The sequence below is a fragment of the Micromonospora nigra genome (assembly GCF_900091585.1).
Taxonomy (GTDB): domain Bacteria; phylum Actinomycetota; class Actinomycetes; order Mycobacteriales; family Micromonosporaceae; genus Micromonospora; species Micromonospora nigra.
In genome coordinates, this window is sequence record NZ_FMHT01000003.1 from 1653202 (window position 1) to 1766264 (window position 113063).

At 72.6% G+C, this 113063-nt stretch carries 110 protein-coding genes, 1 tRNA gene and 3 pseudogenes (2 of these 114 only partly in view); 56 read left to right on the forward strand and 58 right to left on the reverse strand.

Going from position 1 to position 113063, the window contains the following annotated elements:
- The 9 genes in view from GA0070616_RS06755 to GA0070616_RS06795 are tightly spaced (at most 25 nt apart) and all read right to left on the reverse strand, a layout consistent with a single transcriptional unit that may run on beyond the window.
- Positions 1 to 225, reverse strand: the 5' portion of a protein-coding gene (locus GA0070616_RS06755) for a RidA family protein (RefSeq protein ID WP_091078015.1). It extends 192 nt beyond the left edge of the window; 225 of the gene's 417 nt are visible here — the first part of the coding sequence; it begins with the start codon at positions 223 to 225; the stop codon falls past the left edge of the window.
- Positions 222 to 995: a 2-keto-4-pentenoate hydratase gene (locus GA0070616_RS06760; RefSeq protein ID WP_091078018.1), complete on the reverse strand. Its 774-nt coding sequence runs from the start codon at positions 993 to 995 to the stop codon at positions 222 to 224. Before GA0070616_RS06760 ends, GA0070616_RS06755 begins: the two co-directional genes overlap by 4 nt.
- The gene (gene dmpG / locus GA0070616_RS06765; protein ID WP_091078021.1) at positions 992 to 2047 is read right to left on the reverse strand and encodes a 4-hydroxy-2-oxovalerate aldolase; all 1056 of its coding nucleotides are present in this window, start codon (positions 2045 to 2047) and stop codon (positions 992 to 994) included. Before dmpG ends, GA0070616_RS06760 begins: the two co-directional genes overlap by 4 nt.
- The gene (locus tag GA0070616_RS06770) at positions 2044 to 3084 is read right to left on the reverse strand and encodes an acetaldehyde dehydrogenase (acetylating) (protein WP_175439995.1); all 1041 of its coding nucleotides are present in this window, start codon (positions 3082 to 3084) and stop codon (positions 2044 to 2046) included. Before GA0070616_RS06770 ends, dmpG begins: the two co-directional genes overlap by 4 nt.
- Complete coding sequence (locus GA0070616_RS06775) at positions 3081 to 3875, reverse strand: 2-keto-4-pentenoate hydratase (protein ID WP_091078024.1); 795 nt, start codon at positions 3873 to 3875, stop codon at positions 3081 to 3083. The genes GA0070616_RS06770 and GA0070616_RS06775 overlap by 4 nt, the downstream gene beginning before the upstream one ends.
- A complete protein-coding gene (locus tag GA0070616_RS06780; RefSeq protein ID WP_091090087.1) occupies positions 3872 to 5353 on the reverse strand; it encodes a 2-hydroxymuconic semialdehyde dehydrogenase in 1482 nt (493 codons plus the stop codon). Before GA0070616_RS06780 ends, GA0070616_RS06775 begins: the two co-directional genes overlap by 4 nt.
- Before the next feature lie 20 nt (positions 5354 to 5373).
- Entirely contained in the window at positions 5374 to 6705 is a 1332-nt protein-coding gene (locus GA0070616_RS06785; protein ID WP_091078028.1) for an FAD-dependent oxidoreductase, read from the reverse strand.
- Complete coding sequence (gene kynU, locus GA0070616_RS06790; protein ID WP_091078031.1) at positions 6702 to 8024, reverse strand: kynureninase; 1323 nt, start codon at positions 8022 to 8024, stop codon at positions 6702 to 6704. Before kynU ends, GA0070616_RS06785 begins: the two co-directional genes overlap by 4 nt.
- Before the next feature lie 25 nt (positions 8025 to 8049).
- Positions 8050 to 8952: a tryptophan 2,3-dioxygenase gene (locus GA0070616_RS06795; protein ID WP_091078034.1), complete on the reverse strand. Its 903-nt coding sequence runs from the start codon at positions 8950 to 8952 to the stop codon at positions 8050 to 8052.
- A 146-nt stretch (positions 8953 to 9098) separates the two neighbouring features.
- On the opposite strand from GA0070616_RS06795, the gene GA0070616_RS06800 reads away from it, so the two are divergent.
- The 3 genes from GA0070616_RS06800 (at position 9099) to GA0070616_RS06810 (ending at position 11005) form a co-directional block, all read left to right on the forward strand.
- Positions 9099 to 9551 carry an Lrp/AsnC family transcriptional regulator gene (locus tag GA0070616_RS06800; protein WP_091078038.1) on the forward strand — a complete coding sequence of 151 codons (453 nt, stop codon included), beginning with the start codon at positions 9099 to 9101 and terminating at the stop codon, positions 9549 to 9551.
- Positions 9552 to 9698: 147 nt separating this feature from the next.
- Positions 9699 to 10157, forward strand: a complete 459-nt coding sequence (locus GA0070616_RS06805; protein WP_175440245.1) for a hypothetical protein — start codon at positions 9699 to 9701, stop codon at positions 10155 to 10157.
- A 14-nt stretch (positions 10158 to 10171) separates the two neighbouring features.
- Positions 10172 to 11005: a class F sortase gene (locus GA0070616_RS06810; protein WP_091078045.1), complete on the forward strand. Its 834-nt coding sequence runs from the start codon at positions 10172 to 10174 to the stop codon at positions 11003 to 11005.
- A gap of 67 nt (positions 11006 to 11072) precedes the next feature.
- On the opposite strand, the gene GA0070616_RS06815 is transcribed toward GA0070616_RS06810, so the two are convergent.
- A complete protein-coding gene (locus GA0070616_RS06815; RefSeq protein WP_091078049.1) occupies positions 11073 to 11606 on the reverse strand; it encodes an HNH endonuclease in 534 nt (177 codons plus the stop codon).
- Positions 11607 to 11739: 133 nt separating this feature from the next.
- Here GA0070616_RS06815 and GA0070616_RS06820 point away from each other — a divergent pair, with 133 nt between their 5' ends.
- The 3 genes from GA0070616_RS06820 to GA0070616_RS06830 all read left to right on the forward strand — a co-directional run bounded on the left by GA0070616_RS06820 (position 11740) and on the right by GA0070616_RS06830 (position 14975).
- Complete coding sequence (locus tag GA0070616_RS06820) at positions 11740 to 12879, forward strand: mechanosensitive ion channel family protein (protein ID WP_091078052.1); 1140 nt, start codon at positions 11740 to 11742, stop codon at positions 12877 to 12879.
- Positions 12880 to 13096: 217 nt separating this feature from the next.
- A complete protein-coding gene (locus tag GA0070616_RS06825; RefSeq protein WP_091078056.1) occupies positions 13097 to 14488 on the forward strand; it encodes an MFS transporter in 1392 nt (463 codons plus the stop codon).
- Between the two features lie 67 nt (positions 14489 to 14555).
- Complete coding sequence (locus tag GA0070616_RS06830) at positions 14556 to 14975, forward strand: globin (RefSeq protein ID WP_091078059.1); 420 nt, start codon at positions 14556 to 14558, stop codon at positions 14973 to 14975.
- Between the two features lie 47 nt (positions 14976 to 15022).
- On the opposite strand, the gene GA0070616_RS06835 is transcribed toward GA0070616_RS06830, so the two are convergent.
- The 4 genes from GA0070616_RS06835 to ettA form a co-directional block, all read right to left on the reverse strand.
- Positions 15023 to 15607: a type III secretion system chaperone family protein gene (locus GA0070616_RS06835; protein ID WP_091078063.1), complete on the reverse strand. Its 585-nt coding sequence runs from the start codon at positions 15605 to 15607 to the stop codon at positions 15023 to 15025.
- Positions 15608 to 15756: 149 nt separating this feature from the next.
- Positions 15757 to 16491 carry a DUF8185 domain-containing protein gene (locus GA0070616_RS06840; RefSeq protein ID WP_425412930.1) on the reverse strand — a complete coding sequence of 245 codons (735 nt, stop codon included), beginning with the start codon at positions 16489 to 16491 and terminating at the stop codon, positions 15757 to 15759.
- The gene (locus tag GA0070616_RS06845; protein WP_091078067.1) at positions 16488 to 16934 is read right to left on the reverse strand and encodes an acyl-CoA thioesterase; all 447 of its coding nucleotides are present in this window, start codon (positions 16932 to 16934) and stop codon (positions 16488 to 16490) included. Before GA0070616_RS06845 ends, GA0070616_RS06840 begins: the two co-directional genes overlap by 4 nt.
- Before the next feature lie 11 nt (positions 16935 to 16945).
- Positions 16946 to 18622, reverse strand: coding sequence for an energy-dependent translational throttle protein EttA (ettA, locus tag GA0070616_RS06850; RefSeq protein ID WP_091078071.1), 1677 nt, complete (start codon positions 18620 to 18622; stop codon positions 16946 to 16948).
- Between the two features lie 311 nt (positions 18623 to 18933).
- Here ettA and GA0070616_RS06855 point away from each other — a divergent pair, with 311 nt between their 5' ends.
- Entirely contained in the window at positions 18934 to 20334 is a 1401-nt protein-coding gene (locus GA0070616_RS06855; RefSeq protein WP_091078073.1) for an alpha,alpha-trehalose-phosphate synthase (UDP-forming), read from the forward strand.
- Between the two features lie 41 nt (positions 20335 to 20375).
- Complete coding sequence (otsB, locus tag GA0070616_RS06860) at positions 20376 to 22937, forward strand: trehalose-phosphatase (RefSeq protein ID WP_091090093.1); 2562 nt, start codon at positions 20376 to 20378, stop codon at positions 22935 to 22937.
- Between the two features lie 181 nt (positions 22938 to 23118).
- Here otsB and cobA read toward each other — a convergent pair whose 3' ends face one another.
- The 3 genes from cobA to cobC are packed head-to-tail and all read right to left on the reverse strand — an operon-like array spanning position 23119 to position 26602.
- Positions 23119 to 24390 carry a uroporphyrinogen-III C-methyltransferase gene (gene cobA, locus GA0070616_RS06865; protein ID WP_091078076.1) on the reverse strand — a complete coding sequence of 424 codons (1272 nt, stop codon included), beginning with the start codon at positions 24388 to 24390 and terminating at the stop codon, positions 23119 to 23121.
- Positions 24387 to 25493, reverse strand: coding sequence for a nicotinate-nucleotide--dimethylbenzimidazole phosphoribosyltransferase (cobT, locus tag GA0070616_RS06870; protein ID WP_091078080.1), 1107 nt, complete (start codon positions 25491 to 25493; stop codon positions 24387 to 24389). Before cobT ends, cobA begins: the two co-directional genes overlap by 4 nt.
- The gene (cobC, locus tag GA0070616_RS06875; protein ID WP_091078083.1) at positions 25493 to 26602 is read right to left on the reverse strand and encodes an Rv2231c family histidinol phosphate aminotransferase CobC; all 1110 of its coding nucleotides are present in this window, start codon (positions 26600 to 26602) and stop codon (positions 25493 to 25495) included. Before cobC ends, cobT begins: the two co-directional genes overlap by 1 nt.
- Before the next feature lie 122 nt (positions 26603 to 26724).
- Between cobC and GA0070616_RS06880 the strand changes: the two are divergent.
- Positions 26725 to 28856 (forward strand): annotated as a pseudogene (locus GA0070616_RS06880) (transglycosylase domain-containing protein).
- A gap of 24 nt (positions 28857 to 28880) precedes the next feature.
- Here GA0070616_RS06880 and GA0070616_RS06885 read toward each other — a convergent pair.
- A complete protein-coding gene (locus tag GA0070616_RS06885) occupies positions 28881 to 30275 on the reverse strand; it encodes a cobyrinic acid a,c-diamide synthase CobB (protein WP_091078087.1) in 1395 nt (464 codons plus the stop codon).
- 200 nt (positions 30276 to 30475) lie between these two features.
- Between GA0070616_RS06885 and GA0070616_RS06890 the strand changes: the two genes are divergently transcribed.
- On the forward strand, positions 30476 to 31297 hold the full coding sequence (locus GA0070616_RS06890; protein ID WP_175439996.1) for an SURF1 family cytochrome oxidase biogenesis protein: 822 nt from the start codon (positions 30476 to 30478) through the stop codon (positions 31295 to 31297).
- A gap of 112 nt (positions 31298 to 31409) precedes the next feature.
- Here the strand turns inward: GA0070616_RS06890 and GA0070616_RS06895 are convergent, their stop codons facing one another.
- The 4 genes from GA0070616_RS06895 to GA0070616_RS06910 all read right to left on the reverse strand — a co-directional run bounded on the left by GA0070616_RS06895 (position 31410) and on the right by GA0070616_RS06910 (position 35626).
- Positions 31410 to 33002 carry an ATP-dependent DNA ligase gene (locus tag GA0070616_RS06895; RefSeq protein ID WP_175439997.1) on the reverse strand — a complete coding sequence of 531 codons (1593 nt, stop codon included), beginning with the start codon at positions 33000 to 33002 and terminating at the stop codon, positions 31410 to 31412.
- Positions 33003 to 33105: 103 nt separating this feature from the next.
- Entirely contained in the window at positions 33106 to 33312 is a 207-nt protein-coding gene (locus tag GA0070616_RS06900) for a hypothetical protein (RefSeq protein ID WP_091078091.1), read from the reverse strand.
- Between the two features lie 62 nt (positions 33313 to 33374).
- Positions 33375 to 34751, reverse strand: a complete 1377-nt coding sequence (locus GA0070616_RS06905; RefSeq protein WP_091090105.1) for a dipeptidase — start codon at positions 34749 to 34751, stop codon at positions 33375 to 33377.
- A 107-nt stretch (positions 34752 to 34858) separates the two neighbouring features.
- Positions 34859 to 35626, reverse strand: a complete 768-nt coding sequence (locus tag GA0070616_RS06910; protein ID WP_425412931.1) for a uridine kinase family protein — start codon at positions 35624 to 35626, stop codon at positions 34859 to 34861.
- An 86-nt stretch (positions 35627 to 35712) separates the two neighbouring features.
- Here GA0070616_RS06910 and GA0070616_RS06915 point away from each other — a divergent pair, with 86 nt between their 5' ends.
- A complete protein-coding gene (locus GA0070616_RS06915) occupies positions 35713 to 36114 on the forward strand; it encodes a rhodanese-like domain-containing protein (RefSeq protein ID WP_091078095.1) in 402 nt (133 codons plus the stop codon).
- Between the two features lie 221 nt (positions 36115 to 36335).
- Here GA0070616_RS06915 and GA0070616_RS06920 read toward each other — a convergent pair whose 3' ends face one another.
- The 5 genes and pseudogenes from GA0070616_RS06920 to GA0070616_RS06940 all read right to left on the reverse strand — a co-directional run bounded on the left by GA0070616_RS06920 (position 36336) and on the right by GA0070616_RS06940 (position 41311).
- Positions 36336 to 37877, reverse strand: coding sequence for a cobyric acid synthase (locus GA0070616_RS06920; RefSeq protein ID WP_091078098.1), 1542 nt, complete (start codon positions 37875 to 37877; stop codon positions 36336 to 36338).
- 86 nt (positions 37878 to 37963) lie between these two features.
- A pseudogene (locus tag GA0070616_RS06925) lies at positions 37964 to 38914 on the reverse strand (cobalamin biosynthesis protein); the annotation flags it as partial.
- Between the two features lie 310 nt (positions 38915 to 39224).
- Positions 39225 to 39986, reverse strand: a complete 762-nt coding sequence (gene ssb / locus GA0070616_RS06930) for a single-stranded DNA-binding protein (RefSeq protein ID WP_091078101.1) — start codon at positions 39984 to 39986, stop codon at positions 39225 to 39227.
- 375 nt (positions 39987 to 40361) lie between these two features.
- Entirely contained in the window at positions 40362 to 40553 is a 192-nt protein-coding gene (locus tag GA0070616_RS06935) for a DUF397 domain-containing protein (protein WP_091078104.1), read from the reverse strand.
- Positions 40544 to 41311, reverse strand: coding sequence for a helix-turn-helix domain-containing protein (locus GA0070616_RS06940; RefSeq protein ID WP_091090114.1), 768 nt, complete (start codon positions 41309 to 41311; stop codon positions 40544 to 40546). Before GA0070616_RS06940 ends, GA0070616_RS06935 begins: the two co-directional genes overlap by 10 nt.
- Positions 41312 to 41697: 386 nt before the next feature.
- Here GA0070616_RS06940 and GA0070616_RS06945 point away from each other — a divergent pair, with 386 nt between their 5' ends.
- From GA0070616_RS06945 to GA0070616_RS06965, 5 genes are all read left to right on the forward strand, one after another.
- The gene (locus GA0070616_RS06945; RefSeq protein WP_175440000.1) at positions 41698 to 41997 is read left to right on the forward strand and encodes a hypothetical protein; all 300 of its coding nucleotides are present in this window, start codon (positions 41698 to 41700) and stop codon (positions 41995 to 41997) included.
- A gap of 95 nt (positions 41998 to 42092) precedes the next feature.
- Positions 42093 to 42296 carry a hypothetical protein gene (locus GA0070616_RS06950; RefSeq protein ID WP_245712686.1) on the forward strand — a complete coding sequence of 68 codons (204 nt, stop codon included), beginning with the start codon at positions 42093 to 42095 and terminating at the stop codon, positions 42294 to 42296.
- A 180-nt stretch (positions 42297 to 42476) separates the two neighbouring features.
- Positions 42477 to 42902 carry an HPF/RaiA family ribosome-associated protein gene (locus GA0070616_RS06955; RefSeq protein ID WP_091078111.1) on the forward strand — a complete coding sequence of 142 codons (426 nt, stop codon included), beginning with the start codon at positions 42477 to 42479 and terminating at the stop codon, positions 42900 to 42902.
- Positions 42903 to 42910: 8 nt separating this feature from the next.
- Positions 42911 to 43117, forward strand: a complete 207-nt coding sequence (locus tag GA0070616_RS06960; protein ID WP_139128857.1) for a hypothetical protein — start codon at positions 42911 to 42913, stop codon at positions 43115 to 43117.
- 84 nt (positions 43118 to 43201) lie between these two features.
- Complete coding sequence (locus GA0070616_RS06965) at positions 43202 to 44239, forward strand: alpha/beta hydrolase (RefSeq protein ID WP_091078117.1); 1038 nt, start codon at positions 43202 to 43204, stop codon at positions 44237 to 44239.
- Positions 44240 to 44289: 50 nt separating this feature from the next.
- Here GA0070616_RS06965 and GA0070616_RS06970 read toward each other — a convergent pair whose 3' ends face one another.
- On the reverse strand, positions 44290 to 44967 hold the full coding sequence (locus GA0070616_RS06970) for a hypothetical protein (RefSeq protein ID WP_091078121.1): 678 nt from the start codon (positions 44965 to 44967) through the stop codon (positions 44290 to 44292).
- A 133-nt stretch (positions 44968 to 45100) separates the two neighbouring features.
- Between GA0070616_RS06970 and GA0070616_RS06975 the strand changes: the two genes are divergently transcribed.
- The 4 genes from GA0070616_RS06975 (at position 45101) to GA0070616_RS06990 (ending at position 50158) form a co-directional block, all read left to right on the forward strand.
- Positions 45101 to 45173: transfer RNA gene (locus GA0070616_RS06975), tRNA-Arg, on the forward strand.
- A gap of 68 nt (positions 45174 to 45241) precedes the next feature.
- Positions 45242 to 46738: a tyrosine-type recombinase/integrase gene (locus GA0070616_RS06980; protein WP_245712687.1), complete on the forward strand. Its 1497-nt coding sequence runs from the start codon at positions 45242 to 45244 to the stop codon at positions 46736 to 46738.
- 960 nt (positions 46739 to 47698) lie between these two features.
- Positions 47699 to 48760, forward strand: coding sequence for a hypothetical protein (locus tag GA0070616_RS06985; RefSeq protein WP_175440001.1), 1062 nt, complete (start codon positions 47699 to 47701; stop codon positions 48758 to 48760).
- A 360-nt stretch (positions 48761 to 49120) separates the two neighbouring features.
- On the forward strand, positions 49121 to 50158 hold the full coding sequence (locus GA0070616_RS06990; RefSeq protein WP_091078134.1) for an NAD-dependent epimerase/dehydratase family protein: 1038 nt from the start codon (positions 49121 to 49123) through the stop codon (positions 50156 to 50158).
- On the opposite strand, the gene GA0070616_RS06995 is transcribed toward GA0070616_RS06990, so the two are convergent.
- Positions 50138 to 51133 (reverse strand): hypothetical protein, encoded by a 996-nt coding sequence (locus tag GA0070616_RS06995; protein WP_245712688.1) that lies wholly within the window; start codon positions 51131 to 51133, stop codon positions 50138 to 50140. The two genes, GA0070616_RS06990 and GA0070616_RS06995, sit on opposite strands and share 21 nt — an antisense overlap.
- Positions 51130 to 51351, reverse strand: coding sequence for a hypothetical protein (locus GA0070616_RS27530; protein WP_139128858.1), 222 nt, complete (start codon positions 51349 to 51351; stop codon positions 51130 to 51132). The genes GA0070616_RS06995 and GA0070616_RS27530 overlap by 4 nt, the downstream gene beginning before the upstream one ends.
- Before the next feature lie 200 nt (positions 51352 to 51551).
- Between GA0070616_RS27530 and GA0070616_RS07000 the strand changes: the two genes are divergently transcribed.
- The 15 genes from GA0070616_RS07000 to GA0070616_RS07075 all read left to right on the forward strand — a co-directional run bounded on the left by GA0070616_RS07000 (position 51552) and on the right by GA0070616_RS07075 (position 65214).
- Positions 51552 to 51797, forward strand: a complete 246-nt coding sequence (locus GA0070616_RS07000) for a helix-turn-helix domain-containing protein (protein ID WP_091078141.1) — start codon at positions 51552 to 51554, stop codon at positions 51795 to 51797.
- A gap of 349 nt (positions 51798 to 52146) precedes the next feature.
- Positions 52147 to 52389 carry a DUF6284 family protein gene (locus GA0070616_RS07005; RefSeq protein WP_091078145.1) on the forward strand — a complete coding sequence of 81 codons (243 nt, stop codon included), beginning with the start codon at positions 52147 to 52149 and terminating at the stop codon, positions 52387 to 52389.
- A 12-nt stretch (positions 52390 to 52401) separates the two neighbouring features.
- Positions 52402 to 52611: a hypothetical protein gene (locus GA0070616_RS07010; RefSeq protein ID WP_091090118.1), complete on the forward strand. Its 210-nt coding sequence runs from the start codon at positions 52402 to 52404 to the stop codon at positions 52609 to 52611.
- On the forward strand, positions 52608 to 53402 hold the full coding sequence (locus GA0070616_RS07015; RefSeq protein WP_091078148.1) for an ABC transporter permease: 795 nt from the start codon (positions 52608 to 52610) through the stop codon (positions 53400 to 53402). Before GA0070616_RS07010 ends, GA0070616_RS07015 begins: the two co-directional genes overlap by 4 nt.
- Positions 53403 to 53493: 91 nt before the next feature.
- Positions 53494 to 53958, forward strand: coding sequence for a DUF3307 domain-containing protein (locus GA0070616_RS07020; protein ID WP_091078152.1), 465 nt, complete (start codon positions 53494 to 53496; stop codon positions 53956 to 53958).
- A gap of 94 nt (positions 53959 to 54052) precedes the next feature.
- A complete protein-coding gene (locus GA0070616_RS07025; RefSeq protein WP_091078156.1) occupies positions 54053 to 56230 on the forward strand; it encodes a cell division protein FtsK in 2178 nt (725 codons plus the stop codon).
- 383 nt (positions 56231 to 56613) lie between these two features.
- Positions 56614 to 56916, forward strand: a complete 303-nt coding sequence (locus GA0070616_RS07035; protein ID WP_091078164.1) for a hypothetical protein — start codon at positions 56614 to 56616, stop codon at positions 56914 to 56916.
- A gap of 36 nt (positions 56917 to 56952) precedes the next feature.
- Positions 56953 to 58908 (forward strand): DUF3987 domain-containing protein, encoded by a 1956-nt coding sequence (locus tag GA0070616_RS07040; protein ID WP_091078168.1) that lies wholly within the window; start codon positions 56953 to 56955, stop codon positions 58906 to 58908.
- 249 nt (positions 58909 to 59157) lie between these two features.
- Complete coding sequence (locus tag GA0070616_RS07045; protein WP_139128859.1) at positions 59158 to 59607, forward strand: hypothetical protein; 450 nt, start codon at positions 59158 to 59160, stop codon at positions 59605 to 59607.
- An 832-nt stretch (positions 59608 to 60439) separates the two neighbouring features.
- Positions 60440 to 60655, forward strand: a complete 216-nt coding sequence (locus GA0070616_RS07050) for a hypothetical protein (protein ID WP_091078177.1) — start codon at positions 60440 to 60442, stop codon at positions 60653 to 60655.
- An 84-nt stretch (positions 60656 to 60739) separates the two neighbouring features.
- Complete coding sequence (locus GA0070616_RS07055) at positions 60740 to 61243, forward strand: DUF3592 domain-containing protein (RefSeq protein ID WP_091078182.1); 504 nt, start codon at positions 60740 to 60742, stop codon at positions 61241 to 61243.
- 146 nt (positions 61244 to 61389) lie between these two features.
- Positions 61390 to 62568, forward strand: coding sequence for a sensor histidine kinase (locus tag GA0070616_RS07060; protein WP_091078185.1), 1179 nt, complete (start codon positions 61390 to 61392; stop codon positions 62566 to 62568).
- Positions 62558 to 63733 carry a hypothetical protein gene (locus tag GA0070616_RS07065; RefSeq protein WP_091078189.1) on the forward strand — a complete coding sequence of 392 codons (1176 nt, stop codon included), beginning with the start codon at positions 62558 to 62560 and terminating at the stop codon, positions 63731 to 63733. The genes GA0070616_RS07060 and GA0070616_RS07065 overlap by 11 nt, the downstream gene beginning before the upstream one ends.
- On the forward strand, positions 63706 to 64419 hold the full coding sequence (locus GA0070616_RS07070; protein WP_091078192.1) for a response regulator: 714 nt from the start codon (positions 63706 to 63708) through the stop codon (positions 64417 to 64419). Before GA0070616_RS07065 ends, GA0070616_RS07070 begins: the two co-directional genes overlap by 28 nt.
- A 75-nt stretch (positions 64420 to 64494) precedes the next feature.
- The gene (locus GA0070616_RS07075) at positions 64495 to 65214 is read left to right on the forward strand and encodes a hypothetical protein (RefSeq protein WP_139129010.1); all 720 of its coding nucleotides are present in this window, start codon (positions 64495 to 64497) and stop codon (positions 65212 to 65214) included.
- Here GA0070616_RS07075 and GA0070616_RS07080 read toward each other — a convergent pair.
- The 9 genes from GA0070616_RS07080 to GA0070616_RS07120 all read right to left on the reverse strand — a co-directional run bounded on the left by GA0070616_RS07080 (position 65096) and on the right by GA0070616_RS07120 (position 74681).
- Positions 65096 to 66076, reverse strand: a complete 981-nt coding sequence (locus tag GA0070616_RS07080) for a GlxA family transcriptional regulator (RefSeq protein ID WP_091078195.1) — start codon at positions 66074 to 66076, stop codon at positions 65096 to 65098. The genes GA0070616_RS07075 and GA0070616_RS07080 overlap by 119 nt on opposite strands.
- Positions 66077 to 66082: 6 nt before the next feature.
- On the reverse strand, positions 66083 to 66736 hold the full coding sequence (locus tag GA0070616_RS07085) for an isochorismatase family protein (RefSeq protein WP_091078198.1): 654 nt from the start codon (positions 66734 to 66736) through the stop codon (positions 66083 to 66085).
- A gap of 207 nt (positions 66737 to 66943) precedes the next feature.
- Positions 66944 to 67702 carry a lysophospholipid acyltransferase family protein gene (locus tag GA0070616_RS07090; protein WP_091078201.1) on the reverse strand — a complete coding sequence of 253 codons (759 nt, stop codon included), beginning with the start codon at positions 67700 to 67702 and terminating at the stop codon, positions 66944 to 66946.
- Positions 67703 to 67797: 95 nt separating this feature from the next.
- Positions 67798 to 69858, reverse strand: a complete 2061-nt coding sequence (locus GA0070616_RS07095) for an amylo-alpha-1,6-glucosidase (protein WP_091078205.1) — start codon at positions 69856 to 69858, stop codon at positions 67798 to 67800.
- A complete protein-coding gene (locus tag GA0070616_RS07100; RefSeq protein WP_091078209.1) occupies positions 69858 to 70229 on the reverse strand; it encodes an SCP2 sterol-binding domain-containing protein in 372 nt (123 codons plus the stop codon). The genes GA0070616_RS07095 and GA0070616_RS07100 overlap by 1 nt, the downstream gene beginning before the upstream one ends.
- A gap of 160 nt (positions 70230 to 70389) precedes the next feature.
- Positions 70390 to 70806: a CBS domain-containing protein gene (locus tag GA0070616_RS07105; protein ID WP_091078212.1), complete on the reverse strand. Its 417-nt coding sequence runs from the start codon at positions 70804 to 70806 to the stop codon at positions 70390 to 70392.
- Between the two features lie 137 nt (positions 70807 to 70943).
- Positions 70944 to 71969, reverse strand: a complete 1026-nt coding sequence (locus GA0070616_RS07110; RefSeq protein ID WP_091078215.1) for an aspartate-semialdehyde dehydrogenase — start codon at positions 71967 to 71969, stop codon at positions 70944 to 70946.
- Between the two features lie 73 nt (positions 71970 to 72042).
- Complete coding sequence (locus GA0070616_RS07115; RefSeq protein ID WP_091078219.1) at positions 72043 to 73389, reverse strand: M16 family metallopeptidase; 1347 nt, start codon at positions 73387 to 73389, stop codon at positions 72043 to 72045.
- Positions 73386 to 74681: a M16 family metallopeptidase gene (locus GA0070616_RS07120; RefSeq protein ID WP_091078222.1), complete on the reverse strand. Its 1296-nt coding sequence runs from the start codon at positions 74679 to 74681 to the stop codon at positions 73386 to 73388. The genes GA0070616_RS07115 and GA0070616_RS07120 overlap by 4 nt, the downstream gene beginning before the upstream one ends.
- A gap of 92 nt (positions 74682 to 74773) precedes the next feature.
- Here GA0070616_RS07120 and GA0070616_RS07125 point away from each other — a divergent pair, with 92 nt between their 5' ends.
- Positions 74774 to 75520 carry a phosphodiesterase gene (locus tag GA0070616_RS07125; RefSeq protein WP_139128861.1) on the forward strand — a complete coding sequence of 249 codons (747 nt, stop codon included), beginning with the start codon at positions 74774 to 74776 and terminating at the stop codon, positions 75518 to 75520.
- Here GA0070616_RS07125 and GA0070616_RS07130 read toward each other — a convergent pair.
- Complete coding sequence (locus GA0070616_RS07130) at positions 75487 to 75702, reverse strand: hypothetical protein (protein WP_091078226.1); 216 nt, start codon at positions 75700 to 75702, stop codon at positions 75487 to 75489. The two genes, GA0070616_RS07125 and GA0070616_RS07130, sit on opposite strands and share 34 nt — an antisense overlap.
- 38 nt (positions 75703 to 75740) lie before the next feature.
- Positions 75741 to 76895 (reverse strand): alkaline phosphatase PhoX, encoded by a 1155-nt coding sequence (locus GA0070616_RS07135; protein ID WP_091078229.1) that lies wholly within the window; start codon positions 76893 to 76895, stop codon positions 75741 to 75743.
- A 304-nt stretch (positions 76896 to 77199) separates the two neighbouring features.
- On the opposite strand from GA0070616_RS07135, the gene GA0070616_RS07140 reads away from it, so the two are divergent.
- The 3 genes from GA0070616_RS07140 (at position 77200) to GA0070616_RS07150 (ending at position 79019) form a co-directional block, all read left to right on the forward strand.
- Positions 77200 to 78294 carry a 3-deoxy-7-phosphoheptulonate synthase gene (locus tag GA0070616_RS07140; RefSeq protein WP_091078233.1) on the forward strand — a complete coding sequence of 365 codons (1095 nt, stop codon included), beginning with the start codon at positions 77200 to 77202 and terminating at the stop codon, positions 78292 to 78294.
- A 217-nt stretch (positions 78295 to 78511) separates the two neighbouring features.
- Positions 78512 to 78742 (forward strand): hypothetical protein, encoded by a 231-nt coding sequence (locus GA0070616_RS07145; protein ID WP_175440246.1) that lies wholly within the window; start codon positions 78512 to 78514, stop codon positions 78740 to 78742.
- 79 nt (positions 78743 to 78821) lie between these two features.
- The gene (locus GA0070616_RS07150; protein ID WP_091078236.1) at positions 78822 to 79019 is read left to right on the forward strand and encodes a hypothetical protein; all 198 of its coding nucleotides are present in this window, start codon (positions 78822 to 78824) and stop codon (positions 79017 to 79019) included.
- Between the two features lie 60 nt (positions 79020 to 79079).
- On the opposite strand, the gene GA0070616_RS07155 is transcribed toward GA0070616_RS07150, so the two are convergent.
- From GA0070616_RS07155 to GA0070616_RS07165, 3 genes are read right to left on the reverse strand one after another with little or no spacing between them, the layout of a single operon-like run.
- Positions 79080 to 79610, reverse strand: coding sequence for a DUF1360 domain-containing protein (locus tag GA0070616_RS07155; protein WP_091078240.1), 531 nt, complete (start codon positions 79608 to 79610; stop codon positions 79080 to 79082).
- A gap of 58 nt (positions 79611 to 79668) precedes the next feature.
- The gene (locus GA0070616_RS07160; RefSeq protein ID WP_091078244.1) at positions 79669 to 79989 is read right to left on the reverse strand and encodes an SRPBCC family protein; all 321 of its coding nucleotides are present in this window, start codon (positions 79987 to 79989) and stop codon (positions 79669 to 79671) included.
- Complete coding sequence (locus tag GA0070616_RS07165; protein ID WP_091078248.1) at positions 79989 to 80300, reverse strand: DUF6158 family protein; 312 nt, start codon at positions 80298 to 80300, stop codon at positions 79989 to 79991. The genes GA0070616_RS07160 and GA0070616_RS07165 overlap by 1 nt, the downstream gene beginning before the upstream one ends.
- 132 nt (positions 80301 to 80432) lie before the next feature.
- Here GA0070616_RS07165 and GA0070616_RS07170 point away from each other — a divergent pair, with 132 nt between their 5' ends.
- Positions 80433 to 80933 (forward strand): hypothetical protein, encoded by a 501-nt coding sequence (locus GA0070616_RS07170; RefSeq protein ID WP_091078251.1) that lies wholly within the window; start codon positions 80433 to 80435, stop codon positions 80931 to 80933.
- A gap of 25 nt (positions 80934 to 80958) precedes the next feature.
- Complete coding sequence (locus tag GA0070616_RS07175; RefSeq protein ID WP_091078256.1) at positions 80959 to 81294, forward strand: DUF3817 domain-containing protein; 336 nt, start codon at positions 80959 to 80961, stop codon at positions 81292 to 81294.
- A 72-nt stretch (positions 81295 to 81366) separates the two neighbouring features.
- On the opposite strand, the gene GA0070616_RS07180 is transcribed toward GA0070616_RS07175, so the two are convergent.
- Entirely contained in the window at positions 81367 to 81864 is a 498-nt protein-coding gene (locus GA0070616_RS07180; RefSeq protein WP_091078259.1) for a DUF6232 family protein, read from the reverse strand.
- 559 nt (positions 81865 to 82423) lie between these two features.
- On the opposite strand from GA0070616_RS07180, the gene GA0070616_RS07185 reads away from it, so the two are divergent.
- Positions 82424 to 83395, forward strand: coding sequence for a C40 family peptidase (locus GA0070616_RS07185; RefSeq protein WP_091078263.1), 972 nt, complete (start codon positions 82424 to 82426; stop codon positions 83393 to 83395).
- Positions 83396 to 83464: 69 nt separating this feature from the next.
- Here the strand turns inward: GA0070616_RS07185 and GA0070616_RS07190 are convergent, their stop codons facing one another.
- The 4 genes from GA0070616_RS07190 to GA0070616_RS07205 all read right to left on the reverse strand — a co-directional run bounded on the left by GA0070616_RS07190 (position 83465) and on the right by GA0070616_RS07205 (position 87593).
- The gene (locus tag GA0070616_RS07190) at positions 83465 to 84454 is read right to left on the reverse strand and encodes a sigma-70 family RNA polymerase sigma factor (RefSeq protein ID WP_175440247.1); all 990 of its coding nucleotides are present in this window, start codon (positions 84452 to 84454) and stop codon (positions 83465 to 83467) included.
- A 497-nt stretch (positions 84455 to 84951) separates the two neighbouring features.
- Positions 84952 to 85902 carry an N-acetylmuramic acid 6-phosphate etherase gene (murQ, locus tag GA0070616_RS07195; protein ID WP_091078269.1) on the reverse strand — a complete coding sequence of 317 codons (951 nt, stop codon included), beginning with the start codon at positions 85900 to 85902 and terminating at the stop codon, positions 84952 to 84954.
- Entirely contained in the window at positions 85899 to 86813 is a 915-nt protein-coding gene (locus GA0070616_RS07200; RefSeq protein ID WP_091078273.1) for a MurR/RpiR family transcriptional regulator, read from the reverse strand. The genes murQ and GA0070616_RS07200 overlap by 4 nt, the downstream gene beginning before the upstream one ends.
- Positions 86814 to 86828: 15 nt before the next feature.
- A complete protein-coding gene (locus GA0070616_RS07205) occupies positions 86829 to 87593 on the reverse strand; it encodes a dTMP kinase (protein ID WP_091078277.1) in 765 nt (254 codons plus the stop codon).
- A gap of 166 nt (positions 87594 to 87759) precedes the next feature.
- Between GA0070616_RS07205 and GA0070616_RS07210 the strand changes: the two genes are divergently transcribed.
- From GA0070616_RS07210 to GA0070616_RS07225, 5 genes are all read left to right on the forward strand, one after another.
- Complete coding sequence (locus GA0070616_RS07210) at positions 87760 to 88344, forward strand: nucleotidyltransferase family protein (protein ID WP_091078280.1); 585 nt, start codon at positions 87760 to 87762, stop codon at positions 88342 to 88344.
- Complete coding sequence (locus GA0070616_RS07215) at positions 88341 to 88616, forward strand: hypothetical protein (RefSeq protein WP_091078283.1); 276 nt, start codon at positions 88341 to 88343, stop codon at positions 88614 to 88616. The genes GA0070616_RS07210 and GA0070616_RS07215 overlap by 4 nt, the downstream gene beginning before the upstream one ends.
- A 10-nt stretch (positions 88617 to 88626) precedes the next feature.
- Positions 88627 to 89403, forward strand: coding sequence for a metallophosphoesterase family protein (locus GA0070616_RS07220; RefSeq protein WP_091078288.1), 777 nt, complete (start codon positions 88627 to 88629; stop codon positions 89401 to 89403).
- A complete protein-coding gene (locus tag GA0070616_RS28015; protein ID WP_175440002.1) occupies positions 89394 to 89537 on the forward strand; it encodes a GPGG-motif small membrane protein in 144 nt (47 codons plus the stop codon). Before GA0070616_RS07220 ends, GA0070616_RS28015 begins: the two co-directional genes overlap by 10 nt.
- A gap of 159 nt (positions 89538 to 89696) precedes the next feature.
- Positions 89697 to 90197, forward strand: coding sequence for a TspO/MBR family protein (locus tag GA0070616_RS07225; RefSeq protein WP_091078292.1), 501 nt, complete (start codon positions 89697 to 89699; stop codon positions 90195 to 90197).
- 55 nt (positions 90198 to 90252) lie between these two features.
- Here the strand turns inward: GA0070616_RS07225 and GA0070616_RS07230 are convergent, their stop codons facing one another.
- A complete protein-coding gene (locus tag GA0070616_RS07230; RefSeq protein ID WP_091078295.1) occupies positions 90253 to 91029 on the reverse strand; it encodes a M23 family metallopeptidase in 777 nt (258 codons plus the stop codon).
- Positions 91030 to 91284: 255 nt separating this feature from the next.
- Here GA0070616_RS07230 and GA0070616_RS07235 point away from each other — a divergent pair, with 255 nt between their 5' ends.
- The 5 genes from GA0070616_RS07235 (at position 91285) to GA0070616_RS07255 (ending at position 97585) form a co-directional block, all read left to right on the forward strand.
- Positions 91285 to 92634, forward strand: a complete 1350-nt coding sequence (locus GA0070616_RS07235; RefSeq protein WP_091078299.1) for an ABC transporter substrate-binding protein — start codon at positions 91285 to 91287, stop codon at positions 92632 to 92634.
- Positions 92635 to 92705: 71 nt separating this feature from the next.
- Complete coding sequence (locus tag GA0070616_RS07240; protein ID WP_091078302.1) at positions 92706 to 93758, forward strand: carbohydrate ABC transporter permease; 1053 nt, start codon at positions 92706 to 92708, stop codon at positions 93756 to 93758.
- A gap of 4 nt (positions 93759 to 93762) precedes the next feature.
- On the forward strand, positions 93763 to 94725 hold the full coding sequence (locus tag GA0070616_RS07245) for a carbohydrate ABC transporter permease (protein WP_091078306.1): 963 nt from the start codon (positions 93763 to 93765) through the stop codon (positions 94723 to 94725).
- Positions 94726 to 94793: 68 nt separating this feature from the next.
- Positions 94794 to 95879 carry a LacI family DNA-binding transcriptional regulator gene (locus GA0070616_RS07250; RefSeq protein WP_091078309.1) on the forward strand — a complete coding sequence of 362 codons (1086 nt, stop codon included), beginning with the start codon at positions 94794 to 94796 and terminating at the stop codon, positions 95877 to 95879.
- A gap of 62 nt (positions 95880 to 95941) precedes the next feature.
- Positions 95942 to 97585 (forward strand): glycoside hydrolase family 13 protein, encoded by a 1644-nt coding sequence (locus tag GA0070616_RS07255; RefSeq protein ID WP_245712689.1) that lies wholly within the window; start codon positions 95942 to 95944, stop codon positions 97583 to 97585.
- A gap of 72 nt (positions 97586 to 97657) precedes the next feature.
- Here GA0070616_RS07255 and GA0070616_RS07260 read toward each other — a convergent pair whose 3' ends face one another.
- From GA0070616_RS07260 to xylA, 3 genes are all read right to left on the reverse strand, one after another.
- Complete coding sequence (locus GA0070616_RS07260; protein WP_091078315.1) at positions 97658 to 99064, reverse strand: MFS transporter; 1407 nt, start codon at positions 99062 to 99064, stop codon at positions 97658 to 97660.
- A 94-nt stretch (positions 99065 to 99158) separates the two neighbouring features.
- Complete coding sequence (gene xylB, locus GA0070616_RS07265) at positions 99159 to 100628, reverse strand: xylulokinase (RefSeq protein WP_091078319.1); 1470 nt, start codon at positions 100626 to 100628, stop codon at positions 99159 to 99161.
- 11 nt (positions 100629 to 100639) lie between these two features.
- Positions 100640 to 101827 carry a xylose isomerase gene (gene xylA / locus GA0070616_RS07270; RefSeq protein WP_091078322.1) on the reverse strand — a complete coding sequence of 396 codons (1188 nt, stop codon included), beginning with the start codon at positions 101825 to 101827 and terminating at the stop codon, positions 100640 to 100642.
- A 49-nt stretch (positions 101828 to 101876) separates the two neighbouring features.
- Between xylA and GA0070616_RS07275 the strand changes: the two are divergent.
- The 3 genes and pseudogenes from GA0070616_RS07275 (at position 101877) to GA0070616_RS07285 (ending at position 106047) form a co-directional block, all read left to right on the forward strand.
- Positions 101877 to 103141, forward strand: a pseudogene (locus GA0070616_RS07275) (ROK family transcriptional regulator).
- Between the two features lie 129 nt (positions 103142 to 103270).
- The gene (locus GA0070616_RS07280; protein ID WP_245712690.1) at positions 103271 to 104929 is read left to right on the forward strand and encodes a PP2C family protein-serine/threonine phosphatase; all 1659 of its coding nucleotides are present in this window, start codon (positions 103271 to 103273) and stop codon (positions 104927 to 104929) included.
- On the forward strand, positions 104926 to 106047 hold the full coding sequence (locus GA0070616_RS07285) for a cobalamin B12-binding domain-containing protein (RefSeq protein WP_245712691.1): 1122 nt from the start codon (positions 104926 to 104928) through the stop codon (positions 106045 to 106047). Before GA0070616_RS07280 ends, GA0070616_RS07285 begins: the two co-directional genes overlap by 4 nt.
- 6 nt (positions 106048 to 106053) lie before the next feature.
- On the opposite strand, the gene GA0070616_RS07290 is transcribed toward GA0070616_RS07285, so the two are convergent.
- The gene (locus GA0070616_RS07290) at positions 106054 to 106611 is read right to left on the reverse strand and encodes a MarR family winged helix-turn-helix transcriptional regulator (protein WP_091078326.1); all 558 of its coding nucleotides are present in this window, start codon (positions 106609 to 106611) and stop codon (positions 106054 to 106056) included.
- A gap of 97 nt (positions 106612 to 106708) precedes the next feature.
- Between GA0070616_RS07290 and GA0070616_RS07295 the strand changes: the two genes are divergently transcribed.
- Positions 106709 to 107839 (forward strand): PP2C family protein-serine/threonine phosphatase, encoded by a 1131-nt coding sequence (locus GA0070616_RS07295; RefSeq protein WP_091090133.1) that lies wholly within the window; start codon positions 106709 to 106711, stop codon positions 107837 to 107839.
- 8 nt (positions 107840 to 107847) lie between these two features.
- Here GA0070616_RS07295 and GA0070616_RS07300 read toward each other — a convergent pair whose 3' ends face one another.
- From GA0070616_RS07300 to GA0070616_RS07315, 4 genes are all read right to left on the reverse strand, one after another.
- The gene (locus tag GA0070616_RS07300; protein ID WP_091078329.1) at positions 107848 to 109332 is read right to left on the reverse strand and encodes a sugar transferase; all 1485 of its coding nucleotides are present in this window, start codon (positions 109330 to 109332) and stop codon (positions 107848 to 107850) included.
- 213 nt (positions 109333 to 109545) lie between these two features.
- Positions 109546 to 111312 (reverse strand): substrate-binding domain-containing protein, encoded by a 1767-nt coding sequence (locus GA0070616_RS07305; RefSeq protein ID WP_091090137.1) that lies wholly within the window; start codon positions 111310 to 111312, stop codon positions 109546 to 109548.
- 273 nt (positions 111313 to 111585) lie between these two features.
- A complete protein-coding gene (locus GA0070616_RS07310; RefSeq protein ID WP_091078332.1) occupies positions 111586 to 112623 on the reverse strand; it encodes a lactonase family protein in 1038 nt (345 codons plus the stop codon).
- A gap of 125 nt (positions 112624 to 112748) precedes the next feature.
- Positions 112749 to 113063, reverse strand: the 3' portion of a protein-coding gene (locus GA0070616_RS07315) for a GTP-binding protein (RefSeq protein WP_091078336.1). It continues 285 nt past the right edge of the window; only the last 315 of its 600 coding nucleotides appear in the window; its start codon lies off the right edge, out of view — the gene reads right to left on this strand; it ends in the stop codon at positions 112749 to 112751.

The window sequence follows — 113063 nt, forward strand, 5'->3', positions numbered from 1 at the left end:
GCCCACCGACCGCAGCAGGTCACGCAGGTTGCCGATCACCGCCCGGGTCTGCACGCGGATGTCCAGGTCGGTGGTGCCGAACTCGTCCACCGACACCCCGGCGAAGGTGTTGTCGGGCCGCCGGGACGACGTACCCGACACGAAGACGAACCCACCCGCCACCTTGACGTGCGGAAACGCCCCCCGGGGAACCGCCTTGCCGGCGACGACCCGCGCCCCGCTCATGACGCCGCCCGCAGCGACGCGACGCCGAGCCTCTCGACGACGGCACGCACGTGCGCGCCGGGGCGCAACGGCACGGCGGCCGTGGCCGCCCCGGCGAGGAACACCCAGCCGGAGCGCAGCCGCACCCCGTGCCGGCCCGCCAGCCGGATGCCCTCGTCGAGCGCCCGGCGCGGGTCGCCGAGGATCGCCGCCGTCGAGCCGACCTGTGCCACCCGGCCGTCGACCTCCAGCAGCACGCCCAGGTTGTCCAGGCCGTCGGGCACCGGCGACCACGGCCCGACCACGAACGCGGCGGCGGAGGTGTTGTCGGCGACGACGTCGGCCAGCGAGAACGTGAAGTCGGCGTACCGGGAGTCGATCAGCTCTATCGCCGGGGCGACGGCGCGGACCGCGTCGGTGAACGCGCCGACCGGCTCGCCCGGCTCGGGCAGCCGGTCCAGCAGGAACGCCACCTCCGGCTCGACCCGGGGATGGATGAAGTCGCCGACGTCGACCGTGCCGCCGTCGGGCACCCGCATGACGTCGGTGAGCCGTCCCCAGATCACCTCGTCCACGCCGACCTGGGCCATCTTCGCCCGGCTGGTCAGCCCCATCTTCAGCCCGACGAGACGTTCGCCCCGGTCGACGCGGCGCTGCACCAGCGCGGTCTGCACCGCGTACGCGGCGTCGACGTCCAGCCCGGTCTCGGCGGCGAGCTGCGGTATGGCCGTGGCCGTGTCGGCGGCCACACCGAGCTTCTCGGCGATGCCCGCCACGTCCGGACCGATCATGACTGCTCCCTGCCGGCGAGGTCGAGTGCCACGTCCACGATCATGTCCTCCTGGCCGCCCACCATCCGGCGGCGCCCCAGCTCGACCAGGATCGATCGGACGTCCACCCCGTACCGCTGCGAGGCCCGCTCGGCGTGCCGCAGGAAGCTGGAGTAGACCCCCGCGTACCCGAGGGAGAGGGTCTCCCGGTCGACCTGGACCGGCCGGTCCTGCAACGGGCGGACCACGTCGTCGGCGGCGTCCATCAGCGCGAAGACGTCACAGCCGTGCTTCCAGCCGTGCAGCTCGGCGACCGCCACGAACACCTCCAGCGGGGCGTTGCCGGCTCCCGCGCCCATGCCGGCGAGCGAGGCGTCCACCCGGACGGTGCGGCCGTGCGCGGACCCGACCGGACCGTCGCCGAGGACCCGGCCGTGTTCCACGGCGACCACGCTGTTGGCCACCCCCAGCGACAGGTTGTGGTGGGCGTGGATGCCGATCTGCGTCGTCGGCTCCAACACCTGCCGGTACGCGTCGACCCGCTGCGCCACGTCGGACATCAGCAGCCGGCCACCGGAGTCGGTGACGTAGACACAGTGCGCGCCGTACGACTCCATCAGTTTCGCCTGGGCGGCCAGGCCCGCCGGGTCGGCCATGTGCGACATCATCAGGAATCCGGCCACGTCCATGCCGTTCTCCCGGGCCCAGGAGATGTGCTGGGCCGAGATGTCCGCCTCGGTGCAGTGGGTGGCGACCCGCACGCTGGTCACGCCGAGCGCCTTCGCCGCCTTCAGGTCGGCGATGGTGCCGATGCCGGGCAGCAGCAGCGTGGTCAGCTTCGCGCCGGTCAGCACCTCGGCGGCGGCGGAGATCCAGTCGGCGTCGGCCGCCGCGCCGTGACCGTAGTTGACGCTGGACCCGGCCAGGCCGTCGCCGTGCGCCACCTCGATCGCCGCCACCCCGGCCGCGTCCAGCGCGGCGGCGATGGTGCGCACCTGGTCGAGGGTGTAGCGGTGCCCGATGGCGTGCATGCCGTCGCGCAGCGTCACGTCCTGGATGTACAGGTCGGTCATGCGGTCACCCCCGCGGGCTGCGCCGGCGCGGGGCCGCCGGCCGGGCGCAGGGCCACCAGCCGCTGCGCGGTACGCAGCGCGGCGGAGGTCATGATGTCCAGGTTCCCGGCGTACGCCGGCAGGTAGTGCCCGGCGCCGGCCACCTCCAGGAACACCGACACCTGGAGCCCGGTGAGGTGCCGCCCCAGCGCCGGCACGTACGCGTCGACGGGGTCGAACTGCACGTCCTGCTTGAGCCGGTACCCCGGCACGTACTCCTGGACGGTGGCCACCATGTCGGCCACGGAGGCGGCGATCGCGGCCCGGTCGGCGGTGGCGTCGGGGCAGAGGCAGTAGACGGTGTCCCGCATCAGCAGCGGCGGGTCGGCGGGGTTGAGCACGATGATGGCCTTGCCGCGTTCGGCGCCGCCGACCACCTCGATGGCCCGGGCGGTGGTCTCGGTGAACTCGTCGATGTTGGCGCGGGTGCCCGGCCCCGCCGACCTCGACGCGATCGAGGCGACGATCTCCCCGTACGCGACGGGGGTGACCCGGCCGACGGCGGCCACGATCGGCACGGTCGCCTGCCCGCCGCACGTGACCATGTTGACGCATCCCTCGTGCAGGTGCTGGTCGAGGTTGACCGGCGGCACGACGTACGGGCCGATCGCCGCCGGGGTCAGGTCGACGACGACACGCCCGTGCGCCCGCAGCACCTCGTGGTTGCGGCGGTGCGCGCCGGCCGACGTGGCGTCGAAGACCAGCTCCACGTCGGCGAACTCGGGCATCGCCACCAGGCCGTCCACACCGTCGGCGGTGGTGGCCACGCCGAGTCGCCGGGCGCGGGCCAGGCCGTCGGAGTCCGGGTCGATGCCGGCCATCGCCACCATCCGCAGGCTCCCCGACGAACCCGACGGGTCGCCACCCGGACCCGACGGACGCGGCACGGTGGACTCCCCCGGTGGCCGACCCGCCGGGTCACCGCCCAGCCGCAGCACCTTGATCATCAGATCCGTGCCGATGTTGCCGGACCCGATCACCGCCACCCCGGTCGTCATTCGTCTCTCCCTTCGAAGCAGACCCGCACCGAGCCGAGGCCCGAGATCCGCGCCTCGTACGCCGCACCGGGGGTGACCGGCACCATCGGCCCGAGCGCCCCCGACAGCACCACGTCACCGGCCCGCAGCGGGTCACCGGCGCGCGCCGCCGTGCCGGCCAGCCACGCCACCGCGTGCAGCGGATTGCCCAGGCAGGCCGCGCCCGCGCCCACCGAGACCGGCTCTCCCGCGTGCGAAAGGACCATGCCGGCGAGGCGCAGGTCCACGTCGGCGAGCCGGCGGGGCGTCGTGCCGAGCACGAACAGGCCGCTGGAGGCGTTGTCGGCCACCGTGTCGACGATGGAGATGTCCCAGCCGGCGATGCGCGAGTCGACGATCTCGATGGCCGGCAGCACGTGGTCGACGGCCCGCACCACGTCGACGGTGGTGACCCGGCCGTCGGGCAGGTCGGCGCCGAGCACGAAGGCGACCTCGGCCTCCACGCGGGGCTGGAGCAGCCGGTCGACGGGCACCTCCGCGCCGTCCGGGACGGCCATCCGGTCCAGGAGCACCCCGAAGTCGGGCTCGTAGACCCCGAAACTCTCCTGCACCGCCCGGGACGTCAGGCCGATCTTCGCGCCCACCCGACGTGCGCCGCCGGCCAGCCAGCCGCGGATCTGGCACTGCTGCACGGCGTACGCCGCCGCGACGTCCCCCGGCGGCAGCAGCCGCCCCCGCAACGGCGGGCAGGGTCTGCCGCTGTCCCGGGCCTCGGCCAACTCCCGGGCCGCGGCCTCATGGTCGACGTTCATGACAGGTCCACACAGACGTTGGTGAGTTCGGAGTAGAAGTCCAGGGAGTGCACGCCGCCCTCCCGGCCGATCCCCGACGCCTTCACCCCACCGAACGGGGTACGCAGGTCGCGCAGGAACCAGGTGTTGACCCAGACGATACCGGCGTCCAGCCGGGCGCCGGCCCGGTGCGCCCGCCCCACGTCGCGGGTCCACACCGTGGCCGCCAGGCCGTACTCGGTGCCGTTGGCCAGGGCGTACGCCTCGTCCTCGTCGTCGAACGGGGCGACGTGCACGACCGGGCCGAAGATCTCCTCGGTGGTCGTACGGGCGTGCGGGCCGAGGCCGGTGAGCACGGTCGGCTGGACGTACGCGCCACCGTCGCGGGCGTCACCGAAGCGTGGCGAGCCGCCCCCGGCGCGCACCTCGGCGCCCTCGACCCGGGCCAGGTCGTAGTAGCCGCGCACCTTGTCCCGGTGGGCGTGCGAGATCAGCGGCATGTTCACCGTGGCCTCGTCGGCCGGCCACCCGTACGGCAGCGCGGCGGCCCGCTCCGCCAGCCGTGCGGTGAACTCCTCGAAGACGGGCCGCTGCACGTAGAGCCGCTCGGTGCAGAGGCAGACCTGGCCGCCGTTGGTGAAGCTGGACCGCACCGAGCCGGCCACCGCCGCGTCCAGGTCGGCGTCGGCGAACACCAGGCCCGCGTTCTTGCCGCCCAGCTCGAAGCTGACCGCCTTCACCCCGTCCGCCGCGGCCCGCATGATGGTGCCGCCGGTGGTGGACTCGCCGGTGAAGGTGATCGCGTCCACGTCCGGGTGCCGGGTGAGGAACTCGCCGGCCGAGTCGGGGCCGAAGCCGTGCACCAGGTTGAACACCCCGGCGGGCACGCCCGCGGCGGCCATCACCTCGGCGAGCAGCGTCGCCGACGCCGGAGTCTCCTCGCTGGGCTTGACCACGACGGCATTGCCGCAGGCCAGGGCCGGGGCGACCTTCCAGGTGAGCAGCAGCAGCGGCAGGTTCCACGGCACGACCACCGCGACCACGCCGACGGGTTTGCGCACGGCGTAGTTGAGCGCCCGGCCACCGGTCGGGGTGACCGTGGTGAACGACTCCGTCGGCGCGGTCGCCACGATCTCGGCGAACGCCCGGAAGTTGGCCGCGCCGCGCGGGATGTCCAGGGTCCGGGCCTGGGAGACCGCCTTGCCGGTGTCGGTCACCTCGGCGGCCACCAGGTCGTCGAAGCGGCGTTCCAGTTCGTCGGCGACCCGGCGCAGCACCTCGGCGCGCTCCCGCTCGCCGGTGCGCCCCCACGGGCCGCGCAGGGCGGCGCGGGCGGCGGCCACCGCGTCGTCGACCGTGGCGCGGTCGGCCTCGACCACCTCGAAGACCGGCTCGCCGGTGACCGGGCTGCGTTTGGTGAACCGCCGCCCGGCGTCGACGAACTCCCCGCCGACGAAGTGGCGCAGCAGGCCGGGACCGTCCGGCGCGGTGCCGGCCATCAACCGGGGATCCCACCGGGTCATCGCCGGCCTCCTCGCCCGATCGCCACGGCCGCGCCGGCCAGTGCCGCAACCGCACCGGCCGCCACCGCGCCCACCACCTGGTACTGCCGGCGTACCCGGCGGCGCACCTGCGCGTACGGGGTGGTGGAGAAGGAGACCAGCTCGTACTGGGAGACGTACCGGCCGGGCAGGGCCCGTTCCAGCGCGTGCTCGACCCGCTTGCGGGCGCGGAACACCGGAGAGGCCACCCGGTCCCGCATCTCGACGAAGTTCGCCAGCGCCATCCGGGCGATCGCCTCGGCGTCGGGCTGCCGCCGCCGCTGGAACAGCGGCAGCGCCGCCGACCAGTCGTCGCCGCACTCGTCGAGGCAGCCGTCGAGAGCGACCACGTCCTCGAAGGCGCAGTTGGCGCCCTGACCGTAGAACGGCACGATGGCGTGTGCGGCGTCGCCGAGCAGGCCGACCGTCCCGCCGACCTGCCAGGGGTCGCAGCGGACCGTGCCGAGGACCCCCACCGGGTTGTGCTGGTAGTCGTCGACCAGGTCCGGCGCCAGCGGCACCACGTCCGGGTAGTGCTGTGCGAAGTGCCGGACGATCGCTGCCGGGCTGCCGAGCGAGGCGAAGCTCTCGGTGCCGTGGGTGGGCCAGAACAGGGTGCAGGTGAACGAGCGGTCCGGATTGGGCAGCGCGATCATCATCGAGGTGCCGCGCGGCCAGATGTGCAGGGCCGCCGGGTCGAGCGCGAAGTCGCCGTCGCGCGGCGGGACGGTGAGTTCCTTGTAGCCGTAGTCGAGGAAGTCGAGGCTCTCGGTGAGCAGGCCGTGACCGAGGAGCTGACCGCGTACCGCCGAACCGGCGCCGTCGGTGCCCAGCACCACCGAGGCGGACGCGGCGACCGTGCCCTGCGGGGTCTCGAAGGTCATCGCGCCGGTGGCCGGGTCGAGGCCGACCAGCCGGTGGTCGAAGGCGACGCGCACCCGGGGCAGGGCGGTGGCGGCGTCCAGCAGCGCGTTGTTCAGCGCACCCCGGCTGATCGAGTTGATCGCCCGGTCGCCGGTGACGCTGTACGGCTGGAACTCCGGCTCGCCCGTCACGGGGTGGACCATCCGCCCGCGCATCGGCAGTGCGTCGGCCATCACCTGCTTGTCGAGGTCGATGCGGCGCAGGGCGTCGAGGCCGCGTTCGGACAGGGCCAGGTTGATGGACCGGCCCCGCTCCACCCGGCCGGTACGCGGGTCGGGCCGTCGCTCGTAGAGCGCCACCGGGTAGCCGCGGCGGGCCAGGAAACAGGCCAGCAGGCAGCCGGCCAGGCCGGCGCCGACCACCGCGATCTCGTCTGGTTCCGTCACCGCCGCTCCTCCGTGACGGTCGCGGCGAGCGCGTCGGCGACCCGCCAGCAGTCGTGGTACGTGGAGTACAGCGGCACCGGAGCGAACCGCACCACGTCGGGCTCCCGGGCGTCGGCGACCACCCCGTGCTCGTGGCGCAGCCGCTTGGTCAGGTCGGCGGCGCTGCCGGCGCCCAGCCGCACCGACAGCTGGCAGCCGCGCCGGTCGGGGTCGCGCGGGGTGACGACGGTCAGGGGCCGGCTGGCGGTCACCTCGTCGAGCAGCCGTTCCAGGTATCCGGTGAGCCGCCGGCTGCGCTCCCGCAGCGCCGGCATGCCGACCGCGTCGAACAGCTCCAGCGACGTGCGCACCGGGCCCATCGCGAAGATCGGCGGGTTGGAGATCTGCCACGCCTCGACGGTCGCGGGCGGGCGGGACACCGGGGGCATCTCGAAGCGGGTCGCCGCCTCGGTGCTCCACCAGCCCTCGAAGCGGGGCAGCGTGGGGTCGCCCAGGTGACGGTCGTGCACGAACACCGCGGCCAGCGCCCCGGGCCCCGAGTTCAGGTACTTGTAGGAACACCAGGCCGCGAAGTCGACGTCCCAGTCGTGCAGGGACAGCGGCACGTTGCCGGCGGCGTGCGCCAGGTCCCAGCCGACCACCGCACCCGCGGCCCGGCCGGCGGCGGTGATCGTCGGGATGTCCATCAGCTCACCGGTCAGGTAGTTGACCCCGCCGAGCAGCACCAGCGCCACCGTGTCGCCCTCGGCGGCGAGGAAGTCGGTGACGTCCGAGGTGCGCAGCGTGTCCTCGCCGGGGCGCGGGGTCAGCCGGACCACGGTGGTGTCCGGGTCGAGGCCGTGGAAGCGGGCCTGGCTGCGCACCGCGTAGCTGTCCGAGGGGAAGGCGCTGTCCTCGATGAGGATGCGGGTCCGCCGGCCCGCCGGCCGGTAGAAGCTGACCATCAGCAGGTGCAGGTTGACCGTCAGGGAGTTCATCACCACGACCTCCGTGGGCCGGGCGCCGACCAGTCGCGCGGCCGGCCCGGTCAACAGCTCGTGGTACGGCAGCCAGGGGCGATCCGCCTCCAGGTGGCCCTCGACGCCGAGCCGACGCCACGCGTCCAGGTCGGCGAGGAGTTCGGTGCGGGTGGCCCGGGGTTGCAGGCCGAGGGAGTTGCCGGCCAGGTACGCGGCCTCCGGGTAGCGCCCCCCGTCGGCGGGCGGCACGTGGAACAGGTGCCGGTGGCCGGGGTCGGCCGCGTCGAGTCGGTGGGCCTCCGCCTCGCCCGAGGCGAAGCGCCGTGGCCCGGTTCCGGGGTCGGTGTCGTTTCCGCTCATCGTCGGGTGTCCACTCGCTCTCGTGTCACATCGCGGTACGTGCCGACCACAGCTCCGGGAAGACCACCCGGGCCATGCTGCGCTGCAACCAGGCCAGCCCCGCGGAACCGCCGCTGCCGACCTTGGCGCCCATGGTGCGCTGGACGGCCTTGATGTGGTGGTGCCGCCAGTCGCCGAACTGCTCGGCGACCTCGGTCAGCGCCTCGCCCAACAGGTGCAGGTGGTTGTCGGGACCGGGCTCGGCGTAGATCCGCACCCAGGCCGCCTCGACCGCCGGGTGCGGCTCGTGTTCGACCGACACGTCACGCGCCAGCAGTTCGTCGGGCAACTCGTGGCCGTGCCGGGCGAGCAGGGCGAGCACCTCGTCCCAGACGCTCGGCGCGGCCAGCGCGGCGGTCAGCTCGGCGTGCACCTCGGTCTGCCGGCGGAACGGCCGGATCAGCGCGGGATCCCGCAGGCCGAGCAGGAACTCCAGGTGGCGGTACATGGCCGACTGGAAGCCGGAGCCCTCGCCGAGGAGGTCGCGGAACCGGTTGAAGTCGGCGGGGGTCATCCAGCGCAGCCCCCGCCAGGCCGCGTTGAGCCCCTCCAGGTGCAGGGCGGCGCGGCGCAGCGGGGCCGACGCGTCCCACACCCGGTCGGCGCGCAGCAGCCGCCGGACCTCGCGCAGCTCGTGGCAGGTCAGCCCGAAGTACAGCTCCATGATCTGGCTGACCATCAGGAACGACATCTCGCCGGGGTCGTCGCTCAGCGGCTGCTGCAACCGGTGCAGCGTGCTGGCCCGCACGTACGCGTCGTACGGCACCCGCTCGGCGAACTCCAGGGTGGGCTCGCCGCCGTTGCGCGCGGCCCTTGCCGCCCGCTGTCGCGGGGTCACCGGGCGCACCACCGCCGACGGCGGGTCCGCCCGCAGTTCCGTCTGCTCCACGTCTCCGCTCCCTCCTCGCGCGGGTTCGGACATGGTCCCTCGGTCAACACCCGCGATGGAATGCCGGATCAACGGCGCTTAGCCCGTTGGACCTTCCGAAGGGACGGCAAAATCCCCGACCGGCCTGTCACGCGTAAGGTTCAGGCGTGGACGAGATGGACTGGGCGCTGCTGCGCGAACTACAGGCCGACGCACGGCTGTCCTTCAGCGAGTTGTCCCGCCGGGTGCACCTGTCCCCGCCGGCCGTCGCCGAGCGGGTCCGGCGGTTGGAGGAGTCGGGCGTGGTCACCGGCTACCACGCGCACGTGGACCTGGCCCGGGCCGGCCGCGCGGTGGTCGCCCTGATCCGGATGTCCTGCTACGGCCCCCGCTGCATCCTGCGCGACCCGGAGGTGGCCGGCTGGCCGGAGATCCTGGAGATCCACCGGATCACCGGGGACGCGTGCAGCGTGCTGAAGGTCGCGGCGGGGTCGATCGGGGACTTCGAGTCGGTCATCGACCGGCTCGCCCCGTACGGGCAGCCGTCGAGCACGATGGTGCTGTCCACCCCGCTGGACTGGCAGCCGGTCACCCCGCTGCCCGTCGACGGCCCGGGTTAGCTCCGCCACCAGGGGGAAAGCCCCGCGGGTCGCCCCAGCAGGGCCGGTACGCCGGTGCCGGGAGGGAGGATCATGCGGGGTCTGCGACCGTACGGGGACGCGCTCGGCGTCCCGTCCACCATCGTCCGCCTGTTCGCGGCGTTCGCAATGGTCGGGGCCCTCGTCCTCGCCGGCGCGGCACCGGTCCGCGCGGGCGACGAGACCTTCATCGAGGTCACCCCGAACAGCGCCCAGGCGGGCACCCGGGTGAACCTTCGGGCCAGCTGCGACAACGTCAACGACAAACAGGCCGAAGTCACCTCCGAGGCTTTCGACCGGGTGTTCCTGCGACCGGAGAACGGCTTCCTCACCGGTTCGGTCACCATCCCCGGCGACAGGCCCGCCGGCAGCTACCCGGTCAACCTGCGCTGCGACAACGGCAACACCGACAGCACCACGCTGACGGTGTTGAACATGGAACAGCCGAGCAAGGGTCCGGCGACCGGTGGCGGCGGCACGGCCGGCGGCACCGGATCGGTGCTGCTGCTCGGCGGGGCCGGGCTGGTGGTCGCCACGGTGGTGTTCGGGCTGGTCAGCAGCCGCCGCCGAGCCGGAACCGGTTCCTGAGGGGCGGATCCGTCATGGTCCGCTCCCGCCGCAGGTCGGGCCGGGTCCGCGGGCGGGCCGGGCACCGCCTGCTGCGGGCCTCCGGCCGGTTGCTCGCCGCGACGGCGGCGCGGGCCCGCCGGGTGGCCGGCGAGGCGGTCTCGGCCAGTGTCCCGATGCCGGACCCGGCCGCCCGGCCGGTGCCGCCGCGTCGCCGGCACGTCCGGGTCCGGCCCGGTCGGGGTGGCCGGTTCGTCCGGTCGGGCCCCGGGCTGCCGGTCCTGGCGATCGGCGTCCTGATGCTGCTGATCGTGACGATGCTCGGGGTGGAGCGGGTGACCGGGCTGCGCGTGCTGCCCGACCGGTTCATCGCCGGGCTGCGCCCGCCGCCGACGCAGTTCCCGGTGCTGCCGGCCAGCCAACCCGTCGGCATCGAGATCGACGAGATCGACGTGGCGGCTCCCGTGCACGAGGTGGGGATCGCCGCCGACGGCAGCGTCGCCGCGCCGGACGCCACCCGCGCCCAGGAGGCCGGCTGGTACGACCAGGGCCCCACCCCGGGCCAGTACGGGCCGGCGATCATCGTCGGACACGTCGACACCAACACCGGCCCGGCGGTCTTCCACGAGTTGCCGCAGCTACGCCGGGGTGACCGGGTCGAGGTGAGCCGCTCCGACGGCTCGGTGGCGGTGTTCGAGGTCGACCGGGTGGCCCGCTTCGACAAGGAGCGGCTGCCGGTCGACGAGGTGTACGGCGACTTCAGCCGTCCACAGCTGCGGCTGATCACCTGCGGTGGGGCGTGGGTGGGCGGCGAGACCGGGTACGCCGACAACGTCGTGGTGTTCGCGTCCCTGGTACGGGCGCGGTGACCGACGGCACCGGAGTCCGGCCCGCTGCGGGCGCGGCTCAGGCGGGCGCGACCGGGGCGGCCTCGGCTCAGGCGGCCTCGGCCTCGCGCAGGTCGAGCCAGTCCACCCAGCGCGGATCCGGGGTCCGGTGACCGAGCACCCGCCAGGCGGTGCCCTTCGGCACGGTCGGCAGTGCGTGCAGCCGCCAGCCCAGCTCCGCCGGGGTCTTGTCGCCTTTGGTGTGGTTGCACCGCGCGCACGCCGCCACGACGTTCTCCCAGGCGTGCCGTCCGCCCCGGCTGCGCGGGAAGACGTGGTCGATGGTCTCCGCCGGGCCCCGGCAGTATGCGCACCGCCACCCGTCGCGGGCGAAGATCGCCCGGCGGGACAGGCCGACGTGGGCGCGGTAGGGAACCCGGACGAACCGGGTGAGCCGGACGACCGACGGCACCGGAAGTGAATTGCGGGCGCTGTGCAGGATGCCCTCGCCGTCGGTGACACAGACGGCCTTGGCGGTGAGCACGAGGATGGTGGCACGCCGGACGGACACGACACACAGCGGCTCGTAGGTGGCGTTGAGGACCAACGCGCCGGAGCCCACCGTGGGTCGTATGTCAGGCATCGCGCTCACCCTCCCGGTTCAGCGGCCCACCTCGCCATCGCCGACCGGTGCCGGGCACAGGGCCATACACCACGTCGACGCCGGCCGGATCACCGACGTCCGTCGCGCCAATCGTCCCTGATCGGAACCGGGAATGCACGTACTAATCCTGCGTACCTGCGGGGACCCCACCCGTCGGTGGGTCGGCGACGACCTGCCGACGGGGTTGCGGTACGAAGACAGGGTGACCGCGCCGCTGACCCCCACCCCCGCCCCGCCCCGTCCCGCCCCGGACGAGACCCCGAGCCCGGAGTGCCTGGACGAGGCGCTGTGCCGGGGCGTGTGGGACTGGACCGGCTCGGTCTGGTTCGCCGAGGGCAGCTACTGGATCCTGGTCAAGCCGCTGCGGATCGTCCTGATCCTGCTGCTCGCCGTCGCCGCCCGGTGGTTGGTCCACCGCACGATCAGCCGGTTGGTGCGCACCACCAGCGACGCGGGTGTCCCCACGATGCTGCGCCCGCTGCGTGAGCGCATCCCGACGGCGGCGGCCGAACCGGGCGAGTTCGTGCCCGAGCGGCGCCGGCAGCGCGCCGAGGCGATCGGTTCGGTGCTGCGCAGCATGAGCACGGCCTTCATCTACGGCATCGCGCTGCTGATGGTGCTCAAGGAGTTCAGCTTCGACCTGGCCCCGCTGCTGGCCAGCGCGGGTATCGCCGGCGTGGCTCTCGGTTTCGGCGCGCAGAGCCTGGTCAAGGATCTGCTGGCCGGTCTGTTCATGCTGATCGAGGACCAGTACGGGGTGGGCGACATGGTCGACCTCGGCGAGGCGTCCGGCGTGGTCGAGTCCGTGGGGCTGCGGGTCACCACCGTGCGCGACGCCCGGGGCGTGCTCTGGTACATCCGCAACGGCGAGGTCATCCGGGTGGGCAACAAGAGCCAGGGCTGGGCGCTGGTCGTGGTGGATCTGCCGATCGGGTTCGCCAGCACGGAGCAGGCGGCCGCGGTGCTGCGCACCGCCGCCGCCTCGCTCGCGGTCGACCCGGAGCTGTCCCCCCAGATCGTCGAGCCTCCCGAGGTGCTGGGCGTCGAGCAGATGACCATCGACGGCGCGGTGATCCGCGTGGTGGTCAAGACGGACGCCGAGGCCCAGTTCGTGGTGGGTCGGGAGCTGCGTCGACGGCTGGCCGAGGCGCTGGAGAACTCCGGCATCACCGCCAAGATCGCGGCGGCGCGGCTCTACCCGGGCCTGCCTGTCCCGCCGTCGGGCCAGGCCAGCCCCGGTGGAACGCTCTGAATTCACGCGGTGGGTTCCGGGCCGCACGGCCCCTCGGGTATCGTCCGTTCGTTCAGTCGGAGATGCGACGATCGATCCGTCCGCCCTAGCCAGTTTGTCGGACGATCGGGCAGAATCCGGTGAACGCGCTCCCCGGAGCGTGGTCACGTCCTCGCTGATCTGCAAGATCTGACGACGGTTCCCGGGGCGGCCACCACGAGTGGGCCGTGCGGGGACGATGGAGGCGACGGTGTCCGACGAGCGACCCTCCCCGGAAGGGCCGGCAACCTTCCGCGAAGTGTTCGCCCAGCGCGAGTACCGCGCCATCTTCGCGGCCAGCACACTGTCCTGGATCGGTGACTACCTGGCCCGGGCCGCAGTCACCCTGCTCATCTACCAGGAGACCCAGTCGGTCGCCCTGTCCGCCGCCGCGTTCGCCGCGAGCTACCTGCCCTGGCTGGTCGGCGGCCCACTGCTGGCCACCATCGCCGAACGGCACCCCTACCGGCAGGTCATGGTGGTGTGCGACGTGGTCCGGGCGGCCCTGATGGTGGCCATCGCCATCCCCGGGATGCCGGTCGAGGTGATCCTGCTGCTCCTGTTCGCCACCACGCTGGCGAACCCGCCGAGCCAGGCCGCGAAGTCGGCGCTGATCCCGCTGGTGCTGACCGGCGACCGGCTGGTGGTGGGGCTGTCACTCAACGCCAGCATGGGGCAGGCCGCCCAGGTCGTCGGCTACCTGCTCGGCGCGGGCCTGGCGACGGTCAGCCCGACGGCCGCCCTGCTCGTCAACGCGACCACCTTCCTGTCGTCCGCCGTTCTGGTGCGCCTCGGTGTCGACGACCATCCGCCGGCGATGACCTCGGCCCACCGCAGTCACCTGCTGCGGGAGACCGCCGCCGGGTTCCGCCTCGTGTTCGGCAACCCCGTGCTGCGGTCCATCGCCGTGCTGGTCTTCAGCGCCATGCTCTTCTCCATCGTCCCGGAGGGGTTGGCGGCGGCCTGGGCCAACGAACGGGCCGACGGCGGCCTGGACGCCGGTGCCGCCCAGGCCGTGATCATGGCGGCGGGGCCCGTCGGCTTCATCCTCGGCGGTCTGGTGATCAGCCGGGCCTTCGCACCGGCCCGCCGGCTGGCGCTGATCCGCCCGTTGGCGGTGCTCGCCCCGCTGATGCTGGTGCCGTCCCTGCTCGACCCGCCGCCGGTGGTGGTGGCCGTGCTCGCCGCCGCGTGCGGGTTCGCGGTCGCCGGCCTGATGCCGGTGGCCAACGGCCTTTTCGTCCAGGCGCTGCCGAACGGCTTCCGGGCCCGCGCCTTCGGCGTGATGGCCACCGGCGTCCAGGTGATCCAGGGCATGGCGGTGCTGGTCACGGGGCTGCTCGCCGAGCGCTTCCCGATCCCGGCCGTGGTGGGGGTGTGGAGCGCGGCCGGCGTGGTGCTGATGTCCGTGGTGGCGCTGCGCTGGCCGAGCGGGAGCACCATCGACGCGGCGGTCACCGCCGCCCGGCAGGCCGGCGGGGTCGGCGTGCCACCGGGGCCCGTCGCTGCGCCCCGCGCCCCGCGCCGCGGCACCGCGAACCTGCCCGCGCCGGGCGGCCCGGCCAGCCGTGCCGACGTCACCAGCCCCTGAGGCGGCCCACCCGTCCACCGCGCTCCCGCCCCGGCTCGGCCGACCGGGCACCTGGCAGGATGGAACGGTGAATTCCGCAGCTGAGTCCGACCGCCAGGGTGAGGCGGTGACCCTCTTCGAGGCCGTCGGCGGTGAACCCACCTTCCGCAAGCTGGTCGACGAGTTCTACGTGGGGGTCGCCGCCGATCCGCTGCTGCGGCCCATGTACCCGGAGGAGGATCTCGGCCCCGCCGCCGACCGGCTGACCCTGTTCCTCATCCAGTACTGGGGCGGCCCGAACACGTACTCCGCCCAACGGGGGCACCCGCGGCTGCGGATGCGGCACGCGCCGTTCCGGATCGGTGCGGCCGAGCGGGACGCGTGGTTGCGCCACATGCGGCATGCCGTCGACCGGCTCGACCTGCCGCCGGCGCTCGCCACCGCCCTGTGGGACTACCTGGAACGGGCCGCCTACTTCATGGTCAACGTGATGGAGGACCCGAGCTGAGCCGGGCCCGCCGCGCAGGGAGGCCCCGTGCGGCGGGATCGCACCACTCAGAGCAGGGCGCCCTCGTCGTGCAGCCAGTCCACGAAGCTGGTGGCCACCGCCGCGCCGCAGTCGAGCAGTTCGACCAGGAGCGCGTCGTGGGTTCCCGCGCCGAGTGGCACCTGCAACTCGGCGTAGATCGGCAGTTGCCCCCGCTCGGTGGGGTCGCCCACGTACGCCTTGCAGAAGCGGCGGGTGTGGTTCCACTCGTTGACCACCCGGTATGCCCGGTCGGCCCAGTCGGGCGGGACGGTGGCGTGCGGGCGGGCCCGCATCACCAGGATCTCGTCCTCGGGGCCCTCCAGAGCGACCAGCACGGCGTGTCGCTCCCACATGGCCAGCAGATTGCCGTCACCATCAGCCAGATAACGCACGTCGAGCAGGTCGAGTGCGTTGCAGACCCGGCTCAGGGTTACGGGTTCGACTGTGGCCGGCATGTCGATCACCGGACGCTCGGTCGTCGGTGGGCAGTCGTCCCCGGGCTGTCGCGGGGGCGGCGGACCGACCCTGACGCTGCCCTCCACCGTGACTCCGCTTCGAGTTTCCGGATCACCGCCACTGGCGGGACCGGGGCGCCATGACCACCACGGCATCGCTCGCGCACCTCACTCCCCAGCGGATCCAGCCGCCTACGGTGCGTTGGATCCGAGGATGGACGGTACCCGGACAGCCGGGACGAAGCATCCCCCCAACGCCCGCCCCGGCCCAGAAGAACGACCATGGGTCATCCGTTCGGATGAACTCAGAGCGGCTTTACGGCGAGATCCGTAGCCTTCTGCGACCATGCCGCTCCGTACGGTCCCACCAGGCCGACCCATCGGCCGACCGTCCTCACCTGAACGTCGCCGTCGGTCGCGCCGAGGAACCCCATCCGCACCAGGCCCTGCACGAGCCGCTGGCTCACCTCGACCGGCTCCTCCGGGCCGTCGTCCGGCCGCACCACCACCGGCACGTGGTCCAGCAGAGCGTCCCGCAGGACCCGCTGGCCGACCGCCCGCCCCGCCACCCCGTGCGCGGCGGCCTCCCGCAGCGTGCCGGCCGCCGCCTCGGCCACCCGACGCACCTCGGTGGCCGGGAGGACCTCCACCCGGCGGCTGGCCGGCGGCGGCAGCGGCCACCGCCACTGCGCGTCGTGGCGGGCCGGCAGCGCGCCGCCGCCCGCCGTCAACTCGGCCAGCAACTCCTGGGCGGCGACGGTGGCGTCACCCGGGCCGTCCCCGGCCACCGGGCGCACCACCAGGACCCCCCACGGCAGGCGGGCCCACAGGGCGGTGCGCCCCGCGTCGGGTGTCGAGCGGAGCCGGACCGGCGCGGCCGGCTCCAGGCGGACCAGGCGGGCCAGGAAGGCACCCGCGTCGGCGACGTCGACGAGCCCGTGCCCACTGTCGGGGACCGTCCCGGTAGCCGCCGCACCGGCGGGCCGGCCGGCAACCGGGTGCCGACCCGGGCCACCGGGACGCCCCCGGTCGCCGCTCACGTCACGCCCCCGGCCGGGGCGTACGCGATCAGGAACTCGCGCTCCCCGGCGTTGATCCGTCGGGGCACCTGGCGTTCCAGGTCGAACGGGACCAGCACCGAGCGGGCCCGGCTGACCAGCCGGTCACCGTCGTACATCTCGTAGGCCACGGTGAACGACGCGGCCCGGATCTCCTCCACCCACAGCTCGATGCGCACGGTCGGAGCGGCCTCGGCGGTCGCCCGCCCGAGGGCGTAGTCGACCGGGCGCAGGTAGTCGACCTCGTGCCGGCGGATCACCACACCGTCGGCGAACGAACCCACTCCCCACGCCCGGCCACCGGCGAACATCAACGCCACCCGCGCCTCCTCGTAGAGGGTGAGGAACCGCGAGTTGTTGACGTGACCGTACGCGTCGAGGTCGGACCACCGCAGCGTGCAGTGGTAGACGAACCGGTCAGCCACGGCCGGGCCCGTCAGTCACGGGTCAGCTTGCGGTAGGTCACCCGGTGCGGCCGGGCGGCCTCCGCGCCGAGGCGGTCGACCTTGTTCTTCTCGTACGCCTCGAAGTTGCCCTCGAACCAGAACCACTTCGCCGGGTTCTCGTCGTCGCCCTCCCAGGCCAGGATGTGGGTGGCGACCCGGTCGAGGAACATCCGGTCGTGGGAGATGACCACGGCGCAGCCGGGGAACTCCAGCAGTGCGTTCTCCAGGCTGGACAGCGTCTCCACGTCCAGGTCGTTGGTGGGCTCGTCGAGCAGGATGACGTTGCCGCCGAGCTTCAGCGTCAGCGCGAGGTTGAGCCGGTTGCGCTCGCCGCCGGAGAGCACCTTGGTCGGCTTCTGCTGGTCGGGGCCCTTGAACCCGAACGCGGCGATGTAGGCCCGGGAGGGCATCTCGACCTTGCCCACCATCAGGTGGTCGAGGCCGTCGGAGACGACCTCCCACACGGTCTTGTCGCCGTCGAGCCCCTGCCGGTTCTGGTCGACGTACGACAGGGAGACCGTCTCGCCGACCCGCACCTGGCCGGAGGTGGGCTGCTCCAACCCGACGATGGTCTTGAACAGGGTGGTCTTGCCGACGCCGTTCGGGCCGATGATGCCGACGATGCCGTTGCGCGGCAGCGAGAACGACAGGTCGTCGATGAGGATCCGGTCGCCGAAGCCCTTGGTGAGGTGCTGTGCCTCGATCACCGTGTTGCCCAGGCGCGGGCCCGGCGGGATCTGGATCTCCTCGAAGTCCAGCTTCCGGGTCTTCTCCGCCTCGGTGGCCATCTCGTCGTACCGGTCGAGCCGGGCCTTGGACTTGGTCTGCCGAGCCTTGGCGTTGGAGCGGACCCACTCCAGTTCCTCGGAGAGCCGCTTCTTCATCTTGGCGTCGCGGCGCCCCTCCACGGCCAGCCGGGCGGCCTTCTTCTCCAGGTAGGTGGAGTAGTTGCCCTCGTACGGGTAGGTCCGGCCACGGTCCAGTTCCAGGATCCAGTTGGCCACGTTGTCGAGGAAGTACCGGTCGTGGGTGATCGCCATGACGGTGCCGGCGTACTTGGCGAGGTGCTGCTCCAGCCACTGCACGCTCTCGGCGTCCAGGTGGTTGGTGGGCTCGTCGAGCAGCAGCAGGTCGGGGGCCTCCAGCAGCAGCTTGCACAGCGCGACGCGACGGCGCTCACCACCGGAGAGCTGGGTGACCTCGGCGTCCGGCGGGGGGCAGCGCAGCGCGTCCATGGCCAGTTCGAGCTTCGAGTCGATGTCCCACGCGTCGGCGTGGTCCAGCTCCTCCTGGAGCTTGCCCATCTCCTCCATCAGCTCGTCGGAGTAGTCCGTCGCCATCTGCTCGGCGATCTTGTTGAACCGCTCCAGCTTCGCCTTGGTCTCGGCGACCGCCTCCTCGACGTTGCCGAGCACGGTCTTGGCGTCGTTGAGCGGAGGCTCCTGGGCGAGCATCCCGACGCTGTAGCCGGGCATGAGCCGGGCCTCGCCGTTGCTCGGCCGGTCCCACCCTGCCATGATCTTGAGGAGGCTGGACTTACCGGCGCCGTTCGGCCCGACCACACCGATCTTGGCCCCCGGCAGGAAGTTCAGCGTCACGTTGTCGAGCACGACCTTGTCGCCGTGCGCCTTGCGCGCCTTTTCCAGGACGTAGATGAACTGGGCCACGGTGGGGACTACCTCCGTCGGTTGCGTCTGGGTTGCGGGGCACGGGCGCGGGCCGCGAACTCCACCCGCCACCGCCGGCCACCGGCCGGCCACGCGCACGCCGCCGTCAATCCTGACAGGTACGCCGCACCGCGCCCACATCACCCCGCCCCCGGGGCTGTCGGCGGGTCGCCGGATTGTCAACAAGATCACGTATTCGGTTCGGCGAGCGTGGGAAGGGTAGGTGACTCCGGCACTGGGCCTCTGACCTCGCAGCTACGCTCAGTACGCTCATCGCGGGTTGACCAGTCAGCATCCGGAGGTGGCCGAACGTGACCGTCCGCAGCTCCTTTGTCGTAGTGGCGAACCGACTTCCGGTGGATGAGGTGAGCACACCGGAAGGACGCGAGTGGCGGCGCAGCCCGGGCGGCCTGGTCACCGCGCTGCACCCCGTCCTCGCCGAACATCAGGGCACCTGGGTCGGCTGGGCCGGCGGCACCGGGGCGGCACCCGACCCCTTCGACCTGGAGGGCATCCGGCTGCACCCGGTCCCGTTGAGCGCCGAGGAACTGGAACGCTACTACGAGGGCCAGTCCAACGCGACGATCTGGCCGCTCTACCACGACGCCGTCGAGACTCCCGCCTACAAACGACGCTGGCGCGAGGCGTACCGGCTGGTCAACGCCCGGTTCGCGGAGGCCGCGGCGGAGGTGGCCGCCGAGGGGGCCACGGTGTGGGTGCAGGACTACCAGCTCCAGCTCGTCCCGGCGATGCTGCGCGAGCTGCGACCGGATCTGCGGATCGGGTTCTTCCTGCACATCCCCTTCCCGCCGATCGAGCTGTTCATGCAGATGCCGTTCCGCACCGAGATCCTGCGCGGGCTGCTCGGCGCCGACCTGATCGGGTTCCAGCAGCGGCTGGCGGCGCAGAACTTCGTCCGGCTGGCGCGTCACCTGCTCGGCCTGCGGTACGAGGGTCAGATGATCCAGGTGGACGGCCGGAAGGTGAAGGCCGGCGCGTTCCCGATCTCCATCGACACGAAGGAGATGGAACAGCTGGCCGCCGACCCGTCGATCCAGGCGCGGGCGAAGGAGATCCGCGAGGAGCTGGGCAACCCGAAGACGATCATCCTGGGCGTGGACCGGCTCGACTACACCAAGGGCATCGAGCTTCGCCTCAAGGCCTTCCGGGAACTACTCTCTGACGGAAAGTTGACAGTACCGGACGCCGTTATGGTGCAGGTTGCTACGCCGAGTCGCGAACGGGTGGAGCACTACCAGGCACTTCGCGTCAAGGTGGAACGCGAGGTTGGTCGGATTAATGGCGAATTTGGCAGGGTCGGCGTGCCTGCGGTGCATTACCTGCATCAGTCGTACAGTCGCAGGGAACTGGCCGCGATGTACGTCGCTGCCGACGTGATGATGGTGACCCCGCTGCGAGACGGAATGAATCTGGTGGCCAAGGAGTACGTCGCATCGCGCGCCGACCAGGGCGGCGCGCTCGTGCTCAGTGAATTCGCCGGCGCCGCCACCGAGCTGCGCCAGGCATTTTTGTGTAATCCGCACGACCCGGACGCGGTCAAGGACGCGTTGCTGCGGGCCGTGCACGTGGAGAAGGCCGAGGCCCGTCGACGTATGCGGACGATGCAGCGCCATCTGCGCACACACGACGTGGGGCACTGGGCGAACTCGTTCCTGACCGAACTCAGGGTTCCGGATGCGGAGGTCGCGTGAACGCCGCTGCCAACGAGATCGTCACCCCGCCCGCGGGGACGATGGACCCGGAGCTGCGCGCCGCCATCGGCCGCATCGCCCGCGTCCCACAGCTCCTGATCGCCTGTGACTACGACGGCACGCTCGCCCCGATCGTGTCGGACCCGAGCAAGGCCGTGCCGCTGCCCGAATCCGTGGCGGCCGTGCGTGCCCTGGCCGCGTTGCCGCAGACCACCGTGGCGGTGGTCTCCGGCCGCGCGCTGCGCGACCTGGCCGCGCTGTCCCGGCTGCCCAGCGAGGTCCACCTCGTCGGCAGCCACGGCTCCGAGTTCGACATCGGCTTCGTCGAGCGGCTCTCCCCCGAGCTGATCGCGGTACGCACCCGGCTGCGCGACGCGCTGCGCGAGATCGCCGCCGCCCACCCCGGCATCCGGCTGGAACGCAAGCCCGCCAGCGTCGCGGTGCACACCCGGGGGGTCGACCCGCAGGTCGCCGCGGCTGCCGTCGAGGCGGTCCGCAACGGCCCCGCCACCTGGGACGACGTCACCGTCACCCAGGGCAAGGAGGTCATCGAGCTGTCGGTGGTCGCCACCCACAAGGGCACCGCCGTCGACCAGCTACGCACCCAACTCTCGGCCAGCGCGGTGCTGTTCATCGGCGACGACGTCACCGACGAGAACGCCTTCGGCAACCTGCACGGCCCGGACGTCGGCATCAAGATCGGTCCGGGTGACACGAAGGCCGGCTACCGGGTCGCCGAGCCCATCGAGGCGGCCCGTGCGCTCGGGCTGCTGCTGGAGACCCGCCGGCACTGGCTCTTCGGCGAGCGGGCGGTGCCGATCGAGCGACACTCGATGCTGGCCAACGGCCGTACCGTCGCGCTGCTCACCCCCGAGGCCAGGGTCACCTGGCTCTGCCACCCCAAGCCCGACTCTGCCGCGATCTTCGCCGACCTGGTGGGCGGCAACCCGGCCGGGCACTTCAGCGTGGCGCCGGAGCGCGGCGGCATCCCGCTCGGCCAGCGCTATCGCTCGGGCACCATGACCGTGGAGACGCGCTGGTCGGGGCTGACGGTCACCGACTGGCTCGACACGCCGGACGCGGTCGCCACCCCGGACGGGCCGGCCATCGTGGCCGGTGACTCGGTCCTCATCCGGGTGCTCACCGGCAGCGGCCGGGCCCGGGTGGAGTTCGCGCCCCGGCCCGAGTTCGGCCAGGTGGCGGTGCAGTTGCAGCCCGTCGGCGACGGGCTGCTCGTGCTCGGCTCCAACGAGCCCGCCTCGCTCTACTCCCCCGGCGTCGAGTGGGAGGTCACCAACGACGGCGGGTACGAGACCGGCAAGGCGGTGGTCGACCTCTCCGCCGCCGGCGGCCAGGTGATCCTGGAACTGCGCTTCGGCACCCACAGCCTGGAGCACCACCGCCTGCCGATCCACGAGCGCCAGGCCGCCGCGGAGCAGCCGTGGAAGGACTGGGTGGCCTCGCTGCGGCTGCCGTCGACCGCCCGTGAGCTGGTGGCCCGCAGCGCGCTCACCCTGCGGGCCCTGTGCCACGAGGCCACCGGGTCGATCCTGGCCGCGGCGACCACCTCGCTGCCCGAGGAACTGGGCGGGGTCCGCAACTGGGACTACCGCTACTGCTGGCTGCGGGACGCGGCGATGACCGCGCGGGCGCTGGTCGACCTGGGCTCCATCGACGAGGCCGAGGCGTTTCTGCGCTGGGTCGACGGCTGCGTCGAGCGCACCGGCGGGCACCCCGAACGGCTGCACCCGCTCTACACCGTCGACGGCTTCGAGCTGGGCGCCGAGGCCGTCATCGACACGCTGCCCGGCTACGCCGGCTCCCGGCCGGTCCGGGTCGGCAACCTCGCCAACCACCAGCTCCAGCTCGACGTCTTCGGGCCGATCGCCGACCTGATCGCGGCGACCGCCGACGCGCGTGGCTCGGTCCGCGACGACGAGTGGCGGGTGCTGGAGAACATGGTCGAGGCGGTCCGCCGGCGCTGGCACGAGCCCGACCACGGCATCTGGGAGGCCCGCCTCCCCCCGCGGCACCACATCTTCTCCAAGGTGATGTGCTGGATGACCGTCGACCGGGCACTGCACGTGGTGCGCCAGCACGGTGGCGAGGACCGACCGGAGTGGGTGGAACTGCGCGACCGGATCGGTGCCAACGTCCTGGAGTACGGCTGGCACGAGCACGCCGAGGCGTACAGCGTCGCGTACGGCGACGAGGACATGGACGCGTCCTCGCTGTGGATCGGCCTGTCGGGGCTGCTGCCGGGCGACGACCCGCGTTTCCTGTCGACGGTGCTCAGGATCGAGGCCGACCTGCGCAGCGGTCCGGTGGTCTACCGCTACCACTGGGACGACGGCCTGCCCGGCCGCGAAGGTGGCTTCCACATCTGCACGGCGTGGCTGGTGGAGGCGTACCTGCGGACCGGCCGGCGCACCGACGCCGAGGAGCTGTTCACGCAGATGATCGACACGGCCGGGCCGACGGGGCTGCTTCCCGAGCAGTACGACCCGCTCGCCGAACGCGGGCTGGGCAACCACCCGCAGGCCTACAGCCACCTCGGCGTGGTCCGTTGCGCCCTGCTGCTGGACAACATGCTCAAGCAGTGACCCGCGCCTGAACCGCGACGGCGGCCGGAGAGTTCCCGCTCTCCGGCCGCCGTCGTCCGTGCCGGTCCCCCGCCGATCCGAGCCGGTGGGGCGGGCGAATCGGCGGGGCAGGGTGAGCCGGCGAGACCGAGCGAGCCGGCGGGGCAGAGGCGAGTCGGCGGGGCAGGGCGAGCCGGCGGGGTCAGCCCGGGAAGCCGGCCGCGAGGGCGTCGACCACGTCGCCCACGACCACCACGGCGGGCGGGCGCAACCCGGCCGCCAGCACGTCGGCGGCCACCGCGCCGAGCGTCGAGCGCAGCTGCCGCTGGGCTCCGGTCGTGGCCTCCTGCACCACCGCCACGGGCGTGTCGGCCGGCCGCCCGTGGGCGACGAGGACGGCGGCGATCGCCGCGAGGTTCTTCAGGCCCATCAGGATCACCAGCGTGCCGCGCAGCCCCGCGAGGGCGTCCCAGCGCACCAGCGAGGCCGGCGAGTCGGGCGCGACGTGCCCGGAGACCACGGTGAACTCGTGCGCCACGGCCCGGTGGGTCACCGGGATACCGGCGGCGGCCGGGGCCGCGATCGAGCTGGTCACCCCGGGGACCACGGTGACCGGAACCCCGGCCTCGGCGCAGGCCAGCAGTTCCTCGCCGCCCCGGCCGAAGACGTACGGGTCGCCGCCCTTGAGCCGCACCACGACCCGGCCGGCGAGGGCCCGGTCGACCAGGATCCGGTTGATCTCCTCCTGCGCCCGGGCCGGGCCGTAGGGAATCTTCGAGGCGTCCACCAGCTCGACGTCCGAGCGCAGTTCGTCCAGCAGCAGTCCGGGCACCAGCCGGTCGGCGACCACGACGTCGGCCTCGGTGAGCAACCGCCATCCCTTGACCGTGATCAGTTCCGGGTCACCGGGGCCGGCACCGACCAGGGCCACCCGGCCGCCACCCGCGGCCGGGTCGGACGCCCGGCCGGCACCCGCCGGCCGGGTGGCCCCCGCGGGCGCCGTGCCGCCCTCGCCGGGCCCCCGGGTGGCCAGCAGGGCACGCACCTCGTCCCGGACGGTCATGGCCCGGCGCGGATCGCCCCCGCCGAGCACCGCCACCGTCACCGGCCCGTGCCGGGTCACCGCCGGGGTCCACGCGGTCGCGGCGGCCCGGTCGTCGGCGCGTACGCAGAAGATCCGGCGCTCGGCGGCGGCGGCGCTGACGGACGCGGCGGCGACCGGGTCGTCGACCGCGACCTGGACCAGCCAGGCGCCGTCCAGGTCGTCGGGGAGGAACCGGCGGCGCTCCCAGTGCAGCCGTCCGGCGTCGACGTGCCCGTGCAGGGCCGGGGTCAGTTCCGGCGCGACGAGGAACACGTCGGCGCCCGCGTCCAGCAGCGCGGGCACCCGGCGGGTGGCGACGGCACCCCCGCCCACCACGACCACCCGCCGGCCGGCCAGCCGCAGGCCGAGCGGGTACGGGTTGGTGCTCACTTCTCGGCCACCCCCGCGGAGTCGAACGTGGCGACCTCGTGCAGCACCCGCACGGCCCCGGTGACCACCGGCAGCGCCAGCAGCGCGCCGGTGCCCTCGCCGAGGCGCAGCCCGAGGTCGATCAGCGGCTCCAGACCCAGCCGGCGCAGCGCCACCGTGGCGCCGGGCTCCGCCGAGCGGTGCCCGGCCACCATCGCGCCGGCCGCGTCGGGGGCCAGGGCCACGGCGGCCAGCGCGGCGGACACGGCGATCACCCCGTCGAGCAGGACGGGCACCCGGCGCGCGGCGGCGCCGAGGATCAGCCCGGTCAGCGCCGCGTGCTCCAGCCCACCCACGCTCGCCAGCACACCGAGGGGGTCGGCGGGGTCGGGGGCGTGCCGGAGCAGCGCCGCCCGCACCACCTCGATCTTGTGCCGGTACGTCGGGTCGTCCACCCCGGTGCCGCGGCCGGTGGCCTCGGCCGGGTCGACCCCGGCGAAGACCGCGACCAGCGCGGCAGCCGGGGTGGTGTTGCCGATGCCCATGTCCCCGGTCAGCAGGATGCCGGCGCCGGCGTCGATCAGCTCACCGGCGACCCGGACGCCGGTCTGCACGGCGGCCCGCGTCTCCTCGCGGGTCAGCGCGGCGGTGACCGTCATGTCGCGGGTGCCCCGCCGCACGTTCGCCTCGACGAACCGGGGCACCCCGGTCGGGCCGCCCGCTGCACGGCCCGGCTCAGCGGGCCGTTCGGTGCCGTCCGCCGGCCCGACCGGCGTGGCGACACCGACGTCGACGACGGTGACCGACGCGCCGGCCTGCCGGGCGAAGGCGTTGACCACCGCGCCGCCGGCCAGGAAGTTGCCGACCATCTGCCCGGTCACCTCCTGCGGCCACGGGGTGACGCCCTGGGCGTGCACGCCGTGGTCACCGGCGAAGATCGCCACCGCGGCCGGCTCGGGCAGCGGCGGGGGGCAGACCCCGGCGAGCCCGGCGAGGCGTACGGACAGGTCTTCCAGGGCACCGAGCGACCCGGCCGGCTTGGTCAGCCGGCCCTGAAGTTCGCGGGCGGCGGCCATCGCCGACTCGTCGAGCGGCCTGATCGCCGCGATCGTGGGCTCCAGCATCATGCCTCCAGGATCTCCGCCAGCACAGCGGTGAACGCGTCGGTGGTGGCCCGGTCGCGCACCGCCACCCGCAGCCAGTCCGGCCCCAGGCCGGGGAAGGTGTCGCCGCGCCGGACCGCCCAGCCGCGGTCCCGCAGCGCGTGCCGTACCCGGTCGGCGCCCCGCAGGTGGACCAGGACGAAGGCGCTGGCGGGCCGGCCGGCCACGCGTACTCCGGGCAGGGCCGACAGGCGGGCGGTCAGGTGGTCGCGGTCGGCGGCGAGCGCGGCGGCGAGCGCGCGCTCGGCCGCGACCGCCTCGGGGCCGGCGCAGGCCGTCGCGGCCGCGAGCGCCGGGGTGGAGACCGCCCACAGCGGCTGCGCGGCGGCCAGCAGTCGCAGGAGCGCGGCGTCGCCCAGCAGGTAGCCGATCCGCAGGCCGGCCAGCCCCCAGGTCTTGGTGAGGCTGCGCACCACGAGTAGTCCGGGCAGGTCGCGGCGGGCGGCGAGGGAGTGGGGCTCGCCGGGGACCCCCTCGGCGGCGGTGGTGTCCGCGAACGCCTCGTCGACCACCAGGACCCGGCCGGGCCGGGCCAGGGCGGCCACGTCGGCGGCGGGGTGCAGCACGGAGGTGGGGTTCGTGGGGTTGCCGACCATCACCAGGTCGGCGTCGGCGGGAACCCGGGCCGGGTCGAGCCGGAAGCCGTCGGCCGGGTCGAGCAGCACCCGGTCGACGCTGTGCCCGGCGGCGCGCAGGGCGGCTTCGGGCTCGGTGAACTGGGGGTGCACCACGACCGGGCGGCGCACGTCGCGCAGCGCCCGGGCGATCAGCACGAACGCCTCGGCCGCGCCGGCGGTCAGCAGCACCTCGGCCGGGGGCCGATCGTGCCGGGCGGCCACGGCGGCGTGGGCGGGCCCCGGGTCCGGATACGCGGCGAGGTCGCCGAGCGCGGCGGTGATCGGATCGGCCAACCAGTCGGGCATCGGGGCCCGGCGGACGTTGACCGCGAGGTCGACGAGGCCGCCGGTCACCTCGGCGTCCCCGTGGTGTCCGAGGTCGGGCTCCACCGCCCGACCCGGATCCGGTTCGTCGGTGGGGTCGGGGGCTACCCCGATCGGCTGACCGCGCATGTCCGCGATCCTGCCGGGAAGGCGGCGCACGGGACAGGCAGGCGCGGCGTGGGCCGCATCACCTGGCACGACGTTCACGAGTTCTTCTCATGGACGAATCGGAAATGTCATAACTTGGCAGTGTGAGCAACCGACCCCTTGCTGCCGCCGGTCGTCTCGTTCCTCTCCTGCGTGCCGGGCTCATCGCCGGCCTCGTCGTCGCCGCCGTCGCCTACCCGCTGGTCGCCGTGACCGGGCTCGGCGCGAAGGCCACCGCCCACGCCGTGGAGAGCAAGACCCGGCTGCTGACCACCGCCCTGCCCGCCGAGTCCTCCTACCTGTACGCGCCCGACGGCAAGACGGTGCTGACCATGTTCTACGAGGAGTACCGGCAGTACACGAAGCTCGCCGACATGTCGCCGAACATCCAACAGGCGATCGTCGCCGCCGAGGACACCCGCTTCTACCAGCACCACGGCGTCGACCCGAAGGGCGTCGCGCGGGCCTTCGTCGCCAACGCCCGCTCCAACGGCGTCTCCCAGGGCGCCTCCACGCTGACCATGCAGTACGTCCGGATGGCGCTGCGGGACAGCGCCACCACCCCGAAGGAGGTGCAGGAGGCCACCGCCCAGACCCCCGTCCGCAAGGTCAGGGAGATGCGCATGGCCGTGGACCTGGAGAAGGAGCTCACCAAGGAGGACATCCTGGAGCGGTACCTCAACTCGGCATACTTCGGGCATCGCGCGTACGGCGTCTACGCCGCCAGCCAGATCTACTTCTCCAAGGCCCCGAAGGACCTCAGCCCCGTGGAGGCGGCCACCCTCGCCGGCCTGGTCAAGAGCCCGTCGCGGTACGACCCGGCCAGCTCGGACCAGAAGGACGCCACCACCCGACGCAACTACGTGCTCGACCGGATGACCCAGCTCGGTTACCTGTCCCGAGACGACGCCGACGCATTGAAGGACGAGCCCATCCGGCTCCGGCTCAGCTACCCCCGAGCGACTGCGCCTCCGTGCCCCAGGAGTGGAACAGCTGGGGCTTCGCCTGCGACTACGTGAAGAACTGGTGGAGCGCGCAACCGGCGTTCGGCGCCACCCCGCTGGAGCGGATCGACAAGCTCCGCCGGGGCGGCTACCGGATCGTGCTGAGCATGGACCCGAAGATCCAGGCGGCTGCCGAGAAGCACGTCGGCACCGAGAAGAACACCGGCAGTCCCTACGCCAACGGCATCGTGGTCACCGAGCCCGGCACCGGCCGGGTCAAGGCGATGGCGGTGAACCGGACGTACTCGCTGGACGTCGCCGGGAACGGGCCCAGCTCCAACCCGGAGGCCGAGCCGAACGTGAAGGCCAGCTTCCCGAACACGGTGGCACCGCTGCTCGGCGGTGGCGACCTGCCGGGCTACCAGGCCGGTTCCACGTTCAAGATGTTCCCGATGCTCGCCGCGCTGGACTCCGGCATGACCCTGAACACCACGTTCAACGCGCCGCACACCTACCGCTCCGAGGTCTACGACGGCTGGTCGCCGTCGAACGCCAGCGGCGCGATGAGCGGCACCCAGACCATGTGGTCCGGCTTCGGCAAGTCGGTCAACACGTACTTCGTGTGGCTGGAGGAACAGGTCGGCGCGGAGAAGGCCGTCCGGCTCGCCGAACAACTGGGGCTGCGCTGGCGCACCGACGTCGACCGGGAGCACGCCTCCCCGGGCAAGGCCGACACGTGGGGCGCGTTCACCCTGGGCGTCTCCGACGCCACCCCGCTGGAGATGGCCAACGCGTACGGCGCCGTCGCCGCCGACGGCCGCTACTGCGAGGCGATCCCGGTGTCGGCGATCTACGACCGGGACGGCACCCCGACGACCTGGAAGACCGCCTCCGGCATCGAACGGGAGGTCGCCAAGCCGCGCTGCCGGCAGGTGGTCAGCGCCGACGCCGCCCGCGCGGCCACCGACGCCGCCCGTTGCCCCACCGGCGACACCCCGGCCAAGGGCAGCTGCGGAGGCTGGTCCACCGCCGACAGCGTCCGGGGCACGGTCGGCCGGCCGGTCGCCGGCAAGACGGGTACGACCGACAGCACCCGGTCGGCCTGGTTCGTGGGCTACACCCCGGAGCTGGCCGCCGCGAGCTTCATCTCGGACCCGGACAACCCGTTCAACGCCGTCGGTGACGGCCAGTCCCAGATTCCGATCAAGGCGGTCGCGGAGACCCTGCGGGACGCCCTCGAGGGCACGCCCGTGCGCCAGTTCACCCCGCCGTCGGACCGCATCGTCGGCTGACCGCCGACAAGTCCCGGCGGCCGGTCAGGTACCCGTCCCGGCCGGGCGACCGGCCACCGCCTCGGCCGCCGGGTCCACCGCCGCCGCGGCCACCAGTCGCGCGGCGATCCGCGGGTACGCGGCCCAGTGCGGCACGAGCTGCGACGCGTGCACGCCCCGCCACACGAACCCCTCCGGGGCACCGCCGTCCCAACTCCAGGCGGGCCGCTGCCCGGCCCGGGGAGTCAACACCGCCCGGTGTTCCTTGTGCCCGGTGACCACCTCGCCGAGGGTGGCCACCACGCTGTCGGCCTGGGCGGTGGCCTCCCGGTAGCCGGCCACCAGCCCCTCCCGGCTGACACCGACCGCGTCGAGCACCCCGCACATGGGCAGCCCGTCCCACTCCCGGGCCAGCCAGAGCAGGCCGGTGCCCCCGGCGACGACCGGACGGCCGACCCGCGCCAGCTCCGCGACCGCGATGCAGAGCCGCCGGTTCGCCGACAACTGCTCGGCGTACGACTCGGGCAGGGCACCGCCGACCACCAGGGCCCGCGCGCCCGCCGGCAGCGCCTCGTCGCGCAGCGGGTCCACGGTGACCACCTCGGCACCGGCCGCCCGCAGCAACTCGGCGGTCTCGGGGTGGCTGTAGGCGCCCCCGGACGCACCGGCCAGCGCCACCACCGGGGGCGGTCCCGACGGTGCGGGTGGCTCGTCGGGCGACCACGGCGGGGCCGGCAGCGGCGGCGCGGACCGGGCCAGGGAGAGCAGCCGGTCCAGGTCGACGGTGGCGGCGACCGCCTCGCCGAGGCGGCGTACCGCCCGGGTCGCGTCGACGGCGCCGGTCAGCGCCGGAACCGCGCCGTAGCGACGGGCCGGCAGTACGGCGGGGAGGTCCTGGCGGCGCAACGCCCCGTAGACGGGAACGCCGACGTCGTCCAGCGCCTCCCGCAGCAGTTGTTCGTGCCGCGCCGAGGCGACCCGGCTGAGGATGACGCCGCCCAGCCAGAGCTGCTCGTCGTACGACCGGAAGCCGTGCACCAGGGCGGCCACGGACTGCCCCATCGCGGCGACGTCCACCACCAGCACGACAGGGCTGCGCAGCGCGGTGGCCACGGCGGCGGTGGACTCGCTGTCGGGGTGGCCGGTGAGGCTGTCGTACAGGCCCATGCTGCCCTGCAACACGGCGAGCCCGGCGCCGGCGGCCCCGTGGGCGACCAGCGGGGCCAGCCGCTCGACGCCGACCAGCCGGGGGTCGAGGGTCCGGCCGGGTCGACCGGCGGCCAGTCCCAGGTACGCGGTGTCGACCTGGTCGGGGCCGACCTTGAACCCGGCAACGGTCACACCCCGGTCGGCGAGGGCGGCGAGCAGCCCGATCGCCAGCGCGTTCTTGCCGTGCCCGGACGACGGCGCACTGAGCACCAGGCGCGGCACGCCGGTCATCGTCGACTCCTCGCGGGGCGGTGGAACACCCGGCGCGGACGCACCGGCGCGGACACACCTGCACGGTCCGCCCGCGTGACGATAGCGGAACGGGTCGACGCGCGAGCACCACCCGGCGGCCGGCCGTGGGCGGGTCGGACCAGCCGCCCTCCGACCCGGGGGCGGGCCGGGTCAGTGGCCTCGGTCATACGGGTAGCCTCGTGGTCGTGTACCGGTTCCTGCTGACCCCGCGCTGGCTGGGCATCTTCCTGCTGACCCTGGTGGCGGCGGTGGTCATGGTGCAGCTCGGCAACTGGCAGCTCGACCGCTACCGGGGGCGCACGGAGATCAACGAGCGCATCGACGCCGGCCTGCGGATGGCCCCGGTGCCGCTGCGCGAGGCGGTGCCCGCGCCGACGGGCGGTCCGGGCACCGCCGGTCCGGGGCCCGCGGAGGAGAAGACCTGGATCCGGGTGACGGTGACGGGGCGGTACGACACGGACAACGTGGTCCTGGTGCGCGGCCGGACGGTCGACAGCCGGGTCGGCTTCGAGGTGGTGACTCCGCTCGTGCTGGCCGACGGCACCGCCGTTCTGGTGGACCGGGGCTGGATCCCCCCGGTGCCCGGTGGCGGCGCGACGGCCCAGCCGCAGGTGCCGCCCGCCCCGGCGGGTGAGGTGACCGTCGAGGGCCGGGTGCACGCCAGCGAGAGCGGCGCGGGCACGGTGAACCGGCGCGACGGACGGTTGGAGACGCGGCGGATCGCCGTCCCGCAGCTCGCCCGGGAACTGCCCTACCCGGTGCACGGCGCGTACGTGCTCCTCGACCAGCAGGTACCGGCCGCTGACCCGCTGTTCAGTGCGGTGCCGGTGGGACACGCCAACAACTGGCAGAACCTGGGCTACGTCGTGCAGTGGTGGATCTTCGCCGTGATGACGTTGGTCGGTTTCGGCTGGGTCGCGCGACGGGAGGCTCGCCGGCTGGCCGGGGTGGTCGACGAGCGCCCCCTCGACCGGGCCGCCGAGCCGAGCAGCACGACCTGAGCCGGCTGCCCGGCTGGATCCCGCATCCCGCCGGGTGCGGCACCTCGCGGCTTTCCAGCCCCGAGACACCGCATCCTGCCGCACCTCGCGGCTTTCCAGCCCCGAGACACCGTCAGCCGGTGACCCGCCCGGCCCGCAGGGCTCGAACGGCGTCGATGGTGTCGGCCTCGGCCGCCGTCTTGTCGTCTCGGTAGCGCAGCACGCGCGCGAAACGCAGGGCCACCCCGCCCGGGTAACGGCTGCTGGTCTGCACGCCGTCGAAGGCGACCTCGACGACCTGTTCGGGGCGCACCCGCACCACCCAGTCACCGCGTTCGACGGCCAGTTCCAGGAAGCGCTCGGTCTGCCAGCGCAGCAGCTCGTCGGTGAGGCCCTTGAACGTCTTGCCGAGCATGACGAACCCCCCGGTGTGGGGGTCGCGTGCGCCGAGGTGCAGGTTGCTCAGCCAGCCGGTGCGCCGACCGCTGCCCCACTCCACGGCCAGCACCACCAGGTCGAGGGTGTGTCGGGGCTTCACCTTCACCCAGGCCGCGCCGCGCCGGCCGGCGTCGTACGGCGCTGCCGGATCCTTCACCACGACGCCCTCCTGGCCGGCGTCGAGCGCGGCGGCGAACGCGGCGCCGGCCTGCGCGGGCCCGTCGACCTCCAGCCGCCCCACCAGCAGGGACTCGTCGACCGCTGCGGCGAGCGCGGCCCACCGCTCACGGCCCGGCCGGTCGATCAGGTCGACGCCGTCGAGGTGCAGCAGGTCGAAGAAGTACGGCGTCAGGGCCGTCTCGCCGGCACGGTCGGCGGCGGCCCGCACCGCTGCGGTGACCGGGGAACCCTCCGCGCCGCGCTGCGGGCCCCGGCGGGCCGCCCGGCTGGACGTCTCCTGAAAGGGCAGCGGCCGGCCCGTCTCGTCCATGCCGATGGCCTCACCGTCGAGCACCAGCTCGCGGGCGGGCAGGGCCCGGACGGCGGCGACCACCGCCGGCACCCGGCCGGTGATGTCGTCGAGGCTGCGGGTGAATACGGCGACGTCGGCCCCGGAGCGGTGCACCTGGATGCGGATGCCGTCGAGCTTCACGTCGACCACGGCGGGGGTGCCGGTGGCCGTGAGCGCCGCGTCGACCGAGGGGGCGCTCTGGGCCAGCATCGGCGCGAGGGGTCGACCGACGTGCAGACCGAACGCCGCCAGCGCCCCCGCGCCGCCGTCGAGGGCGGCCACGGCGACGACCCGCAGGTCGCCGGCGAGCAGCACCGCCCGACGTACGGCGGCGACCGGCACGTCGGCCGCACGGGCGACCGCGTCGGCGAGCAGCCCCGTCTGGGCACCCTGCCGCAGCTCGCCGCTGAACAGGCCGGTGAGCAGCCGCTGCTCCTCGCCGGTGGCGGCGGCGTAGAGCGCATTGAGCAGCGCCCGCCGGCGGGCCTGCGAGCCGGGCCCCCGCACCGCCGCGATCTCGTCGATCGCCGCGTCGACGCCGGCCACGGTCAGGGTCGGCTCGGCCGCTGGCGGGGGCAGGTCGCGCAGGCTGGCCCAACCCACTCCGGTCTGCCGCTGGCGCAGCTCCCCGGCCAGCCAGCCCGAACCGGCCGCCACCTCCGCCGGTTCGAGGCGACGCAGCGCGTCGGCGAGCAGCGCGACCTTCGCCCGCCGGCCGCTGGTGGCACCGACGGCTGCGGAGGTGGCTGCCAGGTCGAGGAACCGCACGGCCCTCATCCTGCCAGCCACCCCCGACATCACCCGGGTGTTGCCGCACCCGGGCCGTCGTGCGGGCCGGTCGGGCCGGTCGGCCCGCGCCACGCCGCCGGCACCGCGCAGCTCAGGCTGGGACGGGTTCCTCGACGCGCAGGCCGCGGGAGCGGACCCCCTCGGCGATGCGGGACAGCGACGTGTCCAGGGCGACCAGGGCCGCCGACAGGTCCCCGAGCTGTTCCTTGAGCGTGTCCTCGGGCCACGCGGAGACGTCGACGTCCCTGAGAGCGCTGACGGCGGCCTCCAGGCGGGCCATCACCTCGTTCGTACGCATGTTCGAGAGGCTATAACAGCGACACGTACGACACACCGGAAACAGCGACTTGACCGGGGAAGTTACGGGTTCGTCACCTTCCTGCCCGTCTCGGCCACCCGGGCCAGCAGCAGCGCCTCGGCCAGGCAGACCCGGGCGAACTCCCCCAGGTGCAGACTCTCGTTGGGCGAGTGGGCCCGGGCGTGTGGATCCTCCACGCCGGTCACCAGGATCGCCGCCTGCGGGAACGTCTCCTGGAAGGTGGCGATGAACGGGATCGAGGCGCCGATGCCCACGTCCACGGGGTCGGTGCCGTCCCACGCGACGCGGAACGCCGAACGGGCGGCGTCGAACAGCGGGCCGGTGGCGTCGATGACGCACGGGTCACCGTCGTGTTCCAGGGTCACGGTCACCTGCGCCCCCCACGGCGCGTGCTTCTCCAGGTGGGCGCGCACCGCCGCGTACGCCCGCTTCGGGTCGTCGCCGGGTGCCAGCCGTACGCTGAGCTTCGCCTTCGCCGTGGGGAGCAGGGCGTTCGGGGCCTCGTCGGTGGCCGGGGCGTCGATGCCGAGCACCGCGACGGCCGGCTTGGTCCACAGCCGGTCGGTGATCCGGCCGGTGCCGATGAGCCCGACACCCTCGGCGAGGCCGGCCTCGGCGCGGATCCGCTCCTCGGGGTAGTCCACGCTCGCGCCCTCCCGGCTCACCAGGCCGTCGACGACGACGTCGCCCGCGTCGTCGTGCAGGGTGGCCAGCAGCCGCACCAGCGTGGTGAGCGCGTCCGGCACGGCACCGCCGAACAGGCCGCTGTGCACCGCGTGTTCCAGGGTCCGCACCTCGACGAAGCAGTTGACGATGCCGCGCAGGGAGGTGGTCAGCGCCGGTACGCCGATGTCCCAGTTCGCCGAGTCGGCGATCACGATCACGTCGGCGGCGGCGAGATCCTCCCGGTGCTCGACCAGCAGCCGCTCCAGCGACTCGGAGCCGTACTCCTCCTCGCCCTCGATGAACAGCACCACGCCGACGGGCAACCGGTCACCGAAGGCGCGCAGCGCCGCGACGTGCGCCATGATGCCCGCCTTGTCGTCGGCGGCCCCGCGACCGTAGAGGCGACCGTCGCGTTCGACGGGCTCGAACGGGTCGGACTCCCACAGCGACCGGTCGCCGACGGGCTGCACGTCGTGGTGCGCGTAGAGCAGCACCGTGGGTGCCCCGGGCGGCGCGGCGCGTTTGCCGATCACGGCGGGCTGGCCGCCGGAACGCACGACCTCGACGTCGAGGTCGCAGCCGCGCAGCAGCTCGGCGACCACCTCGGCGGACCGCTGCACGTGTGAGTGGTCGAAGCCGTCGAAGGCGATGCCGGGGATGCGGACCAGTCGCTCCAGGTCGGCACGCACGCCGGGCAGCTCCCGTTCGACGGCGGCCCGCAGCTCGGACTCGGACAACATTGGAGGGGTCATGACCGGCATCGTATGCCGGCCCTACCGGGGCCGGCGGGGGGTGGAACCCGGGAACGGGGATGCTCCGCCCGGGTGGCGACCCGGCTGGCCTGCCTGGCTGGTCGCGGTCACCGGCGGCGCACGTACCACCGGGTGGCGTCGTGCGGCAGCGTGGGTGCGCCGTCGACCACCAGGTCGGCGCGGGCGGCGGTGCGGTCCGCGGCGAAGTGGACGTCCTCCCCCGCGTGCCAGCGGTGCAGCTGCGGCAGGATGCCCGGCCCGTCGCGGGAGACCGCGCGGTTGCGCCGCAGCGAGGCGGGCGCGGTGACGAAGACCGCGAGGGTGAGGTCGGGCACGGCGGCAGCACGGGCCGCGCTCACCCCTTCCAGGAGCAGCACGGGCACGACGGGCACCGGCACCTCGCGCGGCAGGAAGGCGCGCCGCACCCAGCTGTAGCGGCGGTACGCCCCGGGCCGCCCGGCGCGCAGCGGCGCCAGCACCTGTTCCTCCAACCTGGTCCAGAAGGTGAGCTGGTCGTCCCACCCGTCGAGCAGGTCGTCGGTGTGCACGACGGGCGGCCGGACTCCGATCCCCGGACCGGACGTGGGTCGGCCGGCGAGGGCGGATCCGGGGGCTTCGTCGGCAGCCGGCCCGTCCGCGAGGACGGCACCGACCGCGAAGGTTTCCCCGAGGGCGGATCCGTGGGCTTCGTCGGGCGCGGGCCTGTCCGCGAGGGCTTCGCCGAGGGCGTCCGCGAGACGCGCGGCGAACACGGTCTTGCCCGCGCCGCTGGGCCCGTCGACGGCCACCATCCGGGTACGCCCCAACCGTGCCGGCCCGGCCAGCACCCGCCGCGCCAGGTCGGCGTACGCCTCGAACACCGCGACCACGGCCACTGACGTTACCGTTCGGGTTGTCCCGCACCGCTTCCCCGGTGGGACCAGGTAGGGCCCGGCATGCTCGGGGCGTGTCCCATTCTGTGATGAGTCCCGGCGTCGAGGCGTTGCTGGAACAGGCCCGCGCTGGCGTGACCCGGTTGACGCCGCAGGAGACGGTGCAGGCCGCCACGCGCGGCGCTCTCGTGATCGACATCCGCACCGACACGCAACGCCAGGAACAGGGCGACCTGCCCGGCGTGATCGTGATCGACCGGACGGTGCTGGAGTGGCGGCTGGACCCGGCCAGCGACGCGCGGATCCCCGAGGCCACCGGGTATGACATCGAGGTCGTGGTGGTGTGCCGGCAGGGCTACAGCTCCAGCCTGGCCGCCGCGAGTCTGCGTGCCCTCGGCCTGCACCGGGCCACCGACACGGTGGGCGGGGTGGAGGGTTGGCGGGCGGCGGGGCTGCCCCTGTCGGACCGCCCCGCCGACGTCCGCCGCTGACGCCGGCCGCGCCTGGCGGTGACCAGCCGGCGGTGGCCCTGCGACTTCCCATGATCGCCTTCGTCTGCCGTCAACCGAACGGCCACCCGTCCATCGCCCCCGGTGAACCGATCCCCAGGTCACGGACACTGCCGCCCGACGCTGGTTGTCTCCGGTGGCTGCGGCCCAGGTCACGGACGCTGCCGCCCGACGCTGGTTGTCTCCGGTGGCTGCGGCCCAGGTCACGCTGTCGGGGCGCCGGGCGGGACGAAGGGCAGGTCGGCGGGTGGGCCGGTCTCGACCAGCCGCCACAGGGCCGCCGTGTCGAGGTGTTCCTCGACGAGGTCGCCGAGCAGGTCCAGGGTGCGTTCCCGGGCGGCGGCGAACGAGGTGGCGGGCGCGACCCGGAAGCCGGTACGCCCGGCGAGGCGGGCCGCCTCGGTGAGGAACCGGCGGCGGAACCCGTCGGATTCGAACGCACCGTGCCAGTGCGTGCCGTGCACGGAGCCGAGTACCGCACCCTCGGCGGTGCCGTCGGCGTACGTCAGCAGGGGTTCGAGGGAGGCGTCGGCGGTCGAGACGTACCCGTGGTGGATCTCGTAGCCGCCCACCGGCACTCCCCCGGCTGCCGTCCCGGCCGCCTGCCGGACGGTCTTGCGGCGGTCGAAGGTGATCTCGATGGGCAGCAGGTTGAGGCCGGGCACGCTGCCGCGTCGGCTCTCCACCTCGTCGTGGATGGCACGGGCGAGCATCTGGAAGCCGCCGCAGATGCCGAGCAGTGGCCGGCCCGCCGCCGCGTGGGCGGTGACGGCGTCGGCCAGGCCGGTTTCGCGCAACCAGGCCAGGTCGGCCACGGTCGACTTGGATCCGGGCAGCACGACCACGTCGGCGGCGGCGAGTTCGGCGGGCTCGACGGTGAGGCGTACCCGGACGCCGGGTTCGGTGGCGAGGGCCTCGACGTCGGTGGCGTTGCTGATCCGGGGCAGCCGGACCACGGCCACGTCGAGCCATTCGGTGCCGTGCGGGGCGGCGGGGCGACCGAGCACCCGACCGTAGGCGAGGGAGTCCTCGGCGTCGAGCCACAGGTCCAGCGCCCAGGGCAGCACCCCGTACGTGGGGCGGCCGGTGACCTGGCGCAGCATGTCCAGCCCCGGACGCAACAGACCCAGGTCGCCCCGGAACTTGTTGATCACGAATCCGGCGATCAGCGCCTGGTCGGCCGCGTCCAGCAGGGCCAGCGTGCCGAACATCGAGGCGAACACGCCGCCCCGGTCGATGTCTCCCACCACGATGGTGGGTAGCTGGGCGTGGCGGGCCAGGCCCATGTTGACGTAGTCGCCGGCCCGCAGGTTGATCTCCGCCGGGCTGCCGGCCCCCTCGCAGACCACTACGTCGTACGCGGCCCGCAGTTCGGCCAGCGCCGCGTACGCCGTGTCGGCGAGCTTGGGTCGCAACTCGCGGAAGTTACCGGCGGTGACCGTGTCGACGGCCTCGCCGAGCAGCACCACCTGGCTGGCCAGGTCGCTGCCCGGCTTGAGCAGCACCGGGTTGAACCGCAGGTCGGGGGCGAGCCCGCAGGCGGCGGCCTGCATGGCCTGCGCCCGGCCGATCTCACCGCCCCGACCGTCCGACCCGACGACCACGGCCGAGTTGTTCGACATGTTCTGTGCCTTGAACGGCGCGACCCGGACCCCCTGCCGGTGCAGCCAGCGGCAGATGCCGGCGGTCAGGACGCTCTTGCCCGCGTCGGAGGTGGTTCCGGCGACCAGCAGCCCGCCGCTCACCGGGCCCCCGTGACCGACAGCCCGCCGCGCACCGCGCCCCTGCGTGCCAGCAGTCGGTCGCGCACCGCGCCCCCGGGGGCCGGCAACCGGTCGGCGACGGCCCGCAGGCCGCGCCGCCCGAGCGCCCCCGCGAGCAGCCCGCCCGTCAGGGGCCACACCGCCGCGATGCCGAGGGCCGCCAGGCTGACGGCACCGGAGATCCGAGCGGCCCGTTTCAGGTGCCGTGCCTCGGGTCGCGGGCCGTCGCCGAGGTAGGGGCGTACTTCCGAACGACCGAAGTAGACGTTGCGACCACCGAGCCGGACGCCCAGCGCCCCCGCCATCGCCGCCTCGCACTGGCCGGCGTTGGGGCTCGGGTGGTCGTTGCGGTCACGCCGCCACACCTGCCAGGCACGCTCCCGGTCACCGTGAACGGTCGGGGCAACCGCGATGGTGAGCAGGCCCGTGACCCGGGCGGGCACGAGGTTGAGCACGTCGTCCAGCCGGGCGGCCGGGGTGCCGAACCGGGCGTAGCGCACCGAGCGGTGGCCGACCATCGCATCGAGGGTGTTCGCCGCGCGGTAGCCCAACAGGCCGGGCAGTCCGGCGACGGCTCCCCACAGCAGCGGGGCGACGACCGCGTCGGAGGTGTTCTCCGCCACCGACTCGACGGTCGCCCGGGCCAGTTCGGGCTCGTCGAGCACCGACGGATCCCGCCCGCAGAGGTGCCCGAGGCGTTGCCGGGCGGCCGGCAGGTCACCGGTGCGCAGGGCACGGCCCATCACCTTGGCCTCGCGGCGCAGCGTGCGCCCGCCCAGCACGGTCCAGGTGCCGGCGGCGACCAGCGCCGCGCGGGCCACCGGACGGTTGCGGGTGGCCACCGTGGCGGCGACCCCGGCGAGCACCGGCACGCCGACGGCGGCTGCGGTGAACACGGCGCCACGTGCACGCCGAGGCTGGTAGACCCGCCGCTCCAGAGCGCCGGCCGCCCGGCCGAAACCAGCCACCGGATGCCACCGACGCGGGTCGCCGAGCAACGCGTCCATCGCGTAACCCATGACCAACCCCGCCGCGTTCGCCGCTGCCTGCCGCACCCGCACCCGCACCACCCCCGACCGGCCAGCCTACCGAGCCCGTTCCGCCCACCGATCCCATCCCGTCCATCCGCCACCGTCTCGCCTACCGAGACCGTCCCGCCTGACGCCGCCGGCCGCAACGGCCGGGACGGCCAGTCGCGACGGCTGGTTGCCCGGTTCCGCGCCGCCGGGGTGGCTCGGCCGCGCGGGGTGGCGGCGTTCACTCGCCGTCACCCCGCCCCCGTCGCGGCCCGAGCGCCCCAGCCCACGAACGCGCCCGTCGGCCCGTCGATCAGGCCGGCTGCGCCACCCGGCCCCGCCCCCGCCGGCCACGCCCGGTGGCCGGCCCCGTCTCGGCCGGCTCCTGTGGCGGCGCACCGGGCGCGTCATCATCGATGTCGGTCAGCGGTGTCAACTCGTCGGGGCCGGCGTCGAGGCCCTCCCCGGGACCGTCGAACGGATCCGCCGACAGGTCGCTACCGTCAGCCGACGCGTCGAACCCGACGGTCGACGAGTCGCCGCCCCGGAACGGAACGTCGGCACCGGCCGCACCCAGCATCTCGACGTCGTCGTCGACCGGGCGGTCGTCCGGCCGGGAGGGCGCCTCGTCGTCCGGCACCGCCTCGGTCATCTCGCCGTGCACCCGTTGCTCGGCCTCGGCGTCGGAGACCGCGCTGGTCGCCGTGCTCGGCCGGTTGCGCAGGAAGCGCGCCCGACCCCGGGACAGGTCGTGCCCCACGGCGACCGCCTCCAGTTCGTAGATCGTGCGGTGGTTGCCGGCGTCGTCGGTCCAGTCACGGGTGTAGAGCCGGCCGCAGACCACCACCGGGTCGCCGACCATGACCGAGGACGCCACCCCTTCGGCGAGCCGACGCCAGCAGTTGACCCGCACCCGCAGACTGTTGCCGTCGACCCAGCGACCGGTGTCCCGGTCGAGCCGCCGGGCGGTCGAGGCGACCTTGAAGTTGGCCACGAGGGTGTTGCTCTGGGTGGTGCGTCGCCACTCGGGTGCGGTGAGCACGTTCCCGACGATCGTGACGTAGGTGTCGAACATCGTCCCTCCAGGGGTGGTCGGCTGGGTTCTTCGCGAATCGACTCGCCGCCGAGCCTCGCGGGCCACGCCTGATCGAGGCCACCGCGGGAGCCGCCCCTGTGGACAGAAGCGTGGCCTGTGGACAACAACCTGATCAGGCTGTCGATGTGCTAGGTGAGACTCCGCCCCTGGTCACCCACCCCATCGACCTGAGCGCGATCCGGCCGACGGTCGCGCGATTCCGGAGAACCGTCACGACACCGACCGCCGACCCCGAGTGCGGCAGACGAAGCGCCCACCCCGGGCATCGACCGCCGGAACTTTCCGGAGGCCGGCAACACGAAGCGCCCGCCCCCCGAGCGTGGGGACGGGCGCCGCCGTACGAGTCAGGGGCGGTCAGGCCCGGCCGGCGACCTGCGCCACGAACGCCCTCCAAGCAGTCGGCTCGAACGCCAGCGCCGGACCGGCCTGGTCCTTCGAGTCGCGAACCGCTACGACGCCGGGCAGATTGTCGGCGACCTCAACGCAGTCCCCGCCGTTCCCGCTACTGCGGCTGCTCTTGCGCCACTTCGCGCCACTCAGCTCCATGACTCCGCCACTTCCTTGATCAGATCCACTGATTGCCAGTGGGACAACGCCTCACCCCGCACGTTCTCCCACGCCGCCAGTATCGCGGCGATGTCAGCGGTGTCGCTAACCACTTGCCCGTGCAGTTGAGTGTCCAGGTAGCCGGCCAGCCGGTGATCAGCGCTTGTGGCGATGACGAAGGGACCGTTCAGCCCTGCGTAAGCGCCGACAACAGAGGGCACCACGTGCAGCCGGACGTGCGGGGCATCACAAACAGCGACCAGGGCAAGCAACTGCGTCCGCATCGTTTCTCGGCCGCCGACCGGCCGACGAAGCGCGGCCTCGTCGACGACAGCAGTGAACTGCGGCGGATTCTCCCTGTCGAGGACCGCCTGGCGAGCAAGGCGGTTGGCGACCAACCGCTCGATGTCGCCGGGAGCATGCCGGCCGGCGGCAGTCAGTAGGGCACGGGCGTACGCCTCCGTCTGGAGCAAACCCGGCAACACGACACCTTGGTACGAGCGGAGGGACACAGCCTCACGCTCGATTTCCTGCCATGGACGGAACCAGGCCAACTCTCGACGTCTGGACGTGTCCGGCCAGATGTCCGCAACAGGGCGACCCAGTGCGTCCGCTGCTGCTGCCCGGTGGCTCGGGTGCGGAATTCGGTCTTCCGTCAGCCACCGTCCCACGGTCTTCGGGTCTACGCCTACTTGGGAAGCGAGGGCTTCGACGGTGTAACCGGTCTGACTCAGCGCAGCGCGAAGAGCATCGTTCACGGTCTGTCTCCGATAGATGTCCAAGATGTCTACTGGTCATGTTCTTACGCGGTGTCAGTGTCACGCTACACACCGCAAGGTGCTTTGTAGACGGCGACGTGGCTGGCGGCACGAAGAGTCCAGCGGCATCGCTGTCGAGGGGCCGACGCTGCTGGGCGAGCATCCGCGCGACGGCCCCTCTCCCGACTCGCCGACGATTGGGGTTCCACCGTGCCGCAAACGCCGCAGCCCTCGTCCGGGCCCGCTCCCGCCGCACGCTCCCGGTTGCCCAACATGGCGGGGTCGGGGTCGACCGGTCCGCTCGTCCCGCCGTTCCGAGGGCCCGGCCGCACCAACGCCGTTGTGGCGTCGCGGTGGGCCGCCCGCCGCAACGTCGGGCCGGCACGGTGAGCGTCGCCCCGCCGACGGTCACCCCCGGCGTATACCGACTGGCCCGCGCGGCGTCCCCGCAGTTCGTCGTCCCGATCACGGTGCGGATCTTCCGGCACCTGACCGACCGGCATCCGCCGTGGGGCTGGGCGTGGGTCGACTGCTACCAGCTCGACCACCGGGGCGACGCCATCGATCGACGGACCCTGTTCGTACTGGTCGAAGGGCTGGAACCGGCCCCCGAACCGGCTGCGGCCCCCGCTGTCGCACCCCGGCGGAGGCAGGCCCGTCGCGCGTCCGCGAGGGCCGGCGCGTGACGTACCGACACCGCCGCCGTCGCCACGTCACAGAGCACGATCCCGCCCGCCCGTCGTGGCGCTGCCGGGCGTGCGGCCGGCTGTGGCCCTGTTCGGTGGCGAAGTTGCTCCTGCTGGCGGCGTACCGGCAGCGCCGGGCCGAACTGATCGACCATCTCAAGGCGTTGTCGGCTCAGGCCGCCCAGGAGATCGCCGAGCAGCGCGGGGACGCCCCGCCGCCTGATCTCGGCGAACGATTCACCGCCTGGGCGACCCCTCGCTGGCCTGACTGGCCGGCCGGCCCGACTGGCCGACGGTGAGTCGGCCCACTCGGACCAGGGCGTTTCGGACGGGTCGGACGCTGGGTACAGCAACATCAGCCAGGTACCACCGACGGCACGCAGCCCACCCGGGCGGCCTGTCGTCCGACGAGAGGGGCCAGCGACGATGATCTGCTGCCGAAGCCGCACCGCCGTGCCGACCGAAGGCGAGGTGCGTCGATGAGCGCCGTCACGAACCCGGCCACCGTGGCGGAGTGCCTGCGGATGGGTGCCGGCTTCTCGCAGGGCGACCGGAACTGGATCGTCGAGCAGTTCGCTCCGCTCGACGCGCGGTTGGCCACCTTCCACGCCGACGCCACCGAGCTGGAGCTGTCGGTGAAGAACCGGGAAGCCAAGGGCCAGAAGGTCACCCTGGAGTGCTGGGTGGCCGGCCGGCAGAAGATCGTCGCCACCTCCACGGAGGAGGACCTGAACGCGGCGCTGCACGACGCCCGGGACGATCTGCGCCGCAGGCTCAACGACGCCAAGACCCGGCAGGAGCCGCGCAACAACAAGCACCTGCGGGACAACAGCCCCCCGACCCCCGCTGCGTCGACCAACCTCGACGAGCTGTCCGGGGCGGGGGCGACGACCGAGGAGAGGTGACAGACACCATGCCGAACGTCCAGCAACCGGAGATGCGCCGCAGCGGCGAGACCCGGCTGGTCCAGGACAGCGACGGCCCCGCCCCCGGCGGCGGCTCCTCGCCCAGCCGGGAGCACCGGTCGGTTCCGGTCGACCAGGTCTCCCCGTACGGCCCCGGCCGGAGCCGGGAGTCGACCTCCCACGAGCCGTCGGGCCGCGAGGCCGAGGGCGACTGAGACATCAACCCACCTGCCCCCGTCCGCCCGACCAGGGTGGGCGGGGGCTACCGCTCGGTAGCTTCCCGGCGTACCGTCGGCGGCGTGGAACCGGACGTGCTGGGTGAGCCCTACGAGCGGCACACCATCGACCTGGGCACCGACGACGAGGGACCGGTGGTCGCCACCCTGGTCCGCCGCCGGGCCGACCGCCCCACCGGGCGGGCCGTGCTCTACGTGCACGGCTTCGTCGACTACTTCTTCCAGACCCACCTGGCCGACTTCTTCGCGGCACGCGGCTGGGACTTCTACGCGCTCGACCTGCGCAAGTACGGTCGCAGCCTGCTGCCGCACCAGACCCCGAACTTCTGCCACGACCTCGGTGACTACTTCCCCGAGCTGGATGCGGCGGCGAAGATCATCCGGGACGACGACGGCCACGACACCCTCCTCGCCATGGGCCACTCCACCGGCGGCCTGATCGTCTCGCTGTGGGCGCACGAGCGCCGTGACGCGGAACTGGTCGACGGGATCGTCCTGAACAGTCCCTTCTTCGACCTGAACGCCCCCTGGGTCGTGCGGCGACCCCTCGCAGCCGCCGTCGCGCGCCTGGGCCGCCGGGCGCCGCAGCGCGTGCTTCCCTTCGGCCTGGGCACCGTGTACGGCGAGAGCATCCACGTCGACCATCGCGGCGAGTGGACGTACGACCTGACCTGGAAGCCCCTCGCCGGGTTCCCGGTGCGGGCCGGCTGGCTCGGTGCCATCCGCGCCGGCCAGCGCCGGTTGCGCGCCGGGCTGGACATCCCGGTGCCGGTGCTGCTGGCCTGCTCGACCCGGTCGTACCGGGGTACAAAGTGGCACGAATCGGTCGCGCTCGCCGACGCGGTGCTGAACGTGGAGGACATGGTCCGCTGGGCGCCCCGCCTCGGCCGGCACGTCACCGTCGCCCGCTTCGACGGCGGCATGCACGATCTCACCCTCTCCGGCCCCGCCGTACGCGAGAAGGTCCTGGCGGAGGTGGGCCGGTGGGCCGAGGCGTTCCTCTGCGCCGGGCCCACGACCACCGACGCGGTCCCGCCGGCACCCCGGCGACCGGAGACGGCCGGGGCCGACCGGGCGGGCGCGACCTCACACCGCGACTGACCGCGACGCGCCACCGCAGCCCGGTCAGGAGCCTCGACGCTGGTCACCCATCACGGTGACCAGGGGTGTGCGGTGAGCGCGGCGCGGACCCGGTCGAAGGTGGCCAGCGGATGCCCGCCGCCGACCGCCGGCAGCACCAGGCCCAGGCAGGCCAACGCCGGACCACCCTCGGCGGCCTCGACACCGAACACGGGCGCACCGACATAGCCGGTGGGCAACACGGTCGTGACCCGCACGACGGCACCGTCGCGGACCACCCGCTCCACCGCCACCTCCAACGGTCGGGCCCCGTCGTCGCGCACGCCGAGCGCGAGCACGAAGGCCGACCCGGGCTCCGCGCCGATCCGGTCGATCGTGTCCGCGCCGGCCACAAACCCGTCAGCCACGCTCTGGGTACGCCACCGCCAGCCCTCCCGGTCGGCCCGCTCCCGCAGCCGGACGACCGGCAGCACCGCGACGCCCGACGCCCCGGGCCGGCTCCACCACGCCGCCGGCACCGGCAGCACCCCGGGCGCCACCCCCGCCGGCTCGGTCACGCTGGGCCGCAGCCCGATCTCGCCGTCCGCCGGATCGGCCGACTCGGCGGTGACCAGGAACTCGTCCGTTCCCATCTGGTGGAAGAAGGCCGTACCCGGTTCACCACCCCGGCGGACCGGCAGGATCGCGCGCCCGACGAGCTGACACAGCTCGTAGGCGACCTCGTTCTCCAGCTCCGGATCAAGCAGCACGTCGCCGAGCGTACGGCCGGGCCCCTCACCCCGCGGGACGCAACCCGGCAGCCGTCGTGGAAGCGTGACGGGCACCCGATCCCCCGCCTGGGGCGCAGGCGGCGGTACCCTTCTCGCGCGACACCCACGACGCGCGCCCGTAGCTCAGCGGATAGAGCAGGGGACTTCTAATCCCAAGGCCGCAGGTTCGAATCCTGCCGGGCGCACAGGCACTTCTCCCATCTGACTAGCTCGCGTGGGGCTATTCGTGGTGCGAGCGCGCTACGGTGGCCCAGTGGCAGCCTCGAACGGACGCACCAAACGCCAGCGCGGCGAGATCGAAACCTTGCCCAGCGGGTCACTGCGCGTGAAGGTCTATGCCGGCGTCGACCCGATCAGCGGCAAGCGGCACTACCTGACCGAGGTGATCCCCGCCGGCCGCACCGCCACCAAGGAAGCCGAGAAGGCGCGTACCCGGTTGCTGGCCCAGGTGGACGAGCGGCGCAACCCGCGCACTCGCGCCACACTCGACCAACTCCTAGACCGGTGGCTTGAGGTGGCCGACATTGAGGCCACCACGCGCATGGGCTACGTCAACAAACTGAACAAGCACGTACGGCCGGTGCTGGGCAAGCTGCCGGTCGGCCGGCTCGACGCCGAGACGTTGGAGTCGTTCTACGCGAGCCTGCGCCGCTGCCGCGACTGGTGCGGCGGCAAGGCGTACGTGAAGCACCGCGTAGAGGGTGAGCACACCTGCACGGCGAAGTGCCGGCCGCACGTCTGCAAGCCGCTCAGCGCGTCGTCAGTGCGCCAGATTCACTGGATTCTCAGTGGTGCGCTCAGTCGCGCCGTCCGGTGGCGCTGGATCGCCGTCAACCCCGCCAGTCAGGCCGAGCCGCCCGCACCGCCGCACCCTGACCCGCAGCCGCCGAACCCGGCCGACGCCGCGCGCATCATCAACGAGGCGTGGCGCGATCCGGACTGGGGCGCGCTGGTGTGGCTCGCTATGACGACGGGTGCCCGGCGCGGCGAGCTGTGCGCGCTGCGCTGGCACCATCTCGACCTGGCCGCCGGTGTGCTGACGCTGCGTCGCAGTTCCTATCTGGACGAAGACGGCGCGCTGCGGGAGAAGAACACCAAGACGCACCAGCAACGGCGGGTGGCGCTCGACCCGGAGACGATCGAAGTGCTGCGCGAGCTGCACGGCCGGTACCTCGACCGCCTGGCCCAGCTCGACGCGGACGCCGACCCCGCCGATTACGTCTTCTCCCCCGAGCCGGACAACAGCCGGGGCTACCGACCCGACACCATCACCCAGCGGTACGGCCGACTCGCGGCTCGGCTCGGCATTACCAGCCACATTCACGCCCTGCGCCACTACTCGGCAACCGAGCTGATCAACGCGGGTGTCGACGTGCGGACCGTCGCCGGCCGGCTCGGTCATGGCGGCGGCGGGACAACCACGCTCAGGGTCTACGCGGCCTGGCTGTCGGAGTCGGACCAGCGGGCCGCCGGGACTCTGGCGGCCCGGATGCCGCCGCGTCCCGCCGCGCCAACGCAACGCAGTGTGGCAAGTAGCCCATATCAGAAGATCGCCGCCGACCTGCGCGAGCAGATCACCGCCGGTCGGCTACGGCCCGGCGACCAGCTCCCGGCTGTTGCCGAGCTGGCTTCAGCGCATGGCGTCTCGGTCGGAACCGCTCATCGCGCCGTAGCGCTGCTTACCGCAGAGGGCTTGGTAAACGTCATCCGAGGTCGCCGAGCAACCGTCGCAGACCACCCTCATCCATGACGACGACACCCGCCTAACGAGATCAAGTTGCTCGCTCCGATAGCCTGGACATATGGCGGTCTAGCAGCGAAAACGCTTCTCGGTGTCTCGCGACACTCCCCCGCAGTCCGTCACTATCGGCTGCGGCTTGTACTGGTGCAGCACTATCGGCTCATGACCGAGCATGCTGCGACGCTGGCAGCGGAAGGAACAGAGATCGATCCTTGGGGATGGGACTGGGCTGCCGTTGGTTCAATCGCCACGGCGGCTGGTGTCCTGGTCGCGCTCGTGATCGCTCTCGTTCAGATGAGAGACTTGATTGCTCTGCGTAGGCGCGAAGCCCAGGACCGGAGGCGCGACCAGGCCCTTCGCGTGTCTGCATGGGCTACCTCAGAAACTGATCTTCCCGATACGCCGCATGCCAACATCGTTGGAAAGCCCTGTTTTGCGTCAGTTCATTTACTAAACGGCAGCAGCGCATCCGTCAGTGACGTACGCGTGGAAATCGGCTACCGCTTCGATGGGCAATGGCACGGACTGCAAGAATCCCAAGAATGGATCATCGCGCCACCTGGCGAACCTCTCCGGGCTGATTTTAGACAGGCACACGTCCGAAACTTCGCTGGGCCGCCAAGCGGACTTCTCTGCCAACTGTGGTTCTTGGATAGCAACAACGTCCGCTGGCACCGAGATGGCTTCAATAGACTTACTGAGGTACAGGACGATCGGCAACCAAGGGCGGTGACAGGGGGCGCACGCCAAGTCGCGCGACCGTCGTAGACTCTGGCGGCAGCAGGGTTGGGTATGGTCTGTAAATCCGTCGCGAAAGCTACAGAGACTCGAATCCCCTACCCGCCACCAGGCAATGGCAAGGCCCTTGACCTGCGAAACGCGAGTCAGGGGCCTTCGTCGTCTCCGACTGTTCTTGACCATCGTTAACCCTGATCGACCGGGTGATCGGGCACGCTGTATCAAAGGATCGTGATGGCAGAAATTTCCTACCCAGACGAGCTTCCTGAAGACGACCAGCAGGAAGAGGTACGGCGACCGCAGGAGGTGACTTCGACCTCACAGTCCAAATCCCCCTCCATGGAGGCGACGCTCTCCACGGCGAACTTCGCCCGGACGATAGATGTGGCCAGCCTGGCCCGGTCGATGGAGGCGACACTCTCCACAGCGAACTTCGCCCGGACGATAGATGTGGCCAGCCTGGCCCGGTCGATGGAGGCGACACTCTCCACAGCGAACTTCGCCCGGACGATAGATGTGGCCAGCCTGGCCCGGTCGATGGAGGCGACACTCTCCACAGCGAACTTCGCCCGGACGATAGATGTGGCCAGCCTGGCCCGGTCGATGGAGGCGACACTCTCCACAGCGAACTTCGCCCGGACGATAGATGTGGCCAGCCTGGCCCGGTCGATGGAGGCGACACTCTCCACAGCGAACTTCGCCCGGACGATAGATATGGCCAGCCTGGCCCGGTCGATGGAGGCGACACTCTCCACAGCGAACTTCGCCCGGACGATAGATGTGGCCAGCCTGGCCCGGTCGATGGAGGCGACGCTCGCAGCGCTGGAGGGTATATCGTTCCCGGCCGGCTTGCAGCCCGCGGACGTGCTCCGCCAGGAGTCGGCTGAACTGATATCCGACCCGGCGGGCTGGTTCGCGGATATCGCAGACGCGGCCCGCAGCGGCGTCGAGAGCGCCAAGCATGCCCTCTTCCTAGCCCAGTACCTCTTCGGGTGTTTCCTACTCTTTGCTCGACGGCTCGACCCTTCTGCCAAAACGATCGAGCGGTTTGGGCCAATCATTGCGCTCTCCGTCCTGCTCGTAGTGGCGGGTGGCGTGGTCGAGGCGAAGGATCCCAAACTGATCGAGAAGATCAACGACCGGTTAAGCACGCCCCTGGGCCTCCTGGGTGTATTCCTCGGCGTGGTGGGCGGTACCCAGACGGTGAGTCGTGCGAAGAGGCACAAGCCGAGTAAGCCGCGACGCGGCAGCAGCAAGCCCCGGAGGAAGGTGATAAGGCGCTACCTGCGGTAAGAGCTGATCTCCTCGTTGGGCAGTCGCCAGACCGACCAGCCTCCCCGGACGGGGACAAGGTCGTACGCCAGTAGGGCGTGGAGGCTGGTAGCCCTTGTGGTGCCCGGCAAGGGGATCTGCGACGGCATCTCTGAGGAGGGCCGGAGTTCGGGGCGGAGCCCCGAGGTTTTTAAGCTCTTGCAACTCGCAAGCGTGGCCGGCCGGCCCGGCCGATGCCGGCCGAAGGTCGCCAGCAGGCCGCGGCCCGGCCGGCTCGGCCCGCTTGCGGGCGCCTTGACTCGATTTCGTGACCAACTCGGCAACTGGCTGTCGGCGTCCTCCGCCGATCGGGCGATCACCCCTGCTCGGCATGATGGACCTATGCGTTTGCTAGTGCTCGGCGGAACCTGGTTCGTAGGCCACGCGATCGTCACGGCCGCCATCGATGCTGGCTGGGAGGTCACCACGTTCAACCGGGGCACCTCCGACCCCTTCCTAGAGGCCGTCCAGCCCATCCGGGGCGACCGGACCCGCTCTGAGGACGTCACCACCCTCGCCGCCGCTGGCCCCTGGGATGCCGTGGTCGACACCTCGGGCTATGTGCCTAGGAACGTTCTCGACGTAGCTCGCACGCTCGCTCCTGTAGCCGAACGCTACGTCTTCATGTCCACGGTCAGCGTCTACCAAGACTGGCCGCTGAAGCCCTTCAGCGAGCAGTCCGAGGTGCTCTACTGCCCGCCGGACGCCGGCCCCGATTATGGCACTGACACCGAGGATGGGCCGACCCAGTACGGCTACCAAAAGTCCGGCTGCGAGGCAGCAGCCGTCGCCGCGTTCGGAGCTGACCGGACAACGATCCTGCGTCCCGGTGTCGTGCTCGGCCCGCGTGAGTACGTCGGCCGCCTGCCGTGGTGGCTGCGCCGCGTGGCTGCGGGTGGGCAAGTCCTAGCCCCCGGCTCCCCCGACCGCACGATTCAGCCGGTCGACGTACGCGACCTGGCCGCGTTCACACTCCACAGCATCACCGAAGGCTCCTCGGGCGCGTTCAACGTCTGCGCCCCGGTGGGCGGTGCCACCTTCGGCGGACTACTGGCGGACTGCGCTCACGCCACCCAGGCGGGCGCTTCCTTCGAGTGGGTGCCCGATGAGGTGTTGCTCAGCCAAGGCGTCCGGCAGTGGTCTGAACTGCCTCTATGGCGCACGTTCGACGGCGTATGGGGCGTCGATACCACCAAGGCGCAGGCAGCCGGCCTGCGCTGCCGGCCGCTCTCCCTGACCGTCCGCGACACCTGGCGGTGGATGGTGGAGAGCGGTGAAGCCAGCAACCACGACCGGGCCGCCGAGATCGGCATCAGCCCGGAAAGGGAAGCGCAGGTATTGGCCGCCTGGCGGCAGCAGTCAGGTGAGCGGGCGCGCTGAGGTTTCCGACAGCCAGACCGAGATGCGCTCGGCGAGCTGGCGCGCGTCCGCATCACGGTCCCACGGCGACTGGCTCAGCATGCGCTCGATCCGCGACAGCCGGCCAGTTAGCGAGACGTTGCGCTTCTGCGGCGGCAGGTCCAAGACGGTACGAAGTGCTTCAGCCGCGCCGTCCTTGTCTCGCATGTGGAGGTGAGCAGCCGCTACGTCGATCTGCGTTCCGTTGATCTGCGAGTACGGCCGCCTGGGCGACGGCAACGCCTCGTACACCTGCAACGCCTCTCGGGCGTACCTTGCGGCCTGCTCGCCGTTGCGGAGGTCAAGCCATGCCGCTGCCGCACATGCCGCCGCCCGCGCGTCGCCGAATGCGAACTCCCCGCCGGTAACGGTGGCAAGTTCGTCGGGCCGGTCCGCTGCCGCTTCTCTGTCTCGCTGCGCCGCCTCCAAGACGGCCGCGACGGAATCGGAGTCCGCGAGCAGCGCATGAGAGCGGGCAGCGACGTAGCGAAGCCTCAGTCTCGGCTCGCCCTCCGGTGCCGACCGCATGGCGCGGGCGAAGTAGCTCAGGGCGGAATCGGGTTCGTTGCGCCAGTTGGCGAGAGTCATTTGCAGGCCGTAGGTCCACGCCTTCAACGACGCGTGTCCTGCCAGGTCGGCGTACTGCGTCGATGCCCTGGCCAGGGCAGCCGACTCGTTCCAGTGCCCGAGATCGAAGGCGGTAGAGGCCATTAGCGAAGCACTCTGACCAATGATCACGTAGAGGTCGGCAAGCTCGACGGGCCGACGGGTGCGCTCGACCAAAGCCCTCGCTTCGTCCCGCAACCGGCGGGCACTGCTGAACACGTCGAAGGCCGCCATTCCTCCCGATCGAGCGAGCAGCATCACGTCTTCCTGTAAGGACTCGATAGAGTCGTTCGGCAGCGCAAGGCTCATCAGCAAGGAATCGTTGGCAATCGAATCAGCAGCAGCGCTCACAGCGTCAACAACACTGCCGCTGCTGCCAGCATTTCCCCCGGATGCGCTCCGCTGAGCATTTCGAGAAACCGGGAGCGAACCGAATCCGATACACGGTCCAAGGCGGCATCAAGCACGTCTTGGTTGGCGTTCCCGGGAGTCGTGTCGGGCCGACTGTGCCAGTACGCGACCGTCCTCGTCGCGATGCCGAGCCACCCGGCAAATCCTTCGTTCGTCATTCCGGCGGCAGCTTGAAGCGAACAGGCAAGGCTCCCTGTCCACCGATCTACCGTCGCCACCATGGTCTCCCGAGCTTGCAAGTTGCATCGGATTGCCGAGCGTTGCACTGGTTTTGCATGGGCGCTCCGCTTCTTTTCGACTTCACTGGGTCTCAGCAAGCCGAACGGAACGCCAAGCACAGACTACTGAGGAGACTCCCGTGGCTGAACCCCTCGCCGCCGCCAAGAACGACCGCCCTCGGTTCCGGTCGGTCGCGGACACCGCAACGATTCTCGGCATGTCGGAGGTGACCCTCTACCGCGCGATCCACGCCGGCCAGTTCCCCGCCATCAAGGTCCGTGGCCGCTTCGTGATCCCGGCACGCGCCATCGACGAAATGGAGGCGTCCGCGCTGGCGTACGGCCTGGTGGACGCCAGCAACTACGCGTTGCGGCCCGCCGGGTGACCGCTACCGGGTTGCCCGCTTCGGTCCCGGCGGCGCAGGCGGGACGCTGTGCTCCCGAGCCAACTTCCGAACGTACGCACCGCTGAACGGCGACAGCCGCTCGACCTCAGCCGGACCAACGCCGTCACGGAGCGCCGCAACCACCGCCGCAACCACCGCTTCGCGTGCCGCTTCGTGAGCAGCTTCGGTACGCCGATACCGCTTCGTAGCTGCTGACAGCTCATCTCGCGCATCACTCATCGGACCAACATACCGCTACCCCCTTGCGCAACAGACCCGCGTATCGCTACCTTGTTGCGCAACAGAGGCGCGCATCGAAGAGCGCCAGATCAGCCGGAAGGGACACGAAGTGACTGAGTCGAACCACTCCCCCGACGTCGAGCCGAACGCCGCTGAACTCTCCGAGATCGAGCAGGAGTTGCCGCTGATCGAGGCTGAGGTTTTGTTGCTCGACGCGCAGATCGTCGTACTGACCAGCGACGCCGGCCCGACCGAGTTGGACTGGCAGCGGCTTCGTCGGGCACAGCGCCGGGTGCTGCGTGAGGCGCGTGACCTGCTCGCCGTTCGCTCGGCCGACGGCCGGGCGGCGTAGGTGGTGGCCGCGATGGGCCGTCGATTTCCGATCCCGCTGCGGGCTGAGGACTCCCGTTTCACGTTCGGCCTGGTGCATGACGTGGCCCAGGTCCTCGCCGCGCACGGCTATCCGCCGATGAGCGGCCCGTACGACGGATGCGGGGCCGACCTGCTGGCCCTGCAACAAGCCCTCTTCTCCCTCATCTACACCACGACGCCACCGGAGGAGCACCAGTCATGACCGCCCCCACGCTGTCGGCCTTCCCCCGGCCGGTCGAAGACCTGATCCCCGCCGCCCGCGACCTGGCCGACCAGCTCGGCGAGATCCCGTCGCGCAACCGCATCAAGAAGGAGCTGCGGGTGGGTGGTCCGAAGGCTGACGCGATCCTCGCCGCGCTGACCCGCACCGACGCTTCACGGACCACCGCCGAGCCCACCAACGACCCGGTCGACAGCGTCCCGGACCCGACCGCTAACCCGGTTCCGGCATCGGACCTGCCGCCGGCCAGCGACAACACCCCGCCGGTCGTGTCGGAGCAGGCAGCACCCGTCGCAGACCTGGGCACCAACATCACGACCGAGGCGATTCCGGCCGACTCGACGGGCAACCGGCGGGCAGTGGTGTGGCCGGTGGTGCTGCTGGCACTGCCCGCGTTCGTGGCGATCTGGTCCGGGTGGGTCGGACTCGGCGGACTCACCGGGTTCGGGGTGGTCCACCCGTTGCCGGGGATCTGGGACAGCTTCTCCATCAACTCGGCGATCACCCTGCCGATCGGCGTGGAGACGTACGGCGCGTACGCGCTCTACGTGTGGCTGTCCGGCCGAGTGCCGGACCGGGCCCGCCGCTTCGCCAAGTGGTCCGCCATCGCCTCGCTGCTCGTCGGCGCGCTCGGCCAGGTCGCCTACCACCTCTTGGAGGCAGCCGGGGTCACCTCGGCCCCGTGGTGGATCACCACCGCCGTCGCCTGCCTCCCGGTGGCGGTGCTCGGCATGGGCGCCGCCCTCGCACACCTCGTCCGGACGCACGACTAGTTCCGCCCGGCGGCGCGGCCACCTGGCTACCAACCTGCGCCGCGCCGCCGGCCCTCCACCCCTCAGCCAACGACCTCGGGAGAGACCACCCATGTTCGCAGATCCCACCGGCCGCCACGCCGCCACGTTCGCAGCCGTGTTCGTCGCCCTCTACGTCGCCCACCAGGTCGCCGATCACTGGGTGCAGACGCAGCACCAGGCCGACTGCAAGGGGCAGCCTGGCTGGACCGGCCGCATCGCCTGCGCCGCCCACGTCGCCACCTACACCGCCACCGCCGGCCTGGCGCTGGTGTTCCTGATCGCCGGCACCGGCTTGAGGCTCGCCCCGTGGGGTGTGGCGGTCGGGCTGACCATCTCGGCGGTCACCCACTACATCGCCGATCGGCGCACCCCGCTTCGCCGGATCGCCGCCGCCCTCGGCTCGGCCGACTTCTACGCCCTCGGCGCACCCCGCCCCGGCCGTGACGACAACCCGAGCTTGGGCACCGGGGCCTACGCCCTCGACCAGTCCTGGCACATCGGCTGGCTGTTCATCGCTGCCCTGTTCGCCGCCTGATCCCCTGCCCGGCGGCGCGGCCACCTGGCTACCAACCTGCGCCGCGCCGCCGGCCCTTCCCCACCGCCACAACCCACATGGAGGAACAGCCAACATGACGTCCCCCCGAGACGACGACCGATTCGACTGGCGGGCCGCCGAGCGCGACCTGACCGGAGATGCCCCCGACGCGAACGTGGTCGACCTGGACGCCGCCCGTACCGCCCGCATCAACGCCGACAGCGACGACGGTGGGCCGGTGCTGGTCGATTCGCCGGCCGCGCAGCGCGCGCCGCGGTTCACCCTCGACGGCGTACGCGCCGGTCAGCGGCGTCCGATCCTGCCGGCCTGGCTGCGCTCGCGTGCCGAGCTGCGCGACACGATGCGGTGGGCGGTCGGGCACCTGTTGCACACCACCGCCTACCACGCCACCCGTACGCCGAAGTACGCCGGCAAGTTGGCGCTGCGCGCCCCGGCCGGCGCGTGGCGGATGCTGTCCGGGGCGACCCGGTGGCTGTTCGACTGGGAAGGCGAGCCGGTCCGGCAGGCCACCGTCCGCCGAGAGAACGCCGAGGACTACCTCAAGCTGTCCCGCCAGCGTGACCGGCGGGTGCGGTGGCGTGGCATCGTCGCCACTTTCACCCTCGCCATCGCCCTGGCCGGGGGCGTGGCGGTCGCTCTCGCACCGGAGTGGGCGCGGTGGGCCGTGCTGGCGCTGCTGGTGACGCTGTGCGGGATGTTCGGTCAGCCGGCCGACAAGCCGCTGCTCGACACCGCCGTGGTCGTGCCCAGGGTCGCCCGGCTCACCTCCGATGTGGTGGTACGCGCCCTGGCGGTGCTCGGCATCTCCGGCATCAGCCAGGCCATTGCCAAGCAGGGCAACCGCGCTATCGCCTTCACCGCCCCGATCACCCGCGACGGCCCCGGCTGGCGGGCCGACATCGATCTGCCGCCGGGCGTGACCGCTGGGGACGTAATCGAGCGGCGCGATCGGCTCGCCGCCGGCCTCACCCGGCCGCTGGGCTGCGTCTGGCCGGAGGGACAGCCGGAGGTGCACCCAGGCCGACTGCTGCTGTGGGTCGGGGATCAGGACATGGCCGCCGCGAAGCCGGCTGCCTGGCCGCTGCTCAAGGCGTCCGGCGGTTTCGACCTCGCCAAGCCGGTGCCGTTCGGCACCGACCCGCGTGGACGGATCATCTCCTTCGACCTGCCCTACACGAACCTGCTCATCGGTTCGATCCCTGGCTACGGCAAGACGGCCGCCACGCAGGTGCCGATGCTCGCCGCAGCCCTGGACCCGTACGCGGAACTGTGGTGCTTCGACTTCAAGGGCACCGGTGGACTCGACCCGTTGGAGAAGGTGTCGGCGCGGTATGCGTCGGGGCAGGACGACGACACCGCCGAAGAGGGGCTGTTGGCGTTGCGGGAGCTGCGCAAGGAGTGCCAGCGCCGCGCCGCCGTCATCAAGGGCCTACCCAAGGCGGTGTGCCCGGACAACAAGGTCACCCCCGAACTCGCCCGGCGCAAGAAGCTCGGCCTGCACTGGCTCGTGGTCGCGCTGGACGAGGTACAGGAACTCTTCTCGCACCCGGAGTTCGGCAAGGAAGCCGGGGAACTCGCCGAGAAGATCATCAAGCTCGGCCGTGCCCTGGGCGTGATCCTTGTCGTGGCCACCCAGCGGCCCGACGCCAAGAGCCTCCCCACGGGGGTCAGCGCGAACGCCGGTACCCGCTTCTGCTTGCGGGTCATGGGGCAGATCGAGAACGACATGATCCTCGGCACGTCGGCATACAAGAACGGCATCCGGGCGACCATGTTCGCCAAGAAGGACAAGGGCGTGGGCTACCTCGTCGGCGCGGCCGACGACGCGCAGATCGTGCGCACCTTCTACGTCGACGGCCCCACCGCCGAGAAGATCACCGACCGGGCCCGCGCCCTGCGCGAGGCTGCCGGGACGCTCACCGGTCACGCGATCGGGCAGGCCACGCCGACCCCGGCGGCGCGGCGGGACACCCTGTTGGACGACATCCTCACCGTGGTCCCGGCGACGGAGCCGAAGGTGTGGGCGGAGACGCTGACGGAGCGGCTCGCCGAGTTGAACGCCGACGCGTACGGAGACCTGACTCGCGATCAGCTGACGGCGGCGCTCAAGCCGTACGGAATCACCACGGGGCAGGTGTGGGGCACCGACCCCACTACCGGCAAGGGCGCGAACCGGCGCGGCATCGACCGGGCCGACATCGCCGATGCGGTTGCAGAGCGTCACAAGCGGCGCGGCGACAAAGCCGCCTAACCCGGACAGCGATCGGTTGCTAGGTCTAGCGGCACTCCCCGCTAGACCTAGCACCCCCGCTAGCAACCAATCCCAACCCTGGCCAGCGTCCTAGTCACTAGCGGCGTCAGCCCTGCGCACCCTCAAACCGGCTCGTGGAGGCGTTTCGTGACCACTATTGCCCTGCTCGCTAGCCTCGCCGCCTTCGGTTACACAGTGTGGTACCTGATCCTGTGCGTCGTCGCCCCGTGGGGACGCTGCCGCCGCTGCCGGGGCCGCCGCAACCACCGCACCGCCATCGGTACCCGACGCGACTGCCGCAGATGCGACGGCACCGGTCGCCGCGTCCGCATCGGCCGCCGCCTGATCGAATACGTCCGCGCTGAATACCGGGCAGGCCAGAAGTGACCGCCCGCGCCGGCCGCACCGGTCATACCGATTTCTGCGCCCGCGACCACCGCTGCAACCTCAACGAACATCGCTCGGCAGAGATCGTGGTCGACCTGCCCGGCCACGCTCGCGCCGTCCTCGTCCGGGTGCGGGCCAGCGACGGCCGCGAACACGCCGAGATCCGCGTACGCGTCGTCCTGGCCGACGTCGACCCGGCCGCCCGCCGCCAGCTCGGCACCCTGCTCGCCGACCTACGCGACCTGGTGACCCACGCCGCCGCAATCCGCCGGCCGCGCCCTGGCCGCACCGCCGCCTGACTTGTCTTCCCCGCCTCACGACAGGAGCGCGTCATCGTGACCCGACCGCCCGCACACGACCACGCCGCCGAGCAGGCCGTGATCGGCGCTGCGCTACTCAACCCGTCCGTCGTCGCCGACCTCGCCCCCACGCTCGCCCCGACCGATTTCCACCGGCCGGCACACGGTCGGCTGTGGGAAACGCTTTGCGCGATGCACGCCACCGGTGAACCGGTCGACCCGATCGCCCTGGCCGCCCGACTCGCCGCAACCGGCGACCTGGCCAAGGTCGGCGGTGCCCCGTACCTACACACCCTCATTGCCGCTGTGCCCACCACCGCGAACGCCGGGCACTACGCGCGGATCGTCGCCGACCACGCCCGCCGCCGCCAGGTCGCCGACCTCGGCGTCTACTTCGCCGAGAAAGCCGACCAGGGTGCCGACGTCGCCGACGTCCTCGCCACCGGCCGCGCAATGCTCGACCACGCCGCCACCGGCACCCAGTGGGCACCGCTGATCCCGCTCGGCGACCGCCGGCACCTCCCCGAGTTCCCGGCCTACGTGCTGCCCGAATGGGTCGCCGAGCACGTCTACGCCGTCGCCGAGTTCACCCAAACCCCCGTCGACCTCGCCGGCTGCATCGCCCTAGCCGCCCTGTCCACCGCCGCCGGGGGCCGCGCCGAAGTGGAGGTACGCGGCTCCTGGCGCGAACCGACCAACCTGTTCACCGTCGTCGTGCTGCCGCCCGGCTCCCGCAAATCCGCCGTGTTCGCCGCCATGACCGGGCCGCTACTCGCCGCAGAGAAGACCCTTGTCGAGCGGACCAAACCGGCGATCGTGGAAGCCGAGCTGGCCGCCCGCGTCGCCGGCAAGACGGCCGAGAAAGCCGCCATCGCCGCCGCGAACGCCGACGCGTCCGGCCGGGACACCCTGCTTGCCGAAGCGACGGCCGCCGCGATGAATGCCGACGCCGTGACCGTGCCCGTCCTACCGCAACTGGTCGCCGACGACGTCACCAGCGAGGAAGCCGCATCCCTGCTCGCCGAGCAGGGCGGACGCCTCGCCGTCCTCTCCCCCGAAGGGGGCATCTTCGCCACGATCGCCGGCCGCTACTCCGGCACTCCCAACCTGGAAGTGTTCCTCAAGGGCCACGCCGGAGACATGCTGCGCGTCAACCGCCGCTCACGCGCCCCCGAACACGTCGAACACCCCGCCCTCACCCTCGGCCTGGCCGTGCAACCCGACGTGCTGCGCGACATAGCCGACATGCCCGGCTTCCGAGGCAAAGGGCTGCTGGCCCGAATCCTGTTCAGCCTGCCGGAAAACACCGTTGGCCGCCGGAAAATCGGTGCCGACCCGGTACCCGAACCCATCGCCACCGCCTACGCCGCTAACCTCGGCGCACTGGTCGCCACCCTCGCCGAATGGACCGACCCCGCCGTGCTCCCACTCACCCCGGAAGCCAACGAACGCGTGTTGGACATCGAACGGGCTGTGGAGCCGCGTCTCGCCCCCGGTGGCGCGTGGGGACACGTCGTGGACTGGGGCAGCAAATACACCGGCGCAGTGGTCCGCCTCGCCGGCCTGATCCACCTCGCCGAACACCTCCGCGACGGCTGGGGCAAGCCCGTCACCGCTGAGACGGTGGAGCGGGCCGCGCTGCTCGGCGAGTACTTCGCCGCTCACGCCCTGGCCGCGTTCGACGACATGGGAGCCGACAAGAGCACGCGGTACGCCCGGCTCGTGCTCGCCTGGATCGAACGCACCGGCTCGACCACGTTCACCAAGAAGGAGCTGTACCGGGCCGTCCGCAGCCAGATCCCCACCGCCGCCGACCTCGACCCCGTCCTCTCCCTACTCGAAGTCCACGGGTACCTGCGCCACCTCGACCCACCGGCCCGCACCGGTGCCGGACGACCACCGTCGCCCGCGTTCCTCGTCCACCCCGACGTACACCAGACCGCCGGCACCGTGCACGCCCTACCCGCGACGGCAGGTCGCAGACCCGCGTAGCCCGCTGGTTCAAATGGCCGCAATGGCAGAAATCCCCACCACAGGGGATTTCTGCCATTCTCACCATTTAGACCAGCGGCCGGCCGTCGGGTGGTCGCGTCGACTGCGCCGGGCTACTTGAAGACACCGATGACACCGGTGACGGTGCCGATGACGAAGCTCAGGGTTGCGCATCCCCGCCCCGGCGTCGAGGGCAGCCACGCATCCTGGCGCAACCACCACACACGGCCAGCGGTTAGGGTGCCGGGTGTGACCGTACTGGCAGTGATCATCTCGTTTCTGGCTCTCGTTACCAGCGGACTTGCCGTCAAATACGGCCGGGACCAGGCCAGGGCTGTACGCGATCAGCTCAAGCTGATCAGAGATCAGTGGCACAAGCAGCGACAGCCGAAGATCAAGGCCCGTTACCACGAAGCCGACAGGCATGAGGCTATAACCTTCACCAACGGAGGCCCGGTTGATCTCGCCCATGTGACGATCGAGGTAGGCACGGTCGGACATCAACTCGTTGATACGCTGGCCGGCAGCAAGAAGATCGACCATATCGCCTGGCCTATCGGGAGCGGGGAAAGCTACGTAATTGATCGGGCCCGCCCAGACGGGGGTACAGCCACCTTCCGAGTGTCCTGCGAGAGCGCCGACCATGACCGGTGGGTTGTAGAGGTCGCTTGTGAGCTCCCTCCGCAACACGGAAGCTGACCTCACTGCCCGACCCAGCCATCCGTCCTGATGTCGGATTTTCATCGCCCCGGTCCACAGTTTCGACAGCGGCCCGGGAAGTATCCGTCTACTGCATCTCTCAGCGGGCTGCAACCGTCACACTGACGACCGAAGGCCAGCGGCGCGCCGACGGATCAACGGTCCGGCCCCGCTGCACGGGCCGTCTGACGACGCACACAAGCCTGACGAATGGACAGCCGAGAACATCGCGCGCCCCGACAGTGCCGACACCAAGCAGCCCGGACCAGCGCCAACCGGAAGGCCCGCCTTACGGAGCGTTACTACCTTTCGACACCGGCATTAAGGCCAGCCGTGGAGCTATTCGTGGTGCGAAATGCCGGCTACCAGGGAAAGTGCGGCGCGCCAGGGAAGCAGTTTGCGCAGCTAGAGCAACCACTGAAACTAGGGACTAGGACGTGAATGCCACTTCTAATCCCAAGGCCGCAGGTTCGAATCCTGCCGGGCGCACCACAATCTCCCCTTACCAAGAGGGTGTTGTTAAGTAAAGACCTTCTCGGCAATAGTGATCGTTCGATGCCTCAGCGGGCCATGCCAAGGGACGACACGATCGGAAGACCTCGCTCCGCCTCGAACCCCGGTCCGTCGGAAGGTGCCGCCGCCGGACGCCCCCTTCGGGCACCACAAGGGCTACCGGCCTCCCCTGACGGTCTGGCGGCTGTCCGACACGGAGATCCGCTAGCTTTCACTGACCAAAGCCCCTGATACTCACGGCGTGATCAACCGAGCCCCTCACGCCCCACGGCTGACTCGCGTTCCTCACCCTGCCGACAGCCCGACACTGCCCATCTACATGGTCATCTTCTTCGTTCTGGGCCTTGCCGGATCCGCCGCACACGGACTGGCCGACGGCGGAGCAATCATCATCGCCAGCATCGTCTCGGGAGTGTTCTTTTCGTGCTTCCTGATCCTGTTCGCGATCTACTGGATTGGCTACCTGTTGAAGGGACACGCCATCTGGCAAGCCGAGCGCCAGGGTGAGTCCGATGGGCCATCCACGGGCCGGTAGCCGGAGGGAGGCGGCGTGGCTAAACGGTACCGGCGGCGGGCACGGGCAGCACGGTCATGGCACGCCGGTCAGACGGTCAGCCCGGTGGCCGAGCGGAAGCCGCGCAGCCGATGGCGGCCCGGCTACTGGCTACGGCACCCGGCCCTCGGCGTTCCCATCGGCGCGTTCGTGGCCTTGCTCGTCGCCTACCTCGGCGTGGTGAGCCTGCACGAACGGAACGAGATGATGGCGCGCGGCGAACGGGCAGTCGGGACGGTCCGTGAGCTACACGGTCGGAACTGGTCGGCGTCGGTCGCCTTCACGACGCGGGCCGGGGAACAGGTCATCGCCTGGGTCGGCCATCCTCCCTGGAACGAGCCGTACATCGGGGAGGACGTGGATCTCAGCTACGACCGGGACCGGCCGGAGCGCGCGTACCTGTCGGGCGACGAACCGGGACTGCTCCCCGTGATCCTCTTCCTCGGCGGTGCCGTCGCGCTGGGGGTGGCCCAGACGTGGTGGCTGTGGCGGAACTGGAGCCGGCTGCGCAACGAGGCGGACGCGTGGCGCAGCCGGCGCCCCGTGCCTCGGCTCGGCGCCCGACGGTAGCGGGACCGCCAGTCCTGATCCAGCGTACGGTGGCGACACGCCGTACGCTGTCAGTGACGAACCGCTGCTCACATGCTATCCTCCGGCGTCTATCTCCGCAGCGCGGACCCGGATCGGGTCGTTTGTCGCAAAGGACGCCTCTTCCGATGTCGGCCGCTCCCGACCCGCCACCGCCGTCGGCCCCTGTCGACAGCCCGGCCGGCGGCGCGTTCGCCTTCATCTTCACCCGCCTGCCGGCGCTGCTGCGGCTGACCTGCGGGCTGGCCGGCGCGGTGGTGGCGCTGGCGGTGACCACCCCGCCCGTACGCCCGGTTCTGCTGGTGCCCACCGTGGTCGTGCTCACGGCCTGGTCGTTCTGGTACGCCGCGCGGGCCTGGCGGCACGGCATCGGCGGTGCGCTGGTCGCGGGCGACGTCGCGCTGACGACCGTCACCTGTCTGTCGGTTCCGGTGCTGGTCGCCCCGGAGGTGCTGCCCGGCGAGGCGAGCTGGGTGGCGGTGCTGGCCAGCACCACGGTCATCAACGCGCAGGCCACCGTGCCCGCACGGTGGTCGGTGCCGGCCGGGTTGGTGGTCACCGTCGCGTACGCCGTCGGCGCGCAGACCGCCGGTGATCCGACCGAGGCCGCCGCGCACACGGTGACCCTGCTGGCGCAGACGGTCTGCACGGCCCTCATGACGGCGGTGATGCGCCGCCGGATCGCCCGCGCCGACGCGGCTTTCCTGGCCCACCAGCGGCTGACCCGGGAGGCGCTGGTGGCCCGAGCCGCCCGCGAGGCCGAGCGGCAGGCCAACCGCGACCTGCACGACACGGCGCTGGCCACACTGACGATGGTGGGGCTCGGCGCGGTGCCCGGCCCGTCGACGGGGCTGCGCGAGCGGTGCGCGGCCGACCTGCGTACCCTCGCCGCGCTCGCGGACGCCCGGACGGTCTCCCCGGCCACGCCGGTCGGTCTGCACGAGCGGCTGCGGGCCGTCCGGCAGCGGCTGCCCGAGCTGGCGGTGGACGCCGAGTTGCCGCCGTGCACGGTGCCGGCTCCGGTGGCCGAGGCGGTCGCCGAGAGCGCCTACGCGGCCCTGTCCAACGTGGTGCGGCACGCGCCGGGCGCGGCGGCCACCCTGCGGCTGCGCCGGGACGCCCACACGGTCGTGGTGGAGGTGACCGACGACGGGCCGGGCTTCGACCCGGCCACGGTCCCGACCCACCGGTACGGGCTGCGCGAGTCGGTCCGTGGCCGGATGGCGACCGTCGGCGGGCGGGCCGAGGTGGACACCGCGCCCGGGACGGGCACCCGGATCCGGCTGGAGTGGTCCGATGTCGACTGACCTGCGGGCGGCCCCCACGGTCGGGCTGGCGTCGGAGCGTGCTCCGGTCGGGCCTGGTGGGGCCGCTGCGGACGTGGCGCGTACCTCCGACGGGGGTGCCCGGCTGGTGGCGGTGGTCATCGCGCTGGTGTGGCACGTCGCGGTCGGGTTGCCGGCGGTGCTGGCGGCCCGGGCGGAGCTGGCGGTGCCGGAGGTGGTGCTCGGCGGGTGGCTGCTGACGGCGGCGCTCGGGGTGGCTGCCGGGGTCCGGCTGCTGCGTCGTGCGCCGTTGCCGCCGGTGCCGCTGCTGGCGCTGCTGGTGACGGTGGACGTGGCGGTGTTCGCCACGGCGAGTGACACATTGCTGTTCACCGCCGCTAACTGGGTGTGGGGCACACTGGGCTGGTTCTTCGTGGTGGCGCTGTGGCAGCGGCCGGTGCACTGGCTGCTCGTCATGCTCGGCGCACACTCGCTGATCGCGTTGGCCGCGCTGGTCGGGTACGGCGCCACCAGCGCCGTCGACCTGGCCCGCTACGCCATGTACGTGTACGGCACCTCGTCACTGCCGACGGCGGTCTTCGCCGGGGCGGCGGTGATCGCCCGGCTGGCGAGGGCACGGGCCACCGCCTCGGCCACGGCCAACGCGTTGACGGCCGAGCGGGAGGCCGCCGAGCAGGGGCGGCGGGAGCGGCGGGACCGTCTCGCGCTGGTCGGCTCCGCCGCCGGGGCGGTGCTCGCCGAGCTGGCCGACGGCCGGGCCGATCCGACGGATCCGCAGGTGCAGCGCCGCGCGGTGCTGGCCGCGGCCCGGCTGCGCCGGCTGATCGCCGAATCCGACGACGTGCCCGATCCGCTGCTGCACGAGCTGCGCGCGGCGGCGGACCTGGCCGAACGCACCGGGCTGCCGATCGACCTGGTGACGATCGGCACGCCCCCGCCGTTGCCGGTGCGGGTACGCCGGCAGCTCGCCGATCCGGTGGTCGCGGCCCTGGCCGGGGCCACCGGCTGGGCGCGGGTGACGGTGGTGTCCGGGCCGGACGGGGTCGAGGTGAGCCTGGTGACCCCGGACCGGGCGGAGCCGCGGTCGGCAGGTGCGGCGTCGCCTGCCGACGGTGGCGGGCAGGTCGAGCACCACGACGAGCGGGACGGGGAGATCCGGTGGACGCAGGCGCGGTGGCGGAGGTGACGCAGGACCGACCGGTCGGGGTGGCCATCGTCGACGATCACCCGGTGGTCGTCGACGGGGTTCGCGCCTGGCTGGCCACCGAGCCCCGCCTGACCGTGCTGGCGACCGGTGACGACCCGGACGAGGTGCTGCGGGCGGCGCCGGACGCCGACGTGGTGCTGCTGGACCTGCGGCTGCACGGCCGGATGGTGTTGGACAAGCTGGCCGAGCTGAGCACGGCGGGTCGCCGGGTGGTGGTCTACTCGGAACACACCGACCCGCAGACGATGCTGGCCGCTCTGGACGCCGGGGCGGTGGCGTTCCTGGCCAAGCACGAGGGCCGGGAGCACTGTGTGGCGACGGTGCTGGCGGCGGCGAGCGACCGGCCGTACGTGCCGCCGGCGCTGGCCGGGGCCATCGTGGGCGACCCCCGACCGGATCGGCCGGCCCTGTCCGACAAGGAACGTGAGGCGTTGCTGCTGTGGTTCCAGTCGATGTCGAAGGCGTCGGTGGCCCGGCGGATGCGGATCAGCGAGCACACCGTGAAGCAGTACGTCGACCGGGCCCGAATCAAGTACACCCGGGCGGGACGACCGGCCGCCACCAAGGCGGCCCTGCTGGCCCGGGCTATCGAGGACGGACTCGTCCGACCGGAGGAGATAGGCACCTACCGGTCCTACGCGTCCGCCGATTGGCCGACCCCCTAACGGGTGTCATGACATTGACCGTGGCGTCGGACGAAGCTCGACGTCAGATGCCGTCTGCACCGGAGGTCCGTGACGATGCACGATGACGCGTCCCCTTTCTTCATCGCCCCGCACCGCTTCGACGCGCCGGATGACGACGCGCCGGTGCTCGACCGGCGGTACGAGCTGGTCCCGGAGGCCGGCGAGCGGGTGCTCGACCGGTGCCGGCTGCACGCGGCGGGCTACCTGCTGGGTCCGAGCGAGGCGTGGCGGCACTGGGCGCTGCCCGCCCCCGTCGAGGTGACGGTGACCGACCGGCGGATCGCGTACGCCGGCACGGGCTCCCCGCTGTCGCTGGTCGGCAGCCCGGACACTCCGGTGTGGCACCGGCGCGGGGTTCGGCTCGCCGGGCTGGTCAGTGGGCAGATCCGCTGGCAGTGGCCGTCGCGGCTGGAGCTGGTGGCGGCTGGCAGGGAGGCCCCGACGCGGCTGCTGGTGGTGTGCGACGCGCTGCGCACCATCCAGCAGCCGGCGCTCGCCCTCGACGGGCCGGCGGATCAGCTGGCCGAGCTGGCCCGAAAGGTCCGTCGGGCGGTGGCCACGTTCCGGCTGCTGCACCCGGAACTGGTCGACCTGTCCCCGCCGGAACGGGACGTGCTGGTCGTCCGCGCCGGTGCGGGGCCCCTCACGGCCCGGATCACCCTGCCCGGGTCGCTGCCGGTGGAGTTCGACTCCCGGGACGACTACTACCGTCCGGGGCAGGTGGCGCGGGCGTCGACCGGGCTCGCAGCCGACGCAGCATCCGGGCATCGGTGAAGCCGACCCGGCGGGCGGCGGCTTCGACGGTGGTGCCGTGCCCGATGAGGTGCTCGGCGCGTTCCACCCGCAGCGCCTGCTGGTAGCCGAGCGGGGTCAGCCCGGTCGCCCGCCGGAACAGCCGGGTCAGGGTGCGTTCGGCGACACCGCCGGCGGCTGCCAGCTCGGCCAGGGGCAGCGGCTCGGTGAACCGGGCGTCGATCAGGTCCTGCGCCCGGTGCACGGCGTCGGACAGGTGGGAGCGGTGCCGCAGCATCGCGCTGGCCTGCTGCTCGTCGCCGTTGCGTCGGGTGTGCACGACCAGCGCGCGGGCGATCCGGGCGGCCGTCGCGGGGCCGTGCCGGGTGGCCGTGAGATGCAGCGCCACGTCGATTCCGCTGGCGATGCCGGCCGAGGTGACGACCCGCTCGTCGACCACGTAGAGCACGTCGCGAACCACCTTCGCTCTGGGGAACCGGCGGGCCAGGTCGTCCTGCACCTCGTGGTGGGTGGTGCAGCGACGTCCGTCGAGCAGGCCGGCCCGGCCGAGGGCGTACGCCCCGGCGCAGACGCTGGCGACGGTGCCGCCGGCCGCGTGGTGGGCGGCCAGCCGCCGCAGGTCTGCCGGCGAGAGGGGCCCCTGCGGCCCGTGCGCCCCGGGCCGCCAGCCGGGTACGACCACCAGGTCGTCCGGCGTCAGGTCGGGCCACCGGGTTACGGCCACCAGCGGTACGCCCTGCACGGTGGGCACGACCTCCCGGTCGGCGACGTAGTGCAGTTGGTAGTCGTGGCCGAGGTCGGCGGCGGTGGAGAAGACCTGGGCCGGCCCGGCGAGGTCCAGCAGGTGCAGCTGCGGAACCAGCAGGAACACGACCCGGGTCACGGACGGTCAGCTCGCGACATCGCCGGCGGGAGCGGCGGCGGTCGCGGCCGTGCGGTGGTCGGGGGTGGTCGCGGGATCCCCGGTGACCTCGTCGACGGTGCGCACGACGGCGAAGCGGCCCGCCAGGGCGTACTCGGTGCGGGCGGTCATCTCTGCGGTCGACATGGTGCGCGGATCGGCCAGGATCTCCTCCGGGGTCGCGGTCTCGGGCAGGTCGCGGTGCGGGGTGGGAAAGGTGGCCGTCGCGTCGGTCACGAACGTCATCTGGTAGCCGAGGTCGCAGCCGAGCCGGGTGGTGGTCTCGACGCACTGCTCGGTGCGGATGCCGCAGACGGTGAGCGCGTGGACACCCGCCATGGTGAGCAGTTGCTGGAGGTTCGTGGTGGTGAAGGCGTTGTGCGCGGTCTTGACCAGCGTCGGCTCCCCCGGCTCGGGCCGCAGCCCGTCGATCAGCCGGACGTGGCCGAGGGCCGGGTCGAACACGCCGCCACTGCCCGGCTCGGCGTGCAGGACCCAGATCACCAGGTCGCCGCGGGCACGGGCGTGCGCGACGAGCCGACCGACCCGGTCGACGACGTCGGGTCGGGAGACGTACGCCCAGATCGGCCGCTGGCGGAAGGATTCCTGGACGTCGATGACGACGAGTGCCGCTCTGCTCATGGTGTCCATCCTGGCCGGGCCGGCCACCGGGGCCCAGACACCATCACGTCCCGCTGCGGAACGATCCGGCCAACGGCCAACGGCCAACGGCCAACGGCCCACAGCCAACGGCCAACGGCCAACGGCCAACGGCCAACGGCCAACGGCCAACGGCCAACGGCCAACGGCCAACGGCCAACGGCTCACGGCCAGCGAACCGGCGGACGGTCAGGCCCAGGGGTCGGCGGCGGCGGCCCGGCGACGGACCTCCAGCTCGGCGGCCTCCTCCAGGGTGGGGGCCGTGCCGCCCAGGTGCTTGGGCTGCCACCAGCTGTCCTCCGGGCCGGCCGGCGAGTCGGGATAGTTCCGCTGGGCCCGGTCCACCAGCTCGGTCAGCCGGACCTTCAGGTCGGCCGTCATGGCGTTGGTGTCCGGGTAGTCGGCGGGCTGCATCGGCTCGCCGATGATGATGGTGATCGGAACGTGCCGGCGGGTCAGGGTGCGGGGGCGGCCCTTGGTCCAGAGCCGTTGCCCGCCCCACAGCGCCACCGGCAGCACCGGCACGTCGGCGTCCCGGGCCATCCGCGTCGCGCCGCTCTTGATCTCCTTGACCACGAACGACCGGCTGATCGTCGCCTCGGGGAAGACGCCCACCACCTCGCCGGCCCGCAGCGCCGTCACGGCGGCGCTGTAGGAACCGGCGCCGGCCCGCCGGTCGACGGGGATGTGCCGCATGCCGCGCATCAGCGGACCCGACACCTTGTGCGTGAACACCGACTTCTTGGCCATGAACCGCACGAGACGTTTGGAGTCCTGCGCGCCCAGCCCACAGAAGATGAAGTCGAGGTAGCTGACGTGGTTGCTGGCCATCACCGCCCCGCCGCTGCGCGGCACGTGGTGGGCCCCCTCCACGGTGATCTTCAGGTCGAGGACCCGGAACATCGTCTTGGCGGCGGCGACAACGGGCGGGTACACGAACTCCGGCATTCACCAACTTTACAACGCGTAGGTTACGACACCGTAGGTGGGCGAGGCCGGATCTGCCGGGTGCCGGCCACCCGACGGCGGCCGGCACCGGGGCGTCAGTCCGCCAGTCGGTGCAGGTCGAGGCGGCCCCGGGCGAAGGCGTCCACCCGACCCCAGCGGCCCGGGATGTCCAGCACCTCGATCCGGCCCATCCCGATCGGCAGCTTCGGCTCCACGGCCAGGTGACCCTCGTGCGGCTCCAGGCCCAGCATGGTCCGCAGCAGCAGCAGTGGCGCGCCCGTCGACCAGGCCTGCGGACTGCACGCCGTGGGGTACTCGACGGGGAACTTGGTCTGCTCCCGCGGATATCCGCCGAACGCCTCCGGCAGCCGGCCGTCGAAGAAGCGGGCGGCGTCGAGGATGCCGCTGGCGATGGTCGCGGCCTCCTCGGCGAAGCCGTAGTTGCGCAGGCCCCAGGCGCAGAACGACGTGTCGAAGGGCCAGACCGTGCCGTTGTGGTAGCCGATCGGGTTGTACCGCACCTCCCCCTCGGCCAGCGTCCGCACCCCGAACCCGGAGAACAGCCGGGGTCCCACCAGGTGTCGGGCGATCTGCTCGGCGCGCTCGTCGGTGACGATGCCGCTCCACAGCAGGTGCCCGATGTTGGAGCTGAGCACGTCGCACTGGCGGCCCTCCGGGTCGAGCGCGAGCGCGTAGTACCCGCCGTCGGCCACCCACCAGTCCCGGTTGAACCGCTCCTTGAGGGCCACCGCCTCCCGCTCCAACTGCTCGGCGTACGCCGGGTCGCCCCAGAACTCCCGGGCCATCCGGGCGGCGCGGATCTTCGCGTCGTACGCGTAGCCCTGCACCTCGCAGGTGGCCCGGGGGAACGGCGGCAGGGTGCCGTCCCGGTAGGAGATGGAGTCCCAGGAGTCCTTCCAGCACTGGTTCTCCAGGCCGGTGTCGGTGTTGCGCCGCTCGTACCAGATGTAGCCGTTGCCGACCAGGTCGGCGTGGTCGTCGATCCACCGCAGCGCCCGGCGGCACTCCGGCTCCAGTTCCCTGACCAACTCGACGTCGCCGCTCCACCGCTCGTACTCGTCGAGCAGCACGATGAACAGCGGCGTGGAGTCCACCGCCCCGTAGTACGGCGAGTGCGGCTGTTCCTCGAAGGCGGCCGTCTCGCCGTACCGCATCTCGTGCAGGATCCGACCCGGGTCCTCCTCCCGGAAGTCGTCGAACCGGGTGCCCTGCAACGCGGCCAGGATCCGCAGGGTGGTCCTGGACAGCTGTGGAGTGAACGGCAGGGTCTGCAGACAGGTCAGAATGCTGTCCCGACCGAACATCGTCATGAACCAGGGCAGGCCCGCCGCCGGCAGCGTCGCCCCGCCGAGCGACAGCGGGGAGAAGCGCAGCGCGGCCAGGTCGATCAGGCTGCGCCGGTAGGTGGCCGCCATCCGGTCGTGTTCGCTGTTGACCTTCGGCGCGTTGGCGATCCACTCCTCCAGGTCGTGCTGGAGGGCCAGCCGTTCGGTGCCGTGCGCCCGCAGTCCCATCCGCAGGTCGCGGCCACCCGGCCCGATCGCGAAGCTCTGCACGTCGATCTCGGTGTGCCACTGCTCGTTCGGCTCCAGGTGGACGGAGTAGGCGAAGCCGTTGCTGTCGAACCGCGCCGGACGGGAGCACGAGATCACCGTCTGCCGGTGGAAGTTGCCCCGCCGGTAGCCCAGCCGCAGCCGGTCCGCTTCCGCCTCGGCGTACAGCTCGCCCTTCTTGTTGAGGATCTCGTCCTTGACCTGGAACAGGTCGGCGAAGTCCGACCCCGCGTCCATCCGGATCTCCAGGTCCACCGGCTTCTCGTCGTGGTTGAGGATGACGATCGACTCCCGGAAGCTGCCTCCGACGGCCCGCTCCCGGATGATCGACAGTTTCGCGTCGACGTAGTGGGTCGCCATGCCCGGCACGAGGAAGAACCGCGCCTCGTAGTACTGGAGGTCGTCGTAGGACAGCGAGTTGAGGCGCTCGCCGTTGACGGTCAGCACCCATTTCGACAGGAACCGGGTGTCCAGCGAGAACATGCCCGTCGGCTCGGTCGGCGTGGCCTCGATGTCACCGGTGTCCTGGGAGACGACGAACGTGCTGCCGTCGAGGATCCGCACCGTGCCGCTCGCTGCCATCAGCGTGCCCCCTTCGGGAACCGCCGGCGTGGCCCGTGCGCGTGCGGCGAGCCGGGGAAGATCCGCTCGACCTGCACCATCAGCCGGGCGTCGCCGCTGACCGTCATGTCGCCACGCAGGAGGGCCGCGAGGCCCTGCTCCCGGCCGGTCGCGAGGTCGTCGAACACGGCCGGGCTGGTTCCCACGACCGTGTCGGCCTCCAGGTCCTCCCGGCTGACCCGCATGTTCCCCCGGTCGATGCGCAGCAGCCAGTGCGTGGTCTGCGGTCCGTCGTTCAGGTCGAAGCGCAGCGTCCCCGAGGACTTCGCCAACAGGGGCTCGTACCCCCGGCGGTCGAGATCCTCGAAGAACCGCGTGGTCGCGTCCAGCATCGCCGTCCTACCCCCCGTCGATCCAGCCCGGTGCCCGGGTCCACACCGGGGTCCCCGGTCGGGACCGGGTCAACCTCGCCCGCATCGGGTGAGTCACGGGAGGGGGAGACGCGCGGCGCCGGCCCCCGAACCGGGAACCGGCGTCCGTGGTACGCGTCGGTCAGTTGTTGGGTTCGTTGGCGCTGATGTCGGCGAGCACCGACTGCGGCTCCCGCTCGACGGCCAGGTCGCCCATCGACACCAACCCCACGAGCCTGCCGTCGTCGACCACCGGCAGCCGGCGTACGGCGTACGTGCGCATCAGGTCGGCGGCGGCGACCGCGTCGTCGTACTGGCTGACGGTGATGATGTCCCTGCTGGTGATCGCGTCCAGACGGGTGCTGTTCGGGTCCATGTCCTCTGCGACCGCTCGGACCGTGATGTCCCGGTCCGTCACGATACCGACCACGGCGTCGCCGTCGGTCACCACGACGTCGCCGATCGCGGAGTCACGCATCTCCTGGGCCGCCGCCATCAGCGTGCTGTTGCCGTCCATGGTCACCAACCGGGTCGTCATGAACTCTCCGACCGTTGTCATGGTGCTCCCCTCTCGGTGTCGGCACGGCCCGTCTACCCGCCGCCCCGACGCAGGTAACACCGCCGCGAGCGGGCTGGAACCGACACCGCCCGCGAGCGGGCTGGAACCGACACCGCCCGCCCGACGGTCCCCGGTCGTCAGCGGGTCTCGGCGGCCACCAGCTCGGCGATCTGCACCGCGTTGAGGGCGGCGCCCTTGCGCAGGTTGTCGTTGGAGCAGAACAGAGCCAGCCCGTGCTCGACGGTCTCGTCGGCGCGGATCCGCCCCACGTAGGTCGGGTCCTGGCCGGCGGCCTGAAGCGGGGTGGGCACGTCCGACAGCGTCACCCCCGGCGCCCCGTCGAGCAGCTCGCGGGCGCGCTGCGGAGTGACCGGCCGGGCGAAGCGGGCGTTGATCTGCAACGAGTGGCCGGTGAACACGGGAACCCGCACGCAGGTGCCGGAGACCAGCAGGCCGGGGATCTCCAGGATCTTGCGGCTCTCGTTGCGCAGCTTCTGCTCCTCGTCGGTCTCCTCGGAGCCGTCGTCGACGATCGACCCGGCGAGCGGGAGCACGTTGAAGGCGATCGGCCGGGCGAAGGAGCGCGGCGCGGGGAACTCCACGGCGGCACCGTCGAAGGCGAGACCGGCGGCGTCCCCGGCGACCTTGCGGACCTGCTCGTCCAGCTCGGCGACCCCGGCCAGCCCGGCCCCGGAGACCGCCTGGTAGGTCGAGACGACCAGGCTGACCAGCTCCGCCTCCTCGTGCAGCGGGCGCAGCACCGGCATCGCGGCCATGGTGGTGCAGTTCGGGTTGGCGATGATGCCCCGGGGGCGCACGGCGACGGCGTGCGGGTTGACCTCGGCGACGACCAGCGGCACCTCGGGGTCCGTCCGGAAGGCGGAGGAGTTGTCGATGACGACCGCGCCGGCGGCGGCGACCCGCGGGGCGAGTTCCCGCGCGGTGCCCTTGCCCGCCGAGAAGAGCACGATGTCCAGCCCCGCGTAGTCGGCCGTGGCCGCGTCCTCGACGGTCACCTCGCCGTCGCGCCACGGCAGGCTCCGGCCCACCGACCGGGCCGACGCGAACAACCGCACCTGCTCCGTCGGGAACTCGCGCTCCGCCAGCACCTGCCGCATCACGCCACCGACCTGGCCGGTGGCTCCCACAATGCCGATCCTCATGCCCGCGAGGCTACCCAGGCGACCGGCCGGGCGGGGAACGCTTTCCCACCGCCCGGGCCGGTCGGAGCCCGGATCACAGGGTGGCGTCGATCACCTCACCCAGACCCGTCGCGGTGAGTTCGTCCCTGATCATCGCAGCGTCACCCTCGATCACCAGAGTCAGCGTCTCCGGGTGCAGGTGGGTGGCAGCCGCCGCGGAGACCTCGTCGACGTCGGCGGCGAGCAGCTGCTCACGGAGCCGGGCGTGGTAGTCGTCGGGAAGGTCGTGCACGACCAGGGTGGTCAACGCCGCGGCGATCGCCCGGGGGCTCTGCAACTCGACGGAGAGCTGGCCGGCCCGCCAGGACCGGGCCACCGCCAGTTCGTCGGCGGTCACCCCGACCTCCTTGGTACGGGTGATCTCGCCGACCGTCTCCACCAGAGCCGGTGCGGTGACGGCGGTCTGCACCCCCGAGGTGACCGCGAAGCGCCCGAACCGCCGGGCCGAGGCGAAGTCACCGCGGATGCCGTAGGTGTAGCCGCGCACCTCCCGGATCAGGTGGTTGAGTCGGGAGGTGAACGCCCCGCCGAGCACGGTGCCGGCGAGGGTCATCGGCACGTGGTCGGGGTGGGCCCGGTGCGGTGCCGGGTGGCCGAGGCGCAGCGTGGACTGCACCGAGCCGGGCCGGTCCACCAGGATGATCTTCCGATCGGCGCGCGGGGGCACCGCCACGGGACCACCCCGCTCGACCGCACCGCCGCCGGTGCCGGCGAACGCCGTACGACCCAGCGCGGCCAGGTCCAGCCGCTCCAGGTCACCGGCGACGACCAGGGTGCCGGGGCGGATGAACCACTCGGAGTGGAAGACCGTCACGTCCTCCACGTCCAGCGCCGCCACCGACGCCGGATCGCCGTACAGCGGGCGACCCCAGCGGGTTTCCGCGCCGAACAGGTCGGCACGCAGCACCGCGTCGGCGCGCGGGCCCGGGTTCGCCCAGTCCATCCGCAGCGCGGTGGCCTCGTCGTCGCGAACCCGCCGCACGTCGTCCGGGTCGAGTCTGGGGGTGCGCACGGCCTCGGCTAGCAGTTCCACGGCGGCGGTCAGCCGGTCCACCGGCACCTGCACGCTGACCTGGAAGGAGTCCCAGTCCAGCCCGGTCACCAGCTCGGTGCCGAGGGCCTCGATGGCCAGCGCGTAGGCGGTCGCGTCGCGTTGCGCGGTGCCCTCCTCCAGCGCCTTGGCCAGCACCGCCCCCAGCCCCTCCCGGCCGACCGGCTCGCGGGCGGCACCCCCGTCGAGCAGCAGCACCGCGACGGCCAGGTTCTGTCCGGGCAGGTGCGCGGCGACGACCCGCCCACCGGCCACGTCCCGCCGGACGACCTGCGGGAAGCGGTAGGGACGGGCGGCACCCGGCCCGGGACGCTCGGCGATCAGGCTCACTGGTCTTTCCCTTCGGGGAGGTACGTCAGAGTCACCCGGTCGGCGGGCGCGAGCACCTCGGCAGCCGCCTCGGCGATCTGCTCGGCCGTCACCGCCAGCCAGGCCGGCAGCCGTTCGCCGGCAGCCGCCGGATCGCCGAACTGGGTGGCGTACCGGCCGAGGGTGTCCGCCCGACCGTCGACGGTGGACATCTGCCGCCACCAGGCGGTACTCAGCAGCGCCTTGGCCCGGTCCAGCTCGGCGGCGGTGACCGCGACGGTGGTCAGCTCGTCGACGACCTCGGCCAGCCCGGCGGCGAGCCGCTCCGCGTCGACTCCGGGCCGGGCGGTGGCGGTGGCGATCAGCGGAGCGGGGGCGTGCGCCAGGTCCACCCCGTACGCCCCGACCAGATCCGGCTGGGCGATCCGTTCCCCGTCGGCGAGGCGCTGGTAGAGGCGGCTGCCCCGACCGCTGCCGAGGACGGTGGCCAGCACGGTCACCACGTCGTACCCGGGGCCGCCGAACGGGTGGGTGCGGTGCGCGACGTACGCCCGGGGCGCGGGCACGTCGGCGACGACCTGCTCCACGGCCGGCTGCCCGGCGGCCGGCACCGTCCGCCCGTCCGGTGCGGCGGGGATCTCCGGGCGCGGCGGGATCGCGCCGAAGTACTTGTCGGCCAGCGCGAAGACGTCGGCGGCGGCGGCGTCCCCGACGACGGTCAGCACGGCGTTGTTCGGCGCGTAGTACGTCGCGTGGAACGCCTGGAAGGTGGCCAGGTCGGCGGCGTTCAGGTCGGCCATCGACCCGATCGTGGGGTGGTGGTAGGGATGCCCGGGTGGGTAGAGCAGCGGCAGCAGCCGCAGCCACGCGTCGCCGTACGGGACGTTCTCGTAGCGCTGCCGCCGTTCGTTCTTCACCACGTCCCGCTGGTTGTCCAGCGTCTCCTGGGTCAGCGCGGGGACGAGGCCACCCATCCGGTCGGCCTCCAGCCACAGCGCCAGTTCCAGATGCTCGGCGGGGACGGTCTCGAAGTAGTTGGTGCGGTCCGGGTTGGTGGTCGCGTTCAGCGAACCACCGGCCCCCTGCACCAGTTTCATGTGCTCGGTCTTGGCGACGTTCACCGAACCTTCGAACATGAGGTGCTCGAACAGGTGCGCGAAGCCCGTCTGCCCGGCCGGCTCGTGCCGGGAGCCGACGTCGTACCAGATGTTGACCGCGACCGCCGGTGCGGTGCGGTCCTCGCTCACCACCACACGCAGGCCGTTGTCCAGTCGGGTGGTCTCGATGGGCCAGGGGTAACCGCTGTCGGGCATGGCCCGACGCTATCCGATCTCCGGGTCACGAAGGGAACGAGACGGCACGCGGCGAGCCGGTATCGAGCGCGGGCCACCGGGTACGGAGGGGCATGCCCGCACCCTTGTCACCCACCCCCGCCGACCGGGCCGCCGCCGCGCTCACCCGGGCCGCCGCCGCCCTGGCCCGGGTGCGCCGGGCCCGTCTGCTGCACCCGGCGGGTCGGACCTTCGCCGGGGAGGTGCTGGTCTGGGGCTCATCCGGGCCCCCCACCGGGGTGCCGCTGCTCGACGAGCCGGGCCGTTACCGGGCGACCGTCCGGCTGTCCAAGGGGGTTCCCACCCCCGGCGCCTGGCCGGACGTGCTCGGGCTGGCGGTGCGGCTGCACCGGCCCGAGGGCCCGCCGTTCGACCTGCTGGTCAGCTCCAGCGGCGCGGCGCCGGTGCTGCGGAACCTGCCGCTGCCGCGGCGGCGCTTCGCCGGGACGTACTCGACGATCATGTCCTACCGGGCCGGCCGGCGGCGGCTGTGGCTGGCCGCGCTGGCCGACCCGGAGTCGGTCGACCTGGGCCGCAGCCTGGCCGAGGTGACCGCCGCGACCCGGGCGGACGCGCCCCGGCTGGTGCTCGGGGTCGCGTCCGCGGTCGGGCCGTGGCGGCTGTTCGGGCAGGTCAGCCTCGGCGACCAGCTCAGCGCCCAGGAGGACGCGGCGCTGGCCTTCGACCCGGTGGCGAACCTGCCGTGGGGGTTACGGGCGGTGGGCCCGATGGCCTGGCTGCGGGAGCACACCTACCGGGGCTCCCGCAGCGCGCGGGGGGCCACCGCTCAGTCGGGCGGCTCGATCGGGGTCACGGTCTGATCGGAGGTACGCCGTTCCAGGACCGTGTCGGGGGCGGCGTTCTGGTCGGCCTCCCGCCGGTCCGAGTCGGCGAGGATCGCGTCGGCCTGCGCCTGCGGGTCGTCGCTGCCGGCCGCCGCCTCCTCGGGCAGGAGGTGGGCGCGGGACTCCACCCGGTCCTGGTCGCTCTGCTGGTGAGTCATGTCCGGTTCCTTACCCCGCGCGCGGTCCGCGCACGCGGTCAGGAGCGGAACGGGCCGCGCACCTCGTAGGTGATGCCGCCGCTGGACGAGCCGGAGGTGCCGCGCTGGGAGGAGAAGTAGAACCGGGTGCCGTCGGGTGAGAACGCCGGCCCGCAGATCTCCGAGGACGACTGGCCGGTGATCCGCAGGAACGGCGCGACCACCTCGTCGGGGGTGATGATGTTGATCTCCATGTTGCCGCCGTCCTCGGCCACGTACAGGTCCCCGCCCGGCGTGCCGGTGATGTTGTCCACCCCGGTCAGCGGCGCGCTGCCGGAGACCAGCGAGTCGTCGTACGCCAGGGCGATGCGCTGGTTGACCGCGTCGTACGCCCACACCCGGTTGTCGCCCTTCGTGGTGAACCAGCAGGTGCCGTCGGCGTACCAGCAGCCCTCGCCGCCGTTGAACCGCTTCGCGCCGGAGACCTGGTTGCGGGTGTAGGTGGGCGACCCGTCGGGGTCGGGCACCCGGGCCCAGGTCACCGGGCCGCTGGTGGCGGAACCGGCGACCAGCACCTCCAGGGTGCCGGCCGACAGGTCGCCCCAGGTGGTGGGCCGGAAGCGGTAGAAGCAGCCGGTCGACTCGTCCTCGGTCAGGTAGATCACCCGACGGACCGGGTCGCAGGCCGCCGCCTCGTGGGTGAACCGCCCCATGGCCGCCCGCCGCACCCCGGCCTTACCGCCCTGCGGGTACGTCTCGTAGACGTACCCCCGGCTGACCTCCTCGCCGGACAGCCAGGTTCCCCACGGGGTGGCGCCGCCGGCGCAGTTGCGGTTGGTGTTCGACAGGATCCGGTACGCCGAGGCGATGCTGCCGTCGGCGTTGAACCGCACCGCCGAGACCCCGCCGGTACCGGAGATCTCGGAGTTCGAGACGTAGATCCAGCCGGTGCCCGCGGCGAAGCAGGCCCCGCCGTCGGGGGCGTCGTGCCAGGTGTACGAGGTTCCGGAGACGGCCTGCCGCGAGCGGGCGATGATCCGGCTGGTGAAGCCGGCGGGCAACTGGATGCCCCGGGCGTCGGCGGGTTGCAGCGGCCCGTAGGGGCTGGCCCCGGGCTGGGCGGGCGCGGCCAGCGCGGCTCCGGCCCAGAGGCTGCCGGAGAAAGCTGCGGCCCCACCGGCGACGGTGGCGCGCAGGACGGTACGACGGTCCATCGAAAACCTCCGATTACGGCGTGCGGTGGCGCCGAAACTACCGACCGTTCTATCGACGGAGATGAACGTGAAGCGAGGTGTTGCCGACGAGGGGATGGCCATGTCGCTCCGGTCGGGTACGCTGACCGGCGTGACGCGTTCGTATCGATGGTTTAGGCAGCCGGCTCGCAAGCCGGTGACTTCACCATGATCTGACGTCACCAGGTTCACGAGCCGGCCGGGCAGGAGCTTCACGCTCCTGCCCTTTCGCGTACGAGCAGCCGGCTCGACCCGGGCACCGGCACCGGGGGCGGTCGGCGGAAGGATGCCCACCGTGACGACCCCGGAGACCGACCGGGTCAGCGATCAGCGGATCGACCGTGTCGTGCCGCTGACCACCCCTGCCCTGCTGCACCACGAGCTGCCCCTGGACGCCACCCTCGCCTCGGCCGTACTGGCCGGTCGGCGCGCGGTGAGCCGGGTGCTGGACCGCACCGACGACCGCCTGCTGGTGGTGGTCGGCCCCTGCTCGGTGCACGACCCGGCCGCCGCGCTGGAGTACGCCCACCGCCTGCGGGCCACCGCCGACCGGCTCGCCGACGACCTGCTCGTGGTCATGCGGGTGTACTTCGAGAAGCCCCGCTCGACGGTGGGCTGGAAGGGCCTGATCAACGACCCGGGGCTCGACGGCTCCGGCGACGTGAACACGGGTCTGCGCAAGGCCCGCGCGCTGCTGCTCGACGTGCTGCGCCTGGGGCTGCCGGTGGGCTGCGAGTTCCTCGACCCCATCACCCCGCAGTACATCGCCGACACCGTGGGGTGGGGCGCGATCGGCGCCCGTACGGTGGAGAGCCAGGTGCACCGGCAGCTCGCCTCCGGCCTGTCCATGCCCATCGGCATGAAGAACCGTCCCGACGGCAGCATCTCCACGGCGGTCGACGCGATCCGGGCGGCGGGCGTGCCGCACGTGTTCCCGGGCATCGACCACTCCGGCACGCCGGCGATCCTGCACACCCGCGGCAACGCCGACGGCCACCTGGTGCTGCGCGGGGGCGGCGGTCGGCCGAACTACGACGCCGCGTCGGTGGCGGGGGCGCTGGACCTGCTGCGGGCGGCCGGGCTGCCGCAGCGGCTGGTCGTGGACGCCAGCCACGCCAACAGCGGCAAGGACCACCGCAACCAGCCGTTGGTGGCCGCCGACGTGGCCAGCCAGATCGCCGGCGGCCAGCGCGGCATCACGGGCATCATGCTGGAGAGCTTCCTGCTCGCCGGCCGGCAGGAGCTGGACCCGACCCGGGAGCTGACGTACGGCCGGTCGATCACGGACGCCTGCATCGGCTGGGACACCACCGACGAGGTCCTCTCCCACCTGGCCCAGGCGGTCCGCACCCGCCGCGCCACCCACCCCGTCCCCGCCTGAACCCGGACAGTGCCGCCCCCGGGGTACGCCCGGGGCGGCACAACCCGGAATGGGGCGCCCCCGGGACGGATCGCGCGACGATGCCGGGTTTGACCGATTCGGTCGCGGGTAGCTGAGCCATGTGAGCGACGACGCACCCGTGCGAGACACCACCGTCGGAGCGGCCGCCGAACCGGACGCGCCCGCCGTCGACCCGTCCGACCTGCCCACCGCGGAGATCTGGGTGGCGGAGGACGACCTACCGGACGAGGACCTGGACACCCGGCCCCTCGACGAGTTGCTCGACGACCTCTACCACGGCCAGGAGCGGATCAGCCAGGCGGACATCTACCGCCGCGCGGTGGCCGCGGAGCTGCCCTCCCAGCTGCTCTCCCGACTGTCCGCGCTGCCGCAGGGCGAGTACTCCGTCGACGAGGTGACCGACCTGCTGGGCGGCGCCCAGCCCTGACCGCCCGGCCGCGTACGCCCACCGAGTCCCGGACCGCCCGGGCCGCCCCCACGGCGGCGACGAGGAACAGGAGCGCGAGATGCCCCGACGCGACGAACACGACCACGAGGACCTGCAGGCGCTCGGCCAGCCACCGGAGGGCACCGACACGCTGCCCGAGCCGGACTTCGCCAACGAACACGACCGCACCGCCGTCGACCGGGACATCGTCACCGGCGCGGACGCCGACGAGCGCGAGCCCGAGTCACCGCACGGCTGGGCCGGCATGGAGCGCTGACCCCCACCCGCCCGTCGCGGACCTGGTCCCGACGGGCGGGTGCACGGTCGTCCCACGCCGTCAGTCCTCGTCGTCGCCCTCGGCGGCCTGCTGCGCCACCGCGTAGGCCATCTGGAGGAAGTCCGAGGCGGCCACCGCCGTCAGCGCGGTGGCGACCAGCCGGGTGAGCCGGGGAACCAGCACCAGCCCGCCGGTGAGCCCGGTGGCCACCCAGACCGCGAGGCAGAACGGGCAGCTCAGCAGTTCACCGATGGCGTGCCGGGCGGAGCTGCCGGAGTCGCGTACCTGCTCCATCACCTCGCCACTGCCGATGGGCCGGTCGTAGCGGGTGAACGGGGCCCGCAGCGGGCTGGTCACCGCGTCCTTGGACAGCAGCCGGCTCAGCTTGTGGGTGGCGACGGCGAGCAGCACCACGTCTGCGGGTGCCGGTCGCTCCGGCACGGGACGGCCGGTCACCCGGACCAGCCCGGCGATGGCGGCGGTCACGCCCGCGTAGGTGCCCATCGCCGCCAGGTAGCCGCCGAGCGGCCGGTGTTCGTGCGGCGCGTAGGCCTGGCGCAGCCTCGCCACCTTCTGCTTCAGGTCGCTCACCCGGTCTCCTCACGGTCTCGGCGCGCCCCACGGTCGCGGGGAGCGGTGGCGTCGGTGGTCAGCCGGCCTGGAGGTTGTCGGCCACCACACGGGCGAGGCCGGTCAGCGCCTCGTCGGCCATCCGTTCGACGTCCGGCCCGCCGTCGAGTTCGAGCCGCACGCGGGCCCCGCCCGAATCCGCCGGGTCGACCCTGAGCTCGCCGGACCATTCGCCGGCCCCACGCCAGCGGGCCCGCAGCTCCTCCGCGTCGAACTCCTCGGCCGGGCTGCCGTCGCCGCGCAGGGGTCCGGGCAGCCACGCCGACGCGCGGGCCGGATCGGTGGCGGTGTTGAAGACGACCTCGGGGGGCGCCGACAGGCCCCGCTCCGCGGAGGCCATCACGCGCTCCGCAGCCGGTTGGGGTCGACTTCTCGACCGGGGTGCCGGGCCAGGTACTCGGTCTCCAACTCGGCGGTACGGCGCAGGTGGTTGGCCAGCGCCGAGTCGGCCGCGTGCCGCAGGGTGTCCAGCCGGGTGCGGTGCAGGCTGTGCATCTCGCGGATGAGATCCTCGTCGGCCAGCTCGGCCGGGTCGACGCCGAGGTCGCCGTCGAGGTCCGCGCCCCTGCCCGGGTCGGGCGCCCGGTCGTCGCCCCACTCGGCGGCCCGCTGCTCCGGGCTGAACTCGTCCTGCTGTCGAGATCCGGTCATCGTCGCCCCCCTGTCCGTGTTGGGTTGGCAGCTGTACGGATGCCCAGCCCCGCGAGCACCAAACCCCCGGGCGGACGGGCCGACTACGACACCGCGTCGGAGAGGGCGGGGCGTCCCGGTACCCTCGATGCCATGAGGCGGCTCTGGACCCCGGCGTGGATCGCACGTCACGTGGCCATGGTCGTGCTGGTCACGGGCTTCCTCGCACTGGGCTGGTGGCAGCTCAGCCGGGCCGCCGGGGGCAACGCCATCAGCTGGGGATACGCGGTCGAGTGGCCGATCTTCGCGGGTTTCGTGGTGTTCGTCTGGTGGCGCGAGGTGCGGCACGCGCTGCGCGACGCGCAGGCCGACCCGGCCGGGGTGGCACCGTCCGCCGCCACAGACCCGTCGCCCGTCGCCGCCACGGCACCCGCCGACGCCGCCACCGCACCCCGACCGGCGGATGCCGGCGCGGCCACTGCGACGCGGCCCGGGGGTGCCACCGCGACGCGGCCGGGGGTACGCCGGCCGGTACGCGTCACGCGGGCCAGGTCCGACGCGGCGGAGGACGACGCCGACCTGGCCGCCTACAACCGCTACCTGTCATGGTTGAACGCCAATCCGGGCGCGAAGCCCGGTGACTATCCCGGCTGAGCCGGGTTCGGAAGGACGGACGACGGTGCGCGCTGCCCTCACCCGCTACCGGTGGATCGCCTGGGTCGTCGGTGTGGTGCTGATCCTGCTGGTGGTGATCGGCATGCCCCTGAAGTACGGGTTCGACAACCCGGTGGTGGTGGAGACCGTGGGCCAGGTCCACGGCTTTCTCTACATGGTCTACCTGGTCGCGGCCTTCGACCTGTCCCGCCGGGCGGACTGGCCGCTGAAGCGGATGATCCTGGTGATGCTCGCCGGCACGGTGCCCTTCGTCTCGTTCTGGGCCGAACGGCGGGTCAGCTCGTGGGTCACCGCGCAGGAGGCCGCCGGGCAGCGCGCCCCGGAGCCGGTGGCGGGCTGAACCGCCACCACCACCGGCTGCGCGCGGGGACGCCACCACCGGCTGTGCACGGGGACCGCCACCACCGCCGGGTCAGCGGTTCGGCCGCCACGGGCCGAATGCGGCAAGCGGGTCAGCCCAGCCGCCGCCGGCGTTCATCTCGCGGGCCCGACGCACTGCCCGGCTGACCTGGCCGAACTGGCGCTCGTCGTCGCTGCTGAACAGCAGGATCTCGGCACCCCGGCACCGGCCCCACAGCTCGTGGGGAGGGGGGCGCCAGCGGTCGCCGGCGACTGCGAGCAGCACCGGCAGCAGGAAGACCGCGCCGAGCAGCAGGTACGCGCCGGCGGTGAGCCGTTGCAGCCCACCGCTGAAGCCGAGCAGCACACCGACCCCGGCGACCACTGCGGCGCTGACGACGGTCGCCCGCACCGCGACCCGGTCGTGCGGCCCGCGGGTGGTGTGCAGGTGGGTCAGGTCGGCCACGCGCCAGGTGCCGCCGCCGACGCTGAACTGTTCGGTGGTCACGACGATCCCGGGTCGGGCGTAGAGCAGGTTGGTGGTTTCTCTGGTTCCTCCACCGGCGGTCACCTTCGGTGATCGCGGCGGACGCGTCGTTGCGCGCTCACGATGCACGGTGTTCCTCCACGGCTGGCCCAGCCGGACGGCCCCCGCCGCCTCGCGCATCCCACGCCGGTCGACGGGATTCCCGGCTGTGCGACCCATTCTGTGACCTGCCCGCCAACGCCGGAGCCCGGTTTGTCCACCGGCCGGGCCGTTGGCCGAGTCACCCACGCCGGGATCAGCCCTCCAAGTCCGTCTTGTCGGGCATAACCACTCCGGGGGCAACGTCATGCGTCTACAACGACGAATCGCTCTTATCTCGCTAAAGGCCCGAACACGCCTGCCGGCGCCCGTGCAGAACCCCGCCCCGCGCCCGTGCCGAACCCGCCCGTCGGCAACGGAGGATGCTCGGCCAGGCCGTCACACGGCCACCAGTCGTCCCGGCTTCCCCTGCGGGCCACACCCGTCACGTACTAGGTTGGGCCGGTCGGGCCCGGTCCACCGCCGTCCACCCGGACGGCACCGGTCCGGCGCCGCCGCGGACCCCGGCAACCCGCGACGGCCGGTGAGAGGAGCTTTCCCGCTCTTGTCGTCACTCAGGAACACGTTGCGGGCCCTGACGGTCGCCCTCCTGTCGGTCGCGCTGATCGCGCCGGCCACGGTGGCCCGGGCCGAGCCGACCCCCACCGAGCTGACCCGGCGGATCGAGAAGTCCTCCGCCGAGTTGGAGCGGGTGGTGGAGGCGTACAACGGCTTGGCCGAGAAGATGAAGGCCAACCGGGCCGCCGTCGACCGACTGCGGGAGCGCATCGGCCCGTTGGAACAGCAGACCGAACGCAGCCGGGCCGACGTGGGGCAGCTCGCGGTCGCCGCGTACAAGACCGGCAGCCTGGCCGGCGCGGACGCGCTGCTGCGCGCCGGGGACCCGACCTCGGTGCTGGACCGCCTCAGCGCCCTCGACCAGCTGACCCGGCAGCGGCAGGCACGCATCGCCACCTACACCGCCGACCAGCGTCGGCTGCTCGACGAGAAGACCCGGCTCGACGTGACGCTCAACCGACAGGCCGCGCAGTCCCGCGAGCTGAAGACTGCCCGTACCCGCATCGAACGGGACCTGTCGTCGCTGTACGAGATGCGCCGGCAGGCGTACGGCCGGGCCACGGAGCAGCCGGCGGCACGCCCGGACAGCGCCGCCGACGCGCCCGCCGTGTCGGGCCAGGCCGGCGTGGCCGTGCGGTACGCGTACGGGGCGCTGGGCAAGCCGTACTCCTGGGGCTCCGCCGGCCCGAACGGCTACGACTGCTCCGGGCTGACCTCGGCCGCCTGGCGGGCGGCGGGCAGGTCGCTGCCGCACAACACCCGGATGCAGTGGAGCGCGGTGGCCCACATCGGCCGGGACGAGCTGCGCCCGGGTGACCTGGTCTTCTACCGAGGGCTCGGCCACGTCGCGCTGTACGTCGGCGGCGGGCAGGTGATCGACGCGCCCAGCGCGGGGCGCAACGTGCTCAAGCGGGGCATGAACCTGATGCCCATCCTGGGCTACGGCCGGGTGCGCTGAGGCACCGGCACGGCGACGGCCGGCGTTCCCGTGGGAACGCCGGCCGTCGGTGATGTCGGCTCCTGCCGGTCAGGCCGCCTGGAGCCCCTCGGCTCGGGCCAGCTCGCGGAGCCGGCCCAGCGCCTGGATCTCCAGCTGCCGGATCCGCTCGCGGGACAGCGAGAACCGCGAGGCGACCTCGGTGAGCGAGTGCTCCCGCCCGTCCTCCAGGCCGTACCGGGCCCGCATGATCCCTGCGGACCGGTCGTCGAGGTGGTTGAGCAGGCCCTCGATGCGCTGCCGCTCCAGGCCGGTGAGGACGATCTCCTCCGGCGACGGGGCGTCACTGTCGGCGACCAGGTCACCGAGTTTGGTGTCGCCGTCGTCGCCGACCGGGGTGTCCAGTGACACCGTGTCCTGCGACCAGCGGACCAGCTCGTTGACCCGTTCCACGGTGACCCCGAGCGACGCCGCGATCTGCTCCGGCTCCGGGTCGCCGCCCAGCTCACGGGTGAGCTGACGGGCCACGTTGCGCATCCGGTTGACGTCCTCCACCAGGTGCACCGGCAGCCGCACGGTGCGTTCCTGCTGGGCGATCGCCCGGCTGATGGCCTGACGGATCCACCAGGTGGCGTAGGTGGAGAACTTGAAGCCCCGCTCGTAGTCGAACTTCTCGACCGCCCGGACCAGGCCGGTGTTGCCCTCCTGGATCAGATCCAGCATGGGCATTCCCGACCGCACGTAACGCCGGGCGATCGACACGACCAGTCGCAGGTTCGCCCGGATGAACAGATCCTTGGCCCGCTCGCCGTCGGCGACCAGCCGCTCCAGCTCGTCCCGGCCGACACCGGCGGGAACGCGGTCGGAGTCGAGCAGGTGCTCGGCGTAGAGGCCGGCCTCGATCGCCTTCGAGAGATCGACCTCGGTGGCGGCGTCCAGCAGTGGCGTCCGGGAGATCTCGTGAAGGTAGACTCCGACCAGGTCGCGCTCCTCGGCGACCTCGTCGGTTCGCATGCCGATGTTCTTGTCCACGGTGCCCACGGTCCCCTCGCTCGCGCCGGTTGCCCGGTTCCTTGCCATCCCCACGTCCATCAGCCCTCCCCCGCAACTTGCGCCCTGTCATCCGGTGCTGACATCTACACAACAGATGAGACGCGCCGGGGATTCCATGTCGTGAGTCGAAAGTGTCACGAATGCCTGATAATCCGCTGAGAGCACGGTCCATGTTTGCTGTCAGCATCCCGTCGGCGACGAACCTGACAGGCACCCCGTGAGGTCGGTGGCTCCCGCGACGCCGGCCACCCGATCCACGGCAACGCTGCCGGTCAGCGGGCACAGCGACCCGGATCACCACCATGCTGCGATCCTGGTCACCGCTGACGACGGGTCTCACTGCTGATAACGGCTCGATGGACCGCTCGGTTCATCCACGCCGGTGTTATTACCCCGGCCCCTGGAGGAACAACCTCAACCCCCGCCGTATGCCCGATCCACCCGACGGTGTGCCGGGAACCGTCCCGCCGGGCTCCGGAGGCGGCGGGGCTCCGGAGGCGGCGGGGCTCCGGAGGCGGCGGGGCTCAGGAGGCGAGCAGGGCGAGCGCGCCGCGGACCTGGTCCCCGCAGCGGGCGAGCGCGGCCCGCGCGGCCGGGATCCCCGCCCCGGAGACCAGCGAGACCAGGGCGGTCTTCAGGTTGCCGCCGGCCTCGTCGAGGACGCGTCGGGACACCTCCTCGGCACACCCCGTCGCCTCGACCAGGATCGAGATCGTCCGCCCGCGGAGCTTCGCGTTCGTCGCCACCACGTCGACCATGAGGTTCGAGTAGACCCGGCCGAGGCGCACCATCACGGCCGTGGAGAAGGCGTTCAGCACCAGCTTCTGCGCGGTGCCCGCCTTCATCCGTGTCGATCCGGTGACCACCTCCGGCCCGGTGTCGACCCCGATGAACACGTCCACGGCGTCCGCGGCCTTCGCGTGCGGGTCCGCGCACACCAGCACCGTCGAGGCGCCCTTGGCCCGTGCCGCGGCGAGCGCCCCGAGCACGTACGGGGTGCGCCCGCTGGCCGCCAGGCCGACCACCAGGTCCCCCGCCTGGACGCAGTCGGCCGACTCGGCCGCGCCGACCCGCTCGTCGTCCTCGGCGTCCTCCACCGCCTGCCACATGGCGTCCCGGCCCCCGGCGAGGTGGGCGCAGAACCAGTCCCGCGGAGAGTTGAACGTGGGGGTCAGCTCCACCGCGTCGAGCACGCCGAGCCGGCCGGACGTGCCCGCACCGAAGTAGTGCACCCGCTGGCCGCCGCGCAGGGCCGCCACCGCCAGGTCCACCGCCTCGCTGATCTCGTCGAGAACGGCGGCCACCGCCGCCGGGGCCCGCCGGTCCGCCTCGTTGATGACGGCGAGCACGTCGCGGGTGGACATGAGGTCGAGGTCGACGCTGTGCGGGTTGCGCTGTTCGGTGGGGGCGTACACCCGCACCACCGGGCGGATCGGCGCGGCGACCTCGCGCGGCTCCAGGGCGCCGGCGGTCACGACCGCCTCCGCCCCGAGCCCACCCGATGCGACCGAACGGCCTCGGCGGTGGCCTCCAGCGCCTTGCGGGCCCGGGCCCGGTTGCGCGCCGCCACCCCCACGAAGAGGCAGTCGACGACGGTCAACTGCGCCAGACGGCTGGCCATCGCGCCGGAACGGTAGGTGGTCTCCCGGGCCGCGGTGGTGAGCACGAAGTCGGCCACCTCGGTGATCGGCGACCGGGGGAAGTTGGTCAGCGCCACGGTGGCGGCACCGCGCGCCTGCGCCTGCTCCAGCACCTCCACCACGTCGGAGGTGGTGCCGGTGTGCGAGATGCCCACCGCCACGTCACCCCGACCGAGCAGGGCGGCCGAGGTCAGGGCGGTGTGCACGTCCGGGAAGTAGAAGGCCGTACGGCCGATGCGGTGCAGCTTCTGCTGGAAGTCGGAGGCGACGAAACCGCTCGCACCCGCGCCGTAGATGTCGATCCGGCCCGCCCCGGCGATGGCCTCGACGACCTCCTCACAGACGGCCGGGTCGAGCTGCTCGGCGGTCTCCTCGACCGCGCGGGCGTCGTTGAAGGCGATGGTCGCGATGATCTGCGCGAGGTCGGCCCCGGGCGGGATGTCCCCGCCGACGACGCGGGCGTCGGGCGGCTCGATCCGGCGGGCCGCCTCGGCGGCGAGCCGGATCCGCAGTTGCGGGTAGCCGTCCATGCCCACGGAGCGGCAGAACCGGATGACGGTCGCCTCGGAGGTGTCGGCGGCGGTGGCGAGGTCGGTGATGGTCCGGCGCGCCGCGTCCGCCGGGTCCGCGACCACCAGCCGGGCGACGCGCTGCTCTGCCGGGGAGAGCGACGGCAGCAGCCCGCTGATGTGGACGATCAGCCCACCCGGCTCGTGACTCGCGGAAATCTTCGGACTCTTCGTCACGCATGAAACTTACTTTCACGCAGCGTGGTCGTCAACCATACGGGCCCGTGTCGCGCCCGCAGCTTCCGCGGATCGTCCGCTGCCCGGCCGGGGCGCGGCCTGCACGGGTTCCGGCCGGGGCGCCCTGGCCGACGGCACCATGACCGTCTCCCCCAGCCGGTCCAGGTGAGCCCGGATCCGCCGGGACACCTCGTCGGGCGAGCCGGTGGCGTCGACCACCACGAAGGTGCCGAACTCCGGCAGGGTCCGGTAGGCCAGGTCCGCCGCGTGCAGGTAGGGCATGCTCTCGTGGTCGGTACCGCGCCGCTCGATGCGTTGGTACGCCTCGACCGGGTCGACGGTCAGCAGGAAGGTCACCCGGGGCGCCGGGAACAGGCGGTAGCCGAGGCGTGCCACCCGTTCCCAGCGGGAACCGCCACCGTGCGCCCGGATGCTGGCGTACTGACACGCCGCGTAGCGGTCCATCACCGCGACCCGGCCGGTGGCGAGACAGGTGAGCAGGGCGGCGGCGATGGCCAGCCAGCGCAGTACGGACTCGACGACCAGCACCCCGCTCCGCCCCACCAGGCGCTGGGCGTCCGGACGGCCGAGCCGTTGCGCGAGCCGGCCGAGCCAGCGCCGGCCGCCGGCGTTGCGGTGGTAGGTGGCGGGCGACCCGGCCTCGGTGAGGGCCTGAGCGAGCCGGTGCGCCTGGGTGGTCTTGCCTGATCCGTCGATGCCGATCAGCGCGACTGCGCGCAGTCGGGCCGGGCCGCGCCGGGCTGTCGTTGATCTGGCCACCCTGCACAGATTATCCGATCCACGCTCACCCGCCACGCCGGTATGCCCGGTTTGAAGGCAGATGGCACGTTCCCGCCCGTCCGGCAGGTGTGGACGACCGGAATGCCGGGTACCGACGTTCGATCGAAGCGGCTGCACCCCCACCACGTACCGACGGGAGATCGAGATGGTCGAGCACGGGGACGAGAGTCTTCTGCACACCCTCAAGAAGGTCGCCGCCGTGCTCAAACAGTCCGAGATCCCGTTCGCCCTGGGCGGCAGCTTCGCCGTGTACGCCCACGGCGGGCACTCCAGCGAGCACGACGTCGACTTCCTCATCCGCGAGGCCGACGTGGAACGCGCCCTGGAGGCCCTCGTCTCGGCCGGCTTCGTCGCCGAGCGCCCGCCGGAGGACTGGCTGGTCAAGGTCTACGACGGGGGCCGGATGGTCGACCTGATCCATCGGCCCATCGAGACGCCGGTGACCGAGGAGACCTTCACCGACACGGTGGTGCGCCCGGTCGACGCGATCCAGATGCCGGTGCTGTCGGCCACCCAACTCATGGTGCACAAGCTGCTCAGCTTCTCCCAGCACTACTGCGACTTCGCGCGAGGGCTGCCACTGGCCCGCTCGCTGCGGGAGCAGATCGACTGGGAGCGGGTACGCAAGGAGACGCAGCACTCGCCGTACGCCGAGGCGTTCCTGGTGCTGCTGGACCGGCTGGACGTGGTGCCGGACGCCGGCGCCGCCGAGGGAAGGGGAACAGCGTGACCGAGCACCGCGAGGTCGCCACGGGACCACCCGACGAGTACGTCGAGGCGGAGATCCACCGGCTGCTGACCGAGGATCCGGCGGTCGCCGAGCAGGGCATCACGGTGGTGCGCCGGGAGCGCGGCCTCGTGCTCTACGGCGAGGTGGAGAGCCCGCACCGCCGCGAGGAGATCCTGCGCCGGGTGGCCGAACGCTTCCCGGACGTGCCCGTCACCAGTGACATCGGGGTGATCCGCACGCAGGCGCCCACGGAGATCGAGCAACTGCCGTGAGGGAGGTTCGATGGTGATCCGGATCGCCGCCGTGGGCGACGTTCATCTGGACGAGGACGTGGTCGGCCGGTTCCGGCCGGCCCTGGAGGAACTGCCGGAGCAGGCCGACGTGCTGCTGCTCGCCGGTGACCTGACCCGCCACGGCACCGAGGCGGAGGCGCGCTGCGTCGCGCAGGAGTTCGGCGGCCTGGGCGTGCCGGTGGTGACCGTGCTGGGCAACCACGACCACCAGTGCGACCAGGTGCCGCAGGTGGTCGCCACCCTCCAGGACGCCGGCATCGCCGTGCTGGAGGGCGACGGGATGGTGCTGGACTGCCCGGGCGGTCGGCTCGGCATCGCCGGCGTGAAGGGCTTCGGCGGCGGGTTCGCGGGCCGGTGCGCCAGCGACTTCGGCGAGCCCGAGATGAAGGCGTTCGTGCGCACCACCACCGAGGCCGCCGACCGGCTCGGCGCGGCGCTGCGGTCGCTGGACTGCGACGTGCTGGTGGCGTTGACCCACTACTCGCCGGTGCCGGACACGCTCGCGGGCGAACCGCTGGAGATCTACCCGTTCCTGGGCTGCTACCAACTGGGGCAGGCCATCGACTCGGCGCCGACCGCGCTGGCGCTGCACGGGCACGCCCACCACGGCTCCGAACGCGGTGCCACGCCCGGCGGGGTGCGCGTCCGTAACGTCGCCCACCCGGTGATCAAGCAGGCGTACAGCGTCTTCCATCTGGGTGAGGACCTCGATCAACCGCAGGTTTCCGGCGTGACGGGTGGGGGTATTCAGCATACATGGAGCTGATTCTCTGGATTCTCGCAGTCGTACTCGTGGTCGCCGGCATCTTCGCGCTGTTCCGCCGGCAGATCCTGTGGGGCGTCGTCCTCATCGTGGTCGGGCTGTTGGTCGGCCCGGGTGGTGTCAGCATCTTCAGTTGACGTGGCGGCCTCCGAGCCGCCCCGTACCGGACCCGCCGGGGTCGTCGTGACCGGAACTCCGTCCTCCCGACAGGAGCCACCGGACACGGCGACCCCGGCGTCGTGTCCGGAACCCGACCCGCAGGTTTGTCCTCGCGTGCCCGGGGAGATATCTCGACCATGGAGATAATCGCTGAGGACACCCCGCGTCGCACCGGCGGCGCCCGGCAGTGGTGGGCCCTGGCCGGCTTCGCGGCGGCGGTCTTCGTCGCGGCCGCCGTCGGCGGCCTGGGCGTACAGGGCACCGCCGACGAGTACGCGAGCCTCGACCAACCCTCCTGGGCGCCGCCCTCGTGGCTGTTCGGCCCGGTCTGGAGCCTCCTGTACGCGACGATCGCGCTGGCCGGCTGGCTGGTGTGGCGGCGGGTCGGCTTCGGTCCCGCCCTCTACGCGTGGATCGCCCAGCTCGTGCTGAACGCGGTCTGGACCCCGCTGTTCTTCGGGGCCGGCCGGTACGGACTGGCGTTCGCCGAGATCGTGGTGATGTGGGTGGCGATCGGCGTGACGGTGGCGCTGTTCTGGCGGGTCCACCGCCCGGCCGCCCTCCTGATGCTGCCCTACTGGGCCTGGGTCACCTTCGCCGCGGCGCTGAACTTCTCGATCTGGCAGCTCAACAGCTGACTCCCCTGCCCGGCGCGGGGCGCCCGGCGCTACCGGGTGCCCCGTGCCGGCGGGGTCAGCACCGGGGGACGTGGGGGATGAAGCCGTCGTGGCCGGTGTGGACGTACGCGTCGGCGACGTAGCGACCCGCGCCGATCCGGTCCCAGATCGAGCTGGTGCCGTACGTGCCGGTGACGGTGGTGCCGCTGGTCTGGCACCGGATGGTCACCCGGGCCCCGTCGGCGACCGTGCCCACGGCGGCGTGGCCGGTGCCGGGGCCGGAGCGCACGGTCAGCGGGGTGCCGCTGGTGTTGACCGTTCCGGCGGCGGTCCCGGACGCGCAGCCGTTGTTGCTGGTGTAGGTCCTGGTGCCCCAGTAGAGGGCGAGGGTCCCGTTGAACCGGACCTTGATGTCGGCGCCGTCGCGGCGCTGCTCGTAGTGCAGGTGTGGGCCGGTCGAGCCGCCGGTGCTGCCGACCCAGCCGATGACCGTGCCGTAGCCGACGGTCTGCCCGACGGAGACGTTGAAGTCGCGCAGGTGGGCGTAGTACGTCGTGTACCCGTTGCCGTGGTTGATCCGGACGTACCTGCCGTAGCTGCTGCCGCCGAGGTCGGTGACCCGGTCGACGGTTCCGGGCGCACTGGCCACCACCCGGTCGCCCAGGTCGTCGGCCCGGTTGAAGTCGACCGCGTACGCCGGGCTGTGGTTGGTGCGGGTCTGCCCGGACCAGGACTGGCCGCAGGGGAACGGGACCTTGAATGTCGGTGCCGCCGCCGCGGGTGTCGCGGGCAGCACCAGAACGCCGAGACCCAACGCAACGGCCGCGAGCAGGCCGAACCACCGCCTAGCCATCCAGCACCTCCGATGTCGGAAACCTTCGACCACTCGCGTACAGATTGACAGATGTCGTCACCTGGCGAAAGGGGGCGCGGCCTGTGGTGGGAGCGTGCCCACGACAAGACGTAGGGGTTTCCGGATTGTTACTCGGTCGTGTCCGCTTAGGGGTGGACCAGATCGGATGCAAGCGCTTACATGGTGGGACGCCCATCGGACCGGCGCACGGTCATCGACGTCGACCACCCCGCGCCGGCAAGGAAGGAGGACGGCATGGCGGTCTTTGCCAGACCACGCCAGGCCTTCGTGATCGCCGGCGTGCTCGGCTTGGCGCTCAGCGCCACCGCCTGCGGCACCGGCGACGACGACAGCAGCAACAGCAACGCCGATTCTGCGGAGTGCGCGCCTTACCAGGACTACCAGGGCCACGACGGCAAGGAGGTGTCGATCTACGCGTCCATCCGTGACGCGGAGGCCGACCTGCTCCAGGACTCGTGGCAGCAGTTCACCGACTGCACCGGCATCGAGATCGACTACGAGGGCAGCGGCGAGTTCGAGGCGCAGCTCCAGGTGCGCGTCGACGGCGGCAACGCCCCCGACATCGCCTTCATCCCGCAGCCGGGCCTGATCGAGCGCTTCGCCAACTCGGGCAAGCTCAAGGCGGCCTCGGCCGAGACCAAGGCCATGGCCGAGCAGAACTACCCGGCCGACTGGCTGAAGTACTCGACCGTCGGCGGCCAGTTCTACGGCGCCCCGCTCGGCTCGAACGTGAAGTCCTTCGTCTGGTACTCGCCGAAGATGTTCCAGGAGAAGGGGTGGACCGTCCCGACCACCTGGGACGACATGATCAAGCTCAGCGACACCATCGCGGGCAGCGGCATGAAGCCGTGGTGCGCCGGCATCGAGTCCGGTGACGCGACCGGCTGGCCGGCCACCGACTGGATCGAGGACGTGCTGCTGCGGACGCAGACCCCCGAGGTCTACGACCAGTGGACCACCCACGGCATCCCGTTCAACGACCCGCGCGTGGTGGACGCCGTCGACCGCGCCGGCAGCATCCTGCGCAACGAGAAGTACGTCAACGGCGGCTACGGCGGCGTGAAGAGCATCGCCACCACCTCCTTCCAGGAGGCTGGCCTGCCGATCACGCAGGACAAGTGCGCCCTGCACCGGCAGGCGTCGTTCTACGCCAACCAGTGGCCCGAGGGCACCAAGGTGGCCGAGGACGGCGACGTCTTCGCCTTCTACTTCCCGGCCATCGACGCGGCCAAGGGCAAGCCGGTGCTGGGTGGCGGCGAGTTCACCGTCGCCTTCACCGACCGCCCCGAGGTCCAGGCCGTGCAGACGTACCTCGCCTCCGGTGAGCACGCCAACAGCCGGGCCAAGCTGGGCAACTGGGTGTCGGCCAACAACAAGCTCGACGTGGCGAACGTCGCCAACCCGATCGACAAGCTGTCGGTCGAACTCCTCCAGGACACCAGCAGCGTGTTCCGGTTCGACGGTTCGGACCTGATGCCGGCCGCCGTCGGCGCCGGAACGTTCTGGAAGGAGATGGTGTCCTGGATCAACGGCAAGGACACCAAGGCGGCGCTCGACGCCATCGAAGCCTCCTGGCCGAACTGACCTGATCGAGATCCGGTGGCCCGGCCCGCAGGGCCGGGCCACCGGTCCCAGCCACGCTCCCAGGAGGGCGGATGAACTTCGACTTCGCCGACGAGTCAGCGAAACTCGTCATGCTGCTGTACGGGTTGGTCGCCTTCGTGGCGGTGGTGGGTGGTCTACTGCTGCTGCTCGACGTCGTACCGACCCAGCTCGCCCGCCGCCGGGAGGCCCGCATCGCCGCGGCCGTCGCCGCCGGCAAACCGATCGACCCCCGCCGCCGCAAGTCCCGCGAGGGCATCTTCGCCCTCTTCTTCCTGCTGCCCGCCCTGCTGATGCTGGGCATCGGGCTGATCGTCCCGGCGATCCGCACCCTCGTCCTGTCCTTCAAGGACGGTGACAGCCAGAACTGGGTCGGCCTGGAGAACTACGGCTGGATGTTGGACCGGCCCGAGGTCGTCGACATCCTGATCAACACCGCGATCTGGGTCCTGCTGGTGCCGCTGCTGGCCACCTCCGTCGGCCTGATCTACGCGGTGCTCGTCGACCGGGCCAGGCTGGAGTCCCTGGCGAAGTCGCTGGTCTTCCTGCCCATGGCGATCTCGTTCGTCGGCGCCGGCATCATCTGGAAGTTCGTCTACGCCTTCCGGCCCGAGGGGGCCGACCAGATCGGCCTGCTCAACCAGATCTGGGTCTGGCTCGGCGGCGAGCCGAAGCAGTGGCTGCTCAACGCCCCACTGAACACCCTGCTGCTGATCGTGGTGATGATCTGGATCCAGGCCGGTTTCGCCATGGTGGTGCTCTCCGCCGCGATCAAGGCCATCCCGGCCGACATCGTGGAGGCCGCCCGCATCGACGGCGTCAACGCCTGGCAGATGTTCTGGCGGATCACCATGCCGAGCATCCGGCCCGCGATGATCGTCGTGGTCGTGACCATCTCGATCGCCACGCTGAAGCTCTTCGACATCGTCCGCACCATGACGAACGGCAACTTCAACACCAACGTGATCGCGACCGAGATGTACAACCAGGCGTTCCGGTTCGGTCAGACCGGCCAGGGTTCGGCGCTCGCGGTCGTGCTGTTCGTCCTGGTCATCCCGATCGTCATCTACCAGGTGCGCAACCTGCGCCGGCAGCGGGAGGTATGACCCCATGACCACGACCACGCCCCCGCTCAGCGCCACGGCCACCGACCCGCAGCCGAAGACCACCGCCGGCCGGGTCCGCAAGCGGCTCAACACCCGCGCCGCCACCGTGATCTCGATCGTGATCGCGATCGTCTGGACGATCCCGACGTTCGGGCTGTTCGTCTCGTCGTTCCGGCCCGAGGACCAGATCAAGACCACGGGCTGGTGGACGTTCTTCTCCGACCCGCAGCTCACCCTGGAGAACTACGAGCAGGTGCTGTTCGGCCGATCGTCCTCGGCCGGCCAGCTCGCCAGCTACTTCGTCAACTCGGTGGTCATCACCCTGCCCTCGGTGCTGTTCCCGCTGGCCTTCGCCGCGCTGGCCGCGTACGCGCTGGCCTGGATGAACTTCCGGGGCCGGGACTGGATCTACATCGGCGTCTTCGCGTTGCAGATCGTCCCGTTGCAGATGGCGCTCGTCCCGCTGCTGAGCTTCTTCTCAGAGGGGGTGAGCCTCGGCGGCATCACCCTGCTGCCGGCCTGGGACCTCAACGACGAGCAACGGTTCGTGCAGGTCTGGTTCGCCCACACCTGCTTCGCGCTGCCGCTGGGCGTCTTCCTGCTGCACAACTTCGTGTCCCAGCTGCCGAAGGACCTGATGGAGGCGGCCCGCGTCGACGGCGCCACCCACCCGAAGATCTTCCGTACCATCGTGCTGCCGCTGATCACCCCGGCGCTGGCCGCGTACGGCATCTTCCAGTTCCTCTGGGTCTGGAACGACCTGCTGGTCGCGTTGATCTTCGCCGGTGGCGGCGACGAGACGGCCCCGCTCACGGTGCGCCTCGCCGAACTGGCCGGCACCCGGGGCAACGAGTGGCAACGGCTCACCTCCGGTGCGTTCGTCGCGATCATCGTGCCGTTGATCGTCTTCCTGTCCCTTCAGCGCTACTTCGTGCGCGGGCTGCTCGCCGGCAGCGTCAAGGGCTGATCCACGCCCCCCGCCGCCGCCGGGCACCTCCCGGCGGCGGCGGGCGGGCAGCGGGGAGCGGGGAGAACGTGACGAGAATGGACGACGTCGCCCGCCTGGCCGGAGTCTCCACGGCCACCGTCTCGCGGGCTCTGCGCGGACTGCCGACCGTGTCGACGGCCACCCGCGAACGGGTGCTCGCCGCCGCCGAACAGCTCGACTACGCCGTGTCGCCGAGCGCGTCGCGGCTCGCCGGTGGCCGCACCGGCACCATCGCCGTGGTGGTTCCCCGCATCACCCGCTGGTTCTTCGGCACCGTCGTGGAAGCCGTCGAGGAGTTCCTCCACGAGGCCGGCTACGACCTGCTGCTGTACAACCTGGGCGGGCGCGAACAGACCCGCCAGCGGGTGCTGCGCACGACCAACCTGCCCAAGCGGGCCGACGGTGTCATCCTGGTCGCCACCCCGCTGCGACCGACCGACCTGACCGCACTCGCCGCGCTCGACCTGCCCGGCGTGACGATCAGCTCCGGCAGCGCCGTACCCGGTTGGCCGTGCGTGCGCATCGATGACGTGGCCACCGCCCGCACCGCCACCCGCCACCTGCTCGACCTCGGTCACCGGCGGATCGCCCACATCTCCGGCGACCCCGACGACGAACTGGCTTTCACCACTCACCTCGACCGGCGGCGCGGCTACCAGGACGCGCTGCACGCGGCGGGGGTGCGCCCCGACCCGAGCCTGGACGTCGAGTCGCAGTTCACCATCGACGGCGGTGCCCGCGCCACCGAGGAACTCCTGCGCCGGGGCGACCCGCCCACCGCGATCTTCGCCGCCTCCGACGAGATGGCGATGGGTTCGATCTCGACGCTGCGCGAGGCCGGCCTGCGGGTGCCGCAGGACGTCAGCGTGATCGGCGTCGACGACCACGACCTGGCCGGCGTCCTGGGGCTGAGCACCATCGCCCAGCCCGCCGCCGACCAGGGCCGGCTCGCCGCCCGGTTGCTGCTCGATCCGCTCCGCGCCACCACCCTCGATCCGCTCCGCGCCTCCGTGCTCGGCCCGCTCGGCGCGCCGCTCGACCCGGCGGCCGGCGACGGGACCGCCACCACCTCCGTGATCCTGCCCACTCGGCTCGTCGTACGCGAGTCGACCGCGCCGCCCCGGGCACACTGAACGGCAGGCCGCCGCCACCCGTCCGGACCTACCCACGGGAGTACGCCCTGAACAGCAATCCGTTGCCCCAGGACACCGCCGCCGCCTGGCACACCGAGGCGGTCATCTACCAGGTCTACCCGCGCTCCTTCGCCGACTCCGACGGGGACGGCATCGGTGACCTGCCCGGCATCACCGCCCGCCTCGACCACCTCGTCGAGCTCGGGGTCGACGCGGTGTGGCTGTCGCCGTTCTACCCGTCGCCGCAGGCCGACGCCGGATACGACGTGGCCGACTACCGTGACGTGGACCCGTTGTTCGGCACCCTCGCCGACGCCGACGCGATGATCGCTCAGGCGCACGAGCGGGACCTGCGGGTGATCGTGGACCTGGTGCCCAACCACACCTCGTCCGCGCACCGGTGGTTCATCGAGGCGCTCGCCGCCGCACCGGGCAGCCCGCAGCGCGCCCGGTACATCTTCCGCGACGGTCTGGGCCCCGACGGCGCGGAACCGCCGAACGACTGGCAGAGCGTCTTCGGCGGGCCGGCGTGGACCCGGGTCACCGAGGCCGACGGCCGGCCCGGCCAGTGGTACCTGCACCTGTTCGACACCGGCCAGCCCGACCTGAACTGGGACAATCCGCAGGTGCGCGACGAGTTCCTCGACGTGCTGCGGTTCTGGCTGGACCGGGGCGTGGACGGCTTCCGGATCGACGTGGCGCACGGCCTGATCAAGCAGGCCGACCTGGCCGACTGGCAGGAGCCGCAGGAGATCCTGTCCGGCCAGCAGGTCGACAAACCGCGTCCACCCATGTGGGACCAGGACGGCGTACACGAGATCTACCGGGACTGGCGGCGGGTGCTCGACGGCTACCCGGGCATCCGCATCCTGGTCGCCGAGGCCTGGGTGGAGCCGGTCGAGCGGCTGGTCCGCTACGTCCGGTCCGACGAGATGCACCAGGCGTTCAACTTCGAGTACCTCCAGGCGGCGTGGACCGCTCCCGCCCAGTACGCGGTGATCACCCGTTCCCTGGAGGCCACCGAGGCCGTCGGCGCCCCCACCACCTGGGTGCTGTCCAACCACGACGTCGTGCGGCACGCCTCCCGCCTGGGCCTGCCGGTGGGTTCCCGCCGCCCGAACGGCATCGGCATCGGCGATCCGCAGCCGGACGCGGCGCTCGGCCTGCGGCGGGCCCGGGCGGCCACCCTGCTGATGCTGGCCCTGCCCGGGTCGGCGTACCTCTACCAGGGCGAGGAACTGGGCCTGCCCGAGCACACCACCCTGCCCGACGAGGCGCGGCAGGACCCGACCTGGGAACGCAGCGGGCACACCCAGCGGGGGCGGGACGGCTGCCGGGTGCCGATCCCGTGGGAGGCCGACGCCCCGTCGTACGGCTTCGGGCCGACCGACGCCAGTTGGCTGCCGCAGCCACCGAGCTGGGCGGAGTACGCGCGGGACCGGCAGCGCGGGGTGCCCGGTTCGACGTACGAGCTGTACCGCACGGCGCTACGGCTGCGCCGCGCGCACGGGCTGGGTCGGGGCACCCTGGAATGGCTGTCCACGGGCGACGAGGTGGTGTCCTTCCGCAACGGTTCGCTGACCGTGTTGACGAACTTCGGCGCGGCGGCCGTCGCGGCACCGACCGGCGAGGTCGTGGCCGCCAGTGCCCCGCTCGACGAGGGCGGCCTGGTGCCGACCGACGCGACGGTCTGGGTCCGTTCCTGACCGACGGCATCGCCCGCCGGGGCGCCGCCGTACCCGCCCCGGGGACCGCCGTGCCGGTCCCCGGGGCCGGGGTCACAGCCGTTCGGCGCGGGTGTGCAGCAGGTCGTCGACGGCGGCGATGTCGCCCGGCGAGGTCCGGGAGGCGAGCCAGTACATGACGCCGGTGGGCACGAAGAACAGCTGGAACGCTGCCAGCCCCACGGCGTAGTTCAGCGGCGGCGGGAAAGCTGCCCGCAGGCCGTGGAAGGCCGCCCCCACCAGGCCGTTGCCGGCGGCCCGGCCCACCCCGTTGACCAGGTTGCCGAGGCTGTAGACCGTGCCCCGGTGCTCGGGCGGGTTGACGTCGGCGATCAACGCGAACCAGTTCGGCGAGTTCGCCGACGTCAACGCCAGCGCGAGCAGCGCGGTGAGCAGGCTCAGCCCCACCGTCGGCTCGGTGACCACGCTGGCCAGCACCGCCCGCACCACCGCGCCGGTGCCGCCGCCGTCGGGCACGTCGATGCGCATCGGCACGAAGAAGAGCACCAGGTAGAACGGGACGGCCGCCAGGATGCCGACCGCCGCGACCAGGGCCCGGCCCCGGGGCGTACGCCGTTGCAGGGCGTCACCGACGAGCCCGCCGACGATGGAGAGCACCCCGCCGAGCTGGAAGAGGGTGGCGAACACCGTGCCCACCACGATCGCGGTGGCCGGCGCGTACCCCTGGGCCTCGGCCCGCTCGGCGAAGAGCACCGGCAGCCACACCAGCGATCCGAACGCGGCCTGCGCGGTCAGCCCCTGCAGGATCAGCCAGCGGTTGGTCCGCCGGTTGAGGATGCGCGGCAGGTCGGCGCGGCTGATCCGGTAGTCGTACTCGGCACCGGCGGCCAGCGCGTCGGCGATCTCGGGTTCGCTCTGCCCGCGCCGGATGTCGTAGGTGAACAGGTAGGCAGCCGTGGCGGCCAGGCCGACGAGGGTCAGCACCAGGAAGGGGCGACGCCAGTCGACCGCCCCGAGCAGCCCGCCGACCAGGGTGCCGGCCAGGGTGCCCACCCCCTGCGACAGCCCCCAGAAGCTCATCACCAGCCCCCGACGCCGGGGAGAGATCAGATCGGTGACGACCGAGTAGCCCACGGAGCCCACCGCGCCGAGTCCGACCGCGGCGACCAGTTGCGCGGTCAGGAAGGTGGCGTAACCGACCGCCGCCGCGCTGCCGCCCGTCCCCGCCGCCCAGAGCAGGGTGCCGACCACCAGCAGCGGCTTACGGTTGCCACGGTCGCCGACGTACGCCCAGCCCACCGCCGCCACCGCGCTGACCAGGAAGCTGACGGCGGTGACCAGGCCGAGCAGGCGCTGCGGCACGTCGAACTCGTCGGAGATCGAACCGTACAGCGGGGGCACCAGACCGATCGCCACGTTGTCCAGCGAGGCGAGCAGCACGAAGACGACCACGCTGTAGACGCGGTGCGCTCCGCTGCCGCCCCATCCCCCACGCCGCACCGCACCAGCATGCCCCCTGCGTCGATCTCGGGGAAATCGCCCCCGGGCAGCTTCCGAGGGGCGACCGCCCCGATCGGCGGGATGCTCCCCGAGGTCAGGCGAGGCGGTTCAGGTGGTGTTCGCGGGCGGTGGCGTACCGTTCCCGGATCGCGGGGACCGGCTCGGCCGCGTACTCCTCGGTGCCCTCCAGTGGCCACTCGGGCGGCGCGGCGCCACCCAGGGCGATCCAGGCGGCCTGGCGGGCGGCCCCGTCGGCGACGTACTCCCCCGGCGGCGGCACCACCACGGGCACCCCGAAGACCTGGGGCGCGATCCGGCGGACCGCCGCCGAGCGGGCGCCGCCGCCGACCAGGACGACCCGGCGGACGTCGGCACCCTGCGCGGTCAGCGCGTCGAGGCCGTCGGCGAGCGCGCAGAGCATCCCCTCGACGGCGGCCCGGGCCAGGTGCGCCGGGGTCGAGGTGTGCAGGGTCAGGCCGTGCACGGCACCGCTGGCGTCGGGGCGGTTCGGGGTGCGTTCCCCCTCCAGGTAGGGCACCATGACCAGCCCGTCCGCGCCGGGCGGTGCGGCGAGCGCCAGGTCGGACAGCGCGTCCAGGTCGACGCCCAGCAGCGTGGCGGCGGCGTCGAGCACCCGGGCGGCATTGAGCGTGCACACCAGGGGCAGGAAGCGGCCGGTGGCGTCGGCGAAACCGGCGACGGTGCCGCCGGGGTCGGCCGCCGGGGTCTGGGCGACGCTGAACACCGTGCCGGAGGTGCCGATGGAGACGACCACGTCACCGGGGCCCGCGCCCACGCCGAGGGCCGCGGCGGCGTTGTCGCCGGCACCCGGGCCGAGCAGCACGGCGCCGGGGGCCGGCCCGTCGGCCGGGCCACCCGCTTCGGTCAGGTCGGTGAGCACGGCCGGGGCCAGGCGGCCGGCGGTCTCGGTGGGACCGAGCACCCGGGGCACCCGCACCGCCCGTCCGAGGGCCCGTTCCAGCAGGTCGGGGCGGTATTCGCCGGCAGCCGGGGACCAGTAGCCCGTGCCGCTGGCGTCGCTGCGGTCGGTGACCAGGGCGTCCAGCCCGGGTGCGCCCGCCAGCCGCCAGGTGAGCCAGTCGTGCGGCAGGCAGACCGCGGCGACCCGCTCCGCGTTCGCGGGCTCGTGACGGGCCAGCCAGCGCAGCTTGGTGGCGGTGAAGCTGGCCACCGGCACGCTGCCGGCCGTCTCCGCCCAGAACCGGCGGCCGGTCTCCCCACCGCCGGCCTCCGTGACGAGGTCGGCGGCGGCTGCGGCCGATCGGGTGTCGTTCCACAACAGGGCGGGCCGGACCACCTCCCCCGACGGGTCGAGACAGACCATTCCGTGCTGCTGGCCGGCGACCGACACGGCCACCACGTCGGCCAGGCCACCGGCGGCCTCGACCGCGGCCCGCAGCGCGGACCACCAGGCGGCCGGGTCGACCTCGGTGCCGTCCGGGTGCGGCGCGCGGCCCTGCCGGACCAACGCGCCGGTCTCCGCGTCCCGGATGACGACCTTGCAGGACTGGGTGGAGGAGTCCACCCCGGCGACGAGCGGCATGACGGGCCGCCTCAGCGGGCGCCGAGCAGGTGCTCGACCGCGAGCTGGTTGAGCCGGACGAAGCCGTAGCCCCTCGCCGCCGCGGCATCCGGGTCGAAGTCCTCGAACGCGGCCCGGTCGGCGAGCAGGTCGGCGTAGCCCTCCCCGTCGGCCAGCGTCGGGGTGGACAGCTCGGCGACCCGGCTGGCCGCCAGGGCCTCGGCCACCTCCGGGTCGGCGCGGAAGGCCGCGGCCCGCTCCTTGAGCAGGAGGTACGTGCGCATGTTCGCCTCGGCCGACGCCCACACCCCGGTCATGTCCTCGGTGCGGGAGGGCTTGTAGTCGAAGTGCCGGGGCCCCTCGTACGCCGGCCCGCCGGCGGGACCACCGTGTTCCAGCAGGTCCACCAGGGCGAACGAGTTGAGCAGGTCGCCGTGGCCGAAGACCAGGTCCTGGTCGTACTTGATGCCCCGCTGGCCGTTGAGGTCGATGTGGAACAGCTTGCCCTGCCACAGCGCCTGGGCGATGCCGTGGGCGAAGTTCAGCCCGGCCATCTGCTCGTGACCGACCTCGGGGTTGAGGCCGACCAGGTCGGGGTGGGCGAGGGTGGAGATGAACGCGAGGGCGTGCCCGACGGTGGGCAGCAGGATGTCGCCGCGCGGCTCGTTGGGCTTCGGCTCGATGGCGAAGCGCAGGTCGTAGCCGCGGTCGATGACGTACTGGCAGAGCAGGTCGACGCCCTCGCGGTAGCGGTCCAGCGCCGCGCGCACGTCCTTGGCCAGGTCGTACTCGGCCCCCTCCCGGCCACCCCACATGACGTAGGTGTGGGCGCCCAGCTCGGCGGCGAGGTCGATGTTGCGCAGCACCTTGCGCAGCGCGTAGCGGCGAACGTCGCGGTTGTTGCTGGTGAACCCGCCGTCGGCGAACACCGGGTGGGTGAACAGGTTGGTGGTGACCATCGGCACCACCAGGCCGGTCTCGTCGAGTGCCTTGCGGAACCGGGCGATGCCGGCGTCGCGGGTGGCGGCGTCGGCACCGAAGGGCACCAGGTCGTCGTCGTGGAAGGTGATGCCGTACGCGCCCAACTCGGCCAGGCGGTGCACCGCCTCGACGGGGTCGAGGGCCGGGCGGGTGGCGTCGCCGAACGGGTCGCGGCCCTGCCAGCCCACTGTCCAGAGGCCGAAGGAGAACTTGTCGGCAGGGGTGGGACGGGGTGCCATGGCAGACCTCCGGTGCTGTCGTCCACTATTTGTTCAGTGGTTGAATTAAATGCCTGACCTGTGGCAGTGTCAAGGGGTGAGCCGACCCGAGTCACCCACCGGGGCGGTCCGGCAGGGCAGCCTGCGCGAGCTGAACCTCGCCCTCGTGCTCGGCCGCATCGCCGCCGCCGGGCGCCCCCCGTCACGGGCCGAACTGGCCGTCGACACCGGGCTGACCCGGGCCACCGTGTCCGCCGTCGTCGAGGACCTCGTCCACGGCGGGCTCGTCACCGAGGCCGCGCCCACCCCGCGTACCGGGGCGGGTCGGCCCTCGCGCGGCCTGGTGCTGGCCGACGACGGGCCGGCCGGCCTCGGACTGGAGATCAACGTCGACTACCTGGCCGTCTGCGTGGTCGACCTGCGCGGACGCGTCCGCCACCACACCGTGCACCGCGCCGACCTGCGCCCCGAACCCCCGCGGGAACGCTGCACCGGCTGGTCGACCTGGCCGGCCGGGCCCGCGCCGACGCCGCCCGGCAGGGGCTGAGCCTGGCCGGGGCGGCGCTGGCGGTGCCCGGCCTGGTCGACGCCGCCGGCGTGGTGCGCCTCGCCCCGAACCTCGGCTGGCGCGACGTCGACGTGCCCCGGCTGCTGGCCGGTCACCCGCCGCTGGCCGGGTCGGTCGACGGCGTCCCCCCACTCGTGGTCGACAACGAGGCGAACCTCGCCGCCCTCGGGGAACTGCACGCCCGCCCGGACGGCCCGGCGAGCTTCCTGCACGTCTCCGGCGAGGTGGGCATCGGCGCCGGCATCGTCCTCGACGGCGCGCTCTACCGGGGCACCCGCGGCTGGAGCGGCGAGATCGGCCACATCCCCGTCCAGCCCGACGGGCCGGCGTGCCGGTGCGGCGGGCAGGGCTGCCTGGAGCGGTACGCCGGCCAGGAGGCCATCCTCGCGGCGGCCGGCCTGGCCGGTGCCGACCTGCCCGCGGACACCGCTCCCAGCCGCCTGGCCGAGCTGGCCCGGGCCGGCGACCCGGCCGCCCTTCGCGCCCTGCACGATGCCGGGACCGCGCTCGGGGTGGCCGTGGCGGGGGTGGTCAACCTGCTGGACCTGGACACGGTGGTTCTCGGCGGCGGGTACGCCCCACTCGTACCCTGGCTCGCTCCGCCCGTGCACGCGGAGATCTCCCGGCGGGTCCTCACCGCGGCCTGGGCACCGGTCACCGTCGCCGCCGCGCAGCTCGGCACCACGGCCGCCGCCGTCGGCGCGGCCGGCTCCGTGGTCCGCCGGATCGTGGCGCGGCCCGCCGGCTGGCTGGGCCGCCCGGCCTGAGGCCCCGCATTCCGGGCGGGACGCGCCGTCGGGCACTGGGTACGCTTGCCCGGAGACAATCGACGACCCCGAGGAGTGCACGACCGGCATGCGCACAGGTCGACAGAGCAGGGCGCCCGGCGAGTACCGGTGACGACGACCCGACGGGGTGAAGTCAGCCGCCCGGTCAGCGGTGGCGGGCAGGACTTCCGCACCCGCCCCGCCCACCCGCTGCCGGCCGACCCGGGGCTCGCCCGCGAGCTGCTCGACGGGCTGGCCGAGGCCGTCGTCACGACCGACCCCGCCGGCATGGTGGTCCTGGTCAACGCGATGGCCGCCCGGCTGCTGCCGGAACTCGGCCCCGGCATCTCGCTGCCCGGCTGCCCGGTCCCGGCCATCGCCTCGGCCGTCGAATCCGGCGCCGACACCTTCGACGCCGAACACCGCGGACGTCGACTCCGGGGCACCCGGCGCGACCTCGCGGGCGGCCGCTCCGCCTGGTACGTGCGCGACATCACCGAGGACGTCGCCCGCACCGACGCCCTGCTCGCCGAACGCTCCCGCACCGCCTTCCTGGCTCGGGCCGGCAGCCGGCTCGGCATGTCCCTGCACCGCGACCAGACGCTGCGTGCCGCCGCCACCCTGCCGGTGCCGTACCTGGCCGACCTGGCCCTGGTGGTGCACCTGCCATCGCCGCCCGCCGAGGACGCTCCGCACTGGGTGCGGTACACCCTGGAGGACGGCGTGCCGGTCACCGGGGTCGCCGGCTGGGAGATCACCGGCGCGGTCCCCGGCCTGGCCGAGGCACTCGCCGGCGACACCACCGGACCCTCCCCCGGGCGGGACGTGGACCTGACCGACCTGGGTGCGATCGTCCCGCCGAGCTTCGGCCGGGCCGACACCGTGCTGGTCAGGCCGATCGTCGACGCCGGCCGACCGACGGGCGCCCTGGTGCTGGTGCGTCGGGCCGGACGCGCCGGCTTCGACGGACGCGACGTCGACCTGGCCCGGGAGTTCGCCACGCGGGCCGGCGCCGCCCTGGCCACCGCCGAGCTGTACGGCGAACAGACCCATCTGGCACGGGTGCTCCAGCACAGCCTGCTCCCCCCCGAGCTGCCCGCCGTGGCGGGCCTGACCCTGGCCGGGGGCTACCGGGCCGCCGGGGACAGCCTGCGCATCGGCGGCGACTTCTACGACGTCCGGCCCACCACCGACGGGGCCTTGTTCGTCCTCGGCGACGTGTGCGGCAAGGGCGTCGGCGCGGCGGTGCTCACCGGCCGGGTGCGCCAGTCGTTGCAGACCCTCCGCCTGGTCGAGCAGCGACCGCTGGAGCTGATGCGGCTGCTCAACCGCGCCCTGCTCGACATCCCCGACGCGGCCCGGCACAGTCAGCTCACCACCCTGCTGCTGGGTCGCCTCGACGCCGAGCCGAACGGCGGCGTCCGGGTCCGGGTGGCCGGTGGCGGCCACCCCGACCCGCTGCTGGTGCGTGCCGACGGGACCGTCGCTCCGGTGCGGGTCGGCGGGATGCCCGTCGGCACCCTGGCCGTCGCCCGCTTCGTCGAGACCGAGGTACGCCTGGAGCCCGGGGACGTGCTGCTGGCCCACACCGACGGCGTCACCGACGCGCGGGGCGGCCCCCGCGAGGCCGAACCGTTCGGTGAGGCCCGCCTCCGCCGGGCGCTGTCCTCGGGTGCCGGGCTCCCCCCGGCCGCGCTGGTGGCCCAGGTGCTGCAACTGGTCGACGAGTGGCTGGACGGCCAGGGCCACGACGACATCGCGATGCTGGCCGTGGCGGCCCGCCCGTGACCCGCGTCGCCCGGTCCGGGTCCGACGGGCCGGTGGCCGCTGCCGGGGCCGGCGGCCCCGGGGCGGAGGCCGGAGGAGGGCCGGCGGCCGAGCGCGGGCCCGTGGCGGCCCCCGGCCGGGAGACGACGACCGGGGCCGTGCCGGCGGCAGCCGTCGAGGCGTACCTCGAACACCTGGACAGGGCCGACGACAGCGGTGCGGTGCGGCTGGCGCTCGGGCTGCTCGACGCCGGCCACACCGTCGCGGACGTGCTGGTCGACCTGGTGTCCGTCGCCCAACGGGAGGTCGGGCAACGCTGGCTTACCGGCCGGTGGAGCGTCGCGCAGGAGCACGCCGCGACGCACATCGCCGAGACGGTCGTCGGCGCGGTCGCCGCGCGCACCCCGTCCCGGTCCCGCCGGGGCCACGTGGTAATGGCCTGCGTCGAGGGCGAATGGCACTCCCTCGCCGCCCGCATCGTCGCCGAGGTGGTGCGGGCCGACGGCTGGCGGGTCACCTTCCTCGGCGCCAGCGTGCCGGCCCGGCACCTGGTCTCCTTCCTGCACCAGACCGGCCCCGACGCGGTGCTGCTCAGCTGCGTGCAGCCCAGCCGGCTGGTCCGCGCGGCCCGGGTCGTCGAGGCGTGCCGGGCGGCCGGCGTGGCCGTCGTCGCGGGCGGCCCCGGCTTCGGCGCGGACGGCCGGTGGGCGCCGGCCGTCGGGGCGTACGCCTGGGGCGCCTCCGCGCGGGACGCCGCCCGGCTGCTGGTTCGGCACCCGCCCGTCGACGCGGGCGCGCCACCCACCGCCGCCACCGACGAGCACGTGGTGGTGCTGCGCCGGCGACGGGAGGTGGTGGAGGCCGCGCTGCGGGCGGTCGACCCACCGGAGCGCGAGGTCGACGCGCTGGCCACCTCCGTCGCCCACCTGGTCGACGCCCTGGCAGCGGCGCTGCGGGTGGACGACGTCGACCTGCTGCTCGACTTCACGGCGTGGCAGTCGGCAGCCATGGCCCACCGGCACGCCGGCCGGGACGTGCCGGAGGTCGTCCTTGCCACGTGCGCGGCCGTCCTGGCGGCACACCCGCGTGGCGTGGCCTTCGTGAACGCCGCCCGGCGGGCGGCACCCGGGCGGGGCTGACCCGCGTCAGGCGGTGCGGACCATCGACCCGTCCGCCGTGCGGCCGGTGAACGCCGATCCGGACGGGCGCGGCTCCGGCGCGGAGACCTCCGGGTCGGGGGCCGCGGGCCAGTCCTCCCCCGCGGGCACCAGCGACGGCAGCGGCCGGGCGTCGCGCGCGAGGGCCGCCTGGTTGAACTCCCGCAGCCCGCGCAGCAGCGCCTCGCGACCCTCGACGGTCATCCCGGACAGGATCGCGGCGAGTTGGCGTCGACGGTCGCCGCGCAGTTCGGCCAGGAGGCGGTGGGCCTCCGGGGTCAGGTGCAGCGAGATCTCCCGCCGGTCGGTGCGCCCCGGCTCGCGTTCCAGCATGCCCGCGGCCACCAGCCGGTCACACAGCCGGCTGGCCGAGGAGAGCAGCATGTCCAGCCCGCTGGCGAGCCGGCGCAGGTTGATCCCGTCGTGCCGCTCCACCAGCATCACCACCCGCAACTGCGCGGCGGAGACCCGGCTGGTCGTGCGCTCGCGCGCCGACTCCCAGACCGCCAGCAGGGCCCCTGCCGCGGAGTCCAGCTCGACAGCCATACTCGTCTCGGGTCCGCCGGGACCGTGCAGTTGCGCCATGGTGGCCCCGAGCGTACTCCGAATCCGACGACGTTTGGGCTTCTGATCAGGAGTGACGATGGGTGAGCTGGTGGAGCGGGTGCGACGGGCCCTGACCGATGCGCCCCCCGGGCTCCTGCCGGCCCGCGTCGCCGAACTCCTGCGGGAGGCGCACGGCGTCGGGTTCACCGACCTGCTCCAGGTCGACTACCGGCTGGCGGCCCTGCTGCCGCTGGCCGGTGGCGACCCGGTGATCGACCCGGGCGCCCCGGAGTGGCGCTGCTTCGACACGCAGGCGCCGGTCCACGACGACGGGACGGCGTACCTGCCGGTGTCGATGCGCGGCGAGCGCCGGGGGGTGCTGCGGGCCGGCCCGGTGGCCGACGACCCGGCCCTGCTGGCCGAGTTGGCGGAGATCGCCAGGACGCTGGCCCACGAGGTGTCCGCGGTGGACGCCGGCACGGACGTCTACCGGAGGGCGTGCCGCAGCCGGCGACTCACCCTCGCGGCCGAGATGCAGTGGGAGATGCTGCCGGGCCGCAGCCGGGACCGTCCCTCGTTCAGCCTCGCGGGGCAGCTCGAACCGGCGTACGCCGTACGCGGGGACAGCTTCGACTGGTCGGACGACGACGACCGGCTCTGGGTCACCACGATCAACGGCATGGGCGAGGGGGTGGCCGCCTCCATGCTCACCACACTGGCCACCTGCGCCCTGCGCAACGCCCGACGGGCCGGTCTGTCCCTGGCGGACCAGGCCGCCCTGGCCGACCAGGCGGTCTTCGACCTGCACCGGGGCCGGCAGTACCTGGCGACGCTGCTGGTGGAACTGGATCTGCGCACCGGGGTGCTCAGCGTCGTCGACGCGGGCTCCCCCCGGCTGGTGCTGCTGCGCGACGGCGAGGTCTGCGACCAGCCGCTGGAGGAGCAGTTCCCGCTCGGCATGTTCGAGGCGACCGACTACCACGAGCAGCGCGTCGAGCTGCGGCGCGGCGACCGCCTGTTCATGCTCAGCGACGGGGTGGTCGAGGCGACCGGGCAGGACGTGCGCTACGGCGAGACGATGCTGGAGAACTTCCTGCGCCGTACCGCCTCGCAGGCCCCGCTGGATGCCGTCCGGTCCCTCCTCGGCGACCTGCGCACCTTCGTCTCCGGCGAGCTGGCCGACGACGCGGTCGTGGTGTGCCTGGACTGGAACGGGCCACAGCCCTGAGGGGTCAGTCAGTACGCGCCCCGCCCCCGCAGCACCGCGCCGAAGGTCTTCCACAGGATCGTCAGGTCGGCCGCCAGCGACCAGTTCTCCACGTAGTACAGGTCGAGCCGGATGCCGTCCTCCCAGCTCAGGTCGGACCGGCCGCTGACCTGCCAGAGACCCGTCATGCCGGGCTTGACCAGCAACCGGCGGGCCACGTCGCCGTCGTAGCGGGCCACCTCCGACGGAAGCGGTGGCCGCGGCCCGACGAGACTCATCTGGCCCAGCAGCACGTTGGCGAGCTGGGGCAGCTCGTCGAGTGACCACTTGCGCAGCAGCCGGCCCACCCGGGTCACCCGCGGGTCGTCGCGCATCTTGAACATCAGGCCGTCGGTCTCGTTGCGGGCGGTCAGCTCGGCCAGCAGGGCGTCGGCGTTCACCACCATGGTGCGGAACTTGAACACGCCGAACTCCCGGCCGCCCTGCCCCACCCGGGTCTGCCGGAACAGCACGGGCCCCCGGGAGTCGAGCTTGACGGCCAGGGCGATGACGATCAGCACCGGCAGGGCGAGGGCCAGGGCGACGAACGACACCGAGCGGTCCACGAAGCCCTTGACCAGCTTCCGTGCGCCACGGAACTCGGGCGCCTCGACGTGGATGAGCGGCAGGCCGGCCACCGGCCGGGTGTGGATGCGCGGGCCGGCCACGTCGGTCAGCGCCGGGGCCACCACCAGGTCGATGCCCGTTCCCTCCAACTGCCAGCCCAGCCGGCGCAGCCGGGTCGCGGTCAGCTCGCCGGAGGCGGTGACGGCGACCGTGTCCGCGCCGATCGCGTCGGCTGCTTCGGGGATGCCCCGGAAGGACCCGACCACGGGCACGTCGCCGAGGTGTTGGGCGACGGGGGCCAGCAGGGCGTCGGGGATGCAGGCACCGACCACCTGGTAGCCCGCGTACGGCTCGCGGCGCAGCGTGTGCACCAGCTCCAGCACGTGGGCGGTGTCGCCCACCACGAGGACCCGGCGGGACCAGCCGGTGCCCCGGGAACGGGACCGGTGCAGCCGCTTGCGGGCGGCGAACCGGGCACCCTCCAACCCGAGCATGCCCACCGCGCAGGAGATGCCGAGGAAGCCCCGGGAGACGCCGACGTCGGCGATGTAACCGGCGATGGCGATACCGCCGGCGAGGCGCAGGCTGGCCATGCTCACCCGCCGGTACTCGTCGGCACCGTAGCCGACGACCCGGTCGTCGTAGCAGCGCAGGGCCTTGAGGGAGACCAGCCAGGCGAGCACCAGCGCGGGGGCCACCAGCACGTACGGGATCCGGGATCCGCTCGGCGCGGCTCCGCCGAAGCGGGCCGCGTAGCCGACGAGCACCGCCACCGTCAGGACGCTGGCGTCCAGCACGACCAGGGACCGGATGTAGGAGCGCTGGTTGGTGCGGGCACCGGCGCCCCGTGGCGCGCCGCCCGGTGGGGTCGACGTCCTCGCGGGGGTCAACAGCGTAGCCGAGGTCACCGGCCCTCCCAGTTCGCTCGCCGACAGCCCCGGACGGTGATCCGCCCGGATCGCGGACCGGCTCCCGGGGCACCAGGACATCCTGCCCCGACAACCATGGTGGCCGATTGCTTCCGACGCATTGCCGTCAGTTTTCCCGACTGCGGCCACATCCGGAAAGGGCCCCCCGTACCGGTTTCGACGGCACGAGGGGCCCTTCCGCTGATCGTCAGATCAGGACGGGGCCTTCCGCTGGGCGATGGCCCGCAGGTAGATGTCCGTGATCTTGGTCGGGTCGGTCGCGATGAACGCGCCCTCGTTGCCGGCCGCCTTGGTGATGGCGTCCAGCTCGGCCTTGTCCACCTCGGTGCCGACGCCGATCATGATCAGCTGAATCGGCTGCTCCGGGTCCCTCAGCCGCTCCAACTCGGTGAGCAGGCCCTGCCGGGAGATGCCGTCGGCGTCCTCGTTCTTGCCGTCCGTGAACAGCACGATCGAGTTGACCTTGCCGGGCTCCCACTGGTTGAGCACTTCCTTGTAGGCGGCGAGCACCGTGTCGTACAGGCCGGTGTCGCCGCTGGAGGACCGGATCGTGTCGAGACCCCGCTCCAGCGTGCCGCGCTGCCGCGACACCGGCCCGATCGGCACGACCTGCTGGTAGTCGCGGGAGCCCACCAGGTTGGTGGAGAAGGTCCACAGGCCGATCGACCAGGAGTCGTCGGTCAACGTCAGGCCACGCCGGGCCGCCTCGACGGTGACCTGCTGACGGGTGGCCCCGTTGGCGGTCGGGACGGCGGCCTTCATCGAGCCGGACACGTCGATGATGCAGAGCATCCGGCCCGACCGGGTGGCGATCGACCAGCTCGACACGGTCCGCTCGACCGCGATGGGGTCGAGCCCACCCGCCGCGACGCCGCCCTGGACCGACGGCGTGACCGAGGCGTCGCCACCGGCCGGGCTGGGCGCGCCCTGCGGGGCGCTGAAACCCGAGCCCCAGTTGCCGTCGGGAGCGCGCAGGGACTGCGCTGCCAGCCGGTCCTTGAACGCGGCGGTGGTCAGCACCTCGTACAGCACCCGGGCCGCCGACGCCTTCGTCGGCTCGATGCCGGGCAGCACCGCGTACGGGTAGTCCAGCGGCATCGGCGCGGGCTTCAGGTACAGGGCGGCCAGCGGCACGGGGGGCTTACGGCCGTTGTACTGGATCACGTCCTCCTCGGACAACGCCGCCGCGCCGAGGGAGTTGGCGATCGTGGTGGCGTCCGGGGCGGTGGGGAACTTGGCCAGCAGATCCTGCCGCAGCGCCGAACTCTCGGCCGCCAGCGCCCGCAGCGCACCGATCCGGTTCTGGTCCGCCTGCTCGCCGCCCGCGCCCGCGGCCGCGGTGGTCAGCGACAGCAGACCCGACAGACCGGCCGCGTCCCGGGTCGGCTCGACGATGCCGGTCTTGACCGGGCGGTCCTTGGTGACCTGCGCGAGCAGGTCGGTCCACTGGAGTTCCTTCTGCGGCCAGCCGATGCGGGTGGCGATCGGCTCCGGCATGGCGACGACCACCGGGCTCATCGCGATCGAGTTGCCGTTGCCCGGTTCGAAGGCGGCGGCACCGCCGGTCTTGAGCCGCAGCAGCCAGGTCGACGAGTCCGGAACCCAGACGTCGGGGCTCACCGCGGTGCCGCTGGCCTGCCCGACGCCGGCCAGGCTCGCGCCGTGCTTGGCGGCCACCACGGCGGCGACCTCGACCGGGTTGGCGGCGGTGACGGTCACGTCGATGCAGGTGTCGCCCACCGCCGCGCCATCCTGCTCCCACTGCTCGGCGGCGCCCTCCACGGCGGGCGCGAGCTCGTTCGCCACCGCGACGGACAGCTCGATACGACCCGAGCAGTTGGAACCGGCCAGCTGTTGATAGCCGAACCAGCCACCGACGGTGACGACGAGGACGCCGACCGACACAGCGGCGGCGGCACCCTGGATGTTTGAGCGCATACGATGGCGGCCTGCAGACACGCTGACCATCTTCCGTATCCAGGAGGTCAGCTGCCACGGCCGTTCGGACGAAAGTTACTGAGGAGCAACACTTGATCTCCATTTCGTAACTTTGGGTAATCAGTCCACGTCACCGCGTTCCGCTACGCAGGGTGCACGGCCCCCGCACCCCCGGCCCCGGTCCGCCGGGGCGCTCGGGGCCCGCCCGGGCCGGGCGCTCGGGGCCCGCCCGGGGCCGTCAGGGCCGCCGGGGCTCGGGGCCCGACGAAACCGCCGGGGCGCGCGGCCCGACGGTCAGATCAGCACACAGGTCGGGCTGGGCACGGCCACCGGCTCGCCGACCACCTCCGGCACCCCGGTGGCCGGGTCGACCCGGAACACCCGCACCATGTCGGCCCGTTCGTCGGCGACGTAGAGGTGCTCGCCGGCCAGCGCGAAGTGCCGGGGCCACTCGCCGCCGGTGTCGACCTCGGCGACCAGCTCCGGCAACTCCCCGCCGAGCGCGAACACGGCCACCGTGCCGACACCCCGGTTCGCCAGGTAGAGGAAGCGCCCGTCCCCGCCCACCGCGATCTCCGACGGTTGCACGTGCCCGGCCCGGTCGCTGGCATCGACCCGTCCCCGCTGGTGCAGCGCGCCGTCCCCGGTCAGCTCGTACGCCGTGACCGTGCCGTCCAGCTCACCCGCGAGGAAGCAGCGCCGCCCGTCGGGGTGACGGGCCAGGTGCCGGGGACCGGCACCGGGGGCCGTCCGTACCCGGGGACCACGCGGCACCAACCGCCCCGAGGCGGCGTCGAGGTCGTACCGGTACACCGAGTCGGTGCCCAGGTCGACGGCGAGCAGCGGCTGCCCCACCGGCCCCGGGTTCACCATGTGGCAGTGCGCCTGCTCCTGCCGCTGCGGGTCGGGCCCACGCCCCTCGTGCACCACCAGGTCGCTGCGCCCGGCCGGCACCCCCTGCGCGTCGAGCGGCAGGACCGCCACGCTGCCGCCGCCGTAGTTCGCGACGAACAGGTGCCCGCCGTCCGGGGCGACCGCCAGGTGGCACGGTTCGGCCCCGCCGCTCGACCAGGCGCCGAGCGGATCGAGGTCGCCGTCGGCACCCACCCGCCAGGCGCTGACCTGCCCGTCCGGCAGCTCGTGCACCGCGTACAACACCGGGTGGACCGGATGCCGGGCGAGGAACGACGGTCCGGGGGTGACGGCGACGGTGCCGAGCGGGGTCAGCGCCCCCGTGACCGGGTCGCGGCGGGCCGCGACGATCCCGGTGCCCCGGCCGCCGTTGTCCGCCGTGTAACCACCGATGTGGACGACCACGCCCTGAGCTGTCACCGGATCCGCCCTCCGCCGATTCCTCCGTCGATCACACCAGTAGCCCTTCCCCGAACGCCGACCGGTTAGACCGCAATCCTCGCCCCGATCCGGCCCCGGCCGGGCGCGGACGACCCGGTGGCGGGTCAGGCGGGGACAGGCTCGCCCCGCTGGCGCGCCACGTGCTCCACCAGCGCGATCAGCACCAGCTTCGCGGACTGCCGGTTCCGGGCGTCGCACAGCACCATCGGCACGTCGGGGTCCAGGTCCAGCGCCTGGCGTACGGTCTCCAGGCTGAACCGGCGGGCGCCGTCGAAACAGTTGACGCCCACCACGAACGGGATACCCCGCTGCTCGAAGTAGTCGACCGACGGAAAGCAGTCGGCCAGCCGCCGGGTGTCGGCGAGCACCACCGCACCGAGCGCCCCGAACGCCAGTTCGTCCCAGAGGAAACGGAAGCG

Coding starts and splice junctions, on each gene's coding strand:
- otsB (WP_091090093.1), top strand. CDS start 20,376: ATGGACCCGGAGCTGCGCGCCGCCATCGGCCGCATCGCCCGCGTCCCA.
- GA0070616_RS06955 (WP_091078111.1), top strand. CDS start 42,477: ATGAGCGCCGTCACGAACCCGGCCACCGTGGCGGAGTGCCTGCGGATG.
- GA0070616_RS07230 (WP_091078295.1), bottom strand. CDS start 91,029: ATGGCTAGGCGGTGGTTCGGCCTGCTCGCGGCCGTTGCGTTGGGTCTC.
- GA0070616_RS07135 (WP_091078229.1), bottom strand. CDS start 76,895: ATGGACCGTCGTACCGTCCTGCGCGCCACCGTCGCCGGTGGGGCCGCA.
- GA0070616_RS07095 (WP_091078205.1), bottom strand. CDS start 69,858: ATGGCAGCGAGCGGCACGGTGCGGATCCTCGACGGCAGCACGTTCGTC.
- cobT (WP_091078080.1), bottom strand. CDS start 25,493: ATGCTGGAGCCCACGATCGCGGCGATCAGGCCGCTCGACGAGTCGGCG.
- GA0070616_RS28015 (WP_175440002.1), top strand. CDS start 89,394: ATGGAGCTGATTCTCTGGATTCTCGCAGTCGTACTCGTGGTCGCCGGC.
- GA0070616_RS06780 (WP_091090087.1), bottom strand. CDS start 5,353: ATGGCCGGCACCGCGCCGGACGGTCCCGGCCTGCTGCGCCACTTCGTC.
- GA0070616_RS06895 (WP_175439997.1), bottom strand. CDS start 33,002: ATGAGGGCCGTGCGGTTCCTCGACCTGGCAGCCACCTCCGCAGCCGTC.
- GA0070616_RS06825 (WP_091078056.1), top strand. CDS start 13,097: ATGGAGGCGACGGTGTCCGACGAGCGACCCTCCCCGGAAGGGCCGGCA.
- GA0070616_RS06960 (WP_139128857.1), top strand. CDS start 42,911: ATGCCGAACGTCCAGCAACCGGAGATGCGCCGCAGCGGCGAGACCCGG.
- cobC (WP_091078083.1), bottom strand. CDS start 26,602: ATGCGCGGTCAGCCGATCGGGGTAGCCCCCGACCCCACCGACGAACCG.
- GA0070616_RS07090 (WP_091078201.1), bottom strand. CDS start 67,702: ATGCCGGAGTTCGTGTACCCGCCCGTTGTCGCCGCCGCCAAGACGATG.
- GA0070616_RS07235 (WP_091078299.1), top strand. CDS start 91,285: ATGGCGGTCTTTGCCAGACCACGCCAGGCCTTCGTGATCGCCGGCGTG.
- GA0070616_RS06915 (WP_091078095.1), top strand. CDS start 35,713: ATGAGTCCCGGCGTCGAGGCGTTGCTGGAACAGGCCCGCGCTGGCGTG.
- GA0070616_RS07025 (WP_091078156.1), top strand. CDS start 54,053: ATGACGTCCCCCCGAGACGACGACCGATTCGACTGGCGGGCCGCCGAG.
- GA0070616_RS07150 (WP_091078236.1), top strand. CDS start 78,822: ATGCCCCGACGCGACGAACACGACCACGAGGACCTGCAGGCGCTCGGC.
- GA0070616_RS07120 (WP_091078222.1), bottom strand. CDS start 74,681: ATGCCCGACAGCGGTTACCCCTGGCCCATCGAGACCACCCGACTGGAC.
- GA0070616_RS07015 (WP_091078148.1), top strand. CDS start 52,608: ATGACCGCCCCCACGCTGTCGGCCTTCCCCCGGCCGGTCGAAGACCTG.
- GA0070616_RS07240 (WP_091078302.1), top strand. CDS start 92,706: ATGAACTTCGACTTCGCCGACGAGTCAGCGAAACTCGTCATGCTGCTG.
- GA0070616_RS07110 (WP_091078215.1), bottom strand. CDS start 71,969: ATGAGGATCGGCATTGTGGGAGCCACCGGCCAGGTCGGTGGCGTGATG.
- GA0070616_RS06775 (WP_091078024.1), bottom strand. CDS start 3,875: ATGAACGTCGACCATGAGGCCGCGGCCCGGGAGTTGGCCGAGGCCCGG.
- GA0070616_RS06805 (WP_175440245.1), top strand. CDS start 9,699: ATGGTCGGGGCCCTCGTCCTCGCCGGCGCGGCACCGGTCCGCGCGGGC.
- GA0070616_RS07100 (WP_091078209.1), bottom strand. CDS start 70,229: ATGCTGGACGCGACCACGCGGTTCTTCGAGGATCTCGACCGCCGGGGG.
- GA0070616_RS07190 (WP_175440247.1), bottom strand. CDS start 84,454: ATGGCAAGGAACCGGGCAACCGGCGCGAGCGAGGGGACCGTGGGCACC.
- GA0070616_RS06835 (WP_091078063.1), bottom strand. CDS start 15,607: ATGCCGTGGTGGTCATGGCGCCCCGGTCCCGCCAGTGGCGGTGATCCG.
- GA0070616_RS07060 (WP_091078185.1), top strand. CDS start 61,390: ATGTCGGCCGCTCCCGACCCGCCACCGCCGTCGGCCCCTGTCGACAGC.
- GA0070616_RS07140 (WP_091078233.1), top strand. CDS start 77,200: ATGCCCACCGTGACGACCCCGGAGACCGACCGGGTCAGCGATCAGCGG.
- GA0070616_RS07160 (WP_091078244.1), bottom strand. CDS start 79,989: ATGGCCTCCGCGGAGCGGGGCCTGTCGGCGCCCCCCGAGGTCGTCTTC.
- GA0070616_RS07245 (WP_091078306.1), top strand. CDS start 93,763: ATGACCACGACCACGCCCCCGCTCAGCGCCACGGCCACCGACCCGCAG.
- GA0070616_RS07210 (WP_091078280.1), top strand. CDS start 87,760: ATGGTCGAGCACGGGGACGAGAGTCTTCTGCACACCCTCAAGAAGGTC.
- GA0070616_RS06760 (WP_091078018.1), bottom strand. CDS start 995: ATGATCGGTCCGGACGTGGCGGGCATCGCCGAGAAGCTCGGTGTGGCC.
- dmpG (WP_091078021.1), bottom strand. CDS start 2,047: ATGACCGACCTGTACATCCAGGACGTGACGCTGCGCGACGGCATGCAC.
- GA0070616_RS07125 (WP_139128861.1), top strand. CDS start 74,774: ATGCCCGCACCCTTGTCACCCACCCCCGCCGACCGGGCCGCCGCCGCG.
- GA0070616_RS06820 (WP_091078052.1), top strand. CDS start 11,740: ATGCACGTACTAATCCTGCGTACCTGCGGGGACCCCACCCGTCGGTGG.
- GA0070616_RS07010 (WP_091090118.1), top strand. CDS start 52,402: ATGGGCCGTCGATTTCCGATCCCGCTGCGGGCTGAGGACTCCCGTTTC.
- GA0070616_RS27530 (WP_139128858.1), bottom strand. CDS start 51,351: ATGACGAACGAAGGATTTGCCGGGTGGCTCGGCATCGCGACGAGGACG.
- GA0070616_RS07290 (WP_091078326.1), bottom strand. CDS start 106,611: ATGGCTGTCGAGCTGGACTCCGCGGCAGGGGCCCTGCTGGCGGTCTGG.
- GA0070616_RS07065 (WP_091078189.1), top strand. CDS start 62,558: ATGTCGACTGACCTGCGGGCGGCCCCCACGGTCGGGCTGGCGTCGGAG.
- GA0070616_RS07105 (WP_091078212.1), bottom strand. CDS start 70,806: ATGACAACGGTCGGAGAGTTCATGACGACCCGGTTGGTGACCATGGAC.
- GA0070616_RS07075 (WP_139129010.1), top strand. CDS start 64,495: ATGCACGATGACGCGTCCCCTTTCTTCATCGCCCCGCACCGCTTCGAC.
- GA0070616_RS07085 (WP_091078198.1), bottom strand. CDS start 66,736: ATGAGCAGAGCGGCACTCGTCGTCATCGACGTCCAGGAATCCTTCCGC.
- GA0070616_RS06935 (WP_091078104.1), bottom strand. CDS start 40,553: ATGGAGCTGAGTGGCGCGAAGTGGCGCAAGAGCAGCCGCAGTAGCGGG.
- GA0070616_RS06905 (WP_091090105.1), bottom strand. CDS start 34,751: ATGACCCCTCCAATGTTGTCCGAGTCCGAGCTGCGGGCCGCCGTCGAA.
- GA0070616_RS07295 (WP_091090133.1), top strand. CDS start 106,709: ATGGGTGAGCTGGTGGAGCGGGTGCGACGGGCCCTGACCGATGCGCCC.
- GA0070616_RS06810 (WP_091078045.1), top strand. CDS start 10,172: ATGGTCCGCTCCCGCCGCAGGTCGGGCCGGGTCCGCGGGCGGGCCGGG.
- GA0070616_RS06885 (WP_091078087.1), bottom strand. CDS start 30,275: ATGACCGGCGTGCCGCGCCTGGTGCTCAGTGCGCCGTCGTCCGGGCAC.
- GA0070616_RS07050 (WP_091078177.1), top strand. CDS start 60,440: ATGGTCATCTTCTTCGTTCTGGGCCTTGCCGGATCCGCCGCACACGGA.
- GA0070616_RS06900 (WP_091078091.1), bottom strand. CDS start 33,312: ATGCGTACGAACGAGGTGATGGCCCGCCTGGAGGCCGCCGTCAGCGCT.
- xylB (WP_091078319.1), bottom strand. CDS start 100,628: ATGCCGCTCGTCGCCGGGGTGGACTCCTCCACCCAGTCCTGCAAGGTC.
- GA0070616_RS06990 (WP_091078134.1), top strand. CDS start 49,121: ATGCGTTTGCTAGTGCTCGGCGGAACCTGGTTCGTAGGCCACGCGATC.
- GA0070616_RS07220 (WP_091078288.1), top strand. CDS start 88,627: ATGGTGATCCGGATCGCCGCCGTGGGCGACGTTCATCTGGACGAGGAC.
- xylA (WP_091078322.1), bottom strand. CDS start 101,827: ATGGCACCCCGTCCCACCCCTGCCGACAAGTTCTCCTTCGGCCTCTGG.
- ssb (WP_091078101.1), bottom strand. CDS start 39,986: ATGTTCGACACCTACGTCACGATCGTCGGGAACGTGCTCACCGCACCC.
- GA0070616_RS07130 (WP_091078226.1), bottom strand. CDS start 75,702: ATGACTCACCAGCAGAGCGACCAGGACCGGGTGGAGTCCCGCGCCCAC.
- GA0070616_RS07020 (WP_091078152.1), top strand. CDS start 53,494: ATGTTCGCAGATCCCACCGGCCGCCACGCCGCCACGTTCGCAGCCGTG.
- kynU (WP_091078031.1), bottom strand. CDS start 8,024: ATGAGCGGAAACGACACCGACCCCGGAACCGGGCCACGGCGCTTCGCC.
- GA0070616_RS06815 (WP_091078049.1), bottom strand. CDS start 11,606: ATGCCTGACATACGACCCACGGTGGGCTCCGGCGCGTTGGTCCTCAAC.
- GA0070616_RS07225 (WP_091078292.1), top strand. CDS start 89,697: ATGGAGATAATCGCTGAGGACACCCCGCGTCGCACCGGCGGCGCCCGG.
- GA0070616_RS07170 (WP_091078251.1), top strand. CDS start 80,433: ATGAGGCGGCTCTGGACCCCGGCGTGGATCGCACGTCACGTGGCCATG.
- GA0070616_RS06770 (WP_175439995.1), bottom strand. CDS start 3,084: ATGACGACCGGGGTGGCGGTGATCGGGTCCGGCAACATCGGCACGGAT.
- GA0070616_RS07165 (WP_091078248.1), bottom strand. CDS start 80,300: ATGACCGGATCTCGACAGCAGGACGAGTTCAGCCCGGAGCAGCGGGCC.